The sequence below is a fragment of the Rhodopila sp. genome (assembly GCF_035548095.1).
GTDB lineage: Bacteria > Pseudomonadota > Alphaproteobacteria > Acetobacterales > Acetobacteraceae > Rhodopila.
In genome coordinates this window covers 1-115,003 of the sequence record NZ_DASZUV010000032.1, presented here as the reverse complement: position 1 = coordinate 115,003, position 115,003 = coordinate 1, and the positions used below count along the sequence as shown (strand labels likewise).

The following is a 115,003-nucleotide window of genomic DNA, read 5'->3' as shown; positions in this document are numbered from 1 at the left end:
TATCGCCCGACGCCGAGGTCGATTCCAAGCCGGAGCTGGAGATCTTCGCCGATGACGTGAAGTGCAGCCACGGTGCCACGGTCGGGGAGCTGGACGCCGAGCAGCTGTTCTACCTGCGCAGCCGCGGCGTGGCGGAGGCCGATGCCCGCGCCATCCTGGTCCGTGCCTTCCTGTCGGAAGCGCTGGATGCCATCACGAACGAAACCATCCGTGACCGGCTGGAGACCGTGGTGGACGACTGGTGGCGGAGGCACCCCGCAACATGACCGCTCACACGATGACCAAGCCCATGCCGACCAAGCCCATGCTGTTCGACGTCAAGCGCATCCGCCAGGACTTCCCGATCCTGTCGCAGACGGTCCGCGGCAAGCCGCTGGTGTTCCTGGACAGCGCCGCATCCGCCCAGAAGCCGCGCGCGGTGATCGAGGCCATGGCGCACGCGATGGAGACGCAATACGCCAACGTCCATCGCGGCCTGCACTGGATGAGCGAGCGGACCACCGAGGCGTATGAATCCTGCCGCGATGCCGTCGCCGCGCTGATGAACGCGCGCGACCGGTCCGAGGTGGTGTTCACCAACAGCATCACCGGCTCCATCAACCTGCTGGCCCACAGCTTCGGCCGCGGCATCATGAGGCCGGGCCAGGCTGTGCTGATCTCGGGCATGGAGCATCATTCCAACATCGTGCCCTGGCAGCTCGCCCGCGACAGCCATGGGATCGAGCTGCGCGTGGCGCCGATCACCGATGCCGGCGAGCTGGACATGGCGGCGTTCGAGGATCTGCTGCGGGACGGCAAGGTCGCCCTGGTGGCGATCACCCACATGTCGAACGTGCTGGGCACGGTCACGCCGGCGGAACGGATCGTCCAGGTCGCGCATGCGCATGGCGCCAAGGTGATGTTCGACGGCGCCCAGGCGATCGTGCATCGCAAGGTGGACGTGCAGGCGCTGGACTGCGACTTCTACTGCTGGACCGGCCACAAGCTGTACGGCCCGACCGGTATCGGCGTGCTGTGGGGGCGCAAGGAGCTGCTGGAACAGATGCCTCCCTTCATGGGTGGCGGCGACATGATTTCATCCGTGACCTATGAGAAGTCCACCTGGGCCCAGGTGCCGCACAAGTTCGAGGCCGGCACGCCGGCCATCCTGGAAGGCATCGGCCTGAAGGCGGCCATCGATTACGTGCAGGCGATCGGCTATGACGCCATGGCGGCGCATGAAGCGGCACTGACCGAGCACGCGCTGGCGCGGCTGGCGTCGATCCAGGGTGTCACCGTGATCGGGCATGCGCAGGACCGCGGCGGTGTCGTCTCCTTCACTGTCGATGGCGCGCATGCGCATGATGTGGCGACCCTGCTGGACCGCCAGGGCATCGCCGTCCGCGCCGGCCATCACTGCGCGGAACCGCTGATGCACCGGCTGGGGCTGGACAGCACGGCCAGGGCGAGCTTCGGCGTCTATACGACGCATGAGGAAGTCGATGCGCTGGCGGCGGGACTGGAACGGGTACGGACTTTCTTCCAATGAACCAGGCTGACGATTTCGCTGACCTGTATCAGCAGGTGATCCTGGACCACGGACGCCACCCGCGTCATGGCAAGCGGCTGGAACACTTCAATGCCACCGCCAAGGGCGACAACCCGATGTGCGGCGACCGGGTGCAGGTCTGGATCAGCCTGAACGGCGACACCATCGACGATGTGGGATTCGAGGCTCGGGGCTGCGCGATCAGCGTTGCTTCCGCCGATCTGATGGCGGCGTCGGTGAAGGGCCGCGGGCGGGCGGACACGAAGGCGCTGTTCGAGGCATTCCGAGAAATGGTGAAGACCGGAACCTGCCCGCACTGCGGCGCGGACCTCGCGCAGCCGCTACAGGACCTGGCACCGCTATCGGGCGTTCACGAATATCCATCCCGTGTGAAATGCGCCACCTTGCCGTGGCACGCACTGATCGCCGCCCTGGACGGGGCCAAGGAGGCAAGCAGTGAATGACACCACACCACCGACCGTCTGGACTCCCGATGGCGAGAAGCCGGCCTCGGCCGAACCCGCGCGCCCGACCGAGGAGGCGCTGATCGAAGCGATCGCCACGGTGTTCGATCCGGAAATCCCGGTGAATATCTATGAACTCGGCCTGATCTACGCGATCGAGATCAACGAGGGCGGCGCCGTGAAGGTGGAAATGACCTTGACCGCCCCAGCCTGCCCCAGCGCGCAGGAACTCCCCGAGCAGGTGGAGCAGGCGGTGCTGGGCGTGCCCGGCGTCACCTCCTGCACGGTCGAGACCGTCTGGGATCCGCCCTGGGACCCGTCCCGCATGTCCGAGGAAGCTCGGCTGCAGTTGAACATGTTCTGATCGATACCGACATAGGGTTGACCATGAGCACGACGACCACCGCGCCCCGCAAGATCCGTGAGTTGCCGCCGTTGATGACGCTGACAGACGCGGCCGCCGACCGCCTGCGCTCGCTCTACGGCAAGGGCGAGCAAGGCAAGCTGCTGCGCATCGGCGTGAAGACCAAGGGCTGCTCCGGCCTGTCCTATGACATGAGCTGGACGGACGCGCCCGAACCGTCCGATGAGGTGGTGAAGGACAAGGGCCTGACCGTCCTGGTGGACCGCAAGGCATCACTGTTCCTGATCGGCACGGTGATGGACTACGAGGTGAAGAACCTGACCTCGGGCTTCACCTTCACCAACCCCAACGAAAAAGGCCGCTGCGGCTGCGGGGAAAGTTTTCACGTCTGAGAACCTGTCCCTGCGTGGATGCCGTCCGCCCCCTTGCCGAGATTGTCGACCACGCCCATCGCGATCACCAGGTTGCGCGCCGGATCGACCGCATAGCTGACGAATGCGAGGTTGGAGCCGGTCGCCCATTTGGTCTGCGGCGGCTTGTCATTCCGGCACCATTCCGAGGCCGGCTGCGGGCCGTTCCCGGCTGCGCGGTCAGAACGGGCGGACGATCTCTACGCCGCGCCAGCTGAATCCGGGCTGCATGTCCTCGGACAGCAGAAGGCGGCTTCCCGACTGCGCGGCGGCGGCCAGCATGATGGAATCCCACAGCGACAGCTGGTGACGTGTCGCGATATCCATCGCCTCGAACAGCAAGGGTGCCGTCGTCTCCACCACCAGGGCGGCGTCATGCCATGCCAGCACGGCTTTGCGCGCCTCGGCCGCCGGCCAGCGTGCCTTGCGGGTCAGCACCGTGAACAGCTCCGCCAGCGCCTGGGCCGGAATGACGAGGTCTGCCTCCGCATACGCGTCCAGCGCGGTCCGAGCGCGGGCGGCACGCTCCGGGCCGTTCATGCCTTCGGCGTAGACCAGGATGTTCGTGTCGAGCGCGACGCGCACGGCGTCACCGGTCGTACAGGTCGTCCCGCGTCCAGGGTCCGATATCCGTGGCGGGCACCTGCGAACGCAGCCGCCGCATCAGCGCCGCGCGTGCCTTGGCGCGGCCGGCGATCGCTTCGTCGGCGGGCACGATCCGCGCCACCGGCTTGCCATGCACGGTGACGACGAAGGACGCTCCTTCCCGCACGTCGCGCAGGAGATGGGAGAAACTGCGATTGGCCTCAGCGGCGGTGACGGACTGGTCCATGGTGTGCGATCGGGGAACGATGAGTAGTGATATGCACTACTTATCCGCATGTCTGCCGAAATTCAAGAGTTTCGGGACATGCGCAGCTTGCCATATCGGTGTCATGGGGTCGTCCCTGGACTCTTAGGCGACGTCAGGGGCTTGCGCCCGCCAAGTACCACGAGCCCGGCGGCCAGCACGTCCAACACCGCGGCGGATAGCAGCGGGAGGCCATAACCGCCCGAGGCATCATGCAGCAAGCCATAGAAGCCAGGTCCCATCGCTGCGACCAACTGAATCCCGGTGGACGCGACGCCGTAGACAGCACCGAACGAGGCGGCGCCAAACTCACGGCGCACAATAATTGGCGAGAGTATGGTTACGTTGCCGACGGTCAGCCCGTAGGCCATGCTGGCCCCGACCAGCACTGCAGGGACCGGAAACAGCGCTAGCGCGCCCAGTGCCGCGGCGGCCAGCAACAGTACCGCCGCGGTGGCATTGCGGGCATTGATCCGATCAGCAAAGCGGGCGAGCCCCAGGCGGCCGACAAGCGCGGCAGCTGCGGTGGTGGAGACGACGGCGGCCGCACCCGGCGCGCTAAGGGAGGAAGTGATGAGCGCGACCTGTTGCGTTAGGAAGCCGATTTGCACCATCATGCCAATGCCAAAGCTTGCCACGACGCTGCCCAGTGCGGCGGTGCGCAGGGCCTTGAGCCGCTTCCAGCAGTGATGCGTCCCGGCCGCGCTGGCTGTGGCGTGCGAGGGCGCCCCGTCAGGCAGCAGGCCCATATCCTGCGGACGCCGCCGTAGGACGAACCAGGCAAGCGGCAACAAGGCCACAACCGTTAAGACGCTGGCCGCCATCGTTGTTGCCAGAAAGCTAATCCGCGCAATGCCGAGAACCAGGACCGGCGGCCCGATCATGCCGCCGATGCTTGCCCCGAGTGAGGCGATCGAAACAGCGCGACCGTAGTGTCTGTCAAACCAGGGCGCGAGCGTGGCGGTGATTGCGGTCATGGACAAGCAGGACCAACCGACGCCCATGACGACAAACGCCGTGTAGACCTGCCATGGCTGGCTCGCCTGCCCAATCCCGGCCACACCGGCAGCGAGGGCAAGTGCACCCAACCCTACCACTGGCCTGGGCCCGAAGCGGCTAACCCCTACGCCCACCGAAGTAAGCAGGAGCGCACTGACCACATAGAACACCGTGATCCCGCCAGAAACCAAGCCGACGGACCAGCCCATGACAGCGGTGACCGTGTGTAGATAGACGCCCGCGCCATAAAGGCCGAACCCATTGGCGACGGTGCCCGACACCAGGCAAGCGGCCACGATCCACCAGCCGTAAAAGAGGCAGGGGCGCATCGCTCTGTCCGCCACAGTGCCGGCCACCCTTGCGCGACTGAAGGACATGGTCACCCTCAAAAAGAATATGGTGACCATGCTACCGCGAGGTTGCGCAGGGATGTTACGGTCCCGACCAAAGCCTCAGCCTGGCGGGCTGGATTAGGATGGCGGCGCAATGTCACACACAAAAGGGCCGATCCGTCACGGTCAGCACAGCCACCTTCGCTGAAACCGCGATTCTTGTTGGCGACCCGGCGCGCGCCAATATGCTTGCCGCCTGATGGATGGGCGGGCGCTGACCACGACCGAATTGGCCAGGGCGGCCTCGGTCGCGCCGCAAACGGCAAGCGGACATCTCGCCCGCCTTACAGCTACCGGACTGCTCATGGTCGAGAGACAGGGACGGCACCGCTACCACCGTCTGACCTCGCCTGAGGTGGCGCGAATGCTGGAGGGAATCATGGCGATGGCCGAAGCGGGCGCGGCGGCACCGGGCGCGTGTTCTGCCGTCCCTGTCTGGACTGGAGCGAGCGCCGCCCACACGTGGCCGGGGCGGTTGGGGCGGCGCTGTGACTGCTGCTTCACCCTGGGCTGGGTGCAGCGGATGAAGGACACTCTTCGTTCAACGGCTGAAAATCAGGCATGTGGTGGTGCCATGCGCCAAGAGGCGACCTTGCGCGTCTGTGACCCGCCCCTCAGACGTACCGATGCGCCGCCCGCAATTCAGGACGGTACCCTCTGCTCGCACCAAGCCGGTTTCGACCATGATCGGTCGCACAAAAGAGATTTTGAATTCCAGAGTCGTGGAACCGAACCCTTTCTCCAAGGTGGATCGGATCGCCAACCCCATGCAGGTGTCCAATAGCGCGGTCGCAAAGGCACCATGCACGGTGCCTTCCGGGTTCAGGTGTTCGCCGGTTGGATGCGCAACGACAACGATATGCCCGTTGTCCGCCTCCACGATATCGTAGCCCAAGGTTCGAGCCATTGTGTTGAGCGGAAGCGAGCCATCGACAAAACCGCAGACAAGCTCGAAGCCGCTGAGTCTTGCTCGATCCGCAGCATTCACTACGCCGTACTGCTTTACACCCGGAGTTGCGTTCATGACGCCTCCCTGCCGTGCCGCCGGCAAATAAGAAGTTGCAACGAATGCGTGTCGTCCGGCTGTTCAGGAGTCCTGCGGCGGACCTCCCTGTCGGGCGCGGCGGCACTTTAGCCCCGTTGGCGCACGCGATGTTACGGCGCCGGCCGTAGCATCTCTTGCCGGTGATGCGCTCACCGCACGCCGCGATGGGTTGGAAAAGGAATCCTGCGCCATCATCCAAAAGGTCACTTTCGACCAACCAGCGACGGTTAGATGTTCTTTTCCATGAACAAGCTGATAGGTGACGGCTGATAGGGGGAGAATGGTTCGCGATCCGTGAATCCCGCCCTTCGATAAAGGGATCGGGCTTCCGTGTTTCTGACACCCACTTCGAGCAAAATTACATCGGCACCAAGCCGCTGCGCTTTGGCTTCGACAGCTCGCATCAAGGCCATCCCCACACCTTGCCCGCGCGCTTCCACGTCGACGATCATGCGCTTCAGCTCGACTTCGCCTGCTCCGCGTTCGAAGACAGCGCAAAGTCCGACCGCCTTGCCAACGATACGTGCCACCAGGAGGTGGGTATCTGGCTTTGCCAGGCTTTCCGGAGTGATCGGACGCCGATATTCGCCCGGATAAAGCCGGGGTGCCACCAGGTCTGACTGGCGGAGAAGAGTCGCAACCTCATCTTGCAGCGGGCTTTCCGCTCTGACGTCCACGGCTTCAGTCATTACCATACCGTAGCAGAAGGCCGACGATAGTGAACGGCTTGGCGCGCAGAACATCCGCTTCCCGTCAAACGCGGACGGTATGGATATCAGGCCTTCTCGAACACCGGCAGCGTCAGATCCCCCGTCACCGCCTCGAAACCCAGCTTCACCGGCAGGCCGACGCGCAGGGCGTCTTCGGACAGGCCGCGCGCCTGGGCGTTCATCCGCACACCTTCCGGCAGGTCGACGGTCAGCAGGATATAGGGCAGGTCACCCTTCCAGCCCGGATGGAAGGCGTAATGCGTGATCGTCCAGCTATGCACGGTACCCGTGCCGGCCGCGTCGATCCAGTCGGTGTTCATCGACCAGCAGGCATCGCACATCGGCCGCGGATAATGCCGCACCTTGCCGCAATCGGCGCAGCGCTGCAGCCGCAGCCGGCCTTCCTTCAGCCCGTCCCAATAGGGTTGCGTATCCGGCGTCGGCGCCGGCACCAGCTTGTCGTAATCCATCTCAGCCCCGCCGCATGATGGCGACCGAACCGTCGCCCATGTCGCCATAGCCGGTCACCAGCCCGATCTCGGCACCGGACACCTGTGCCTCGGCCTCGCCGCGCAACTGCCGGGTCAGTTCCACGATGTGATTCATGCCGGCCATGTGCGCCTGCGACAGCAGCCCGCCATGCGTGTTCACCGGCAGCCGCCCGTTCAGGCCCAGCGCCCCGTTCTCGACGAACGCGCCGCCCTCGCCCTTCTTGCAGAAGCCCAGGTCCTCCAGCTGGCACATCACGATATAGGTGAAGCAGTCGTACACCTCGGCCACATCGATCTCGTCATGCGTCACGCCCGCCATGGCGAAGGCTTTCGGGGCCGCCTTGGCCAGGCCCAGCGTGGTCAGGTCCGGGCGCTGGGTGATGGCGGATGGCGAATCCGGGTGTCCCTCGGCCACGCCCATCACCATCACCGGCGGCTTGCGCAGGTCCCGCGCGCGATCCGGGGCGCTGATCACCACGGCGGCGCCGCCGTCGCTTTCCAGCGAACAATCCAGCAGGCGCAGCGGATCCGAGATCATGCGCGAATTCTGGTGATCCTCGATGGTGATCGGCCGCTGCATCGTCGCGTTCGATTGCAGCATCGCGTGCTGCCGCGTGGTCACCGCGATCTCGGCCAGCTGGCGGGAGGTGGTGCCATAGAGTTCCATGTGCCGCCGTGCCATCGGGGCATAGAGCTGGGCGGGGGCGATGGCGCCCGACGGCATCTCGAACTCGCCGATCAGCTTGAACTGCGGCATCTGCTGCACCCGCGCGCCGATGCGCCCGCCCGAATAGCCGGTGCGGCCGAGCGAGAGGAGGACATGGTTGCAGATTCCAGCATCGATGACGGCGAGCGCGCATTGGATGGAGGCCACGGCCGAAGCCCCGCCCATCGGCGTGGTGGCGGAAAAGCGCAGGTCCTTGATGCCGAAATTGGTGATGAAGTCCTCGGCCACCGCGCCATGGCCGTAGGGGATCAGCCCGTCGATGTCCGACGGCTTCAACCCGGCGTCGCGGACCGCGTTCAATGACGCTTCAAGCTGGAAGGACAGCGCGGTGCGATCGGTTCCGCGCAGATATTTGGTTTCCCCGACACCGGTGACGGCGCCGGCTTCGCGCAGCGACATGGGATGCCTCCCGTTTCCTGGACACCCGCAGGTTCCGCCACCGCCGCCGCTCCGTCAATCGCACGTCCCCAAAGGCGCATCCAGGGGTGCACGTCCAGGGGCATGGAGCCGGCCGGCGCCATCCAGCGCCGGACACGACCGCCGTAACAGGCGAATCGCCCAATAATGCGGCACTCGTGCCATTTCCCGTCGAAGACGCAAGAAATCCGGCCAGGGAATCGCGAAACTGCCTTTTTGCGTGGCAGGGTTGAGAGACTGGCGGGGCTGCTCATGCTGCACTGCGATAAAATGGGAAAGCCGCCGGCATCGCGACCGGCACGGCAAATTTCCACCACCGTGCCAAGGATCAAGGGCCGCGATGCAGACCCAGGATGAAGGACCCGTGTTCAGCCACCAGCAGATCCTGCGGGTGTTGAGCGGCATCCTGCTGTGCATCTTCCTCGCGGCGATCGACCAGACGGTGGTGATCCCCGCGGTGCCGGCCATCGCCGCCGATCTGAACGGGTTCAGCCATCTCGCCTGGATCGTGTCGGCCTATCTGCTGACCTCCACGGCGGCGACACCGATCTACGGGAAGCTGTCCGACACCTATGGACGGCGCAAGCTGCTGCTGGTGGCGCTGGCGATTTTTGGCGCCACCTCCGCGCTGTGCGCCATGGCCGCCAGCCTCGGGCAGCTCGTCATGGCCCGCGCGCTGCAGGGCATCGGCGGGGCGGGGCTGATGGCAATGGCACAGGCGGCGATCGCCGACGTGGTCAGCCCGCGGGAGCGTGGACGCTATCAGGGCTATATGGCCTCGACCTGGGGCCTGGCATCGGTGGCGGGGCCGGTGATCGGCGGCTGGGTGACGGAAACCCTGTCCTGGCGCTGGATCTTCTGGATCAACCTGCCGATCGCGTTGGTGGCGATGGTGCTCTGCGACCGGGCGCTGCGGCTGCTGCAGCCGCGCGTCGGCAAGGTGCGGATCGACTGGGCGGGCGCGCTGCTGCTGATGGCGGCGATCAGTTCCCTGCTGCTGGTCCTGAGCTGGGGCGGGGTGGAGATGCCGTGGACATCGCCGCCGATCCTGGGCCTCACCGCCGCGGCCGGCGTGTTGCTGGCGCTGCTGACGATGCAGGAGAGACGGTTTGACGATCCGCTGCTGCCGCCGCGCCTGTTCGCCAACGCGGTGTTCGTGCGCGGGGTCGCGATCGCGTTCTGCGGCGCGCTGGCGCTGTTCGGCGGCAGTTTCCTGCTGCCGCTGTATTTCCAGTTGGTGAAGGGAGCCGACGCGGCGATCTCGGGCGCCCTGCTGGCTCCCTTCCTCGGTGCGAACTGCATCGGCGCCATCATCGCCGGACGGCTCGCTCGGCGGCACGGCAAGATGAAGGCGATCATGCTGGCCGGGCTCGCCGGATGCCTGCTGGGCTTCGCGCTGCTGAGCCTGGTGACCGCCGGGACAGCTCGTTTCGTTCTCGTGATCTATCAGACCGTCCTGGGCATGTCGCTGGGACTGGTGATGCCCAGCAGCCTGGTGACGGTGCAGAACGCGGCCGAGCGGCGGGATATCGGCGCGGCGACGGGCTGCCTGCTGTTCCTGCGCTCGATGGGTGGCGCATTCGGCAGCACGATGGTCGGCGCGCTGCTGGCCAGCGGTTTTGCCTCCCACCTGGTGGCGCTGGGGATCACGGCGCATATCGATCTGGGCGAGGTGCGGCAGCATGGCGGCGCGCTGGCGGACATTCCCGCCGCCATGATCCCGCAAGTGCATATCGCGCTGGCGAATGCCTTCCACCTGGCGTTCCTGGCCTGCGCGGTGGTGATGGCGGTGGCATTGGTGATTGCGGTGGGGATGCGGGATTTGCCGCTACGGACAGCATCGGCGCATGAGCCGTCGGCGGAGCCGGCCCCGCTGGCGCATTGAAGCGCGGGCCGGCGGCGGATCGTCCGCTTTGATATGATACCATCTGGCGGCGACGCCGGCCCTGCTGATAGCCGCGCCGCGCGTCTTGCCACGGCACCCGATCGTTCCGGTACCGCCGCCATGGCCCCCGCCATGATTCGATCGCGGAAACCGCTTCGCACAGTCCGCGGGTCTTCAGCTTCCTTCGTGCGGCATTGCAACTTTGCCGCCGGGCGCCGCGGGCCAGTGGTCGAACGGCAGGCGGGCGGCGCTTCCCTCTTCGCGCATCTGCAACTCATTCTCATCGTTACGCTTTGGTCTTGACGTGCCCGCCCGGGCGGCCACATTGCGCGGCATGCGCAATTTCTCAGACCTGACGGAACGCGAAATACTCGCACTCGCGATCGCCAACGAGGAAGAGGATGGCCGCATCTACCTGGACATCGCCGAGGGCCTGCGAGACGAGTACCCAGCCAGCGCCAGGCTGTTTTCGGAAATGGCCACGGCGGAATCGGACCATCGCCACCGCCTGCTGGAGATTTACCGCGCCAAGTTCGGCGAGCACATCCCGCTGATCCGCCGCCAGGACGTGCGCGGCTTCATCCATCACAAGCCGGTCTGGCAGATGGCGCCGCTGAACCTGGACGCCGTGCGCGACCTTGCCGAAAGCATGGAGGCGGAAACCCAGAGCTTCTATCGCAAGGCCGCCGCACGCAGCCAGGACGTGACGATCCGCACCTTGCTGGGCGATCTGGCGGATGCCGAGGCCGAGCACGAACAGAAGGCGGATCAGTTACGCGCGGAGAATCTTCCCGACAATATCCGGCGGCGGGAGGACCAGCATGCCCGCCAGGCCTTCGTGCTGCGCTTCATCCAGCCGGGGCTGGCCGGGCTGATGGACGGATCGGTGTCCACCCTGGCGCCGGTCTTCGCCGCCGCGTTCGCCACCGGCAATACGTGGGAGGCATTCGTGGTCGGGCTGGCCGCGTCGGTGGGCGCCGGCATCTCCATGGGCTTCGCCGAGGCGCTGTCGGACAATGGCAGCCTGACCGGCCGCGGCGCGCCGCTCATCCGCGGCGGCATCTGCGGCCTGATGACGACGGCCGGCGGCATCGGCCACACGCTGCCGTTCCTGATCCCGTATTTCTGGACCGCGCTGACGGTCGCGATCGCCGTCGTGGTGGTGGAACTGGCGGTGATTTCCTGGGTGCGCTGGCGCTACATGGACACGCCGCCGCTGATCGCCACGCTGCAGGTGGCGTTCGGCGGCGCGCTGGTGTTCGGCGTGGGGATTCTGATCGGCAGCAGTTGACGCGGGGCACCCCGGGCACCCCCTCCGTGGGGCATCCCACCGCGCGCATCCCCTGGTGCATCCCCTGGGGGCAATCCCCTTGGGGCGGTCCCCTGGGGCAAGTCCCCTGGGGACATCCTCCCGGGCCACCCCACGGTCATCCCGGCACCGTCCCGGACGGGAATGGCCGTGCCTTCGGAACGAGGGCCCTACTTCGCGCGCCGCACCGCGGCGGCCAGTTCCCGGACCTGCGCCAGCACCGTCTCCACCGCGCCCGGCTTCGCCTTGCCATGCGCATCCAGATGCGACGCCAGCGTGTCGATCAGCGCCGAGGCGACGACCGCCGCATCGGCGATGCGGGCCGCGGTGCCGGCCTGTTCCGGCGTGCGCACCCCGAACCCGACCGCGATCGGCAGGTTCGATACCTTGCGGATGCGGGGGATCGCCTGCTGCAGCTGCTCCATCGACGCGGTGCGGGTGCCGGTGATGCCGGTGATGCTGACATAGTAGATGAAGCCGGAACTGCCGTTCAGCACATGCGGCAGCCGGTCGTCGTCGGTGGTGGGTGCCACCAGCCGGATGAAATCCAGTCCGTTGGCGTTGCTGAACGGCAGCAGCAGGTCGGACTCCTCGGTCGGCAGGTCGACGATGATCAGCCCATCGACGCCCGACGCCGCCGCGTCGGCACAGAATTTTTCCGGCCCGTAGGACAGGATCGGGTTCAGGTAGCCCATCAGCACGATCGGGGTGGTGCCGTCCTGCTGGCGGAACGCGCGCACCATGGCCAGCACGTGCCGCACCTTCACGCCGGCCGCCAGGCCGCGTTTGCCGGCGGCCTGGACGGTCGGACCGTCGGCCATCGGGTCGGTGAAGGGCATGCCGATCTCGATCAGGTCGGCCCCCGCCTCCGGCATCCCGCGCAGCAGCGCCATCGAGGTCGCCTGATCCGGGTCCCACGCCTCGACGAACGAGATCAGCGCGCCGCGCCCTTCCTGTTTCAGCGCGGCGAATTTGGCGGCGATCCGGCTCACAGCTGCACACCCAGATGCCGGGCGACGGCAAAGATGTCCTTGTCGCCCCGGCCACAGAGATTCATCACGATGATCTGGTCCTTGCCCATCGTGGGGGCCAGCTTCGTCACATGCGCCAGCGCGTGCGCCGGCTCCAGCGCAGGGATGATCCCCTCGGTCCTGGTGCAGAGCTGGAAGGCGGCCAGCGCCTCCTTGTCGGTGGCGGAGACGTATTCCACGCGGCCGATATCGTGCAGCCAGGCATGTTCCGGCCCGATGCCGGGATAGTCAAGGCCGGCGCTGATGCTGTGCGCCTCGATGATCTGGCCGTCATCGTCCTGCAGCAGGTAGGTGCGGTTGCCGTGCAGCACGCCGGGACGGCCGCCGGTCAGGGAGGCCGCATGCTCCCCGGTCTCGATCCCGTGGCCGCCGGCCTCGACGCCGATCAGGCGGACGGCGGCGTCGTCCAGGAACGGATGGAACAGGCCCATGGCATTGGAGCCGCCGCCGATGCAGGCCACCGCCGCGTCCGGCAGCCGGCCCTCGGCGTCCATGATCTGCTGCCTTGCCTCCTCGCCGATCACCGACTGAAAGTCGCGCACCATGGCCGGATACGGGTGCGGGCCGGCGACGGTGCCGATCAGATAGTAGGTGTCCTGGACGTTGGCGACCCAGTCGCGCATCGCCTCGTTCATCGCGTCCTTCAGCGTGCCGGCGCCCGAGGTGACCGGCTTCACCTCGGCGCCCAGCAGCTTCATGCGGAACACGTTCGGCGCCTGCCGTTCCACATCCGTCGCACCCATGTAGACGGTGCAGGGCAGGCCGAACAGCGCACACATGGTGGCGGTGGCGACGCCGTGCTGACCGGCGCCCGTCTCGGCGATGATGCGGGTCTTGCCCATGCGGCGGGCCAGCAGGATCTGGCCCATGCAGTTGTTCGCCTTGTGGCTGCCGGTGTGGTTCAGCTCATCGCGCTTGAAGTAGATTTTCGCGCCGCCCAGGTGCCGGGTGAGACGTTCGGCGAACCATAGCGGGCTGGGACGACCGACATAATGCGTCAGGTGATGCCGCAGATCCGCCTGGAATGCGTGGTCGGCCTTGGCCTCGTTATAGGCGCGCTCGACTTCCAGGATGAGCGGCATGAGGGTTTCCGCGACGAAGCGGCCGCCGTATTCGCCGAAGCGGCCACGGTCGGTTGGACCGGTGCGCAGGCTGTTGATGCCGGAAACACTGCTCAAAAAACGGACCCTCCTTGCAGGCTGGGCTTCTAGGCGGTGTACGGCGCGACCGCAACCATCGCATGGCGCGGAAATGGAGGATTCTCGGTCGGACGGGAGGTCAGCACAGGATTACTCAGCACAGGATTACAAGGCCACGGGAGACGCCTGGTCCGCTGCCGCGATGATCTGATCGTGGATCATCGCCAAAAAGCGTCTACCGAAGCTGTCCAGGGTCCATTCCTGCTCGAACACCTTCCGGGCTGCATCCCCCATTCGTGGGAGATCATCTCGGCGTTCATGGGCGGCCAAAAGCTGCGTCGCCAGAGATGCAGCGTTGCCGGATTCAAAGACGAAGCAAGACTTGCTGTCGAACATAGCACAACTGCCGACATTCTCATTCAAGATAATGGGCTTCGCCAGCATCGCGGCTTCCATTACGATCAGCGAGAACGACTCGTCCCGCGACGCGCAGACTAGCACGTCGGCCGATGCGATGAGGTGAAGCTGCTTCTGATGATCGAGCAGCCCGAGATATTCCACCTCCGGCAGACCGGCCATACGTGCCTGAATAACGGCCCAGTATTCCTGATATTCCAGATGATCCTCCCATAGCTTCCCTGTCAAAACGAACCGGCATTGCGCGCGGATCTGCTGGGGCAGCAAAGCAATGGCGCCAACCAGAATGTCTTGACCTTTGCGTGGCTCGATTGTGCCGGACAGTACAAAGGTCAGTCGCTTTGGACCAACGCTCGGGTCGCCCGACACAGGCTGATCAGGAATCCCATTGTGTATCACCTCCACATCGATACCGTCCGGGACAAACTGCCGCGCGTAGTTGCTAACGCACAGCAGATGGACCCGATCCCATCGCATGTTCTGCACGGCACCGATCTTATCCGCCAGAGACTGCGCCTCATGCACCCACCAGATCGTTCGCAGGATGTTGATCGCCGACAATTGCCGGACCGTCTCGGCCAAGGCTATCGTGTTGACGATCGCGAGATCGAAGTTGCCTGCAAAACGTTCGAATAGGAAGTGGTTCGACGCGATCGATTCGTCTATGATGACCACCATGCCAGCATGCTCCAGTTCCTCGCGGAGCGGACCATCCTGTCGTGAGACAACCACCGGAAAGCCGCCAGCCTGCTGTAGGGTCAATGCGCCGTAGAACAGCATGCGCGGTGCACCGGTCAGCGACAGTTCGTGGGAGACGAACAGCACGTCCGGCCCCGAGACCGGTTGCTGCGGGACAACATGTTCCGCATGGATCCTGTAGTTGAATCGGAAGTCCTGATACAGAACACGCTTCATGGTATTCGTGAAATACGGGTCGCGGGAAACATACGCGCCCCATCGGCGCAGAACGTGGATGTCCGCCTTGTATTTGTGCCGCTTGCTCCCCCAGGAGTGATTGCCGACGTGACGCAGCACGGCGTGGGGCGTATAGACGCAGCGATAGCCGGCTTCCATCAACCGGAAGCTCAGGTCCATGTCCGAATGGCCGTCCGGTGTGTTCACCGCATCGAAACCACCGACCTTCCAGAATAGATCCGCGCGGAAAGCACAGCAGGCCCCTGATAACAGAGACACATTCCGCACATATCGGTGCATGCTCAGAAACGCATCTACTTGGTTACGTGGCGCGTTGTTGTACGCCGTTCCGCACAGGCCAGGCGTGCCGACGATCATGCCGGCATATTGGATGGTATCGTCTTCATGCAGCAGCTTGGGTGACACGCCGCCAACACCGGGCACCCAGAGATATTCGATCAGACACTCTATCCAGTCCTTCTGCAGCGGGAACACATCGTCATTGTAGAACACGACGATGTCACCGGTGGCGCTCTTGGCGCCCTCGTTGCATTTGTCCGAAAAATTATATTCTTTGTCGTATTGTACGAAGCGTAGCTGGCCCCAGCCAGTGAACTTATCAGCGAGGCGATACATCAGTGGGCCGTTGCAGACGACCACAACTTCATAATTTGGATAATCCGTGCCTTCACGGATCGACTGCAGTGCCTTGTTGAGAAGCGGGAAGGAATCGGATGGAATGATGATCGAAACCCTGGTCGTCTCGGCCGGTATCGCGATATGCACGTAATTCGTGTGTGGCAGGGGAATCGCCTGTCCGGGAATGTTCCGGCGCTCCAATGCGTCGTTCAACGCGGCGATATTGGACCCGCGTGCATAGTCCTTGTCACCGCTGGCCGCGGATCCGGGAATCGAGCGCCAGAAATACAGGATGCGTTCGACATGCACGATGCGGTCCGTCGCCTCGCTAACCCGCAGCGCCAGATCATAATCTTGTGAGAAATCATATTCGCTACGAAAGCCACCAAGTTCGTCAATCAGCGACTTGCGATAGGCGGTCAGATGCCCGGTCATCATCATATTGAACATGAGTTCTGGCGACCAGTCCGGCTTCAGGACAAAATCGTACAGCTTCCGCGCCGGCGTAGCGTCGATCTTGCATTCATCGCTATATAGAAAATCGACATCCGGCCGCCGGTTGATTTCCTCCACCATGCGGAATAGCGCATCCGGCGTCAGCTCATCATCGTGATCGACCAGGACCACATAGTCACCCCGAGCCATGCGCAGCGCGGCATTGGAGGCCGCCGAGATGCCCCCGTTCGCTTCCATCGCATGCACCTTGATGCGCGGGTCGGCAGCCGCCATCTCCCGCAGCAGGGCGCGCTGCTCATCCGTCGGGGAACAATCATCGACCACGCAAAGTTCCCAATGGCTGTAATACTGTTCCTGTATCGACTCGACCGCCCTTCGCAACCATTGAAGTGGCGTTCTATAGACGGGCATGATCACGGACATCAAAGGTTGTTGTGAGAACGTTCCTATCATCCGCGTTGCTTCGTCCGGCGCCAGCTCCGCCTGCTGCTCCGCAAATATCCTCCGCGCCTCCTCCTCCATCTGCTCGCTCGTCCAATGCCCCGCGCCACCACCCGGAATTTCGCCGACCTGCGGCGTGACGATGTCAAGTTCACACTCCAGCGCCCGCAGCCGCAGCCGCAACTCGGAGGGGCCGCCGTGGAGCAGCGCGCGCACGCCTCCGCGCACCGCCTTGGGCAGGCCGCCAGGACGTCCGGCCAGCACCGAGGCCAGCCGCGCGGTCCGCCGGACGCGCCGGAGTTGCTGGCCGGTCCAACGGACCGGGGCCGTTACGCGCCAGCTGGTCGATTGCCGCATCTGCTCGACCATGGCGCGGCTTGCCGCCGCCTCCTGCTCCAGGCCTTCAACCCGGGCCGCTTGCCGCGTCTCTGCGTCCGCCAGCCGGGCGACTCTTGCATTGGCCCCTTCCAGCTCCGCCAGCAGGCTTCGGGAGAATGCCTGCGCAATCCGCAACTGCCCGGTCTTCGCGTCCACCGCGTTTCGGAGTTCATCGCCGGCGAGTCGCAGGGCGTAAACCTGCGCGGCAGTGCGAGCGCACTGGGCAGCCAGCTCGCTCTCGTGGCGCGCCTGTTGTGCCTTCGCGTCCTCCGACACCGCCCTGGCCGCGGCCTCGGCGTCCCGCAGCGCCTGGCGCAGCGAAAGCAGCTCGTCCTCGGGCAGCGGCGGCAACACCGACCAGGGATTGCCGCCTTGGTCGGAAAACGTGATCGCGGATCCGTCCGCGGCCATGCGGGAATAGACGATCGCGTCCTCACCAACGACGACACGCGGGCCAAGCATGTTTTCCGCAGCAGGTTTCTTGCGGATGAAACAAAGAGAGTTCAGGAACTCGACCGAATGAATTCCGGACAGCAGCGCATCGCCCAATACGATCCCGTATCGCGATTCGAAGGATCGGAGGATGTCGGCGCGCGCGTAGGGGACGCCCCAATGTTCGTGGTTCACCACGTCCGCCAGCCGCTTGAGGAATGCCATGGACGACCAGGGATCGAACAGGCCGCCGTCGAACGCGTCCCAGTAGGAACAGTGGAGATCCTCCACGACGAACAACCCGCCATCAGCGAGTTTCGGGAAATAGCGGGCGAACGACCGGATGATATCGCCGGAGCGATGCGATCCGTCATCGATGATCAGGTCGAAAGCCGGACTCAGCGCCTCGATCCGCGCCTGGGTCGCATCGGTATTGGCGTCGCCCACCACCACATGGATTCGCGGATCGTCATAGTGCAAGGCATTGCAGGCGGGATTGATGTCGCAGCCGACGATCACCGTTGCGGACCGGAAATAGGCACCCCAGATCGCCAGGGAGCCGCCGTTCTGGATGCCGATTTCCAGCAGTCGGATCGGGCTGGCGGCGTAGCGGCCAAACGTCGCATCGTAGGTGGACACGTACAGGGACCACTTGTCCGACACCTTTCCATGGTGCTGGGCGTACAACGCGGCAAGAGTTGGTCCGATGTGCTGATCAGTCATGATATTCGCCGGTCGGGCGCTCTTTGTTTCGGGTCATCTGCTTATGGCGACGGGCGGCAGGCAGCCGCCATTGGTCCTCGGATTTTAGGGTTCCGCTCACCAATCGTCGAACAGCGCGACCTTGATAGGTACCTGACGATCCCAGCCATAGCGTCCGCGCGTGCGGCGGGGGCGACATCGGCTCGAAGCTCGTCAATATTGCGGAGGATGTCGGAGGGTGTCGAATGCCATCGCAATGGATCGGCCTGCCATCCATTGCGGCCGGATTCGATCACCCGGCGATAGGCATGGACCGAAGAGGCGACCGTCAGCGCACCGACGATGGCGGTTGCAAACCATTTTAGTTCCAAGCCACTGAAATAACTCAGATGTGTATGGTCATCGCGGCGCCATCCCTCCTCATCCTTCAGTTCCCACAGGCGGTCCAACAGGATCTGTTGTTCTCGGCTCAGGAAATTGGGCACGATGCATATCAGTTTATTCGACCAGGATGCGGCTTGTTTCGCCACGAACGTACTGGTGCTAGTGTACGGATGGAAATACGCTGCCGGAAGGCTACCGCGCAGCATCATCTCCAGTCGTTCACCGAAGGAGACGCCTTGCTTGGGCATCTCCAAACCTTCCGGACGCACCGTCGCTATATATACGACTGTGTTAAGCTCCGACCCATGCGGGCCTCGTCCTGCGCCGGGACAATGGGCCAGTTCCGACTCAATCCGTTGTGCTCGAAATTGGATCAACATCAAATCGGATATTTGGACAGCGCCTGGCCGCCAACAGTTGCATGCGCTTCCACCCCGCGATCCCACAGGCTTTCGACCAGCAGTCCCATGGCGCATCCGGCATCGAACACGCGGGCCGGCGCAAAGGACCGCACGATCGCGTCCGCGACGGCCCCAAAGAAGCCCAGCCAATGATCGTTTCGGGTATAAGGGACAGGGCCGCAATGTGATTGGTAGTATTCGGGTCCGTAATTTGAGGCACTTTCCAACACACGACCGTCAACGGTATCGTCCATCGGGTTCTCTTATCCGTTGACTCCCGACCCTGGCAAGCCGCGAAATGGCCGTTTTCCGGCCATCCGATCCCATGCTCACGCGGTCGTCAACGCCGGGCCCGGGATATCACGGGCCGCACGCCGGCGCCGACGCGATCACAGAAAACCATGTAGAAACCATCGCATATCCCCGGTTTCCCCGGCATTTCCATTGCCTTTCCGGAATAGCCAGAAACGGCGGCCGCTTTCGTCTTCTACCCGATAGTAGTCCCGCACGGCGTGCCGTTCTCCCTCCCGCTTCCACCATTCACCGGCGATCCGTTCCGGCCCATCCGCCCGCCGGACGTGGTGCCGGACCCGCCGCCAGGTGAACATCACCGGCGGGGAATCCGGCAACGCCGCCAGTGTTTCCACCGCCTGCGGCGGGTCCAGCAGGCGCACCGGCCGCGGCAGATCGGCCGGCCAGGCCGGCGCCGCCCGCCTGCCTGTCCGCGCCTGCTTTTTGGCAGCCAGCCCATGGGGGACCAACCCTTGGGACAAGGGGTGCGCCTTGCGCACCGACCGTTCCGGCACGTCGCTTTCCACCAACTCGATCCGGTAGACCCGGTCGCTGCCGACCCGGTTTGCCAGGCGGTCCACCAGCGTGCCGAGCCCCAGGGGGTCCAGCGACGCGGGGTCCAGCGCCAGGGGACCGGGTGCCAAGGGACCGGGTGCCAAGGGACCGGGTGCCAAGGGACCAGGTGCCAAGGGACCAGGTGCCAGGGAACCAGGTGCCAGGGAACCAGGTGCCAGAGGGCCGGGTGACACCTTCGCCTTGTCGTCTCCCGGCACGGCACAAAGCTGGGTCGGGCCGACCCGGTTGGCCCTGACCACCAACAGGCGCATCGCCTCCACGCCCAGGCCGGGATCGACCTGGCCCAACCGCTCCGCCAGCATCCGCCCCAAATGTCGTGGATCGCGGTTAGGCAGCGCCATGCCGATGCGCACCGCCTGCACCGATCCGTCCACTCGCTCGAACAGCAGGTCCAATGCGCGGGCGCCACGGCCGGCTCTCTCCAGCGCCGTGGATACCATCCCGGCCAGGCGGACGATCACGGTGGCGAAGGCCTCGGCCGTCAGCAGCGGCTCGACAAAGGTCAGACGCGCCTGGATGGCGGTTTCCGGCGCCAATGGCTGGATCGGCTCGAACACCCGGCCGGCCAGCTGGTCCAGCCGGGTGGCCAGGATCGTGCCGAACCGGCGGACCAGGGGCGCCCTGGGCGCGGCGGCCAGCGGGGCGGTACGGTCGAACCCCAGCAGGCGCAGGCCCTCGATGATGTCGGCGGGCAGGCGCAGCGCCGCCACCGGCAGGTCGGGCGGGGAGGCACCGGGCGGCAGGATGTGCACCGGAGCGGCCGCGAAGCGGGCCATCGCATGGGCCAGCGCGGGCGTATCGGCCACCGCCGCCCGCGCGTGCAGCCCCCAGCCCGACAGGCGGCGCACCAGGTCGTTCAGCAAGGCGGTCTCGGTGCCCCACAGATGCGCGCAGCCGGTGATATCGATCCACAGCCCAACCCCATCCCGATCCGGGGCCACCAGCGGTGCGTAGCGCAGGCACCACAGCGCCAGCCGCCGCATCGCCGCCGCGTCGCCCTGGGGATCGGCCTCATGGACGGATAACCAGCCGCCGCCCAAGGCCTGGGCCTGCGCCAGCGGCATGCCCGGATACAGCCCCTGTGCCGATGCCGCCGCATCCACCGCCGCCAGCACCCGGCGGCGGTCTTCGCGCGTGGCGGTGACGATCGCGGCGGCGGCTCCGCCAGGCAATCCTCTAGGCGGAACGCCGCTCCGGCGCCTGATCCGATCGGTCGGCAGCGTCGGCAGCCAGACCGAGACGACCCGTCTCATCACACGCCTCCACGATCCACGATGCTGGCTCCCCGCCGCGGCAGCGCATCAGGTCCAGCCGCCAGCGTGCCGGGCCCAGGCCCGGCGTCTCGGGGGCATGCGGCAGCACGGGCGGAGAGGGCAGGGCGGCGATACGCCAGCGTGTCACTGCCGCCGAGGGCAGCGCCAGCGCCGGGTCGTCGAAACCGCGGCTGCGGCGGATCAACAAAGTCAGGATGCCGCTGCGTTCCGCCGCCAGATGCAGCCGGCGGGAGGCAGCCAGGGCCATCCGGCCATCCAGCTCCCCCACCACCGCGGCCAGGGCGGGCTGGCTCAACCCTTCCTCCATCACCGCCAGCACGTGCCTTCCGGCTTCGACGAACAGAATACGCTCTGGTTGCAGACCGGCACAGGCCAGGCCGGGAGCGAACAGGTCCGGCTGCTGCAGCACCCACAGCACCGGCCCCTCCATCCGCGCGAGGATGCCGGCGGTGAACAGCGTGGCGGCGGCGGCATGCTCCGTGTCGGCGCCGGCCGACGCGGCCTCATGCAAAGCCCCCAGCGCCAGCCCGCCACCCGGCAGTGCCTGGTCGACCGGCGCCAGACCGAACGGCAGCACGGCGCTACCGTCCGGCCGGGCAGAGCTTCGCCCGATCCGAGCGACCCGTTCCCGCAGATCGCGCAAGGTCCCGCCCATCCCGGGCAGCGTTTGGGGCAAGCCAGGAGACCGCGGCGGCGGGTCGGGAATGCCGGTGGGTGGAATGGAAGGGAACATACAATGAACATAAAAGCGGTCCCACCGAAGAGTCGAGTCGGGAATCATGCAAGGCCAAGGCCCTTGATGCGCACCCCCGATTCACGCTTTCCGACCCTCGGCCTCAGTGATCGCGCTGCCGATCCATCTGGGCGCCCCTGCTGCTGACCGGGCATGCACCGCTGGCGCCGAACCTGTTAGGTTAGCGTCGTCAGATAAGATATTGTACAAACCATGAATCAGGGCTAGAATTCCCCTCAGAGGGACCGACCAGCCAAGGGGACCGACCTTATGCTGCTAGAAAACGCCGCAGAAGCGCTTGCAGAGAAGCGTCACCAGGCTAAAGGCGCAGAACCTGAAACCTCTTGGGGGGTGGGGAACCAACGGATCGTCCAAGGGGATTGCCTTGCGGTCCTGAGCGGGCTGCCCAGCAGCAGCGTGGATGTTGTGATCACGTCGCCACCCTACAACATAGGCGTGGCCTACAAGACCTATCAGGACCGCAAGCCGCGTCATGCCTACCTGGAGTGGATCCAAGAGATTGGCAAGCAACTTCACCGGGTTATGCGCGACGGAGCTTCGTTCTTCCTGAATGTCGGCAGCACGAACTCAGACCCCTGGCTCCCACAGGATGTGTCGGGGAAGCTACGCGACATATTCCACCTTCAGAACCATATCGTCTGGGTGAAGTCGATTAGCATAGGCGACAATACGGTCGGGCATTTTAAGCCGATATCCAGCCAGAGATACCTGAACCACAACCATGAGGCGATATTCCATTACACCAAATCAGGCGCCGTGCCTGTAGACCGTGCGGCTGTCGGCGTTCCGTTCAAGGACAAGTCCAACATTGCGCGCTGGGGCCATAAAGCCGACCGACGCTGTGCCGGCAACGTGTGGTTCCTTCCATATGAGACGGTAAAGTCGCGCGCTCAGAAATTCGGCCATCCGGCGGGGTTCCCCGTGAGTCTGCCAGAGCGGTGCATCCGATTACACGGGCAGCCTGGCGCCTTTGTGCTGGATCCATTTTTGGGCGCAGGGACTACGCTCGTTGCGGCTCAACGCCTGGGCTGCAAGGGCCTGGGGATCGAGATCGACGCCCACTATGCCCTGACATCAGTCGGTCGGCTCCGGCGTGAACTGGGCGATGAGTAAAGAACCGCCGGCAGTTGTCCGCTCCACCTTATCGTTGGATGAGGGTGCGCGAGCCTTGTGAATATCGTCCCAAGATGTCCTGGAGTTATTGGCGCGCCGAGGGATGTGCCGAGGGATGCGCCAAGGGATGCGCCAGGAAGAAGCGCATCATCGCCGCCGTGGCGTCCGGACCCTGAGGATCGGTGAAGCTGCCATCGGCGCTGCCGCCCGACCAGGCATGCCCGCCGCCATGGATCACCCATTGCTCCACTTTCACCATGCCATCGGCGTCCCGATACCGGGTACGGCGCCAGGCATGGCCATCGGGCACCATACCCTGGGTGGACTCGGCACGCAGATGCTGGCCGCTGATGGCCTGCGCCACCACGGAGTCGCCATTGCGCGGGTTCACCGTCCCGTCCCGGTCGCCGTGGAAGACGATCGTGGGAGGCAACCCCGACCCGGCGCGGCGGATCACCCCGTCGCTGCCAGTCTTCATCGCCACGAAGGCCGAGGACGCGTCATGCGCCGCGCCGCAGGGCAGGCCGGAATGCACGCCCACCGCGGCAAACAGGTCCGGATAGGTTTCGCCCAGCACCGCTGCCGCGGCGCCGCCGGCCGACAAGCCGGCAACATAGACGCGCCGCTTGTCCACGGCATACTCCCGCATCACCTGATGCACGATGCCGGTGATCACCGACGGCTCGCCGCTACCGCGCTGCTGGTCGCCCTCCCGGAACCAGTTCCAGCATTTGTGCAGGTTGGCGGTCTTCACCTGCCGCGGCCAGGCCACCAGGCAGGTTTCCGCCTCGGCCGCCTGGTTCATCCGCGTGCCGACGGCAAAATCGTCCGGCGACTGGGTACAGCCGTGCAGCATGACGATCAGCGGCACCGGCTGGCCGCGATAACCCGAGGGTATATACAGTTTGTAGGGCCGAGCGCCGGCGGGACCGGTGAAGATGTGCTCCTCGATCCGGCCACCCCGCGGTCCGCGCATAACCGGTTTCGCGACAGGCACCGGCTTCACCAGCGGGCGCGATGGCGTCGGCAGGGCTTCGCTCAAATCGGGAAGGGGCGGCGCCAGGCCGCCCAGCACACGCTGCACGGCCGAGGCCACATCCGATAACGCATTGGAAAAAGGCAGTTTCATCGAACTCATTCTTTTCAAGGCAGATCACTTGCCGGCCCTGGATAGTTGGCCGGGCCACGCTTACATGATCATGCTGCACTGCAACATCAAGCAGCGCCGCCCTGGCCCGCCGCGCACCGCGCTGTGAAGCATTTCAGCGTGACGCATCGTGGCCCGGGATAGCGTCCGGTCGGACCGCCTGGTCCGCGCACCTGGAACCGTGCCGCGAAGGAGAGTCCGATGAGCACAGCCGCCCTGCTTCTGTCATGCGTATCCGTGGGCGCCGGATTGCGCCTGTTTCAGCTTTGGACGGTGCTCACCGGTTTCCTGCGCCAGCATGCGCCGCGCCGCCGCCGCTCGGTGGGCACCGCCGACCCGATGATTGCCTCCCGCGAACGCTCGGCCCGAACGGGTTGGGGGAGGACATTGATATCGCGCACCCCGCGCACGGAGCGGCCGCTGCGGACCGCCTTGGCGGTCCATGCCCGGATGGTGTCTCGACTTCATCCCTGCCGCGCGCGGCACGATCGCCTGCCGCGGGCGGCATGAACCGGCACGGGCACCGGTTTGACCGGCGCTGCCCGGCAAGCCCGAAGGGTTGAACGGGTTCAGCCGATACAAGCATCCCGTGCATCGCCGGGGGCGCGATGCACGCATTCCCGCCGCCAGGCGGCGCGACCCGCGCGCGTCCGGCCTTGGCGGCATCAATCGAAGCCCAGAAACCCCTCGGCCGTGCTGATCGGCGGCGCGGCGCGCAGCGCGGCCAGGTCGGGTTCGGGACGGGATGTGCGCGCATCGCCGGCCAGCAGCGCTTCCAGCGCCGCGGCGACCCGCAGCACCAGCGCGTCTCCGCCGCGCGGACCGACGATCTGCAGGCCGAACGGCATCCCGTTGCCGTCCAGCCCGACGGGCAGCGACACCGCCGGATGGCCGACGATGGTGACCGCGTAGGCCATGGCCAGCCAGTGGAAATAGGTCCGGGTCCGCTGGCCGTCGATCTCCGCCGGGTACAGCTCGCGCCAGGACCGGGGGCTGACCGTGATCGCCGGCGTCAGGATCACGTCGTACTGGGTGAAGAACGACTGCCAGCGGTGATAGATCGCGGTCTGCGCGGTCAGGGCGTTCGCCACATCCTCCATCGTGTAGCGCAGCGCCTCCTCCACATTGGCTCTGACATTCGGCCCGACCTTCTCCGGCGTCTGGCGCACCTTGTCGCCATGCGCGGACAGGAAGGTCAGGGCGCGCAGCACCTCGAACACCTCATTGCTGCCGGAACAGTCCGGCGCGGCATCCCGGGCAGTGGCGAAGACGTGGCGGAACAGGCCGGTCTTCTCCGCGAAGGCCTGGCGCACCAGCCGTTCCGTGGGCGCGAAGCCGAAATCCGGCGACAGCGCCACGCGCAGGCGCGACAGGTCGAGCGGCGGCAGGGGGTAATAATGGTCCGGCGACCGCACGGTCTGGCCATAGACGGTCGTCGCCAGCGGATCGGCGCCATCGTCGCTGGCCATCGCGCTCAGGAACAGCGCGGTATCGGTGGCGGTCCGAGCCATCGGACCCAGCACCGGCAGGACGCTCCAGCCATGCAGGCGGCGCTCCGCCGTTACCAGGCCAGGGGTCGGCCGGTAACCGACGATGCCGCAGAAGGCCGCCGGATTGCGCAATGACCCGCCGGTGTCGGACCCGGAGCACAGCGGGGCCATGCCGGTGGCCAGTGCCACCGCCGATCCGCCGGATGAACCGGCGCAGGATTTCGACGGATCGAACGGGTTGCCGGTGGCGCCGTACACGGCGTTTCGCGTATTGGCGCCGGCGCCGAATTCCGGCGTGTTGGTCTTGCCGATGACGATGCCGCCGGCACGCCTGATGGCGGCGACCATCCGGCAATCCTCGGCCGGGACATTGTCGGCAAAGAGCGGGCTGCCGAAGGTGGTGCGCAGTCCCCCGGTCGGCTCCAGGTCCTTGATGCCGACCGGCAGCCCGTGCAGCGCCGGCAGATCCCCGCCACGCATGGTCCGCTCGTCCGCCGCCTTCGCGGCCGCGCGCGCCCGATCGAAGTCACGCGCCACTATGGCGTTGACGGCCGGATCCACCGCCTCGATCCGGGCGATGCAACTGTCCAGCAATTCCAGCGCCGACATGGTCTTCGCGCCGATCCGGCGGCGCGCCTCGATGGCGGTCAGGTCACAGGGTTCGGTCATCGTCCGTTTCCCGTCTGTCGTCGAACCGGGTCAGTAGCCCAGGGCCAGGCCGTCCTTGCGCGGCTCCGACCCCGCCGTCAGCACGCCGCGGTCGTGGTCGATCCAGATCGCCTGCCCGCCGCCATGCGGCCGCTCCACCGGCTCCGGCTGATGGCCCAGGGCCCGCAGCCTTTCCACCACCTCGAACGGGATGCCGCGTTCCACCTGCACCTTGCCCTTCAGCGGAAACAGCCGCGGCTGATCGATCGCCTGCTGGATATCCAGCCCGTATTCCAGGAAATTGGTCAGGAACCAGGACTGCCCCATCGGCTGGTAATGGCCGCCCATCACCCCGAACGGCATCACCGCGCGGCCGTCCTTCATCACCATGCCCGGGATGATCGTGTGCATCGGCCGCTTGCCGCCGGCGATGCAGTTCGGATGCCCGCGTTCCAGCCGGAAGCCGAAGCCGCGATTGTGCAGCATGACGCCGGAGCGGTGGGCGAGGATGCCGCTGCCGAACCCCTCGAACAGCGAGTTGATGAAGCTGCACGCGTTGCCGTCCTTGTCGACGACGCACAGATAGACCGTGTCCTTGTGCGGCGGCAGGATCGATTCGCCCGCCGCCGGCAGCTCTGCCATCGCCCGGCCGTCATCGATCAGCGCCCGCTGGGCGGACAGGTACGCCTCGCTCAGCAGCGTCTTCACCGGCACATCGGCCGCGCCCGGATCGGCCAGGAACGCATCCCGGTCGCGATAGGCCAGCCGAGCGGCTTCGATATGGCGGTGCGCGCGGATCGCGCCGGCGGGACCGTCGGGGGCAGAGGGCAGACCGCCCAGCATGCCCAGCATCATCAGCACAAGCAGGCCCTGGCCGTTCGGCGGGCACTGGTAGACGTCGTAGCCCTTCCAGTTCAGCGTGATGGGCTCGACGAATTCGGCATTGCGCAGGCCGCGCGCGAAGTCCTCCTCGGTGTGCAGGCCGCCGCGTTCGCGCAATGTGGCGATCATGTCGGCGGCGATCGGACCCTCGTAGAACGCCTTGGCGCCATGCCTGGCGATGGCCCGCAACGTCTCGGCCAGCGCCGGCTGCACGAACACATCGCCTTCCCTTGGCGCCTCGCCGCCCGGCAGGAACGGATCGGAGCCGCCCTTGCGCAGCTTGTCGACCAGCCGCGACCAGTCCCAGGCGACCTTGGAATGTACCGGCCAGCCCTCGGCGGCGTAACGGATCGCCGGTTGCAACAACTCGTCCAGACCCTTGGTGCCATGCGCGGCCAGCAGCGCCTCCCACGCGCTGACGGCGCCAGGCACCGTCACCGCGTGCGCCGAGGTGTTCTCCAGCTCCCGAATCTGGCGGCTTTCGAACCAGTCGATCGACGCCGCCGCCGGTGCCCGGCCCGACCCGTTCAGCGCGATCACCTTGCCGGTGCCCGCCGGGGCATAAAGGCAGAAGCAGTCGCCGCCGATGCCGGTCGATTGCGGCTCGATCACGCATTGCACGGCGACCGCCGCCACCGCGGCGTCCAGCGCGTTGCCGCCGGCCCGCAGCACGTCCAGCGCCGCCAGGGTGGCGGCCGGCATCGACGTTGCCGCCATGCCGTGCGTGGCATAAACGGGGCTGCGGCCGGGGAAGTGGAAATCGCGCACGGCGGACCTCGGGCTTGATGGGATCGCTACACTATCCGCCGGACCGGCAGGAGGAAACCCGATGATCACCTATGCCGACTTCGAAGCCGTGGACATCCGTGTCGGCACCGTCGTCGACGCCCAGCCTTTCCCCGAGGCACGGAAGCCGTCGATCAAGCTGGTCATCGATTTCGGGGAGGAGATCGGGTTGAGGAAGTCCAGCGCCCAGATCACCACGCATTACAGCCCGGACCGGCTGATCGGCCGGCAGGTCTGCGCGGTGGTGAACTTCCCGCCCCGCCAGATCGGCCCGTTCATCAGCGAGGTGCTGACCCTGGGCATGCCGGATGCGGACGGGGCGGTGGTGCTGGTCAAGCCGGACCTGGTGGTGCCGAACGGCGGAAAGCTGTTTTAGAACGCGATCGCCCGATGCCGGCGGTCGGAGGCGTGAATCGCGCCCCTGAATCAAAGAATTGATAGAGCATGACAGGATCAACCTGACCCTGTCACGCTTCGGTACGCCGCGCCGGCTTCAGCCGCCCGCCCCCAAATGCGTCCGGAAGAACGGCACGGCCTTCGCCATTGCCTGCGCGACCGGCTCCGGCTTGTCGTACAGGTCGTAGTGTGACCAGTCGGGCAGGACCAGCAGCTCCTTTTGCCGGGACCGTGCGCGGCCATAGATCTCCATGCCGTCCCGATAGGCGCCGAACGCACCCACCTTCTCACCGACCACCACCAGCAACGGGCGATCGAGCAGCACTTCCGCGAAGGCGAAGGCATCCCAGGCCAGTGCCGCCGCGGCATGCGAGTACAGCATGCTCGTTGCCCCGCCGGCCGCCTCTCCACGCGGCGTCCGATAATATTCCGTGGCCTCGTAGATATCGCGTTCCGTCTGGCCGCGCTTGCGGGCTTCCTCGGGGGACGGCGGCAGCAGGTTATCCACCCGCGGCGCCCCGCCCCGCATTTCCGCCGTGCGTTGTTGCGCCATCGCGTCCAGCGCGCCGAGCGGATCGTAGCCGCTGAACCCTTCACGCATCAGGCGGCCGAAATTTACGCCGGTGATGCTGGTCACCGCCTTGATGCGGCGATCGGTCTTGGTCGCGCAGATCGCGTAGGCACCGCCGCCGCAGATCCCGATGACGCCGATCCGGTCCGCATCCACGTAGGGCAGCGTGACCAGATGATCGATCACATGGCTGATATCGGCGACGCGCTGCGCCGGGTTCTCGACCAGGCGGGGCTGGCCGCCACTCGCGCCCTGGAAGGAGGCGTCGAAGGCGACGACCACGAAACCCGCCTTCGCCAGCCCTTCTCCGTAGACGGCGCCGGAGGTCTGGTCCTTGCAACTTCCGATCGGGTGGACACTGACGATCGCGGGGTATGGCCGGCCCGCGTCGAAGCCCGGCGGGAAGCGGATATCCGCCGCGATCGGCCAGGCCATGTCCGGATTCCGGATGCTGATCGTCTGCATGGTGTCGTTACCTCCGTCTGGACGCGCTCGGCATGCGCCGCGCGCAGGAAATGCCGGAGACCGGCGAGTCAGGGCCGTTTCAGTTTCGCAGCTCCATTTCGGTTTCAAGCCATTTCGGTTTCAAAGAGTGCGCTTGAAGAACGCGGTCAGGACCGAAACCGCTTCATGCACCCGCGGCCGGCCGTCGTAGAGGTCCATGTGGTTGGCCCTGCACGGTCTCCGCCGGCGCGTGGCCGGCGGAGACGCAGGATGCGGACCGGTGTGGCGCGGGGTCGCGCTACGCCAACGTCCATTGCACCAGGGTGAACGGCGGCTTGGCGTCGTCATGCGGTTCGAACACCGCCTCCACCGCCGCGCCGATCGGCACCGCCTGCTTCGGGTCGCCCAGCAGGTTCCCCACCATGCGGACATTGCCGTATTCCGGCAGTTCCACCAGCACGATGATGTAGGGGCCGTGACCGTTCAACGCCGGGTGCACCGGATGGTGCGGCCGTTCATAGCTGTAGATGCGGCCCCTGCCCTTGATCTCCTGCCAGGACAGGTCGAAGGAATGGCAGCGGTGGCAGATCCATTCCGGCCCCCACTGCCACGATCCGCACCCGTTGCACTTCTGGATGCGCAGCTTGCCCTCGCGCGTGCCCTCCCAATAGGGCTCCGCCAGGCCGTCGGGACCGGTGCCGGGAACCGGCAGGCCCGCGGGAAGATAGGTACCGCTCATAGCGTGGCCTCCGAACCGAGGATGAGGGAACTGACCGGCGTGACCATCGGCCCGCCGATGACGATCGCCGCGTCGTTCTGCTTGACCTGGTTGATCGCGGTGCCGCGGATCTGGCGCACCGCCTCGATCACCAGCTCCAGCCCGTGCATGTAGCACTCGGCCAGGTTCCCGCCCGAGGTGTTCAGCGGCATCCTGCCGCCCTCCACGATCAGGTTCTCCTTCACCAGGAACTCATTGGCTTCCTCGGCCTTCACCAGCCCGTGCTCCACCAGGCTCATGAGCACGCCGCCGGTGAAATTCTCATAGCACTGCACGATGCCCATATCCCGCGGCCCCATCTTGGCCATCGCGTACATGCGCGGCGCGATCTGGCTGAAATGGGAGCTGGGGTAGTTCGGCATGTTGTGCACCGGCGCCGCGCTGCGATGGTCGCAGCCCTGGCCGCAGGCCATGATGTAAGCCGGCTTGTTCTTCATCTGCCTCGCACGCTCCGCCGACACCACGATCACCGCCGCGGCGCCGTCGTTTTCCTGGCAGCAGTCGTACAGGTGGAAGAACGGCTCGATGATCCAGCGCGAATCGTCGTATCTCTGCTCATCCAGCGGGCGGCCGCGCATCACCGCGTTGGGGTTCTTCTGCGCGTGGTGATAGCAGGCCAGGGAGATGCCGCGCAGCGCCTCCTGCCGGATGCCGTGATCGTGCATGAAGCGCGTCACCTTCATGGCGAAGCGCTGCGCCGGGGACATCATGCCATAGGGGAACAGGAACGAATCATCGCCCGCCGCGATCGGCGCGCCGGCGGAGCGGCCGTAGCGCTGGTACTGGCCCTGCGCCAGGGAGCGGAAGGCCACCACGCAATCCGCCATGCCGGTGGCCACCGCCGCCGCCGCATTGCCGACCGCGCCGCAGACGCCGCCGCCGCCGCCGCCCCAGAACATGTTGGAGAAGCGGAACTCCTTCACGCCCAGCGCCGCCGCCAGCCGCCCGGCCTCGGACCGGTCATTGCCGTAGGAGGCAAAGCCATCGACGTCATGCGGGCTGATCCCGGCATCCTCGCAGGCTTTCACCACTGCCTGCAGGGCCAGCTTGAACTCGCTGTCGGGGGACTGGCTGTGCTTGTAGTACGTCGTCTCGCCGATGCCGGCGATCGCCGTTTTGCCGCGCAAGGTTCGTTCTGCCATCTTGGACCCTTTCTACCCGCCGGTAGTTTGCCTGCAGTCGCGGGTATTGGCCAGCGCCGTCATCCCCCCGCCCGTCATCCCCCCGTCTGTCATCCCCCCGCCTGTCATCCCCCAACCGCCTGTTTTCCAGAGGGTCTTGGCCAGCGGCAGCGCACGGCATCCGGCGTCGCGTCCGCACCGCACCCCCCATCGCCCCCCAATTCGCACCCCTGTTACATTCCGGGCGGCATCCCGGCCGGCACGCCGGGCACGGCGTCCCGCTCATGCGTTCGCGGATGCCCGTCTTGCCACGGGGCGCCGCCGCCCCTTATCGATGACGCTAATCCACGATCGACGCTGTACATGTCGCCCTTGCCGAACATCCAGGCCGAGGCTGTGACATCCCACCGGCCGCAGGCCCGCTGGGACGCGGACCATCCTGCCCGCTCCGAAGCGCTCGGACCGCCGCCGCCGGTCCCGCCCTGGAGCCCGTTCCGCCACGCCGTCTTCACCGTGCTGTGGACGGCGATGGTGGCGTCCAGCATGGGCACCTGGATGCAGAACGCCGCGTCCGGCTGGCTGATGACAGAGCTCAGCCACGATCCGCTGATGATCGCGATGATCCAGGCGGCCATGGCCCTGCCGGTCTTCCTGTTCGGCTTTCCCGCCGGCGCCCTGGCCGATATCGTCGACCGGCGGCGGCTTCTGCTGGTCGCCCAGCTTCTCACCACGCCGGTCATCCTGGGCTTCGCCATGCTGGTCTCCTCCGGCAGGGCGACACCGGCGACGTTGCTGGCCCTTACCTTCGTGACCGGGACCTCGGTGGCCTTGATCCTGCCGACCTGGCAGGCCGTGCTGCCGCAACTGGTCGGCGACGGTGAGCTGGCGTCGGCGGTCGCGCTGAACAGTTTCGGCGTCAGCCTCAGCCGGGTCATCGGGCCGGCGGTGATCGGCGTCGTGATCGCCACGTTCGGCATGGCCGCGCCGTTCTGGATGAATGCCGTCAGCAACGTGCTGATGATGATGGCGGTGCTGCTGTGGCGCGTCGAACGGACCGGCACCTCCGCGCTGCCGGCCGAACATATCGGACGCGCGATGATCGCCGGCCTGCGGCATGCCCGCTATAATCAGGGGTTGCGCGCGGCGCTGATCCGCGGCTTCGGGTTCTTCCCGTTCGCCGCCGCCTATTGGGCCTTGCTGCCGGCGCTGTCGCGCACGCAGATCGGCGGCGGGTTCCAGGGCTATGGCATTCTGCTGGCGGCGATCGGCGGCGGCGCGGTGGCCGGAACGTTCCTGCTGCCCTGGCTGCGCACGCGCCTCGGCGCCGACCGGCTGGTGCTGGCCGGCACCGTCGGGACGGCGGCCGCAATGGCTCTGTACGCCGTCGCGCACGACGTCCCGACGGCGCTGGCCGCCAGCCTGCTGGCCGGGCTGTGCTGGATCGTGGTGCTGGCGACCACCAACGTGGCCGCGCAGGCCGCGGTGCCCGGATGGGTGCGCGGCCGCAGCCTGGGCGTCTTCGCCAAGGTGATGTTCGGCAGCCTGACCATCGGCAGCGTCGCCTGGGGCCAGGTCGCCTCATGGATCGGCTCGCCCGAGACCCTGCTTGCGGCGGCGGCGGGCCTGCTGCTGGCGATCCCGCTGCTGTCGCGCAGCAAGCTGCGGATCGCCGAAGGAATGGATTTCACGCCGTCCATGCACTGGCCCGCGCCGGTTCTGGCCGCCGATGTGCGGCAGGACAGCGGGCCGGTGCAGGTGATGATCGAATACCGCATCCGGCCCGGTGACCGCGAGGCATTCCTGGACACGCTGCGGAAGATCAGCGCGGAGCTGTTGCGCAACGATGTCTACCACTGGGAAGTCTACGAGGACGCAACCGATTCCGGCGTGTTCATCGAGACATACCACACCAGCTCCTGGCTGGACTATCTTCGCCAGCGGGAGCGGAAGACGCTGCTGGAGCTGCAACTGCGCGCGAAGGCGATGCGGTTTCAGATCCAGGGCAAGCCGATGGTGCGGCACCTGGTCCGGGTCAGCAAGGACGGGCATTGAAGCATGACAGGGTCAACCTGATGCTGTCAGGCTTCATCACCTCTTTGCTTCAAGAGGCGCGATTCACGCCCGCCAACCGCCGAAGCGCAGGGCTGCGTCGCCGGTGATTGCCCGCTTCCCCGACCGGATCTGGCTGATCCGATCGGGGGAAACGCCGATCTGGCGGGCGAAGCCGCTCGGGCTGCGCCGGCGACAACGCAAGGAAGGAACACCCGATGACCGCCAAAATCGTCACCTGCCTCTGGTTCGACCACGGCGAGGCCCGCAAGGCCGCGGAATTCTACGCCGCCACCTTCCCCGACAGCCATGTCGGACATGTGCTGTCATCGCCGTCCGACTACCCCGGGGGCACCCAGGGCAGCGAGCTCACCGTCGAATTCACCCTGCTCGGCCGGGCCTTCATCGGCTTGAACGCCGGCCCCGGACGCAAGCCGAACGAGGCTGTCAGCTTCCAGGTCATGACCGACGACCAGGCGGAGACCGACCGCTACTGGGACGCGATCGTGGGGAATGGCGGCACGGAGAGCGAATGCAGCTGGTGCAAGGACCGCTGGGGCTTTTCCTGGCAGATCGTGCCACGCGCCCTGTGGGCCGGGATGAAGGACCCCGACCCGGCCGCCGCCAAACGGGTCATGCAGGCGATGATGACCATGCGCCGGATCGATATCGCCAGGATCGAGGCGGCAAGGGCCGGCCGAGCCGCGGATTGATGCCACGGATTGATGCCACGCGGCCTTGACGCGGAGCGTTCCGCCGCTCCTTGCCGCCGTAGCGGGCGGGCCCGCCGCGGGGGCGCCACGCCACGGGGCCCGCGATGAGGCAGCCGTCGTGCCGGACGGCAGGAATCGAGACGGTCAGCGCGGGAAACGGCCCCAATGCGCAGATTCTCACCGCCGGTCACCCGCGCGACGCCGCGACGCGGGCCTCCGGCCTGGAGCTTGGCCGCCTCGTTCACATCGGCCGGCGAGCCGGCGCGTCCTGTCCCTGCATCCCCAGCCGCTTCGAGGCGATTGCCGCGCCCTCGCTCATTGCCTTCAGCTTGGCCCACACCACGTCCTCGGCGACGCGGCCGCGGCCGGCCGAGGTGTCGAAGCCGCAATCGGTCCCGGCCTGCACGCGCGACGGGTCGCCAACCACGTGCGCGACCCGCTCGATCCGGTCGGCCACCACCTCGGGATGCTCGATGAAATTGGTCAGCGGATCGACCACGCCGGCGATGACGACCTGGCCGTCATCCAGCGGCAGGTTCGACAGGCAGCGATATTCATGCGCGTGGCGCGGATTGGCGAAGGGCAGCACCCAGCCGCCGACCTTGGCGCGGGCGATCGGCGGCAGCACGTCCTGAAGATCGACGTCGCAATCATGCGGGCCTTCATAGTTGCCCCAGCAGGCGTGCAGCCGCACCCGCTCGCGCGGCACGTTCACCAGCGCGGCGTTGATCGTATCGATCACCTTCTCGCAGAAGTCCACGAACGCGCCCAGCGGCTTGTCCTGAAAGGCGCAGTGCCGCTCCATCGCCAGGTCGGGCGCGTCGATCTGCAGCAGGAAGCCGGCCTTGTGGATCGCCTCGTATTCCACGCGCATGGCGGCGCCGAGCGCGGCCAGGTAGGCATCTTCGGTGTCGTAATGCTCGTTGCGCATGGCGGTGGCGATGATGCCGGGCGAGGGCGCGGTCATGAACGCCTCGGCGAAGCCTTTTCCGCCCACGTCCCGCAATGCGGCATGGAACTCATCGCATTCCGCCTGCACCAGCGCCGGATCCAGATAGGCCACGTCCGCGTTTGCCGCCGGGAGGGTGCCGCGGTTGCTGACCACCTTCCTGGAACCCTCATGGTCCGCCTGCCAGGCCATGTAGCCGGGATATTTCACCGTGTCGGCCATCGGCCGGCGGGTCCAGGCGCCGCCGAAGCCGGTCATGCGGCGGCGCACGTACAGGAAGAACGCCTCGCGCTGCTGCTCCCCATTGTTGCCGATATCGATGCCGGATTCGAGCTGGCACCGGATGACGTGGCGGGTCGCCGCCTTGCCCAGCGCGTCCAGCCGCGCCTCATCGATCGTTTCCCCCGCCGCGCGCCGCGCGTACAGCTCCGTCAGCTCGGCAGAGCGCGGCAGGCTGCCGGTATGCGTGGTCAGGATGCGGTCGCGGCTGGTGAACATCAGACGATCCCCTCCAGGAATGGCGTGTAGCCGAACAGGCCGACGGCCCCGCCCGTGTGCAGGAAGACGACGCGCTCCCCCGCCTTGATCTCGCCCTTGCGGATCAGGTCGATCATGCCCGCCATCGCCTTGCCCGAGTAGACCGGGTCCAGGAGGATTCCCTCCTCCCGCGCGAGCAGCGTCACCGCCTCGCCCATCCCGGGGGTGGGAATGCCGTAGCCCTCTCCCACATAGTCGCAGTTGGCCACCACCGCGTCGCGCCGGATGCCGGTCTTGATGCCGACATAATCGGCGGTCGCCTGGGCCAGGCGATGCACGTTCGCCTCCTGCTTGTCGCGGGGCAGACGCACGCCGATGCCCAGCACCGGGATATCGGCATGGGTGCCTTCCAGCCCGACGAGCAGCCCGGCATGGGTGCCGGCGCTGCCGGTCGCGGTCACCAGCCGGTCGATCGCCAGCCCCTGCTCATCGGCCTGCTGCACCAGTTCCTGCGCGCAGGACACATAGCCCAGCGCGCCGACCCGGTTCGATCCGCCGCCCGGGATCACGTACGCCTTTTCCCCGGCCTTGCGCAGTTCCTCACCCTTCCTCTCGGCCTCGGCGTTCATGTCCAGGCCGCCGGGCCGGTATTCGATATGACAGCCGAACAGCTTGTCCAGCAGCACGTTGCCGCTGCCCAGGTAGTCGCGGTCATTGGTGTCGATCCGGTGTTCCAGCAGCGCCGTGCACGCCAGGCCGAACTTGCGGGCGACGGCGGCGGTCTGGCGGACGTGGTTGGACTGGACGGCGCCCTGGGTCACGACATGCGTGGCGCCCTGGGCCAGAGCCTCGCCGATCAGCCATTCCAGCTTGCGGACCTTGTTGCCGCCGGTCGCCACCACGGTGCAATCGTCCCGCTTGATCCAGATTTCCGGCCCGCCCAGCGCCCTGGTCAGGTTGTCCAGCCGCTCCAACGGGGTCGGCGCGGGGAACAGGTGCACGCGGGGAAAGCGAGCGAGGTGCATGGACGGCCTCCTGATGGATCGCGGCGGCACTATCCGGCATTCCCGCTTCGTCGTCACCAGTCGCGCCATCACCCGCGGGGCGGCCGTTGAGGGACGGCCTCCCAAGGGACGGCCCTCAAGGGACCGCCGGCGCATCCGCCTGTAACGCCCGCGGCTTATGGGAGTCACTTCCCCGGCCGTTGCACAATTCCCGGCCACGCCCAGTTTCAGCGGGCGATCCCCGAACAGGAGATACCGACATGCAGGTGATCAGGCGACGCGGCTGGGAGATCCCGGAACACCGGGTCACGCCGGAGCCTATCGTCCTCAATCGCCGCGCATGGCTGGCCGCGGCCGGCGCCCTGGCCATCCTGCCCGCCATCGCGCGAGCCGATCAGCCGGCCGCCGCCGCGGCGGGTTCGGCGCCGGTGAACCCGGCCTTCAGCAACGCGGGCCGCGCCGTCACCGACGCCAAATACGCCACCACGTACAACAACTACTATGAGTTCGGCACCGACAAGTCGATCTGGCGGGAGGCGCAGGCCCTGCCGCAGCGGCCCTGGACCATCCGGATCGACGGCATGGTCGGCAAGCCGCGTACCATCGGCATCGACGACCTGCTGGCGCAGATTCCCCAGGAGGAGCGGATCTACCGCCACCGCTGCGTGGAGGCCTGGGCCATGACCGTGCCCTGGACCGGGTTCCCGCTGTCGAAGCTGGTGAAGCTGGCCGATCCGCTGGCCTCGGCCAGATACGTCGTGTTCGAGACCGCGCAGGACAAGTCGATGCCCGGCCTGAGCGATTTCTACCCGTGGCCGTATACCGAGGGGGTGACGATCGACGAAGCGGCGAATGAGCTGGCCTTCATCTCCACCGGGCTGTACGGCAAGCCGCTGCCGCCGCAGAATGGCGGCCCGATCCGCCTGACCCTGCCATGGAAATACGGGTTCAAGTCAGCGAAATCGATCGTCAGGATCAGCTTCACCGACAAGCGCCCCGCCACGTTCTGGGAGGCGCTGCAGGCGTCGGAATACGGCTTCTGGGCGAATGTGAACCCGGCGGTGCCGCATCCGCGATGGAGCCAGGCGACCGAACGCCTGCTAGGCACGAATGAAAGGATTCCGACACAACTTTTTAATGGCTATGCGGACCAAGTTGCCGCTTTATATGCCGGCCTGAAAAATGAGAAGTTGTTCATGTGATCGTCCAACGCGCCTTCGCCATAGCCGCAGCCGTGTTCTTCGTAGCCGCCGTCGCCGCCGCGACATTCGGCTCCGGCATGGCGTCGCTTGGCGAAGCGCTGTATCTGCTGGCCCCGGGCGCCTTGGACCGGCTGCCGAGCTGGACCACCCATGCGATCGGCCCCTGGGCCTGGACCGCCCTGTTCCAGCCGCTGCTGGTCCGCCCGGCCTGGCTGGTGCCGGCGGCCGGCGGAATCGTCTGCACCGGCCTGTCGCTGTCCTTCTCGAACCGCAAATCCACCCACCGGTCCCACCGCCGCAGCTGACGCGGCGCCCGCGGACTTTCACCCGGTCACATTGGCGGCTACGCTTTCCCGGCTGGAGCGCGATCGCCTGAAGCCGGCGGTGAGAGGGCCTGATCGCGCCCTTGAATCAAAGAGTTGATCAGGCATGATGGGGGTCAACCTGACGCTATCGCGCTTCAGAAAAGCAGGGGAAAGAACGTCATGTCCGAGACAGTGCCCGTCATTGCCCAGAAAGGCTCCTACAAGGTCGAGGTGGAGGCCGGGAAGGCCTATTGGTGGTGCGCCTGCGGCAAGAGCGGGAAGCAACCGTTCTGCGACGGCTCCCACAAGGGCTCCGGCTTCACGCCCCTGAAATTTGAGGCCGCCGAGTCCGGCGTGGTGTCCTTCTGCGGCTGCAAGCACACCGGGAACGCGCCCCGTTGCGACGGGACCCACAAATTCCTGCCGTAACCCCGCCGCTCGGTTCCTGCCACACCGGCAAGACGGACGGACGAGCCGGTCCGCCTTCCACCGGCGGGGGAACCGATGACCGGAGCGGAGCTGACCGGGACGATCCTGGCTCACAAGGCCGCCAACCTGTCCGGCCTGCGCGCCGCCGAGGAGCGGATGCTGCGGGAAGTGCCGATGCGCGGGACGCCGGCCGGATCAGACGCCCTTCTTCTTGGCCCGCTCCATCGCCTCGGCGATCATCGAGCGCGCCTCGGCGGCGTCGCCCCAGCCCAGGACCTTGACCCACTTGCCGGGTTCCAGGTCCTTGTAGTGCTCGAAGAAATGCTGGATCTGCTCCAGCGTGATCTTCGGCATGTCGGTGTAGTTCTTCACATGGACATAGCGCTGGGTCAGCTTCGGTGACGGCACGCCGATGATCTTCTCATCCACGCCGTTCTCATCCTGCATCTTCAGGACACCCACCGGCCGGACGTTGATCACCGCGCCGGGAACGATCGGCCGCGTGTTCGCCACCAGCACGTCGATCGGGTCGCCATCATCGGACAGCGTGTGCGGCACGAAGCCGTAATTGCCCGGATAGCGCATCGGCGTGTACAGGAACCGGTCGACGACCAGCGTCCCCGCCTCCTTGTCCATCTCGTACTTGATCGGCTCGCCACCGATGGCGACCTCGATGATGACGTTGACGTCCTCCGGCGGGTTCTTGCCGATGGCGATGGCGTCGATGCGCATGAAACGATTCTTTCCTTACGAGATCCGCTCGATATCCGCCCCGCAGGCGGCAAGCTTCTGTTCCACGGCCTCATAGCCGCGATCCAGGTGATAGACACGGTTCACCACCGTTTCCCCCCGCGCCGCCAACCCGGCCAGGATCAGCGACAGCGACGCGCGCAGATCGGTCGCCATCACCGGCGCCCCCTGCAGACAGGGCACGCCGCGCACGATCGCCGAGGCACCGTGCACATTGATCCGCGCGCCCATCCGGTTCAGCTCCGGAACGTGCATGAAACGGTTTTCGAAGATCGTCTCGGTGACCATGGAGGCGCCCTCGGCCACCGACATGAGCGCCATGAACTGCGCCTGCATATCGGTCGGGAAGCCGGGATAGGGCTCCGTCATCACGTCGGCGCCGTGCAGCCCGTTCAGCCGCGTCACCATCAGGCCGCCATCCTCCTGGGCGATCTCCACCCCGGCCTCGCGCAGAATGCGCACCGTGGCGCCCAGATGCTCCAAACGGGCATTGCGGAGGAAGACGGACCCGCCGGAGATGGCGGCGGCGCAGGCATAGCTGCCGGTCTCGATCCGGTCGGGGATGATGTCGTGCTCCGCGGCGTGCAGCTGATCGACGCCCTGGATCACCAGCTTGTCGGTGCCGATCCCGTCGATCCGCGCGCCCATCGCCACCAGGCAGCTAGCCAAGTCGCCGATCTCGGGCTCCCGCGCCGCGTTGGCCAGCACGGTCTCCCCCTCGGCCAGCGCCGCGGCCATCAGCAGGTTTTCCGTGGCACCGACCGACACGAAGGGGAACACGATCCTGGCCCCGTGCAGCCTGCCGTCCACCTTGCCGTCGACATACCCGCCGTCGAGGTCGAAGCGGGCACCCATCTGCTCCAGCCCCTTCAGGTGCAGGTCCACCGGGCGCGTGCCGATCGAGCAGCCGCCGGGCAGCGACACCCGCGCTTCTCCCGCACGGGCCAGCAGCGGGCCCAGCACCAGGATCGAGGCGCGCATCTTGCGGACGATGTCGTACGGGGCCTCGGTATTGGCGATGCCGCCGCCGATCGACAGCATCCGGCCATCCTCGGTCAGCGGTTCGACGGCGAGGCCATGCTGTTCCAGCAGCAGGGTCATCGTGGCGATATCGGCCAGGCGTGGCACGTTCGACAGGATCAGCCGGTCATCGGTCAGCATCCCCGCCGCCATCAGCGGCAGCGCGGCATTCTTCGCGCCGCCCACCTTGATCTCCCCCGACAGCGGCCGGCCGCCGCGAATCCTGATGCGATCCATCCTGGTCCTACATCTTTACATGCGAGGCAGAGAGGTGCCGCGCTGGCCCATGTATTTGCCGGCCTTGTCCGCATAGCTGGTCTCGCACGCCTCATTCCCCTGCAGGAACAGAAACTGGCAGATGCCCTCGTGCGCGTAGATCCGGGCCGGCAGCGGCGTCGTGTTGCTGATCTCGATCGTCACCTGGCCTTCCCACTCCGGCTCCAGCGGGGTGACGTTCACGATGATGCCGCAGCGCGCATAGGTGGACTTGCCCAGGCAGATCACCAGGACATCGCGCGGAATGCGGAAATACTCCACCGTATGGCCCAGCGCGAAGCTGTTCGGCGGGATGATGCAGATATCGGTCTTGCGGTCGACGAAGCTGGACGGCGCGAACGCCTTCGGGTCGATCACCGCGGAGTCGATATTGGTGAAGATCTTGAACTCATCGGCGATACGCGCGTCATAGCCGTAGCTGGACAGGCCGTAGCTGACCACGCCCGCTCGTTTCTGCGCCTCCACGAACGGCTCGATCATCCCGTGCTCCCGCGCCATCCGGCGTATCCAGCGATCGGACAGAACGGGCATCGGTTCGGCAGCCTCCGGAGCGGTTGATGGGCGCGCGACCGCCGTCGTCATGAAGCCGGACGGTTCGATCGCCCGCGGCCATGGCGGACGGATGCGACTCGGGCTGCACCCGTCAAGGGTCTTAGCCGTCCCGATGCTGCACCGCAAAGGATTAAGCATCGCCCGGCGGGGCGCCGCCGGGCGCCGAGGCGGCAAAATGACGCGATTCCAACGATCCTCGGGCCGATCGGCCCGTCATGCGGTTTCCAGCGTTGCACCGGTGCGACAGATATGGACCGCCCCCGCGGGCAGCAGCCGCGCCAGGTCCAGCACGTGGCGGTGGTGGGTCAGCAGGATCACCTGAACCCGCCGGCTGACATGCAGCAGGGTCCGCAGCGCCGCCACCGCCCGATCGTCGTCGAAGGTCTGCAGGATGTCGTCGCCGATGAAGGGCAGAGGCGGCGCGGTTTCCACATGCTTTTCGATCGCCGCCAGCCGCAGCGCCAGATAGAGCTGGTCGCGCGTCCCCTCCGACAGATCGTCCACCGCCTGCTGCCGGTCCGGCAGCTCGGCCCGCTGCACGAGGGTCAGCCGCGCATTGCCGGCATCGTCGGGTTCGGTCAGCACCCGTTCATAGGCGCCGCCGGTCAGGTCGGCGAACAGGGCGGTGATCCGCTGCAGCATGCGCGGCTCGTCCGCCTGCTCCACGGCGGCCAGCGCCCTGTCCAGGATGCCGGCGGCCAGGTGATGCAGCAGCGCGTCCTCCAGCACCCGGCCCATGGTGGCCACGGCCGCCTGCTGGTCGGCGGCGGCATCGACGGCCTCGGTCTCGTCCTGCGCGGCCTGCATCTGCTGGGTCAGCTCGGCGACCACGCCGGCCGCCCGCTGCGCCGCGTCCTGCGCCGCCTGGCGCGTTTCCTCGGCCTCCCGCAGCAGGCGCGGCGCTTCGTCGGCGGGGACCGCCATCACTTCGGCACGCAGCATGTCCGCCGGCAGCGAGTCCCCGTCATCGGCCAGCCGGTCGCGTGCCTGGGCCAGCGCCGCGGCTTGCCGCGCGCGTTCGGCGGCCAGGGCCAGGCGCTGGTCGGCGGCCTCGGGGGTCGCGGCGCCGATCGAGGCCAGGATGGCCTGCAGCTCGTCCTGCATCGCCGCCTGGCGGGCCGTCTCCACCGCGGCCTTGTCCTCGGCATGGCGCGCCTGCTCCGCCAGCAGCGCGCGCTGGTCGGCGGCCTGCCGCGCGGCCTGCAGGCGGCGGCCGAGCTGGGAGACCAGGGCGAATGGATCGGCCCGGTCGAGGTCGGGCGCAACCCGTGCCGCCAGGGCCGCCGCGTCGTCGCCGAAGCGGGCGATGTCCTGCCGCATGCCGCCGACCCGCTCCGCCAGCTCGGTGTGCTGGCGCAGGGCCGCCGCCAGCTCGTCCAGGCTGGCCAGGACATCCTCGGTGACGACCGGATCCTCGTCGGGGGGACGGCCCAGCTCGCGCAGCGCCGCCGCCCAGTCCTGCTGCCAGGCGGCCATCCCGGCCTGCGCCCGACCCAGCTCCGACTGCGCTTGCTTCAGCGCGGTTTCAGCCGTGCTCAGCGCGCCGGCCAGCGTCGCCTGGGCCTGCGCGTCCTTGCGGGCGGCGGCCAGCCGGGTATCGGCCTGGACCAGCAGGGCCGCCAGGTCCGTATCGGGTCCGGCCCCCAGCCATGCCGCCAGCCGCTTCGCCCAGCCGTCATGCCGCCTCGCCAGCTCCGCCCGCTGCGCCTCGGCCACGGCCAGCGCCGCGAGCTGCGCGATCGCCTTGTCGCGGGCGGCCAGAAACCCCAGCACCTCGTTCAACGACGGCGCCTCGCCCAGGGACATCCCGCCCAGGGACATCCCGCCGAGGGACGCCCCACTGAGGGACGCCCCACCCAGGGAACGGCAGATATCGGTCCACGCCGCGATGGCCTCGGCCTGGGCGGCCATCGCCTCGCGCAGCATTGCGTCCGCCGCCGCCTGTCTGGTCCCGGCAACGGCCAGGGCGGACTCGGCGGCATCGATCCGGGCCGCGGTCTCGGCATCGCGCATGCGTTGATCGGCGATGTGATCGGCGTTGCCGACCGCCCGCTGGTACACCAGCGGCAGGGACTGGCCGCCGGTATAGGTCTGTTCCTCGGCCGCGTCGGGCGGGCTGGTGGAGAACGCCTTCCGAAAGACCAGGTCCCAGCCCTGGTCGCGGTGGCGCCGCGCGGCCTCCAGCGCCGCCGCGTCGGGCACCGCCCCGCCGGCCGACAGCCGTTCCAGCGCGGTTCGCGCCGCATCGCGATCGGTCCGGGCGGTCCCGGCTTCCTCCCGCCGCCGCTGTGCCAGGGCCGCGGCGGCCTTCAAAGCCTCGGCGTGCCGGTGGTAGGTGTCGGCCGCCAGCACCGGCAGGGCAGCCAGATCGGTGGCCGAACCCGACCAGCCGGGCACATGCGCCAGCGCCGTCTCCAGTTCGGCCGCGGCTTGCCGGTGGCGCTGTCCCAGTTCCGCCTGCTGGCGCATTGGATCGCCGTCGGCGCGGATCTCCCGCACCATCGCTTCCAGCGCCGAGACATCGGCCGGAGCCTGCAACCGCTCCGCCGCCTGGCGGTATTCGGCCAGGGCCGCGGTCTGCCGGGAGACGGCGGCGGTGGCCGCCTCCATCGCCTGCCGCCGCGCCTCGCGGTCCTTGATCAGCCGCCGGACCCGGTTCGCCACGGCGCGCGGCGGCACCACCTCGCCGGCGCGCTCCGGCGGCAGCTTGGACCCGAGGTCCCGCAACCGCTCCGCCATCGCTGTGCGCCGTGAATCCGCCTCACCGGCCACCTGCGGCAGGTCCGCCCGCGCCTTGCGGGCGGCGCCGGCCATCTCGGTCAGGGCGTCGATCGCCTCCGCCTCGGCCAGCGGCGCCTCCTCCACCGTCACCGCGTCGCGCTGGGCGGCGAGCTGCGCCGCCTGCTCCCGTTCCCGTACCAGGCGTTGCGTGATGATGACGAGCTGCTCCCGCGCCTTCGCCAGCCGCGGCTGCAGCGCCGCGTCCAGGACCGGCGCATGCGGATGCGCGTCCAACCACGACGCGGCCGCGTCCAGCGCCGCCAGGATCGGCCGCACCCGGCGGATGCGTTCCAGCCGCGCGATCCCGGCCGAGGCGTCCTGGACGATCGCGTTCTGCGCCGCCTGGGCCCGCCGCGCTTCCGCCAACGCCGTCTGCATCTTCTTCCATCTGTCGGGGCGCAGCAGCGCCGCTTCCTTCCGCTTGCGCGCCTCCACGAAACGGTCCAGCGCCGTATAGAAGGGCCGGTTCGCCGCGCGCCGGGCCGGGGCGAGCGCGTCGCGCGCCTCCTCCAGCCGGCGCCGCAGGGCACGCAGGTCGCGCGCGCCACCGGCCCCGGATACCAGGGCGGCGCCGAAATCGCCGTGCGAGTCCAGCAGGTCTTCCCGTCCGGCGCGCAGCCGGTCGGTATCCAGCGCGAACAGCCGGTCCAGCGCCTTGCGGTCCACCGCGCCCAGCCAGCGCGCGACGGCCGTGGGGTCCAGTGCCGCCCCGTCGGCGTCGATCAGCGTGTTGCCCTGGCCCTTGCGGCGGCCGAAGCAGAAGGGCTGGCCGGCCTCATCCACTGCGTCCGCCAGGATGCGCATGCCGGGGTAGCCATAGCGGAAGCCCATCGGGCTTTGCCCGCCGATGCCGAACAGCAGGTCGGCGAACGCCGCGCGCAGCACCGACTTGCCGCCGCCATTCGGTGCCATCAGCAGGTTCAGCGTGCCCGGTTCGGCGGAGAAGGTGATCCGTTCCGACCGGAAGTTCCCGTAGTTGGTCAGGGTGAGCGCGGTCAGCCGCATCGCCCATCCGATCGCGGCGAAGGGAATGGAACCGGTGCCGGGTGCCGCGCGCCGGCGGGTGACCGACCGCGCCCCGCCACGACGGGCATGGGCCTGCCATCCCTGGCTGTGTCGAAGCCGCGCTGTTCCGGACGGAGTCCTCGGTTGGCAAGCCGTGAACGGCAGGTCCGCAGCCGCCCCCGCAGCCGCCCCCGCAGCCGCCAAGACAGAGGAGGGGGCCGGGGCTGGTCCCGCACGTCCCGCCCCGACACTAGCCGTCCCCCAGATGCGCCAGCAGCAGCGCCTTGGCCTTCGCCAGCAGCGGCGGCGGCAGGGTTCGGGTGCGGTCCAGCGCCAGCAGGTTCTCCGCCCCCTCCAGCGTCTTCAGCTCGTCGCGCAGGCCGGGCAGTCGGTCCAGCATGGCCTGGCAATAGGCTGCCGCGCCCTCCTCCAGATCGGCGGCACCGACCTGGCCGATCGCCGATAGCAGCGGCCCCGCCGCCGCGTCGTCCCGGCCGGGCGGCGAGACCTCGACGGACAGGCTTTCGATCCACACCCGGTCGAGGCCGGCGATCTCACCGCGCAGCCTTTCCCTCAGATCCGCCGGTGCGCGGCCGAGCGCCGCGGCGGCATCGGAGGTGCCGGTCAGGCGGATGCGGGCGGCGAGCAGGCGGTCCTCCGCCTCGGCCGCCGCCGCCGCCAGGCTGGCCCGCGCCAGGGCCAGGGCGGCATCGGCGTCCGCTGCGCCGGAGACATCCACCGCCAGCGACGCCCAGCGCACCGTGTCGAAGGCGACGAAGGCCGGCGGCGAAACGGTCCGGTCGTCGGCGACCGAAACGACATAGGCGCCGCGCGGCCCGGTCTCCCGCACGCTGCGGCCTTGCAGGTTGCCGGGATAGATGATCCAGGGATTCACCGACAGTTCCGCGCGCGTATGGACATGGCCGAGCGCCCAGTAGTGGTAGCCATGGGCGCGCAGGTCGGCCAACGCGCAGGGGGCGTAGTTCTCATGCCCCTGCCGGCCATCGACGTTGGTGTGCAGCACGCCGATATTGAACAGCCCCGGCTCTGGCGTCGGATAGTTGCGGCGCAGGTCGTCGCGCACCGCGGCATTGGCAAAACCCTGGCCGTGGATGGCGACGCCCAGGCGGTCCAACCGGAGCGTCTGCGGCCTGCGGTGGTCCAGTTTCACCGCCGGCTCCGGCAGGCGCAGATCGCGGGAGAGGACGCTTTGCGCATCGTGGTTGCCGCTGATGGCGATGAACGGGATGCCAGCCTCCGACAGCCGCGCGACCTGGCGGATCAGGAACTGGCCGGTGCGCCAGTCCGGCCATTCCCCGTCATACAGGTCCCCGGCGGCGATGACGAAGTCGACCCGCTGATCCAGCGCGTAATCGACCAGCGCCTGGAAGGCGTCGCGCGTCGCCGCGCGAATCCGGTCGGCGGGCGCGTCGGGATCGGCTTCCAGCCCGCGCAGGGGGGAATCGATATGCAGGTCCGCACAATGGATGAACCGGAAGGAGGCCATGGCGGCATTATAGCCGAGTCGCCGCCGGCCGGCCTCCATCGGCTTTGGCGATCAACTCTGGCGATCAACTCTGGCGACCGGCTTTGGCGATCGCTCCGTCGACGATCGCCAAAGCCGATGGAGGTCCGCCGTCAATGCGCGGTCAGCAGCTCGCCGCGCCGTTCCGGGCTGAAGCGGATGATGATGACGATCGCCACCGCGATCACGCCGGCGACGACGGCCAGCGCAAAGGCGTAGTCGCCATCATGGCTCGCGGCGAGCCTGGCCTGGAACGGCCCGTTGTATGAGGCGAGGAAGTTGCCCGCCTGATAGACGAAGGCGGGGATGGTGGCGCGGGCCGCGCCGGGTGAAAGCTCGTTCAAATGGGCCGGGATGATGCCCCAGGCGCCCTGCACGGCGATCTGCATGACGAAGGCGCCGACGCCCAGCATGATCGGCGTGGTGGAATAGGCCCAGAGCGGCAGCGCGGGCAGGGCGATCAGCGCGGCGATGGTGATGCCGTTGATCCGGCCGATCCGTTCCGACACCGCGCCAAAACCCAGGCCGCCGATGATCGCGCCGATATTGGCGACGATCGCCAGCAGGCTGACGGTATGCGGATCGAAGTCATGCTGCCGCTCCAGGAAGGTCGGATACAGGTCCTGCGTGCCGTGACTGAACAGATTGAAGCACATCATCAGCACGACCATGTAGATCGCCAGGCCCTTGTTCTCGGCCAGCGTGACCCAGAGATTCGGCTTGTCCAGGTCGCGCGCGGCCTCGAAGGCCGGGGATTCCGGTACCGCGGCCCGGATGAACAGCACCATGAAGGCCGGCAGGACGCTCAGCAGGAACATCGCCCGCCAGCCGATGACGATGCCGCCGATCGTCTGGCCGTACAGCAGGCCGTAGGCGATGGCGGCCAGCAGAAAGCCGCTGGGATAGCCGCATTGCAGGATGCCGGAGACCACGCCGCGCGACCGCGGCGGGATGGATTCCATGGCGAGGGAGCTGCCGAGCCCCCATTCGCCGCCCATGGCGATGCCGAACAGGGCGCGCAGGACCAGGAACACCGTCAGGTTGGGGGAGAAGGCCGCCAGCGTGCCGAGGATGGAGTAGCACAGGATATCGAGCATCAGCGCCGGCCGGCGGCCCCAGATGTCGCCGATGCGGCCGAAGATGAATGCCCCGACAAAGCGCATGGCAAGTGTCAGGAACAATGCATAGGCAACGTCCGGCACGCCGACGCCGAATTCCTTCGCGATGTCCTTCAGGACGAAGGTCAGTATGAAGAAATCGAAGGCGTCGAGCATCCAGCCGAGGAAAGCCGCGATCACGGTCCTCTTTTGTGCGCCCGTCAGCCCCATCGGTCCGCTCCGTCTCAGCGGAACCCGCCGGCGGCGGGCCCTGCCCGGACCCTAACCCTGGGGTCCGCCGCGCACCAGTCCGTCATGACAGGGTGTTCGCGGGGATGGCATGGGAAAAACGCGCCGTTACGGGGGCTTTCACCACGTGTCCCAAGCCGGCTCGGCCGGCCGCTCGCGCACACGTGACACGCGGGGCCAACACCGCGCCGGTGGCACGGTCGCCGGCTCCGCGCGTCGTGTCGCCGTTTCCCGGCCGGACCAGGGCGGGCGGGGCGCCCGCTCGAAAAACTGTCATCAAGTCCCGCTAGGGTGCCGCGGCCCGCGACCAGCCCGAAGGCCACCCCTGCCATGACGATCCATGATGCCGACTCCAGCCTCGACCTCAGCCGCCGCAAGCTGCTCGCCGCCGCCGGCATCGGTGGCGGCCTCATCATGGCCGCGTCGCCAGCCGCCGCCGGACAGGTCGAGGTCGTGCCTGACACATCGGGCAAATCCGCCGCGGCCGACTCGAGCCGGCCTGGATCGGATCCGGTCGCGACACCGCCCGTGGCCGGCCTGCACCTGCAGTTCGGCGCCGACGCATCCTCCATGATGGTGGTCTCCTGGCACACGCTGCAACCCGTCCACCAGCCACGGGTCCTGCTCGGCCACCTGGACGGCAGGCTCGAGCAGGTCGTCACCGCCGAGACCGTCAACTACACGGACGGCAAGTCGAACCAGACGGTTCACGCCCATCACGCGAAGCTCGGCCAGCTCCGGCCGGACACCGCCTATCTGTACGCGGCGCTGCACCACGGCGCCGACCCGCAATTCGGTACGTTCCGCACCGGCCCGCGCGGACGGGCCCGCCTCACCTTCACCAGCTTCGGCGACCAGGGCACGCCGACCGCGGGCAAGCGGTTCGCGCCGCCCCCCGGCGTGACCCTGGCGCGCGAGGTGTTCGTGAATGACAATCTCGGCTCCCCGGCGGCTGGCGACACCACCCTGGGGGTCGAGCGGCTGCGGCCCCTGTTCCACCTGTTCAACGGCGACCTGTGTTACGCCAACCTGGCCGAGGACCGGGTGCGCACCTGGTGGGACTTCTGGACCAACAACAGCCGCAGTGCCCGCAACCGGCCATGGATGCCGTCACCCGGCAATCATGAGAATGAGCTGGGCAACGGCCCGATCGGCTATCGCGCCTACCAGACCTATTTCTCCCTGCCGCCGGCATCCGGCCAGACCGAGCTGACGCGTGGGCTGTGGTACGCGTTCACCGTGGGTTCGATGCGGGTGATCAGCATCGCCAACGACGATGTCACCTACCAGGACGGCGGCGATTCCTACGTCCGCGGCTATTCGCAAGGCGCGCAGAAGGCCTGGCTGGAGAAGGCGCTAGCGGCCGCGCGCAACGACCACGACATCGATTGGATCGTCGTCTGCATGCACCAGGTCGCGATCTCCACCGCCGACAAGTTCAATGGCGCCGATCTCGGCATCCGGCAGGAATGGGTGCCGCTGTTCGACAAGTACAACGTCGACCTCGTGGTGTGCGGTCATGAGCACCACTATGAGCGATCGCACCCGATCCGCGGCGCCGCACCGAACGCCACCCTGACGCCGGTCCCGGCCGCCACGGAAACCGGGGTGATCGACACGACCAAGGGCACGGTGCACATGGTGATCGGCGGCGGCGGAACGTCGCTGCCGTCCAACCAGTTGTTCTTCGATCCGCCCGCCTGCCGGGTGATCACCGCGGTGGGGGAGCGCGATCCGAAGACCGGGAAGCGCCCGCCCGTCTATGTGCATGAGGACGCGCCGTGGTCCGCGGTGCGGAACGCCGCGCATTCCTACGGCTTCGCGGCGTTCGAGCTGGACCCCGGCGCGCGTCGCGGCGACGTCACGACGATCAAGGTGACATATTACGACGTCGTCGGCGCGGACGGGCAGCTGGCACCGTTCGAGAGCTTCACGCTGCGCCGGCCGCGGCGGGACTGATGCGCGATTCACGCCCTCTCACCGCCGGCTTCAGGCGATCGCGCCCTGAGCCATGGCGGATGCGGCCGGGACACCGATCCTATCGCAACGCCGGCAGCACCTCGGTCTCCAGCAGCCGCCGGGAGGTGGCGGCGTCCGTTTCGGACACGCCGCGCAGGGCGCCGGTGATCGCCACCCGGTCCAGGCCCAGGGCGGCCAGCCCTTTCAACCGGCTGATGCACTGCTCCGGCGTGCCCGTCACCGCGAACCGGTCGATGAAATCCGGCGTCAGCACCGCCGCCTGGGCCGAATCCCCGCGCGTGTGCGCCTTCATATCGTACGCATGCCGCAGGTCGTGCAGCACCGCCCGGTCGGTTTCGCTGACCGGGCCGCTGGCCTTGCCGTGCATGACCGAGAAGCGGGCGAAGGTCGTCAGCCCGCCCTTCACCAGGGACCGGGCGACCTCGATATCCGGATTGCAGCCGACATTCAGATAGGCGCCGAAACGCATGCCGTCCGGGTCCAGGCCGGCCTTGCGGCGCGCCTCCCTGGCGGTCTCGATCCCCCAGGCGATCCGCTCCTCATCCGCGCCCAGCGCGAACATCACCCGGTCGGCGTGGCGCGCGGCGATGGCGATGACGGTGGGTCCGCTGGCGGCCGCCTCGACCTCCACCTTGCGGCCGGCACCGATCCAGTCGATGCGGCTGGCCGGCGGTGCGTCGGCAAGTTCCAGCCCGGCCAGCGGCGGCGCGACCCCAGGCGGGATGTCGATCTCCTCGAACGGCACCGCCTCGCCGCGCAGATAGGCCTGCAATTGCCGCAGGTAGCGCGCGAACACCGCCGGCTTCGCGGGCGCCCGCCCCAGATGGGCCAGCGCGGAATCGCCGCGGCCGATGCCCAGCACCGCCCGCCCGCCGGACACGCGGTCGACACTGGCGATGGCGCAGGCGGTGGCGGCGGCATGGCGGGTGACGCAGTTGGTGACGCCGGTGCCCAGGCCCAGCACCGAGGTCGTGGTCGCGGCCATGGCCAGCGCGACATAGGGATCGCCGGACAGGTTCTGCGAATCCACCACCAGGAACCCGTCCCAACCGGCTTCCTCGATCCGCGCGGCGGTCCGAGCGCTACCGCGCGGCGAGGCCACGCCCGTGATCCAGAATTTCATCGATCCGACTCCATGGAGATTTTCCGCCATCCCCGCCTTCTGATACGAGGCACCTGACACGGGGTATCTGATACGGGGTATCCCGACACTGACCCGTCCTGTCTGATTCGTCACGGCCGGCGAGGGGAGCCGTGCCTTCCGGTGGCGCCCTTTCAGAACTCGGGGGAAACGATCATGCAGGCGCTCATGGCTGAAGCGACACAAGGCTGGAGCCTGGCCCGGGCGCCCCGCCTGGACGGGAAGATCGCCGTCGTCACCGGCCCCACCAGCGGCATCGGCTACTGGACGGCGCTGGGCCTTGCCCGGCTTGGCGCCGACACGGTCCTGGCCGGGCGCGATGAGGCGCGTTGCGCCCAGGCCATGGCGCGCATCCGCCAGGCCGTTCCGGACGCGACGCTGCGCGTGCTGCGCCTGGACCTGGCCAGCCTGGATTCGGTCGCCGCCTTCGCCCAGGCCGCGGTCCAGGCCGGGCAGGGGCGGATCGACATCCTGGTGAACAACGCCGGCATCATGGGGCTGCCGAAGCGGCAGGTGACCACGGACGGGTTCGAGCGGCAGATGGGCGTCAACTATCTCGGCGCTTTCGCGCTGACGGCGCGGCTGAAGGACGCGGTATGCGCCGCGCCGGGCGGCGGCCGGGTGGTGAATGTCGCCTCGGTCGCGCATCGGCGGGTGACGCTGGACCTGGACGATTTCCAGGCGGAACGGACCTATCAGCCGCGCGTCGTCTATGGCCGCACCAAGCTGGCGATGCTGATGTTCTCGCTGGAGCTGCACCGGCGGTCGGTCGCCGGCGGGTGGGGGCTGCGGAGCATCGCCGCCCATCCCGGCTGGGCCCGGACCGAGATCGTGCGCAACGGCATGGGCCGCGGGGTGAAGGGACGGCTGGCCGATTTCATCTTCAACCGCGTCGCGCAGCCGGGGCGGGAGGGCGCGTTGCCGTCGCTGTTTGCCGCCACGGCACCGGAGGCGGTCGGCGGCGGGTATTACGGGCCGAGCGGATGGAATGAGACACGGGGCGCACCGGGCCCCTCGCGGATTTATCCGCAGGCGCGGGATGCGGCGGTGGCGAAGGCGCTGTGGACGCTGTCGAAACGGCTGACCGGCGTATCGTTCGGAGCCTGAGGCCGCTGGTCGCCTCACGGCCATTGCCCTGTCCGCTCTGTCCGTTTCGCTATGTCCGTTTGGGCCGGTGCAGGAACGTCATCGACGCATAGGCGCCGACCCAGGAGCCGATCGCGGCGAACACGACATAGATCCAGTTGCTGGTGAAATTGATCACCGCGAAGGCCGACAGCAGATACCAGATGCTGCTCCAGGTCGCCGCCGGCACACGCCGCTTTGCCGCGACGGCGGAGGTGAACATCACATACACCGCATCCGTCCCCGCCGTGGCCAGCACCACCAGCGCCGCCGTCAGCGGATCGATCGGCGGCAGGCTCATAGTGCCGCCCGGATCATTTCGAACGCATGCCGCACCGCCTCGGCACGGATGGCGGCGCGGTCGCCGGGAAGAATCCGCCGCTCCGTCACCGTCGGCGCGCCCCGCCGCGCGAGGCCGAAACAGACGAGGCCGACGGGCTTCGCGGCGGTGCCGCCGTCCGGTCCGGCCACGCCGGTCACCGATACGGCGATCCCGGCACGCGAACGGTTCAGGGCGCCATCCGCCATGGCCCGCGCGACCTCCTCGCTGACCGCGCCGTGCTGCTCGATCAGGGGCATCGGCACCCCGATCATTTCGTTCTTGGCTTCGTTGGAGTAGGTGACGAAACCCCGGTCCAGCACGTCCGAGGATCGGGCGATCGCGGTCAGCGCCCCGGCGATCAGCCCGCCCGTGCAGCTTTCCGCCGTCGCCAGCATCACGCCCCTGGCGCGGCACGCGGCCAGCAGGGATTCGGCTTCGGCCAGGGTGGATGCGGGCAGCATGGTCAGGCTCCATGGGCAACAGGGAAGGCGGGAAGCCTGACCCGGCGGCCGCGTTCTGTCCATCACGCCGGGCTCTCCGACAAGGCCATTTCCCCAGGCGCCGCCGACCTGGGGACGGCCCTTGCCGCGAAGGTCCCCACCCGGGACCGTTTCGCTCGCCACCGCCCGGCCGACGCTCATGCCGCGGTGGCGTCCTCATTGCGGCTGCGGAAATAGCCGCGCAGGCGGTCGCGCAGCGCCGGCTTGCGGTCGGTCAGCTGCCAAAGCCCCTGCCAGTCCCGCTTGATGTCGCGCGCCGGATCGAAATCGTTGCGCCACAGGATCTCCTCCCGCCGGACATAGCCGCGGTCGCGCTTCGGGCCGTGGAAATGGTGCAGCAGCAACCCCTCGACGCAGCCGATATTGCGCAGGATGTGGCGGTCCGCCCGCTCCTGCCACGCCGCGCACCAGGTGGTGTAGGTCGGGCAGCGGCGGGTAAGGTCGCGGCTGAGGCAGCTTTCCACCTGGCCGAGAAAGGCGCAGGCCATGTAGCGGTCGGCGGAGCCGACAACGGCGAAGTCGATCAGGCCGCCCAGATGGTCCCAGGCGTCGCGGCGGCAGGCCCAGGCATAGCCTGGATGCCAGCGGCCATAGGCGTCCGGCCGCACGTCGCGGTCCTGGCCGGTCCCCGCCTGCCGCAGATACTGCGCGACGAAGCCGTCGAAGCCGCTCAGCGGCTCATGCCGGGGGCCCAGATCCAAGGCGTGGGAGAACATCTGCACCACGCTGTAATGCTGCAATTGCTGGATCGTTTCGGCGACGATATCGGGGCGCGCGAAGGTGACGTCGGCGTCGATCCAGGCGACGTATCGCCAATCCGCCGGCAGGCGGGCGACACCGAGGTTGATCAGGTTCTCCTTGTGCCACAGCTCATGCGCGGTGCGCAGGCGGATATGGCGGGGATTGCCGTCCTCGGTCACCTCGAACGGCCGGTCGCCGTACGCCGCCTCCACCGTATACAGCTCGGCGCCGGCATCGGTGATGTGTCTGGCGAAGTCGCGATACAGGCTGTAGCGGGACCGGTAGCGTACCGGGTTGACGATGGGGGCGATGACATACAACGGCGCGTCAATGGGCTTGATGGCTGACATGCTGGGAGATTCCGAAAGGGAGCGCGTGACATAACCGGCGATAAGGACAGGCGGCCGGCGGGATGTTCTTTGAATGTTCTCCTATTACCCCGAGCGCCATGGGCGGCGCAACAGGAAAATTTCCTGCATCGAGAGAAAGATCAGGGCGCCAACGCGGCCCCGGCCGGCCGCCTCGGGTCCATCGCACCCGACAGACGCGTGCCGGCAGCGCCAGGCTCCGCGGCGAAATCGATGCCGGCGGGCTTTCCCGCTGCCCGGGCGAACCCGGTGGCGATCAGGGCCGCGGCGCCCCAGGGCGCCTGTTCCTCGATCCGGTAGCCCTGGGCCGCCAGCAGCGCGCGCGTGTCGGGCGACAGGCCGCGGCGCTCGACGAACAGGATGTCGGGCAGGCCCTGCATGTGGATGCGCGGCGCGTCCACCGCTTCCTGAGGCGCCATGCCGTGGTCGATCATGTTCAGGATCACCTGGGCAACGACGGTGATGATGCGCGACCCGCCCGGCGAGCCCAGCACCATCCGCAGCCGCCCGTCCTTCAGGACGATGGTCGGCGTCATCGACGACAGCGGGCGCTTGCCGGGGGCGATCGCATTCGCCTCGCCCTGCACAAGGCCGAACAGGTTCGGCGTGCCGGGCTTGACGGTAAAATCGTCCATCTCATCGTTCAGCAGAAAACCGGTATCGCCGGCGATCACCCCGGCGCCGAAGCCGCCATTGATCGTGAAGGTCACCGCGACCGCGTTGCGGTCCTTGTCCACCACGGAGAAATGCGTCGTCTCCGGCTTCTCCGCCGCCGTCGCCAGCGCGGCGGAGGGCGTCGCCCGGTCCGTGATCCGCGCCCGGAGGGAAGCGGCATGCTCCCTGGACAGCAGGCGGTCGAGCGGATTGTGCACAAACGCCGGATCGCCCAGGAACCGGTTGCGGTCGAAAAAGGCCAGTCGCATCGCCTCGGCCATCACGTGCACCGAACCGGCGCTGGCGAAGCCCATGCCGTGCAGGTCGTAGCCTTCCAGAATGGCCAGGATCTCGCACAAGGTGGTGCCGCCCGAGGAGGGCGGCGGCGCCGACAGGATCGTATAGCCGCGATACGCGCAGGAGAGCGGCGCGGAGTCGGTGACGCGGTAGGCGGCGAAGTCGGCCGCCGTAATGATGCCGCCGCCGGCCCTGGCGGCGGCCTCCACCGCCCGGGGAATGGCTCCGGCGTAGAAGGCATCGGGTCCTCGATCGGCGATAGCCTCCAGCGTGGCAGCCAGCAGAGGCTGCCGCAGCGTCTCGCCCGCGGTGTAGGGAGTGCCGTCGGGATGGAGAAACTGGCGGGCGGCGTTCGCGTCCTGGCGCAGCAGCCGTGCGCCCCGCGCCAGGACAGCGGCATCCGCCCTGGTCAGCACGAACCCGTCACGCGCCAGGCGGATCGCCGGCGCCATCACGGTCATCCGCGGCAAGGTGCCGTAACGCCGCAGCACCGTGTCGAGTCCCAGCACCGTGCCGGGCACCGCCACGGCTTTCCAACCGGTCAGGCTGGCGCCCCGGACCGGGTTGCCGCCGACGTCCAGGTACATGTCGCGCGTCGCCGCCGCCGGAGCGGTTTCCCGAAAATTCAGGAAAACGGCTCTGCCATCGGCCATCCGAGCGGTGAGGAAGCCGCCGCCGCCGATATTGCCGCAGCACGGGTTGGTGACCGCCTCGGCATAGCCTATCGCCACGGCAGCATCGATGGCGTTGCCGCCGCGGCGAAGGATCTCGACACCGGCCGCCGCCGCCAGCTGCTGCGCGGCGACGACCATGCCGCTCTCCGATTCCACCGCCGGGGGAGACGCGGCGAGGGCAGGATCGGCGACGACGGCCAGGAGGAGGGCAGCCACGGCACTCCGCCACCGGCCTCCGCCGACCATCACGGCCAACCCCCGCCACGGCGAGGGCATACTGGCCGGCGCCCGCGGGCACGACGGAAGGCAGGACCGAGCGCTGGTGGCGTTGGCGCTCGGCATCGGCCTCACCTCCGGGGTTACAGCACGGCCTGGATCGACTCTCCGACGATCTGCACGATGCGGTCCAGCGTCGCGGCCGGTGTCGACAGCGGCGGCGCCAGGCACAGCACATCGCCGCTGGCGGGCGGCCCGTCCGCCGCCGCTCGGACACGCAGGATCAGCCCGCGCTCCGCCGCCTGTGCCACCACCTTGGCGCCGAGACCCTTCGCCGGCTTCTTGCTGCCCTTGTCCTCGACCAGCTCCAGCGCGGCCAGCATGCCGATGCCGCGCACTTCACCCACGCAGGACAGGCTCGCCAGCGTCTCCAACCCGGCGCGGAAGCGGTCACCCTCGACCCGGGCGCGCTCCACCAGGCCTTCCTTGTCCATGATGTCGATATTCGCCAGGCCGACCGCGCAGCAGACCGGATGGCCGGAATAGGTTGCCGCGTGCATGAACTTCTCATCCGCCGGGGCCGATTGGATCACGTCGTGCAGCTTCCTGGAGATGACCACGCCGCCCAGCGGCAAGTAGCCCGAGGTGACACCCTTGGCGAAGCTGAACAGGTCGGGCTCGACGCCCCAATGGCCCATGCCGAACCACTGGCCGGTGCGGCCGAAGCCGGTAATGACCTCGTCGGCGATCAGCAGTACGTCGTGGCGGTCGCAGATCTGGCGCAGGCGGGGGAAATAGGTGGCTGGGGGCACGATCACGCCGCCCGATCCCATCACCGGTTCGGCGATGATGGCGGCGATGGTGTCCGGCCCCTCGGCCTGGATCAACGCCTCCACCGCATCGGCCGCGCCGATGCCGGCATCGCCGTTGCCCGGCCAGCGGTACGGATAGGGCGGCGCCACCTGCTTGAACTCGGGGATCATCGGGCCGAACATCTTGTGGTAGTTCGGCAGGCTGGTGGCGCTCATCGCCCCCATGGTGACCCCGTGATAGCCGTAGCGGCGGGAGATGATCTTCACTTTCCCCGGCTTGCCCAGGCGCTTCCAGTGATAGCGGGCGAACTTGAACGCGCTCTCGTTCGATTCGGCGCCGCTGGTGGTGAAATAGACCGCCGCGCTGTTGGAATAGGCCAGGCCGACGATCCGTTCCGCCAGCCGCACCGCCGGCTCGTTGGTGTAGCCGGCATAGGCGGAGGCGTAGTCCAGCGTCTCCATCTGCTTCGCCGCCGCGGCCGCCAGCTCCTTGCGGCCATGGCCGATATTCACGTTCCACAGCGCCGACAGCCCATCGATGAAGTCCTTGCCGTCGGCGGTGCGCAACATCGCACCCTTGGCCGAGACGAAAATTTTTGGCGCGGCGTGGTCCTGCGGATGATGCAGCGGGTGGATCATGAACCGGTGGTCGGTCGACACCAGCGCATCGCCGGTCAGCGAAAGATCGTTCATCGCTCGCACCTCTTTTCTATGACGGCGGCAGGCTAGAGCATGCAGCGGTGCGATAGAAGCGCCGGCATGCACAATGGCATGCACAATGGCCCTGGCGGGTGAGGGGCGAAGGCACGCGGCCGCTGCGGAAATTTTTCTTGAACCGGGACCGGATGCGACTTATGGTTGCATAGAACATTAAGAGAACAACGGTCATCCCGCCATGTCATCACTGTCGCATCTGCCCACCATCGTCGTCGATATCACCATCGCCTTCCTGCTGCCGCTGATCCTGCCCGCCGCCGGCGGAGACAGGGTGGCGGCGGAGGCCGGAGTGCGCGCCCTGCTGGCGGGGTACCAGCCCGCCGACGTGCATGAGTTGAACCTGGCCGCGCAGGTGGTGGGCCATTATCTGAAAAGCCTGGGCCTGCTGGGCGAGTCCGCCGCACAGATGGCATCGCCGCGCCAGGCGGAAACGGCGATTCGCCTGGCATGCAGCACCGCCAAGATCGCGGAGAAGGCGGAAACCATGCTGGAACGCCGGCAGGCGCTGCGGCGTGCCGAGCAGCGCGCCGACGGGTCGGCCACGGGGCCGGCGGAAACGGTGGCGGGCATGTCGGCCTCGCAGGAAGCCGCCGCGGACGGGATGGTGTTGCCGAAGGCCGAGCGGCTCGGCCCGGCGGCTGCCGGCCCTTCGATGCCGGCCACTGGCGAGGTCGCCGGAGCAACCGAGACCGAGACGGAAGCAGCCACCGCGGCACCAGACGCCGCCGCGACGGCACCGGGCGACGGGCCGGCCGCGGAAGCGGACCCGGTGGCCGAGGCGGAGGCGAAATTCCGGTCCGCCACCCGTCTGCTGCATTTGATGAAGGCGCACCACAAGGGCGCCCCGCCGCCGCACAGCCAGGCCGCGCAGCAGATCAAGGCGCAGGAGCGGGTGGTGAACATGGCACGCCTGAGCCTGGAACAGGCCCGTCGCGGCCAGGCGGCGGCGGAAACGGCGATGATGGGCGCGGGATAGGGATAACACCGCCGCTTCCCCGGAGATCGGCATGAGGTCGCGCAAGGTCAGCCGCGTGGCATGACCGACGCGCCCCCGTTTCCGCCGCCCCGAAGCTGTGCCACGCTGTCCGGAACCTCATAGGGAGAGAAACGGATGCAGATCGGCGTGGTCGGCCTCGGCCGGATGGGCGCGAATATTTCCCGCCGCCTGATGCGGGCGGGCCATGCCACCGTGGTGTGGGACGCCAATGCCGATACGGTCCGGGCGCTGGGCCATGACGGCGCCACCACCGCGTCCGACCTGACCGATCTGGTCGCGAAACTGTCCGGTTCACCGCGCGCCGTCTGGGTCATGCTGCCGCACGGCAAGATCACCGAGGATACCATCGCCGCCCTGGCCGGTCTGCTGGCCCCTGGCGACATCATCATCGATGGTGGCAATACCTACTACAAGGATGATGTCCGCCGCGGAAAGACGCTGGCTGAAAAGGGGCTGCGCTATCTCGATGTCGGCACCTCGGGCGGTGTCTGGGGGTTGCAGCGCGGCTATTGCCTGATGATCGGCGGCGATGCCGATGCCGTGCGTCACCTGGACCCGATCTTCGCCGCGCTGGCCCCCGGCATCGGCACGATCGAGCGCACGCCGCATCGGGAGGGCCGCGATCCGCGGGCGGAACAAGGCTATATCCATGCCGGCCCGGTGGGCGCCGGCCATTTCGTCAAGATGATCCACAATGGCATCGAATACGGCATGATGCAGGCGATGGCCGAAGGGTTCGACATCCTGCGCAACCGGGCATCCGCGAAACTGCCGGAGGCGGAACGGTTTGACATGAACCTGGGTGACATCGCCGAAGTCTGGCGCCGCGGTTCCGTGGTCACCTCCTGGCTGCTGGACCTGACGGCGCAGGCCATGGCCAAGGATGAGCACCTGGAATCCTTTTCCGGCACCGTCGAGGATTCCGGCGAGGGCCGCTGGACGGTGGAAGCGGCGATCGAGGAAGCCGTGCCGGCCGATGTCCTGGCCGCGTCGCTGTTCGTCCGCTTCCGCTCCCGCCAGGACCATACCTTTGCCGAAAAGGTGCTGTCGGCGATGCGCTTCGGCTTCGGCGGCCATGTCGAACCGCCGAAGACCTGATCGCTCATGAGCGGCGGCATTCCGATACGCGGCGACATTCCGATACCCGGTCGTGGCGAAGCGGGCTCGTCCGGCGGAGAGTCCGGTACCGCCCGCCCGCATTGCACGATCCTGGTCATGGGCGTGTCCGGCAGCGGCAAGACGACCATCGCGGCCGCGCTGGCCCAACATCTGGGCTGGCCATTTCTGGAAGGCGACGATTTCCACCCGCCGGCCAACGTGGCGAAGATGCGCGCCGGAACGCCGCTGACGGATGAGGACCGGTGGCCCTGGCTGCAGGCCATCGCCGACCGGCTGGATACGCTGAAGGACCAGGGACAATCCGCGGTCGTCGCCTGCTCCGCATTGAAACGGGCCTACCGGTCGGTGCTGCTGGACGGCCGTGCGGACAGCATCCTGGTCTTTCCACGCGGATCCCAGCCGCTCATCGCCGATCGCATGCGCACCCGGCATGGCCATTTCATGCCCGCCGCGCTGCTGGACAGCCAGTTCGCCACGCTGGAGGAACCGGGGCCGGACGAACACCCGCTCGTCATCGATATCGACGGGTCACGAGACGAGGTCATTGCCAGGGCCCTGGACGGCGTGCGCCGGCGGCTTGGCCCATCATTGTCTTGACGGAACCATCCTCATCGCAGGGCGATCATCATCAACGCGAAGGAAACGCAACATGCCCCAGGTCTTCGCCTCCTACCCCAGTCTGCGCGACAAGGTCGTGCTGGTGACCGGCGGTGCCAGCGGCATCGGCGCCGAGGAAGTGACGCAGTTCGCGCGTCAAGGCGCCAGGGTCGCGTTCCTGGATATCGCCACCGAAGCCGCCGGCGCGCTGATCGGCAACCTGCACGAGATGGGGCTGCCGCCACCGCTGTTCCTGCCCTGCGACCTGCGCGATGTCACCGCCTTGCGCGCCGCGATCGAGGAGATCGGTCGCCGCCTGGGCGCCATCACCGTGCTGGTGAACAATGCCGCCAACGACCAGCGCCACGACTGGGAAGACGTCACCGTCGAGTACTGGGATGAGCGGATGGCGACCAACCTGCGCCACCAGTTCTTCGCCATCCAGGCCGTGGCGCCAATGATGAAGGCGGCCGGCGGCGGTTCCATCATCAATTTCGGCTCGATCTCCTGGCACGCCAGCGCCGGCGGCATGCCCGCCTACACCACCGCCAAGGCCGGCGTGGAGGGATTGACCAAGGGCATGGCCCGCGACCTCGGGCCGTTCAACATCCGGGTCAACTGCGTCATCCCCGGCTGGGTGATGACGCAGCGGCAGATCGATCTGTGGCTGACGCCGGAGGCCGAGGAGAACCTGCTGCGCATGCAGTGCCTGAAGACCAAGCTGGTGGCGGCCGATCTTGCGCGGATGGTGCTGTGGCTGGCGGCCGATGACAGCCGGATGTGCACCAGCCAGCTCTGGGTGGTGGACGCCGGACGGATGTAGGCGTCGCCCGACCGGGTTGGGAATGCCGGATGGGTTGGGAATGCCGGACGGGTTGGGAATGATGGGGATAACCTGGGTTATGCGGCCAAAAGGCCCTGGATGCCCACCTGTCTCGGGACGACATTCGTATGTGGGACCTGTCATCAACAGGGACATCCCGACCGCCGACTCGCCGGGAAATCCGGCCGGTTCAGGGTTATCCACAGGATATCGCGGTCTCCTACAACGGCCCCATCCCATCCGCGCTGCGCGCGCGTTTTCGGAATCATTCATTGATCGACAAATTCCAGCCGCGACCTCCGTGACGACCACAGGCTCAGGCTTCGGACAGACAACCGATTGCATCCCGAGGCAGCCGCGATTAGGGTCCGGCTCCGACGCGGGTGTAGCTCAATGGTAGAGTCCCAGCCTTCCAAGCTGGCTGTGCGGGTTCGATTCCCGTCACCCGCTCCATCCCCGCATCCCATTTGACACCCGCCCCTAAATCCACGCATCCTCGGATAACCGAGGGGTGTCCCGCCAGAGGGGCTGAGATATCGACAGAACCGGAGCAACCGGTGGTGCGATGACCCTTGAACCTGAACCGGGTCATGCCGGCGGAGGGACGGGATTGTCTCCTGCAGGGACTGTTTCCGCCGTCAGCCGACCCGCCACTGACGATGAAGGAGAGGTCCATGACGGTCCAGTCCAAGTCCGCCGCCCGTCCGAGTTCGGTGACCACCGGACCGATCGCCGGTTCCCGGAAAATCTATACGAGTCCGGAAGGCCGGCCGGATATCCTGGTGCCGTTCCGGGAGATCGCGCTGGACCCGTCGGCGAAGGAGGAACCCTATCGCGCCTATGACTGCTCCGGCGTCTACACCGATCCGTCGGTGACCATCGACCTGGAGGCCGGCCTGCCGCCGGTGCGCCGGGAGTGGCTGGCGCGGCGCGGCTTGGACCGGGTGACGGCGCGCGCGGTGAAGCCCGAGGACAACGGCAACATCGCCGTCGACAAGCTGGTGCCGGCCTGCCCGGCGGAGCATGTCGTCTATGGCGGCAAGCCGGGGCAGCTGGTCACCCAGTATGAATTCGCCAAGGCCGGGATCATCACCGAGGAGATGATCTACGTCGCCCATCGCGAGAACATGGGCCGGCAGACGATGATCGACGGTGCCGAGGTGCGGGTCGCCGATGGTGAAAGCTTCGGTGCCGAAATCCCGCCCTTCATCACCCCCGAATTCGTCCGGTCCGAAATCGCTCGGGGCCGCGCGATCATTCCGGCCAATATCAATCATCCGGAGCTGGAGCCGGTCATCATCGGCCGCAACTTCCTGGTGAAGATCAACGCCAATATCGGTAATTCGGCGGTGACGTCGGGCGCGGCCGAGGAGGTGGAGAAGCTGGTCTGGGCCATCCGCTGGGGCTCCGACACCGTCATGGACCTGTCCACCGGCCGCAACATCCATAACATCCGTGGCTGGATTCTGCGAAACGCCCCGGTTCCGATCGGCACCGTGCCGATCTACCAGGCGCTGGAGAAAGTGGACGGCGACCCCACCAAGCTGGATTGGGAAGTGTTCAAGGACACGCTGATCGAGCAGGCGGAGCAGGGCGTCGACTACTTCACGATTCATGCCGGCGTGCGGCTGAAATACGTGCCGCTGACGGCGCGGCGCGTCACTGGCATCGTCTCCCGCGGCGGTTCCATCATGGCGAAATGGTGCCTGTCGAAGCACAAGGAATCGTTCCTGTATGAGCGCTTCGATGAGATCTGCGACATCATGCGCAAATATGACGTGTCGTTCAGCCTCGGCGACGGCCTGCGCCCCGGATCGAATGCCGACGCCAACGACGCCGCCCAGTTCGGTGAGCTGGAGACGCTGGGCGAGCTGACCAAGGTCGCCTGGGACAAGGGCTGCCAGGTGATGATCGAGGGCCCCGGCCATGTGCCGATGCACAAGATCAAGATCAACATGGACAAGCAGCTTCGCGAATGCGGTGAGGCGCCGTTCTACACGCTGGGCCCGCTGACGACCGATATCGCGCCCGGCTACGACCACATCACCAGCGCCATCGGTGCGGCGATGATCGGCTGGTTCGGCACCGCCATGCTGTGCTACGTCACGCCGAAGGAGCATCTGGGTCTGCCCAACCGCGACGACGTGAAGACCGGCGTCATCACCTATCGCATCGCCGCCCATGCCGCGGACCTTGCCAAGGGTCACCCGGCCGCCAAGCTGCGCGACGACGCGGTGTCCCGCGCCCGCTTCGAGTTCCGGTGGGAGGATCAGTTCAACCTGTCCCTCGACCCCGACACCGCCAGGCAGTTCCACGACGAGACCCTGCCGAAGGAGGCGCACAAGGTCGCGCATTTCTGTTCCATGTGCGGTCCGAAATTCTGTTCTATGCAGATCACCCAGGATCTGCGCCAGGAAGCCGAACGGATGGCCGGGATGGAACAGAAGAGCGCGGAATTCGCCAAGAGCGGGCAGGAGATCTACTTGCCGCAGCAGGCCGCGGAGTAGTCGCGCATGTGCCCCCGCATGCGCTGATGAGCGACCCGCGGCGCGCGCTGGAGGCGATAGGCCAACTGCCCGATGTCGAGATCGACATCGGTTCCGCGGCGTTACAACTTGCCCGCGTCGACGCGCCCGACGCGGACTGGCTGGCCGCCGAACGGCACCTGTCGGATCTGGCGAGGGATGCGGTCGACTTGGCCAGAGCCTTCGCCGGCGCTGATGTTCATGAACGGGCGGCGGCGCTGGCTGGCCTGCTGGTCGATAGCTATGGCTATCGTGGTGACACCGACACCTATGACGACCTGGCCAACGCCAACCTGATCCGGGTGATCGAACGGCGGCGCGGCCTGCCGGTCGCCCTGGGCGTGCTGTGGCTGCATACGACGCGCTGTGCTGGCTGGCGGTGCCATGGGGTCGATTTCCCGGCACATTTCCTGATCGCGCTGCAGGAGACCGGGCAGCAGGCCGTGCTGGACGTGTTCGGCGGCGGACAGGTTCTGGGCTCGAAGGAGCTGCGGGCGCTGCTGCGTCGGGTGGAGGGGCCGGATGCCGTCTTGCGGCCCGGCCTGCTGGTGCCGATGAACACCCGTCGCGTCCTGCTGCGGCTGCAGAACAATATCATGACCCGGCGCCTGCAGGCCGGTGATATCGAGGGCGGGCTGGGCTGCACCGAGGATATGCTGCTGATTGCCCCCGACCAGGCGGAGCTGTGGCGTCAGGCTGGTCTGCTGAACCAGAAGCTGCACAGGGTGGCCGCCGCCGCCGGCAGCTATCGCCGGTTCCTGGAACTGGTGCCAAAAGGGGCCACTGCCGATGCCGTGCGGGCCCAGCTGGATATCTTGAAGACGATGCTGAATTGAGGTCAGGCTTCGTCGCCTGGCCGTTCGTCACCTGTCCGTTCGTCGTCTGTCCGTTCGTCGTCTGGCCGGCGGCGAGTGGCCAGCAGAGCCGTCACCCGCAGCGCGGATGCCAACGGCCGGTCCGGCGTTCTGTCGGCATCGACGGATGCGACGAGCATGGACAGTGTCTGTCCCCGGGCCTGGGCGAGATCCGTCAGTGCGGCCCAGAATTCCGGTTCCAGTGCGATGCTGGTCCGGTGGCCGGCCAGGGTGACGCTGCGCTTGGTCAGCATGGGTCTGCGGTCACCTGGTCTCGATCAGTGCCTTATCCAGCTCCGGATTGGCAGCCGGCGTCCGTGTCGCGCGCGTTTCGACACGATATCAGGATCGCAAGAGCGCGATTCATGTCTTCTCACCGCCGGCTTCAGGCGATCGCGCTCCAGCCTATGGGTGCCCGTCAGGCGGCGTCAACCATTGCGACAGCCTGGCGCCGTGAAACCCTCGCGGTCATTGCTGAGGTGGTGTCCACCGAGGCGGTGGTCGAAGCGGAACATCAGGACCGTCCCGCCTCCGATGCGAAAGCAGAGCGGCCCATGGCCGGCTTCCTGCAGCGTCTCGATGATCAACAGCGCGGGACCGATCGGGCCGCGCCACGTGTCTCGTCCGACGGGCAGGCTGGGGCTGCGGCTCATGCACTCATTTTCCCGTTCGGCGCCGGATCATCGCCAGCGAACCGTTGATCGCGGCCGGATCGGCGTGCCACGCTCCGCGGTGATGGCCGGCAATAATCCGGCACAGGGAGGAAACGTTCGTGACAATCACCAAAAAACGCCGGCCCAGGCGGGATTGGACCCGGCTGTCTGCCGTCGTCGGAGCTGCCATCCTGCTTATTGCAGCCGTCTCGACCGGGGCGCTGGCCGACGAAGCCCCGAGACGCGGCGGTATCCTGCGCATCACCCATCGGGACAGCCCGGCCTCCATGTCGATCCATGAGGAAGGCACGATCTCGGTCAACTTGCCGATGATGGGCGTGTTCAACAACCTGGTGATCTTCGATCAGCATCAGCGCCAGAACAGCCTGGACGACGTCGTGCCTGAACTCGCAACGAAATGGGCCTGGAGCGAAGATGGGAAGACGCTGACCTTCACGGTGCGCCACGGTGTCACCTGGCACGATGGCAAGCCGTTCACCGCGGCGGACGTGAAATGCACCATGGACCTGCTGCAGGGGAAGGCGAAGGAGAACCTGAAGCTCAATTTTCGAAAGGGCTGGTACGCCAATATCCAGGATGTCCGGGTCGAGGGGGACGATCTGGTCGTCTTCCGGCTGAAGGAGCCGCAGCCGGCGTTGCTGGCACTGCTCGCGTCCGGCTTCACGCCGATCTATCCGTGCCACGTCTCCCCACGCGACATGCGGCTGGCGCCGATCGGCACCGGTCCGTTCAAGTTCGTCGAATATAAGGCGAACCAGGGCATCAAGCTGACCCGGAACCCCACCTATTGGAAGCCCGGCCTGCCGTATCTGGACGGCATCGAATACACGATCATCACCAGCCGTTCGACCGCGATCCTGGGCTTCACCTCCGGCAAGTTCGACATGATCTTCCCCTATGAACTGACGGTGCCACTGGTCGGCGATGTGCAACGGCAGATGCCGGACGCGGTCTGCGACATCTCACCCATGAACGTGGCGGCGAACCTGCTGATGAACCCGGTGCCGCCGTTTGACGATATCGAGGTGCGGCGGGCCGTCGGCATGGCGATCGACCGCAAGGCGTTCGTCGATGTGCTGACCCAGGGCAAGGGTGACGTTGGCACCGCCATGCAGCCATTGCCGGAAGGCCGGTGGGGCATGCCGGCCGCGATGCAGGCGACGCTGGTCGGCTACGGCGGCGATCTGGCCGATCGCCGCGCCAAGGTTCGGTCGGTGATGGAGGCGCATGGCTATGGCCCGGACAAGCGGCTGAAGGTGAAGATGGCATCGCGCAACCTGCCCACCTATCGCGACGCGGCGGTGCTGCTGATCGATCAGCTGAAGGAAATCTATATCGACGCGGAGCTGGAGATCGTGGAAACCGCGCTTTGGGTACCGAAGCTGGTCCGCCGCGACTATCAGCTGGCGCTCAGTCAGGTCGGCAACGGCGTCGACGATCCCGATCAGAACTATTTCGAGAACTATGCCTGCGGGTCGCGCACCTATATGGACTACTGCAACAAGGAGGTGGACGCCCTGATCGCGCAACAATCGCGGGAGCGGGACCAGGAGAAGCGCAAGCTGATCGCGTGGGAGATCGATCGCCGGCTCACCAATGATGCGGTGCGGCCGATGCTGTATTATCTGCGCGGCGGCACCTGCATGCGGCCCGAGGTAAAAAACATGACGATCATGGTCAACAGCATCTTCAACGGCTGGCGGATGGAGGATGTCTGGCTGGCGCGGTAGTCCGGCCCAGCCGTCGGGCCGGACTGCGCGGCCTTGGTGTCAGGCCATGCTTTTCGATGCCATTTCGAATGTATTCCGCGATAGCGCCGGCTGTGCCAGGATGCGTTGGAGTTCGCCGCGCATCAGGGCCTGCCGAGCGGCGTCGAAGCGCCGCCATTGCCCCAGCGGCGCAATCATGCGGGCGGCGATTTGCGGGTTGGCGGGGTCCAGCTCGATGATGGTGTCCGCGTATAGGCGATAGCCAGCGCCGCTCGGATCATGGAATCGCACCTGGTTGCCAGCGAAGGCACCCACCAGGGCGCGCACCCGGTTCGGATTGCGCAGGTCGAAATCCGGATGCGCCAGAAGGGCCTGTACCTCGTTGATCGTTCCGGGCAGCGGCGACAGGGCCTGAATCGAAAACCACTTGTCCAGCGCCAGCGGGTCGTCGTGCCAGGCACGATAGAACGCTGCCAGCGCGGCGGAACGTTCCGGCGTATCCGTGGCCGCCAGCACCGCGAGTGCCGCCAGCACATCGGTCATGCTCTGTCCGGCATCGAACTGTGCCTTGGCCAGCCGGACCGCGGCGGCGTCGCCGGTGGCCACCAGGTAGGCCAGGCAGGCGTTGCGCAGCGATCGGCGGCCGATGGCGGCGCCATCATTCTCATACGGCCCATGATCGGTCAGCGAGTCATAGACCGCGCGCAACCGCTCCGACAGCGCCTTGCCGATCGCGGTTCGTGTCAGATCGCGGGCGGTATGGATCGAGTCGGCGTCAACAACCGTCATCATGTCGGCCAGGGTGGTTTCGGCCGGCAGTACCAGCGCCTCGGCGGCGAAGGCCGGTTCCTGTTCCAATGCGGCGCCGGCGGCGTCGACCAGGCCGGGATCGATCGTCGGCGTGTCGCCCTGCTGCAGCGCCGCCACCATGTCGAGCAATGCCATGGCCGCGTATTGCTGGCCGGAATCCCAGCGCACGAACGGATCGGTGTCATGCGCCGCCAGGAAGCGCAGCCGCTCCCGCGACACACCCGACAGCTTCACGGGAGCCGAGAAGCCGCGCAGCAGGGACGGCACGGGCGGGCTGGCGACATCGACGAACTCGAACCGGTTCTCGGCCTCGGTGGCCAGCAGCACGCGGGTGCCGGCGACCGCCGCGGCTTCCCCTTCCAACCGGGTCTCCAGCGCCTGCCCGTTGCCGTCCAGAAGCCCCATCGCGACCGGGATGACCAGCGGCTGCTTGACCGGCTGACCGGGGGTGGGCCGCGTGGCCTGGCGGATGGTCAGGGAGAAGCGTTTTGATGCCGGATCGTACTGATCCTCGACGGAGACCTCGGGCGTGCCGGCCTGGTGGTACCAGCGCTTGAAGCGCTGCAGGTCGACGCCGGAGGCGTCCTGCATCGCCTGCACGAAGTCATCGATGGTCACGGCCGCGTTGTCGTGGCGGGCGAAATACAAGTCCATGCCTGCCCTGAAGGCACGCCGGCCGATGATGGTGGCCATCATGCGGATGACCTCGGCGCCCTTGTTGTAGACCGTTGCCGTATAAAAATTATCGATCGCCAGATAGCTGTCCGGCTGCACCGGATGTGCCAGCGGCCCCGCGTCCTCTCGGAACTGGGCTGCGCGCAACCCGCGCACATCATGGATGCGCTTCACGGCGCGGCTGCCTTGATCCGCCGAGAATTCCTGGTCGCGGTAGACGGTCAGGCCTTCCTTCAGCGACAACTGGAACCAGTCGCGGCAGGTGACGCGGTTGCCGGTCCAGTTATGGAAATACTCATGCGCGATGACGGACTCGATGCCCTGATAGTCTGTATCGGTCGCGGTTTCGGGCCGGGCGAGCACATACTTGGTATTGAAGACGTTCAGGCCCTTGTTTTCCATGGCGCCCATGTTGAAGTCGGAGACGGCGGCGATGTTGAACACGTCAAGATCGTATTCCAGGCCGAACACCTCCTCGTCCCAGGTCATGGCGGTCTTCAGCGACTTCATCGCGTGACCGCACCGGTCCTCATCGCCGCGACGGACATGGATGCCCAGCGCGACCCGACGGCCGGAGCGCGTGGTGAAGCTGTCCTGTACCGAAACAAGATCGCCGGCGACCAGCGCGAACAAGTAGCAGGGTTTGGGATGCGGATCGGTCCAGGTTACCGTGTGCCGGCCGTCCTCCATCTCCTCCACCGCTCCCGGATTGCCGTTCGACAGCATCACCGGGCAGTCGGCTTTTGAGGCGATGATCGTGGTCGTGTAGCGCGACATCACGTCCGGCCGATCGGGGAAGTAGGTGATGCGGCGAAATCCCTGGGCCTCACACTGGGTGAAATAGCTGCCGCCGGAGGTGTACAGGCCGCTCAGCTCCGTATTCGCGGCCGGTGCGATGGTTGTGACGATGGTCAGGACGCAACGCTCCGGCATCACCGGGATCACCAACCCGTCCGGCACCATGTCATGCGCGACCGGGGCGCCGTCCAGGGTGATGTCCAGGAGCGTCAGCGCCTCCCCATCCAGGTGCAGCGGCGTATCCGCCGGCACGTTCGCGCCGCGCCGTACCGACAACCGGGAGACGACGCGCGTCGCCTGCGGGTCCAGTTCGAAGCTCAGGTCCACCGTGTCGATCAGGTAGGGCGGCGGCGTGTAATCGGCCAGCCGGACTTCCTTCGGGGCGGCTTCGGTCTGGATCGCGTCGGCGGGCATGGTGTCTCCAGTCTTCTCTCAGCCGAAGATATTGTGTTTCAGGCCACGATTGAAATGCCGGCCGTGGCGCGGGCCGGCTATCGCCGGCCGGGCAGCATCAAAAGTCCGCCCGCGGCCAGTGCGCAGACGGCGCCGATCAGATAGCTTTCATGATAGGCGCCCAAAGCGGCGACCGAGGCACCGAACAATGGCGGCACCGCCATGCCGCCGAAGAACATGATGGCGGTGCCCAGCCCGGTGGCTTCGGTCCGGCGCGAGCCGCCGAGCTCGGCATATTCGGCGTAGGCGACGCCGGTGTAACCGCCCGAGGTGCAGCCAGCCAGGATCGCATTGAGGAAGATGCCCCAGCTCGGCCAGCCAGGACTATATAGCGCGGTCAGCCCGGCGGCGGCGGCCATGCCCAGGCCCAGCACGCCCAATGTCTGGGCCGGACTCAGGAACCGGTCGGCGATCCAACCCCAGACCGGGCGGCTGGCCGATCCGGCGATCTGGTAGGCGGCCAACATCTGTCCGGCGCGCACGAGGTCCAGGCCGACGATGCGGGTCAGCTGCTCCGTCATGAACGCGACCAGGCACAGCGCCAGGCCGGAATAGATGAAGGCGGCGATCGACAGCCGGCGGAAGCGCAGGTCCCGCAGCAGGGCGAAGGGTTGCAGCAGCGTGCGGCCGAGGACCCTGCGCTGCGGTTCCCGGTCATGGTCCCAGCGGCGGCGCGGGAGCTCCATCAGACCGATCAGCAACAGCAGCGGCACAAGTTCCAGCAGGATGGCGCCGCGCCAGCCGATCAGCAGGGCCAGCGGCGGCAGGATCAGCGCCGCCAGCACGCCACCCAACGGCACGCCGACCTGGCGGACGGACATGACGAGGTTGAACACCGGCCGCGGGGTCTGCGGCACCAGCAGATGGGTGCTGGCCGGGGCGGCGGCGCCGTAGCCCAGGCCCAGCACGACGGCCGCCAGGCCCATGCCCGCCGCGCTGCGGCCGAAGCCGATCAGTGCCACCATGCCCGCGGCCGCCAGCAGCACCACCTGGGTCGCCCGCACGCCGCCATAGCGCCGCACCAAGCCCGGCGAGACCAACGCCGACAGAATGCCGGTGCCGTAGGCCAGCGCCACGAAACCGCCAACCAGCGTCGCCTGCGCGTGCAGGTCACGTGCCACTTCGGGGGCCAGGGTCGGCAGCGAATACAGCGACATGGTTGCCAGGGTCTGCACCGCCAGGGTCGCCAGCAACGGCCAGATCGGCATGGAGCGGAGCAGCGCGGCCGTGGATGGCACCGCCCCCGCGCCAGGTCCCGATGCCCGTGGCGCGGATGGGGTGATCTTGGGTTTCCCGGTAGACATCGGGCCGGTATGGCACCCAAAGCCATGCGCGTCGATGTGGGGACGCGCGTCGGGATGGCGCCGGCACACCGGATGCGCCAGGCTATGCGAATGAGCCAGGATCTGCTGCCCGAACTGCCGGAAAGCACCGCCAGCGGACGCATCGCCGCAATCTATCAGGAGGTGCGGGTGTTCTCCGGCGTGCCGTACGTTTCGTCCATGCAACGCTATCTGGCCACCTTGCCGGGGGTGCTGGAATGGGCGTGGGACGCTATGCGACCGGCACTCGTCTCGGGGGTCGTGCAACAGACCGCATGGCGTCTGGCGCGGTCGGCGCGGCTGGAGTCTCCCCCGCCGGCCGACACGGTGGTGTCAGGGCTATCCGCCGGGGATGTCGCCGCCATCCGCACCATCGCCGCGAATTTCGTCCGTGTCTCGCCGGTGAACCTGATGACCGGCGCGTGCCTGCGCCTGCTGCTGACCGGAACGAAGCCCGCCGGTGGTGGCTTTGTCGGCGGGTGGACTCCGCCGCCGATGCTCCCTCCGATGCCGGGTAACGTCGACCCGGCCGCGCTGCCGGCAGCGGAACGCGCCGTGCTGATGCGGTTCGCGACTGAGATGAACGGGGCCGCGTTCGTTCCGGCGTTGTATCGCCAGCTGGCGCATTGGCCGGCCGTGCTGGCCTGGCTGGCGGATGCGCTGGAGCCGTTGCTGCATGCCGAACCCACTGTCGCCGCCGGTGCCCGGCTTCGCGCCGAGGCGCGGGACGCCGCGGCCGGTATCGTTGCGCGGCTACCGGGACTGCCGGGGACCGATCCACCGGATTCGGCAATGACGGCGCGGGCCCTGGGCGCGATCGATCGCTATGCGCATACGAGTCCGGAGATGACGCTGTTCGGTCAGTTCATTCTGGATGCATTACCGGAGGGGTGACCGCCGGATCTTGTTGACCTTACACCCGCCGCAACCATGTCCGCGTGCGGCGGAGCGCCTCCGCCGACGCGGCATCCAGCCGCCATGGCACCTCTTCCACCGCTGGCACGGCCTGACGTCGCGCGCAGCCCGGGCACCGTACGATGCGCCCGGCTCTGGCCAAGCCGGCGGGAATGGCCGAGCCGCACCAGCCACACAGACCCGAAGCAGGGGCGCCGGCCACCGATCCGCGGATTGCCTCGGCCAGCAGCACCCCGCGCGTCATGGCCAGAGGCAGGTATTTCACCAGCACAACCCCTGATAGGTGATGCCGGGTACCGCCGCGGCATCGGCCATCCCGGCCAGGTCGATCACCACATGCCCGTTCAGGCCCGCCAGCAATGCCGCGCGGTCCTCGGCCGCGACATGCCCCAGCACCACGATGCGTGCCCCCGACAGCGCGGCCTGCGGGCTGACCACCATCAGCCGTTCCAGATGCGGAATCTCCCGGTCGATATAGGCGCGGTTGGCGCCCATCAGCCGCGCGACCTGGACGAAACGGTCGTAGATGCGCAGGTCGAAGCCCTTGCCCAGCAGTTTCTCCGCCAGCAGCACGAAGGGCGACTCCCGCAGATCGTCCGTTCCCGGCTTGAATGACAGTCCGAACAGCGCCACCGGCTGGCGCCCGTGTTCGGATATCGAATCGAAGGTGCGGTCGATGATCGCCTGGTTCGACGGCAGCAACTGCTTCAATAGCGGTGCCGACATGCCCCGCTGGTCGGCCAATGCCAGGAAGCTGCGCACGTCCTTGGGCAGGCAGGAGCCGCCAAAGGCAAAGCCCGGTCGCAGATAGGCGGGCGAGATGTTCAGCACCCGATCCTCACACAGCAGGCGGAACGCCTCGCGCGCGTCCACGCCGTAGGCGGACAGGATGGACCCGGCTTCGTTGGCGAACGCCAGCTTCACCGCGTGGAACACGTTGGAGATGTGCTTCACGCTCTCCGCCACGCGATAGGGCGCGACATGCACGGCCGCCGGCAGTGGCGCATAGACCTCTCGCAGCACGGCGGCGTCATCGCCGGGCGGGGCACCGATCAGGGTAAAGGGCGGGTTGCGGAAGTCGCGGACCGAGGATCCTTCGCGCAGGAATTCGGGATTGGCATAATAGAAGAGTCCTTCGCCGAGCCGCCGCTCACTGGCGCGTTCCAGCAGCGGGATCACCCGATCCTCGGCGGTGCCGGGCGGCACGGTGGAGCGCATGACCACCGTGTGCGGCCCCGGCTTGGCCCGCAGTGCAGCGCCGATCGACTGGATCACACCATCCACCGCGCCCAGGGCGACGCTGCCGTCCGAGGCGCTGGGCGTGCCGACCGAGATGAAGGACACGTCGGTCCCAGCCACCGCCGCGGCCACGTCGTCGGTCGCGGTCAGCCGGCCCTGCTTCACCGCGGCGGCGATCAGGCCGTCGATCTCCTCCTCCACGATGGGGGAGCGGCCGCCGGCCAGCATGGCGATCTTCTCGACGGAGACATCGACGCCGATGATCTCATGGCCCAGCTCCGCCAGGCAGCCGCAGGAGACGACGCCGACATAACCGATACCGAAGACGGAAATGCGCATGCAGAGATAAACCGACCGGATTGAAAAGCCGGGCCTGCTTACACGGAAATCCCGTGGAAGCGAACCGGAATCGGCAGAAGGCCGGCGGCGCGCGGGGGTCTTGCTATGGGCGGTGCTATGGCCGGTTGGCCTTCAGGAAGGTGCGGATGTGCCGCACCGCCAGCGGCACCAGGTCCGGCGGGTCCTTCCACGGATACAGGCTGACCTGCGCGTTCGGCGCCAGCCGCGCGGACTCCATGGCGACCGCGTAGGGGTGGGCGGGCACATCGTCGGGCAGGATCAGCACGGGCGTCCGGCAGCCGCGCACCACGTCGCGGGAGACTGAAATGACGAAGTCCGGATTGGCGCGATACATCCGGGTCAGGAAGGACTCCACCTGTTCCATCGTCACGTCCGACCGCCGTGCGCATAGCGGCGGGCCCCAGCCAGTCATGTTGTTGTTGTAGAACAGGTCGGGATTGTCAGGCCGAGCACCGCTGGGTTGCGCCAGTACCGCGGCAATGACGCGCTCCGGCGCGCGGCGCAGCAGGTTCCAGATGAACGGGCCGCCGATGCAGAACCCCATCACCAAGAAGCGTTGAATCCCGAGGTGATCCATCAGGCCCAGCTGGTCGTCGGCATAGGAATCCCATGGCCGGTCCACCTCCACCGGACCCTCCGACAGGCCACCGTTGGCGTTGCGCAGATCGGCGGCGATGCAACGGTACTCGCCGCCGAACGCTTCGAACGGATTGAACGGGGCGCTGCCGGTCATGAAGGACAGGGTCGCATTCAGCCCGCCGCCGGGCAGGATCAGCAAGGGAGTACCGGACCCGACCTCCTGGTAGTGGATGCGGACCGGTCCGTTTTCATACCATGGCATCGTTGTTCCTCCCGCCGCTGCCTGGATAGGCTCGTTCTATCGTGCGGCCCGACACTGCGGCGCCACCGCCTGGATGTCCATGCTCAGCCCGCCGCGCCCGCGGTGACGGCAAGACGAGAAGGGGATGCGAACCATGCCTGACTGGTCGACCAGGATACCTCGGATGGTTCGGCAGACCCGCCGGTCGCGGTTGTCCCGATGGGCGGCCTGTGGACTGGTCGCGGCTCTTGGCCTGTTTCCCGCTGCCGCGGCGCCGCCGCCGGATGCCGATCCGGCCCTGCACACCTGGTTCGAGCGGCAGCACAGCCTGCGCGGCACCCTGTGCTGCTCTGTCGCCGACGGGCACATTCTGGCCGACGACCAGTGGCGGGCCAACGGAGCGTATTACGAAGTCTACATCCAGGGTGAATGGCACCGCATCCTGCCATCACAATTGCGAGACCCGAATGGCGGTCCGAACCCGACCGGCCGGGCCATCGTCTGGTATACGGTCCAGGATCACGTGGTGATCTACTGTTTCGCCCCTGGCCTCGAGCTGTAGTCGACGCCGGCTTGCCTACCCTTGCGGTCAAGGAGCAAGCGGGTGCAATAGTCCGCAATGCGAGTCGGGACCCTGACATGGCGCGCCTTCCCCTGATCCACCGCAAGGAGCAGCTTGCGCCGCAGCACCAGCCCATCGCGGATGCCATCATCGGCAGCCGCGGCTCGCTGGAGGGACCATTTTCGGTCTTCCTGCATTGCCCTGAGCTGGCCGGGCGACTGGCGCATCTGGGCAGCTATATCCGTTTCGAGGGCACGTTGGATTTCCGGGTCCGCACCCTCGCCGCGCTGGTGGTCGCCCGGGAATTCGATGCCCAGTACGTCTGGGGCGCACAGACCGGAGTCGCCCGCCAGCGGGGTATCACCGACAGTACCGTCGCCGCGATCAAGGCCGGTACGGATGACGGCATCCCGCCCGAAGACCTGGCGATTGTCGCGTTCACCCGGACCCTGCTGCGCCGCCATCGCGTCGCCGATGCCGATGCAGCCGTCCTGCGTGACCGGTTCGGCGATGACGGCTTCATTCAACTGACCGGCGCCATCGGCTACTACAGCCTGCTGGCGATGACGGTGAACGCCGCGGAGCTGGAATCCGGCCTGAACGCGGACGTGCTTTGAAGAACGCAAGGCCTGCTCTGTGACATTTCCGACCAGTCTTTCTCGCCGCCTGCTCTGTGGCGGCGCCTTCCTCCTGCTGGCGGAGGTGGCCGCCTGTGCCCCGCCGAAGCCGCCGGCCCTGCAGCCGGGGACCGTCATCAGCGCCGCTCCCTTCCCTGGCGGCCCGTCCAACGCGACGGCACAGCGGATCGTCTATGCCTCGACCGCGCCCGATGGCAGCCAGATCGAGGTCTCGGCTCTGGTGGTCGTGCCCAAGACGCCGCGCGCGCCGTCGGGCGGCCGTCCGGTCGTGGCCTGGCTGCATCCGACCACCGGCATCGCCACTGCCTGTGCACCGAGCCAGGGTCCCAGCCCGTTCGGCCAGATCCAGGGTCTGGGGCTGTTCCTGTCGCGCGGCTACATCATCGTCGCCACGGATTATCCTGGCCTGGGCACGCCCGGCACGCACCCGTACCTGGTCGGCGTCAGCGAGGCGCGGGCGGCGGTGGACTCGGTCAGGGCGCTGCAGCATTTGCCGGATCTGCAAGCGAGCAATCGGTTCGCCGTGTGGGGCCATTCCCAGGGCGGCCACGCCGCGCTGTTCGTGCCTGACGTGACGGCGAAATACGCGCCGGACCTGCACCTGGTCGGGGTTGCCGCGGCCGCCCCGGTGACGGATGTGGCGGCCCTGCTCCAGCAGCCGGGCGAAGACCCGCTCTGGGGCGGGTTGCTGTCCTATACCGTTGCCTCCTGGTCGCAGGTCTACAAGTTGAATCCGGCCGACATCCTCCCGGCCGATGGGCAGCCGGCGGTGGACCGGGCGGCGCAGGAGTGCCTGGAGACAAAGGACCAGATGGACCAGTTGCTGTCCGACGCCGCCCCGCTGAACAACCAGCCGGTGACACCCGGTGATGCCTGGCGTGCCCGGATGGCCGAGAACAGCCCGCAGCCATGGGCCAGCGGCATTCCCGCGTTCATCGCCCAAGGCGCCAGGGACGCGGTGGTGGACCCGGTCCTGACTGCATCCTTCGCCCAGCGCCTGTGCACAGCGGGCATCCCGGTCCGCTATGTCTCGCTGTCGCGCGGCGACCACTATACGGCAGGGGTACGGAGTGCCGGTGCCGCGGCAGCGTGGATTTCCGACCGGTTCGCCGACCGTTCCCCGAAGGACGATTGCGGCCGCGCTCCGTTGCGCTAACCGCCGGCCCGCCGCTGGCACCGCCGTGCTATAGGGGGTAGCGCCGACAGGCGCGTCCATGCAGGCTGGAACGGGAGGCTGCGGATGACCGAAAAGCCGAATTTCGTCCTGGTGCCCGATGATGCGCCGCCGCCTGTCGTTGCCGAATCGTCTCAAACAACCCCGACCCGGTCCGGCGGCCTGCTGGCGCGGCTGCGGGGTCTGGCGAGCAACGCAGTCGCGGTGGCGGCGTCCGGCGGAGCGGCGCTGGCCGCGGCGCTGGGCCACGCGGAGCCGCCGATGCTGGCTGCTCCGCCGCGCCGCCCGCGGCTGGTCCTCGCGGTCGATGCCACGGCGTCGCGGGAGCCGGCATGGAACGCCGCGCGGCGGGTGACGGACGCGCTGGTAGAGACGATGCCGGGCGGGTTGGATGTGGCCCTTGCGGTACACGGCGGCTCCCGCGTGCATACTTTCACCGAATTCACCGATGACGCCAACACGCTACGCGACCGGGCCGCGTCGGTGGAGTGCGTCGCTGGCGCGACCCGGCTGCTGCCGATCCTGGCGACAGCGATCAAGCATCCAGGCATCCGCGTCGTGGTCTATATTGGCGATGTGTTCGAGGAGGATCTGGCCGCCGGCCGCGCGCTGGCGGACGCGATAGCTGTGCGGCGGACGCGTCTGATCGTCCTGCACGATACGGCCGATCCCGCCGCTCGGCGCGATACCGAAACATTCTATGACTTGGCAAAGCGGACTGGCGGTTGTGTGGTGCCGTTCGATGCTCATGCACCGGACCGGCTGCGCGACCTGCTGTCTGCGGTCGCGGTCTACGCTGTGGGCGGTGAGGCCCTGCTTCGGCAGGCGCGCGGCAATACGCCAGGAGCGGTCGCGCTGCTGGCGCATCTGAGCAAGGATCGCGGATAGCCGGCGGCGGGATCAGGCTGCCAGCCGGTCCATAGCCGCGCCCCTTGAACCCTTGTCCCGCTGGGCCCTGTCCTATCGGTTCTCGCCCCATGGGTCTCACCCTGTGGTTCTCGCCCTGTGGCCGCGCGGAAGACTCTGTCCTAGACTCGCCAGCCTTCAGAGGCACAACAAGGATTCGTCGCACATGACCGAACCCGCTGGCGGCAACCCCACTGGGCCGCTCACAGGCTTTCGCATTCTCGATCTGACTACGGTATTGTTCGGTCCGTACGGCACTCAGACCCTCGGTGATTGGGGCGCCGAGATCATCAAGATCGAGAGCCTCACCGGCGATACCTGGCGCACCTCGGGCCAGTTCCGCAACCGCGGCATGAGTGGCCAGTTCATGGCAGTGAACCGCAACAAGCGGAGCATCGCGATCGACCTGAAGCAGGCAGCCGGGAAAGAGATTCTGCGGCGACTGATCACCACCGCCGATGCGCTGGTCAGTAATATCCGCCCGGCGGGCCTCGCTCGCCTGGGCTTTAGTTATGAGGCCTGTCAGGACCTGAACCCGAAGCTGATTTATGCCGTCGCCACCGGCTTCGGTCAGGACGGGCCGTGGCGTGCTCGACCGGCTTTCGATGAGATCATTCAGGCGGCGTCCGGCTTTGCCTCCGCCATGGGCACCGATGAGGAGCCGGCCTTCGTCCCCAGCCTGATCGGTGACAAGCTGTGCGGCATGGCGCTGACTTCGGCCGTCACCGCGGCCCTGCTGCATCGCGAGCGTACCGGCCAGGGCCAGATGGTGGAAGTGCCGATGCTGGAAACGCTGGCCGCGTTCAACAGCATCGAGATGTTCGGTGGCCTTGCCTTTGTCCCGTCGATTGGGCCGTCCGGCTACAAACGCATGAAGGCGCGCAAGCCGGTGCGCACGAAGGACGGTTGGCTCACCATGCTGCCCTATTCGGGGGAGAATTGGTGCGCCTTCTTCGAAGCGGTCGGCCGGCCGGAATGCATCGAGGAATTTCAGGTCCGCGACCCCGTTGCCCGAGCGCAGAATATCGATCGTATCTACGATCGTATGCGAGAAATAGCGCCCTCCCGTACCACCGCCGAGTGGGAAGAATTGCTGCTGAAGATCGACGTCCCACACACTGCCTTCGCCAAGCTCAGCGAGATCACCGAGCAGCCGCACCTGAAAGCAGTTGGCCTGTTCCAGGAGTTCGATCATCCGACCGAAGGCAGGATCCGCCAGGCTCGTCCCCCGGCCCGGTTTTCCGCCAGTCCAGCCAGCATCCGCCGGATGCCGCCGAAACTGGGCGAGCACACGCGGGAGATTCTGCGGGAAGTGGGCTACTCCGCAGGAGAAATCGACCGCCTGGAATCCGGCAAGGCAATCCGCGGCGCGGCATAGGGTGTGGGGTCGAATGACCGGCCCCGGGGCTGTTTCCCCCGGTTATCGGTGAGTTGCTGGCGGCTGAAGCATGACAGGGGTCAACCTGACCCTGTCATGCCGACCCTTTGATTGGACGATACAGTGTATCCTCCGATCGCTGGTTCAGGTCGGACCCGAGTTTCCGGTGGCGGCGAGACCGGCATCTGGCGACACCAGATCGGGCCTGGCAGCCGTCTCGGCAACCAATCGGGGCAGGTACAGCACGACCGTCGTGCCGAGGCCGGGCGTGCTGCTCAGGCGGACATGGCCACCGGACTGCTTGACGAATCCCAATACCATGCTCAAGCCCAGCCCGCTGCCGTGGCCGATCGCCCGGGTCGTGAAGAACGGCTCAAACACCCGGGCCTGCGTCTCTGGCTCGATCCCGTGACCGGTGTCGGTTATGCGGATGGTAACGAATTCACCTGGCGTGGCATCCGGCCAGCCCGCGACGTCGGTCGCATCCAGCATGGCATTGCAGGTTTCCAGCGTCAGCAGGCCGCCTTTGGGCATCGCGTCCCGTGCATTGGCGACAACGTTTACGATGGCGCTGGTCAGTTGGTGGCGATCCACCAGAGTGGGCCAGACGGCACCCGTCGGAAGCTCGCGCACTGTAATCGTTTCGCCTACCAGAGTACGCAGGGTCGGCATCAGTTCCCGCACCAGCCGGTCCACCCGCGTGCATGACGGCCGCAAGGCCTGGCGTCGCGCGAAGGCCAGCAGCCGGGTGGTCAGGTTGGCGCCGCGTTCCACCGCCGCGATTGCCTGGCCCACCAGAGCGTCGGCGTTGCTGTCGGCCGGCAGGTCCAGCCGCAGCAGGTCCAGCGCGCCCATGATCACCGCCAGCAGATTATTGAATTCATGGGCGATACCGCCGGTCAGTTGGCCGACTGCCTCCATCTTTTGAGCCTGCTGCAACTGCCTGGCGGTGGCGCGCAGTTCGGTCACGTCCAGGCCGATGACGACGACACCCTCAACGGCGCCGTCCGCGTTGCGCAACGGCGCCGCGGACACCATCAACTCGATCTCGCTGCCATCCTTGCGTTGCTGCCGCATGTCCTTGTTGGTTACGGTCTTGCCGCGCAGGACAAGGTGCAGGGCCTGGGCCAGGTCGTCGCGGTCCGCTGTCGAGAGCAGCGGCCGACGTCCCATGACCTCGGCGGCCGAGAAACCCGTGATCCGCTCCGCCGCCGGGTTCCAGCCGGTGACGCAGCCATCCGGACCCATCGTCATGACGGGCACCGGGGCACATTCCAGCACGGCGGCGACCAGGTCGTTAGCCCTGGCCAGCTCCCGCGCTCGGGCTTCCGCCCGCTCCTCCAGGTTCACATTCACCTGCTGCAGAGCCTGGGCCGCGCGTTGCAGTTCCGTGATGTCCACTCCGACGGTCAGCACACCGTCGATAGTGCCTTCGGGGCCGCGCAAGGCGACCCGGCGGACGCTATAGTCGCGCATGCGGTTCTGCGCGTCGGGGAATTGCTGCGACAGGCTGACGACATCCTGGCCGGTGCGCAGCACGGACTCATCGGCCTTAAGAATATCCTCGGTCATGGTGCTCGGGGTGAAGACATCTTCGGCGCGGCGGCCGATCAGCCGCGCGGCCGACATGGAGCCTATGACTCGTTCGACCTCGCGGTTGACCCAGCGGTAGCGGCGATCCCGGTCCTTCAAGACGATCATGACCGGCACGACATCCACGATCTGCTGCAGGCGCCGCCGTGCCTCATCGGCTTCCGCACGCAAACGATAAATTTCCGAAACATCGGCACCGATCGTGATGATCTGCGTGACAGCACCGCTGTCGTCCAGCATCGGCGCCTTGATGACCATCATCTGGGTGGGCACACCGTTCCTGATCCAGTGCTCTGTGAATCTGATGGTGCGGCAGGTGGTCAGCACGGCCCGATCCTGCTCCGCGGTCCGATCCTTGGCGAAGGGGGGCACCGCCAGGTCATGGACGGTTTTCTCCAGTATGTCATTCACCTCCAGACCCAGCGACTGACCGAACATGCGGTTGGCCCAGCGATAGCGGCCGTCGCGGTCCTTCACGTGAATGCTCAGCGGAACGTGCCGCAGGATCTCCTCGATCAGGCGGTTGGCTTTGTCTGCCTCGACCTCCGCGCGTTCCAGGGTGGTGACGTCGGTGCCGACGGTGAGACTTGCCCCGATGCTGCCAGCGCTGCTGTGGATCGGCACCTTCAGGACAAGCACGTCGCGTTCCGGTTGGCCGCGTATGGGGTGCAGCCGCGCTTCCCAGGAGGCGCGCATTTCGACCGCGAAGGTGACGATATGGGTCACCTGTCCGTCACGCAGGATCGGGGTCTTGAAGACCGAGGCATTTTGCGGTTGTCCGCCGAAGCGATCAGGCACGGTCTGCTGAACGGGACCCACCGGCAACCCGGTTCGCAGAACCTGCTGATCGTCATCCATCACCTGCCGCACCAGGATCGGGTGCAGGTCCAGCTCAGCGATCGTCCGCCCTAGCAGGTCGGCAGCCGAGAATGGGACGGTTCGCAGATGAGTGTCATTCATCCAGACAAACCGCAGCGACGCATCCTTGACCTGCACGCTGGCGGGAATGACGGATAGCACGGCTTTCAGCAGAGTGTGTTCTTGGTCCGCCAGAGCTGCGGCGTGGCGCGCAGACTTCCAGCTGCCCTGGATCGCCAGCAAACCGATGGTGCAAAAGGTCTGGATTCCGGCGGCCATGATCAACCCGCCGCGCCCGATCAGGCTCTGCAGGGTCCGGGCAGGTGGGCCATCGGGTCCCTCGATGAAGAAAAGCCAGCCGATCCCGATCCAGATCAGAGCCGTGCTGCAGATCAGGCCGGCGGTGACCGGGCCAAGCATTGGCTGGGCTATCCGTCGGTCCGCTGGCTGTTTGGGCATCGCGGTCTAACGTTCCGGTATCGCGGTCGGTCGCCGCATGGACATGGTCCCCCGAGCCAGGCGATCCTGTCGCGGTGGCTGATAGCAGGCAGCCCGGGCCGGAGATCGCCAGAATTCCGCACCTGAACGCCGCGATTATTCGGACGGCGTGGCGCGCCGCAGCATCCGACGTTGCGGCAGACGGCGTTCCGGCGCCTCAACGATTCATAGAGCGGAAATAGCGATCTGCCAAAACAATTCCTCTGAGTGGCACAGGACGCTGGACCCGCGAAGGTGGTCAGTGCTGACCCGTTTCGAAAGCGTAGAATTCGCTCATGAACGGTGCGGCGACGTCGGCGTTCAGCTTGCAGTCCAAGAGCACCGGCCCGGATGGCGCCTGCAGCAGCGGCGCGGCCGCTTGCAGATCGTCCAGCGTGCGGATCGTCCGCGACTCGAATCCGAAGGCGGCGGCGACGGGGGCGAAATCGACGTCAGGGAACACCGATTTTTGCTCCGGCAGGTTACGCATGCGCAGGAAATGCAGTTCCGCGCCATAGGCGCAGTCATTCATCACGAGGATGATCAGCGGGATGTCCTCCCGCACCACCGTTTCGAGCTCGCCCAGCGTCATCAGGAAGCCGCCATCGCCGATGACCAGGATCGTCGGGATGTCGGGGCGCCCGGTGGCGACGCCCAGCGCGGTGCCGAAGCCCAGGCCGATGGAGGCGAATTCGCTGGTCATCTTGAAATGACCCGGGCCGGGAACCGATAGATAGGGCAGCACGCCAAGGAAATTCCCAGCATCATACACGATGTTCTTCTGTTCGGGTAGCAGCGCGTTCAGCGCTGATCCCAGACTGCGCATATCCACCGTGCGCGGAGTATTCGCCGGTTGGAAGTCCTTGCCGATGTCATAGGCGGCCAGCATCTGCCGGATCTGTTCCGATCGGAACGGTTTCTCGGCGTTGGAGCCGGTCGGTAGCGCAGCCAGGATGCCTTCGGCGGCGAGCTTCGCATCCCCGACAACGGCGATATCCGCACCGGTATAGCGGCCGATATTCGCCCGACTAGAATCCACTTGGATCAGTGGTACCGGCGGCAGCGACTGACCGAAGCTCATGGTCAGGAAATTCAGACCGGCGCCGAAGACCACGGCGCAATCCGCCTGATCGACCATGCGACGTGCCATGGAATGGGAGAAGGAGCCGAGGATGCCGAGGTTGTAGGGGTTACCGCGGAACATGTCCTTGCCCTTGGCGGTGGTGATCAGCAGCGCGCCGGTGCGCTCCGCCAAGGCCTCGATCGCCTGCTTCGCGCCGGACAGGAAGGCGCCGCGGCCGGCGACGATGATCGGCTTGTTCGCCTTGCGCAGCACCTCGGCGGCCGCGGCGATGGCCTGCGGCCGTGGCACTACCGGTTTGCGTGCGGCGGCTACGATCTGTGGCGGTGTCCGTGGTTCCTCGATCGGCTGGTGCTGCACGTTGGTCGGCAGCAGCAGCGCAGAGGCGGTGCCGGTTTCGGCATGGACAATGGCGTCGGCCAGGGCGGACCGGCTGGCTTCGCCCGACGTGGCGACGAAGGTTCGCAGCCCGGCGGATTGCAGCACGCCAACCGCATTGAAGCCTTTGTAGTCCGGCCCCATCGCGTTCACGGCGCCCGTCGGCTGCGCTTGCTCGCCATAGATGATCAGCAGCTTCGACCCCATTCGGCTTGCCGCCACCGCCGCATGCAGCCCATTCGCCGTGGCTGGGCCGCGTCCGATGATCGCCACACCCAGGCGGCCGGTGGCGAAGGCATAGCCTTCGGCCATCGCTATGGCATTGTTCTCGTGCCGAGCACCGTGGAAGGTGATGCCCAGCCCGTCCAGCGCGGTGCAGAAGACGGCGGTGTCGTCGCTCATGAGCCCGAACACGGTGTCGATGCCTAGCGCCTTCAGGTCGCGGGCGATGGCTTCGTGCGCCTGGATCGTGCCGGCGATGTTGTCCATGGTGGCTCCTCCGGGATCTTTTTCACGGAGGAGGGTTACACCGGATCGTGTCGGAGGGAAGGCCACGGCGGATCGACAGCGTCCGGAGCCCGCCGCATCATGGGTTCCTGACCACGTCCATCAGCAACAAGAAGGCCGGCCCCATGACATTTTCCGCCACTTTATCCCCGGGCCAACGCCTGCGTGACCTGCTGGCTGAACCCGGCATCCTGATCTGCCCTGGTATCTATGACGGTTTCAGTGCCCGCCTGGTGGAATCGATGGGGTTCAAGACTGCCGCGATCTCCGGCGCGGGCCTGAGTGAAGCCAATCTGGGTTGGGCCGATGTCGGCATCATGGGCTATGAGGAAAATCTGCGCGCCTCGTCGGCCCTGGCTGCGTGCACGTCGATCCCGCTCAGCGCCGATGGAGACACGGGCTACGGCAACGCGATGAATGTGTATTTCACGGTGCAGGGATTCGAACGTGCGGGCATCGCCTGCCTGATGATCGAGGACCAGGTCTGGCCGAAACGCTGCGGGCACATGGAAGGCAAGCAGGTCATTTCGGCCGAGGAAGGGGTGGAGAAGATCCAGGCCGCTGTCGAGGCGCGGCGCGATCCTGGGTTCGTGATCAAGGCCCGCACCGACGCGACCGCAGTCCATGGTGTGGGCGAGGCGATCCGCCGCCTGAACCTGTACGCCGAGGCCGGCGCCGACCTGCTGTTCACCGATGCGCTGCTGTCGGCGGAGGACATCGCTGCCGTCGCGCGTAACGTGTCCAAGCCGCTTTCCGTGAACATGGGTTTCGGTATTCGCCAGCGCCCGACCACCCCGCTGCTCTCCGCTCGGCAATTGGAGGACATGGGGGTCAAGGCGGTATCCTATCCGCGCATGCTGACCTCCGCGGCGATCCAGGGGATGAAGAACGCACTGGGTGTGCTGACGCAGTCGATCGACGAAAACCGTGTGATTGACCGCCCGGACCTGCTAGTCCCGTTCGATGAGTTGAACACGCTGATGGGCCTACCGCGGATCAAGGAGTTGGAACGGAAATTCGTCCGCACGAGGCCAGGCGGCGCGCGATGACGCGGGACAGTTTCGGCGCACGTCGATTGCTGACCGTCGGTGAGGCAACTCGTGCCTATTACAGCCTGCCGGCATTGGCGGGGCGGCTGGGTGTGGCCTTGGACCGACTGCCCTTCTCTCTGCGTGTGTTGCTGGAGAACCTGCTGCGCCATGAGGACGACCGGTCGGTGACGGCGGCAGACGTGGAAGCCCTGGCGCGCTGGCCGGACCCGGCAGCACTGGATCGGGAGGTCGCCTTCCACCCGACCCGGGTGCTGATGCCGGATTCCAGCGGCATTCCGCTGCTGATCGACCTGGCGGCGATGCGCGACGCGGTGGCGGCGCAAGGGCTCGATCCGCGCCGGGTCAACCCGTGCATTCCCACCGATCTGGTAATCGACCATTCCGTGCGTGCCGATGTCACCGGATCGGCCGACGCGATCGTCCAGAACATGAAGCTGGAGATGCGGCGCAACCGCGAACGCTACGCGATGGTGCGGTGGGCGATGGGTCAGTTCGATAATCTGCGCGTCATCCCGCCGGGCAATGGCATCTTGCACCAGTTGAACCTGGAATGCCTGGCCAGCGTCGTCGCCACACGCGATAGCGTCGCCTTTCCGGACTCGTTGGTCGGCATGGACAGCCACACGCCGATGATCAACGGGTTGGGCGTGTTCGGCTGGGGCGTTGGTGGGATCGAGGCGGCGACGGCGATGTTGGGCCAGCCGGTCAGCTTACTGGTGCCGCGCGTCGTCGGCTGCCGCCTGATCGGTGCGCGGCGGCCAGGCGTCGTCTGTACCGACATTGTGCTGAGCCTGACGCAGGTCCTGCGCCGTTATGGGGTGCTGGCGGCGATCGTCGAGTTCTGCGGCCCTGGGCTGGATTCGCTGTCACTGCCGGACCGGGCGACTATCGCCAACATGGCGGCCGAATACGGCGCTACGATGGGGTTCTTCCCGTGGGATGCCGAAACGATCCGTTACCTGGCGCGGTCCGGCCGGCCGGCCGAGCAGGTGGCGTTGGCGGAAGCCTATGCCAAGACGAACTTGTTGTGGCGCAGCGCCGATCCATCCTTTCCCGAGATGCTGGACTTCGATTTGGGTTCGGTCGAGCCGTCGCTCGCCGGACCGACGCGGCCGGAAAGCCGCGTGGCGCTGTCCGGTGTCGCCGCGAATTTCCGTGCCGCCTACGGGTTGGAGAGCGCACTGGCGCCGGACGTAACGGAAACCGAACGGCAATTGCAGCACGGCGACATCGCCATAGCCGCCATTTCCTCCTGCACCAATACCAGCAATCCGTTCCAGATCATCGCCGCCGGGCTACTGGCGCGCAACGCTGCCATGCGAGGCCTGCGCGCCAAGCCCTGGGTGAAGACGTCTTTCTCCCCCGGATCCCGCGTCGTGACGGCGATGCTGGAGCGGGCCGGATTGCGGGAGGTGCTGGACTCGGTGGGCTTCCACGTCGTTGGTTATGGCTGCATGACCTGCGGCGGTGGCGCCGGTCCGCTGCCCGATGCGATCACGCAGCAAATCGCCGCGGAGGCGTTGATCGCGGTCGGCGTCATCTCCACCAACCGGAATTTCGAGGGACGGTTGCATCCTTCGGTGCGCGGCGCCTATCTGGCTTCGCCGCCGCTGGTGGTAGCGTATGCGCTGGCCGGGTCGGTGCTGCACGATATGGCCGATGGCGTGCTGGGCGTCGACGCCGCGAGCGTGCCGGTTCGGCTGCGCGACCTGTGGCCGCCCGATGAGGAAGTGAATGCTGTCATGGCCCGGGCCCTGACGCCCGACCTGTTCCGGTCCGTCTACGGGGACCTGGCGGATGGCGGACCGGAGTGGGTAGCGCTGCCTGCGGCCGACTCGCCGGTCTTCCCCTGGGATCCGGTCAGCCTTTACCTGAAGCGTCCACCCTTCCTGGATCCCGCCGAGACGCCGCCCGCCGCGACCGGCGACATCCGGGGCGCTCGCGCGCTGCTGGTGCTGGGTGACGACGTCACCACCGACCACATCTCTCCCGGCGGGGCGATTCCGGCGGACGCGCCGGCGGGCGAATATCTGATCGGCCACGGCGTGCCGCCGGCGGAGTTCGGTTCGTATGTCACGCGGCGGGCCAATCACGAGGTGATGGTGCGCGGCACGTTCGCCAATATCCGGCTGCGCAACAAGCTGGTACCGGGCACGGAAGGTGGATTCACCCGCCACATGCCGGAGGGAGTGGTGATGACGGTACATGACGCGTCGACGCGCTATCTGGCGGATGGCGTGCCGCTGGTCGTCGTCGCCGGCCGCAACTACGGCTGCGGCTCCTCTCGCGACTGGGCGGCCAAGGGCACGCGGCTGCTGGGCATTCAGGCGGTGGTGGCGGAAAGTTTTGAACGCATCCATCGCAGCAACCTGATCGGCATGGGCGTGCTGCCATTGCAATTGCCGGACGGGTGCACGGCGGACGAGCTGGAGCTAGATGGCAGCGAAACCTTTGATGTCCTGGGCCTGGATGCCGGGATCGGGCCTGGGACCAAGGCCATGCTGCGCGTCCACCGCGCCAATGGCGAGATGACCGACATTGCGATGATCTGCCGCGTCGATACCAGCGTGGAGGCAGACTGGCTGCGCCATGGGGGCATCCTGCCCAACGCGCTGCACGGCCTGCTGGGCGCAACCGTGACCGGAGAAACCGGATGAACAACGCCCTGACCCGCCGGAAGGCACTGATTGCCGGCACTGCCGCTGTATCTCTTGCCGACGCGGTGTCCGTGCGGGCTGAGACGAACGCACTGCGCGTGTCATATGGCTATAGCACCGGATATCTGCCGCTGATGATCATGCGCGACCAGAAGCTGATCGAGAAGCACGCGGCCAAGATCGGGCTGGGCAGCATCGATGTCACTTGGCAGGTGCTGGACGGCGGTAACAATATCAATGACGCGATGCTGGCTGGTGCATTGGATATCTCTGGCATTGGGGTACCTGGTTATCTGGTCTTGCGCGATCGCACCTTGGGCCGCAAGCAGGAAATGGTGGGTATCAGTGCCCTGACCTCGGGCGCGCTCTGGCTCAATACGATTGAGCCGCGGATCAGGACGCTGGTGGATTACACGCCGAAGGACCGCATCGCGATGCCGGGCATCAAGACGTCCTTCGCTGCCGTGGTGCTGCAGATGGCGGTCGCGAAACAGTTCGGCATCGAGAATTACGCCAGGCTGGATCCCAACACGGTCGGTATGCCGCATCCGGAAGCCTATGCCGCGATGATGTCAGGCAAGACCGAGATTACCTCTCACCTGGCGTCGGCGCCGTTCAGCTACCTGGAGCTGAAGGATCCGAAGGTGCACCGCGTGTTCACCACGCGCGATGTGATCGGACCAATGAGCATCCTGATGACCATGACGCAGCGCAGCTTCGCCGAAGCCAATCCCGGGCTGGTACGGGCTTTCTTGGCGGCGCAGGAGGAGGCGAGCGCTTTCATTACGCAAGACCATGAAGGCGCTGCCGCGGTCTATACGCGTGTCAGCCAGACCAAGACCGCACACGATCAAGTTATCCAGGTATTGGACGACGCTGAGAATGAATATAGCGTCGTGCCGGCCGGCAGCTTGAACTATGCGCAGTTCCTGGCGGCAATCGGTTCACTGAAGCAGAAACCTGCAGCGTGGACTGAACTGTTCCTGCCAATGCTGAAAGATCGGAACGGGAGTTAACGCGGGCACCCCCATCATCGCGTGGGGCTGTCTCCGTGACTATCGGTTGCAACCGATGATCTCCTCATGATTCCAGTTTGTCGGCGTGGATCGTCACCTGCGCCTACAAAGTCGCTTGCGTCAGGCCAGCGCAATCAAGCGCGGTCCTGGTATCCCAGTTGTGGCCGCTGCGGCCGGGCTGCGGCGCGTCGATCCGACCGACGCCGTAGCCCCCATGCCGAATGGCTTGGCCATTCTGGTGCGACCGGTGCATCCAGAAGATCTGATTTGTCCTACTTGGGTGCGCGACGGTTTCCTGCCTCGCAATCCTGCCGGTTGACAGTATCCCGGGAGGAGCCTGCACTGCGTTTCGAAAATCCAAACGAAGGGAAACAATCCATGACCGCACCCGTTGACGTCCTGATCATCGGCACTGGCGCATCCGGGGCGGCGGTGGCCTGGAGTTTGGCGGAGACAAAAATGCGGATTGTCTGCATGGAGCAGGGTGACTGGATGAATCCATCCGAATACCCGTCCGCCGGCCGCGACTGGGAAGCTCGGCAGCTCTCCGATATGCATCACAACCCGAACCGTCGCTGTCGAGAGACGGATTATCCGATCAATGGCACCGAATCAGACATTCAGGTCGCCAACTTTAATGGTGTTGGTGGCAGCACGGTATTGTATGCTGGCCATTTCCCCCGCTTCCACCCATCGGATTTCCGCGTGAAGACGCTGGACGGCGTCGCCGATGATTGGCCGATCGACTATCAGGCGTTGGAGCCATATTACGAGGAAAACGACCGCATGATGGGTGTGTCCGGTTTGGCTGGCGATCCTGCCTACCCGCCAAAGAAGGCGGTGATGCCGCCACTGCCGCTGGGCCGCTCCGGCTCTGCCTTGGGGCGCGGGCTGAACAAGCTCGGCTGGCATTGGTGGCCGTCGGACAGCGCTATCGCCTCGATCGACTATGAGGGAAGGGCAAAATGCATCAATTTAGCACACTGCACGTCGGGCTGTGCGCAGGGGGCGAAGGCAAGCACCGACATCACCTATTTACCCGCCGCTATGCGCGCTGGCGTGGAAGTATGGCCGCGCTGCCGGGTGCGCGAGATTACGGTGAACGAGCGCGGCATGGCGTCCGGCGTGATCTATTACGACGGGAAAGGAGAAGAGAAATTCCAGCCGGCCGAGGTCGTGGTGGTCGCCTGCAACGGAGTCGGCACGCCAAGGCTGCTGCTGAACTCGGTGTCGGGGAAATTCCCCAGCGGCATTGCCAATTCCAGCGGGCTGGTCGGTAAGAACCTGATGTTTCACCCGTACGCCCGCATCTGGGGTTATTTCGACGAAGAGATGGACGGCAACAAGGGTCCCGGCAACTGCATCTGGAGCCATCAGTTCTATGAGACCGATCTGTCGCGTGGCTTTGTCCGCGGCTATATCTTCGAATTTTCCCGAAGTCAGAACCAGGTAATGGCGGCCATACAAGGCGCGGCGAACAATAAACTACCCTGGGGTGCTGGTCACCATGATGCCTATCGACGGCTGTTTCGGCATCGCTGCGGCATGGTCGGTATTTGTGAAGACCTGCCGGAGGAGCATAACCAAGTTACGCTGGATCCGGTGCTGAAGGACAGTCACGGCATTCCGGCGCCAAAGATCACCTATCGCCTGAGCGAAAACAGCAAGAAGATGCTAGCCCATGCCGTTGGCCGCGCCACCGACATCCTAAAGGCTGCGGGTGCGTATGATGTCGGATTCGAATCGCCGATTGCCGAGGGTGGCTGGCATCTCATGGGCACCGCTCGGATGGGGTCGGATCCGGAACGGTCAGTTGTGAATGAATGGGGCCGTAGCCATGATGTAAAGAACCTATTCGTCGTCGATGGCAGCATCTTTGTTACCTCGGCCGGGGTGAACCCGACCCGCACCATTGGCGCCCTGGCGCTGTATGTCGCTGACAATATGAAGCAGCGCCTCGCCACGCTGTTCGACTGACGCGATCGCCGAGACTGAAAGTCAGAGGGCTTAAATCGCGCCTTGGAAGCAAAAAGGAATTCGACCAATACTATGACAGGACCTCTCGCCGGCATCCGCGTGCTGGATCTAACCACGGTGCAGATGGGCCCGTGGTGTACTCGGATCATGTCTGATTACGGCGCCGACGTGATCAAGGTGGAAGCGCCGAACGGTGATTCCTCCCGTTTCGTCGGTGTGCCAAAGAGCTATGGCATGAGCGGCACGTTTCAGCACAACGCGAAAGGTAAGCGCAGCATCTGCGTTGACCTGAAGCAGCCCGAGGCGCGGGACGCGATTCTGCGCCTGGCGGCAAAAGTCGATGCCTTCGCTTCTAACATCCGACAGGCAGCGCTGAAGCGACTCGGGCTGGACTATGAGTCCGTGCGCACTGTGAGTCCCAAAATCGTCTATCTCTCGATGGTCGGCTACGGCAGCGCCGGCCGCTATGCCGGGCGCCCAGCCTATGATGACCTGATCCAGGCAGCCTCGGCGATCCCGATGTTGCTGCAACAGTCCACGGGCCAGCCGCGCTTCATTCCCATGGCGGCGATCGACCGCATCGTTGGCGGGGCGGCGGCGAACGCGCTGCTGGCCGGGTTGTTGGCGAAGGAACGGACCGGCATCGGTCAAATGATTGAGGTGCCGATGTTCGAGACGATGGTCCAATTTGTCCTGTCGGAGCACATGCAGGGCCAGACCTTCGACCCGCCCACCAGTCCCGCCGGCTATAAGCGCACGCTTTCGCCCGCGCGCCGGCCCTACGCGACTAAGGACGGGTTCCTTGCTGTGCTACCCTATAATGATGGGCAATGGCGACGCTTCTTCGACGCAATCGGCAAGGGCCACCTGCTAGACGAAGATCCGCGCTTCGCCACCATCACCTCACGTACCGCAAATATCGACGCGCTATACGAAATGATCGGTGAGGAGCTGAAGCATCGCGCGACGGAGGAGTGGTTGGCCCTGCTGCAGGAGAACGACATTCCCTGCATGCGACCCCATACGCTGGAATCGTTGATGGAGGATCCGCATTTGGCCGATGCCGGCTTCTTTTTTTGGGAGGAACATCCGACCGAGGGCCGTGTACGCGTGATGCGGGAACCGAGCACCTGGTCCGAGACGAAACCGCCGCTCGGTGGACGCTTTGCCCCGCGCCTGGGCCAGCACACACGGGAGGTCCTGGAGGAATCCGGCTTGGACGAGGTGGCGGTCGAGGATCTGATCGCGCGGAAGGTGGCCATCCCCGGCGGTTGATCCAGATCAACGACAGCGCCGGGCGCCGGTCCGAACTTTTATCACGACGTGCCCGTTATGGGCGGCCCGCGGAAAAGGGGGAACGTCCCGGGGGATCGTCATGGACATGGCGCAGGGCGCGGCCACCGTCGAGCGGCTGTGCGAAAAGATCCAGGAAGTCCGTTCTCGCGAGGCGACGACCACCTTCTGCCGCTTGATCACCGAGGAAAGTCGGCCGCAGCAGTCGATGATCCGGGAAGCGATTGCAGTCACCGTGCCGTTTGTGCGGGTGCTGAATGGCGAGTTGCGGGGCGTGAACCACGATCACACCATCCTGGGTTGCCGCGGCGCCATCGCCATCATGGGCAAGTTGGGTGGCACGCGCGGTATCCTGCCCAGGATCCAGGCGATGTGATACGTACCGCAAGGGCTGAACGTGTGGGAACTGGTGGTCTGTGAGTTCCCCGGCCACTATGCGAGCGATGGCGAACAGTGCAATCGTAAGTTTCCCGGGCCGGATGAGCATGTGGACCGTTTCGACGGCCCGTCCTGGAACCCGCCGAAAATCTATTTTGAGGACCACTCGCCGATCACCGGCGGGTCGGTTGATGACCGGCTGGCCCGAATGAACTGGGCGATCGCCGAGGGCCAAAAAGCCGAGGCCTACGGCCTGCTCCTTGGACTTGCCCAGGACGAAGCTGCTCGGTCGCGCCTGAAGGGTGCCATCCTGTTCGGCGGCATCATCGATCTGCAGGACACGATCATCAACAGCGGTGGTTACCGGAATATTGGACATAAGGCGCTACGCGCCCGTGCGCTCGTCGAAATCGTCGACTACCTAAGCTGGGACAACGCACATGACCTGTTCCACACGGTGGTGCCCGACATGGGCTGCTGACCCCGGCTGTACGGGCTGTGGACTGAGATCAGCACCATCTGCCGTAGGGAGCTGCCGGACCAGGCTACGATCCCGAAACGATCAGGCCATCCGCTGGCCGATCGGGATCTGGACGTGCTGACTGAGGCGCTACTGTGGGCGGTCCGTTCGAGATCAACGCGGTGGTCATGGGTTTCTTCAAGCGCAGCGCCGGGTTGCTGGATGTCGGTGATGGCGTCGTCGCCTGTTTCCAGCGCTATCTGATCGACGTGCTGGAACATCCCAGCGCCTTCCCGCACCCGACGCATGCGCTGGACTATTTGAACGTCGTGCAGTCCTGGATCCGGAACTTCGATAACACGCAGCAAGTGAAGGCGGTGTTCATGGGCGCGCTTCATGAACGATCCGATCCGATCCGCTCCAACGCCATTTACCCATTCGACCCCTCCTTCGCCCTGGAATCGCGGCACGCCCACCACGCCTGGACCGATGGGTTCGCGGTGGACCGGCTGCTGCCGGTGATCCAGCGGCACGTGCTGGCGCAGGACGCGCCGCGCGCCGGCGCCTTGGTCGATTCCTATCTGGGTCGGACAGATGAACGCCGCGCGCTGATGGACACGATCACCTACACGGCGTGCCACTGGCAGAACGATCCGCACGTTATGCGCAATGGCGCGTCCTCGCTGGAAGAGTTTCATTACAACCAGATGCCGCGCCGCGACGACATCATCCGGGGCTACGCTAAACACCAGGCGTGCTACATAAAGCGTGCCCCGACGCATGACTGTTACCATGTTTTCGCCAATCACTTTCATCCGACCGAGGCGTGAGGGATGGAGCAGGACCCGGAAGATCTTTGGCGCGTCCGTAACGCCGCCGCGGTGACGGTGGGCTTGGCCGGGGATCAAATGTGCCGAGCGGTACGGGCGGCGAGCGTCGATGTGCTGGTTGGGTTACTGTCGACGTTTTCTCCCCGACGAGGCGCCGGACCGGATTGGGTGCGCGGGTTCGATCCATTGATAGAACGGCTCTGGTGCTGGCGCGATGATGCCACGATGGCGGCACTCGCCGAGGCATTCAAAGCGCGCGGTCCCGCCTGGGCCAGTATTGCCAACGCGTTGTCCGCCGATAACGGGAAGCGACGGCGCACCGCGGCGCGACAGCCCGCCTGGGCTCACTGGCCGGCCTTCGCAGTGGCGTGACGGCGCGGCCGAGGGCGCCGCGCGTGCCGAGTTGCACGCGGGGGCGCGACGTGAAACCATTTCCCTCACGCGCCGGCCGGCTGATCGGCCGCGCGCCGTCAACGGGAATATCGGAAGGGAGAACGCCAAGTGGACGTCGGTATGATGATGGTCTTCGCCAGCTATGGCTGGGAGGATTGCTCCGACCAGCGTGTGTGGGACGAGGAGATTCGGCTGGCTCGCTTGGCTGCCGATCTCGGCTTCGATTGCCTTTGGTCCGCGGAGCACCACTTCAACGACTATTCCTTCGTGCCGGACAACCTCCAGCTCATGACCTACCTCTCGGCATTGTGCCCCGACATCGACGTTGGCACGGCGGCGGTGATCCTGCCCTGGCATGATCCGCTGCGCGTCGCGGAGCAGGTGATCGTGCTGGACAATCTATCGAAGGGACGGCTGCGTTTTGGCATGGGACGCGGCTTGGCGCAGCGTGAATTTCACGCCTTCCGCCTCAGCATGGATGAGTCGCGCGGCCGCTTCGACGAAGCCGCGCAGATGATCATCGACGCGCTGAAGACGGGCTTCATCGAGGGGGATGGTCCGTTCTACAAGCAGCCTCGCACTGAGCTTCGCCCGCGACCCGGGCATTCGTTCGACGGTCGCATCTATGCCGTCGCCTCCAGCGAGGATTCGGTCCGGTCCGCCGCCAGGCTAGGGGCCCACATGGTCATGTTCGCGGACCGGCCGTGGGAGATGCGGCTGCCGGCGATTGAGCACGGCCGCACGCTGCACCGCGAATTCCATGGAACCAAACCGCCGCACCTGATGCTAACCGAGTTCTGTATCTGCGGCACCGACCTAGCGAAGACCGAGGAGGAAGCCCGCCAATACCAGGGGAAATTCGTCGAAAGCAATTTTTACCACTATGAGTTTCTGGGCGAACACTTCAAGACGGTGAAGGGCTACGACGCCTATCAACAGAAGGCCGAAATCGCTCGACAGGCTGGTCTGGAAGGCGCGGTCAATGGGTTCATGCAGGCCGCGAGCTGGGGCACGCCGGATAAGATTCTGCGCGGGTTGGAAGCCCGCCGGGCGCTGTTGGGTCATTATGAACTGAACGTGGCGTTCCGTTTCGGTGGCACACCGTTCGAGGTGTCGGAGCGCGGCCTACGCTTGTTCGCGAAGGAGGTGCTGCCGGTGGTGAAATCCTGGCACCCGGTCGCGGCGAAGGCCGCCGCCGAGTAAGAGTAAGCGGCGGGAGGACGATCGCGGTGAGACCGAACGCCGAGTAGGGCCTAATCGGTAAGGTCGCGATCATCACCGGCGGCGGCGCCAAGGATGACGGCACCGGCAATGGTAGGCGGCGGCTATCCTGCTGGATCTGGCGGAGCGCACCGTAGCGATGATCACTGCCGAGGGCGGCAGCGCTGCGGCCACCGCTTATAATGTGACGGATTCGTGGCATTGCGCTGCAATGATGGACGACGCCCTTGGGTGACCGATCAGGCGCGCGAGGCGCGCCGCGATGCCTTTGTGCTGGAACGGGAGGGCGCCGGCTGAGACATTGGCGACGCAGTGCGCTTGCTGTCGTCCGACCAGGCATGCTTCATCACCGGACAGACCCTGGTTGTGGATGGCGGGGCCACGTTGGTCGGGCCATCCCGAGCCTTATAATAGGGCTGGACCGGTTCGGACAGCAGCGGCATCCTAGCGGCTCCACGCCGGAAGTATTCCAGCAAGAGGATCTGCCGTGCCGGACCCTGTCTCCCTTGCCGTCGCCGCTTTGTCCGCCGAACGGCACACCCGGTTGCGTCAGGAACAGAAAGCGGAATGGCATATGGACGCAAGCACAACGGGGAACCGGTCACCTTCCGTAAAAGCTTGGAAGATTTTGAACCTACACCCGAGGTGGCCGAGCAGACCATGCGGAAGATCGAGCGTGCTTTCGACGCCGGAGAAAATGAGGTGATGATCGCCTCCTTTCCCAGCAGCTTCTGCCGCGACACGGGCCGGGCGATTTCCAACGCCGGGGAGCCGCCGATCGTGGAACCCGATCCTACGTGCCGAACCGAATGTGCCGCTCTGGATCAGGACGCTGCCGAAAGGCGTGCGACGTATTTTCGATTTCTAGAAGAAGAACATGGAACCGGGTGGTTTTCAGTTTAGCAGCCTGTCGGATTGGCATCTTTGGCGAGCGGATTGATGCGTGGGGTGGGGGTCAAGCGGGCTGCAGGCGGTGAAGCCGCCTGCAGTTGTAGGCGAGGGTAATCAAGGTCCATTCGCTTGTGATGTTGGCAAGGCCGCGCAGATGGAAGCGGATGAAGCCGATGGCGGTTTTGATGATCCCGAACACCGGTTCGACGCTGTGTTTTCGTTTTCCGTAACGCTTGCGTCCATCTTCTGTCTCCAGCTTGGCCATCATCTCGATCCGCCAGGGTTCGGTGATCGCACGCGGCGGCTTGTCAGAGGAGTGCTGATGGGCGCATTCAAGAAGCAGAGGAAGGCGGAAAAAGAGGCCAGAAAAGCTGCCGGACAGGCGGTATCCGACTCCGAAGGCGGCCGGCTGTCCCGCAAGACTTACGAACGCGAGCTGGCCAGGCTCCATGTGGAGCTGGTGAAGCTGCAGCAATGGGTCGTCCACACAAAGCAGAAAATCTGCGTCGTTTTTGAGGGCCGTGACGGCGCCGGCAAGGGCGGCACCATCAAGGCTATCACCGAACGCGTCAGTCCGCGTATCTTCCGGGTTGTGGCGCTGCCGGCGCCGACAGAACGTGAGCGGTCGCAGATGTACGTGCAGCGCTACATTCCGCACCTGCCGGCAGCCGGGAAATCGTCATTTTCGACCACAGTCGGTACAACCGCGCGGGCGTGGAACGCGTGGTGGGCTTCTGCACTGAGGACCAGGCGGATCATTTCCTGGCGCAGACACCGGCGACGGAACGGACGATTATCGAGTCCGGCATCCTGCTGATACTGGCTCGAGGTGACAGAGGAAGAACAGGCCCGCCGCCTGCGCGCGCGCATCACCGACGGGCGCAAAACCTGGAAGCTGTCGCCAATGGATTTGCGATCCTACAGTCGCTGGTACGATTATTCACGAGCGCGCGATGCTATGTTCAAGGCCACTGATACGCCATGGGCGCCATGGTTCGTGGTTCGGTCCGACGACAAGCGTTGCGCCCGATTGAACACGATTACACATCTATTTGAGCAGATCCCGTACGAGGATGTGCCGCGCGCCAAGATCGAGTTGCCGAAGCGACAGAAGCCGCATGACTATGAAGAGCCCAATTATTCGTTCAAATTCGTTCCTGAACTAGTTTGGCACGGAGGACCCGGTAATACGCATGGCTGATCGGAGTTCCCTGCATAACGCTGGCTCGGCGTCGAAACGTTAAGGCTTCATTGCATCGCGGGTGCCGTTTCGCCCGGCACCGTTCCTGAACTAGATGGAGAGAACGCACGTCATGACAATCTCCAGACGCGCCGTCGTTCTAGGCGCCACGGCCCTCGCCGGCTCCGCCGCGTCGACCCAAGTGACCGCCGCTCAGGCCGCTTCGGCGGGCGAGATCAGCAGTGCCGCGCATCGGGCGCTCGAGCTTCTATATCGGGAACAACCGCGCACTAGAGAGATCGGGAAGCGTGCAGTGGCGGTCCTTGTGTTCCCGAAAATCTACAAGGGCGGCGTAATCATCGGCGGCCAGACTGGTGACGGCGCGCTGCTGGTCCGTGGCGCGACGGAAGCTTTCTACAACATCTCTGCCGCCTCCTTCGGTCTGCAGCTTGGTGGCCAGACCTTCTCCTACGTCCTGTTTTTCATGAATGAGAGGGCGCTGGACTATCTCCGCAAGAGCGATGGCTGGGCGCTGGGCAGCGGCCCCACCGTGGTAGTTATGGACCAGGGCAGGGCGGCCAGTCTGACCACTACGACGCTGACGCAGGACGTTTACGCCTTCCCCTTTGGAGAGAAGGGGCTGATGGCAGGGTTGAACGTCGAGGGGTCGAAGATCACTCGGATCCAGCCCGGTAGGTAGCCGGCACCGGACGCCGGCAGTCACATGGCCGCTTGGTGCTATTCCGTGATCACCTTGCGCGGCTGAGGCCATCTCCTTCCGATCCGGGGGCGACCGACGAAGCTTCGGGATCCCATCCGCGGCCGTTCCAGACTGTCATCATCGGCGAAAGCTGACTACCCGCGGCGCTATCACAGGAAGACCGCGGCCGGTTTCCAATCGCGGTCATAACGGAAAGAAAGAAAGCTAGGCCGCCGCGCGACCACAGATGTCAACCAGCCGCGTGCGGCCTGAAGACGGGATCCAGCCTCGGGTCCCATAGGCGCACGCCACCAGTAATTCCCGCCTCGTTGCTCACCAACTTGACGTTCGGTGGTAGGTCCAATGTCAGATGCTTGGCGTTGCCGCCGCCGATATACAGCATGTCGTATCCCACTAACATGGTGATCGCCGAGAGTGCTCGCTTTACCCGCTTGTTCCAGCGCTTCCGCCCGACATCGCGCAGCGCGGCGACGCCGATGAATGCGTCATAAGTCATGCCCTTGTGTATCGGGTGCTGGCTCAGCTCCAGGTGCGGGGCCGGGCGGCCATCATCGAACACCGCGAAACCCATGCCGGTGCCTAGGGTGATCACGCATTCGATCGCCTGCCCATCGATCACGCCCAATCCCTGCACCTCAGCGTCGTTCAGCATGCGGGCTGGCTTGCCCAGGCGGTCGGACAGCGTGCGAGCCAGCGGAAACTGCCGCCACAGCTTGGTCCCTAGATTCGGTGCTGTCAGCACATGGCCGTACCGGACCACGCCGGGGAACCCGATAGAGATCCGATCGAACGCGCCCAGCGGAGTGGCGATGTCCAGCAGCGCCTCCACGACGGCCTCTGGCGAGGCGGCCCGCGGCGTGTCCACCCGATTCGGCCCGACCACCATGTCTCCGCCGGGATCAAGTAGCCCAGCCTTGAGGCGGGTCCCGCCAATATCGATTGCCAGGGTCCTGAGGCCGGTAACCGAGGTGGTGGGCGAGCCGCTGTCCATGATCGTGCTCCTGTCAGGGGCGCGGCCGCAGCACGCGCCAGGTACCTTCAACTGTCCCGACACTGAGTGCGCCAGACCGATCCCCAACGCCAACGGTGCCGCGCATGAATACAAGACTTCGCGTCTGGCGCACCACCTCTTCGCGCAGTTCCAGGAAGGCGCCAGGTTTCACAGTGTCAATGAAATGCGGTTGAGTTGGATTTTGTTGGGCACCTGAGCCGCAGCTTCCAAGCGAATATGTTCGGGCCATGGTCGGCGAAGGTCATCAGCACGCTGCCATGCAGAATGTCATTGATATTGGTGTGTCGCTGGCCGTCTATCGCCCGTTTAAGTGAAGCGCTGTTGACCTTGCGGGCCCCGGGTTCGGGCGGACTGGCGCGTGGTATTGAGCGCTAGCCTTCGGCGGGATCATAACTCAAAATGACGCCAGCCGGTCGCGTAGATCCAGCAAATTGTCCGGCCGCAGGTCTGCTTGCGCGATCCCGGGCTTTTCGGCATGCATCAACCCCACGGGCTGCGGCGTAAGAAACCGGCCGCAGCCCGGCCGCCTTAGCGGGCTGGATATCATTGTCTAGCCGGTCGCATAGGCGATGGCGAACGGGTCCTCGCCTGCCGCCTCGATCACCTTGTCGAAGAGGCGCGGGTCCGATTTAGCGACCCCCCAGCCGGCGGAACTGGCGATGACGTCGGCGGGCAGCTTCAGCCGCCGAAAGGCAGCCTCAGACTCCATCGGCTGATTGCCAGCGACCGGAGCCTTGTAGCCGTCGCCTTCAGCGGTCAGGCAGGGCAGCACGTTCGGAAACAGGTCTCTGGCAATACAGGCGGCCAGTTTGCCCTCGCCAGCGAGCATGGCAAAGGGGCGCGAAGAGATGGCAATGGCAGGGGCGTCGCTGCACCTTGCATCCTGGCGAGCTTGGGCGCTACTCCCCCGCCGTTCAAAGGAGGTTCGACGCGCCATGGCTGCGAAGAATGTGAAGAAGGTCGTCCTTGCATACTCGGGGGGGCTGGATACTAGCGTGATTCTGAAATGGCTGCAGACAACCTATGGCTGCGAGGTCGTCACCTTTACCGCCGATCTCGGCCAGGGCGAGGAGTTGGAACCTGCCCGGAAAAAGGCCGAGATGTTCGGCGTGAAGGAAATCTTCATGGACGATCTGCGGGAGGATTTCGTCCGCGACTATGTCTTCCCGATGTTCCGCGCCAACACGCTATACGAGGGGCAGTACCTGCTGGGCACGTCGATCGCGCGACCGCTGATCGCCAAGCGACAGATCGAGATCGCGGAGCAGATCGGCGCCGACGCGGTGGCGCACGGCGCGACCGGCAAGGGCAACGACCAAGTGCGGTTCGAACTATCCTATTACGCGCTGAAACCGGACATCAAGATCATCGCTCCGTGGCGGGAATGGGAGCTGACCAGTCGGACGAGGCTCATCGAGTTCGCAGAGCGGCACCAGATCCCGATCGCCAAGGACAAGCGCGGCGAGGCGCCATTCAGCGTGGACGCGAACATGTTGCATTCCTCGTCGGAAGGGAAAATCCTGGAAGACCCAGCGGTGGAAGCGGATTCCATCGTCTACCAGCGCACCATCAGCCCCGAGGAGGCGCCAGACAAGGCGACGATAATCGCGATCGATTTCGAGGGCGGTGACCCGGTGGCGATCGATAGTGCGCGCATGTCGCCCGCGACGCTGCTGACTAGGCTGAACGAACTGGGCAAGGCAAATGGCATCGGTCGGCTGGACTTGGTGGAGAATCGCTTTGTCGGGATGAAATCGCGGGGCGTATATGAGACACCGGGCGGCACAATCTTGTTGGCGGCGCATCGCGGGATCGAAAGCATCACGCTGGATCGCGAGGCGGCGCATCTGAAGGACAGCCTGATGCCGCGGTATGCAGAGCTGATCTATAACGGCTTCTGGTTCAGCCCGGAGCGGCGGATGCTGCAGGCGCTGATCGACACCAGCCAGCACAGCGTGACCGGCCGGGTGCGAATGAAGCTGTACAAAGGCAACGCCACTTGCATTGGGCGGGAGAGTCCGAACAGCCTGTACTCGATGAAGCACGTGACATTCGAGGATGATCAGGGCGCGTATGACCAGGTTGACGCCCAGGGTTTCATCAAGCTGAACGCGCTGCGGCTGCGGCTCGGCGCTATGGCCGGGCGACGCGGCGGGGTGTTGTAGGCTTCGAATAACCGCCGGCGCGGGGTGGCGGGACGTCCGTCCAGTGACCCGTGCGCCGAGGGTCTCAGACTACGAGGGTCTCAGACTAATTGTGTAAGCGGCGCTGTGGGTCCCAACCTGTAGTAGGAGGGATTCGCAGATGACGACGATCAAGTCGGAGATTTTGGACGACCTGCTGGCCTGGGTGTCGAGCCCCGATGAGCTGATCGAAGACGCCGGGGTCTTCAAGGCGCTGAAGAAGGCGATGATGGAGCGGGTGCTCGGCGCGGAGCTGACGCACCAGCTGGGGTACGAGAAGGGCGACGTCGCTGGCCGCGGCAGCGCCAACAGCCGCAACGGCCATTCGGCGAAGACGGTGCTGACCGAGGAGGGCCAGATCGACCTGGCCGTGCCGCGCGACCGGGCTGGGACCTTCGAGCCCCAGCTCGTGCCCAAGGGCGCGACGCGGCTGGACGGCTTCGACGGCGAGATCATCAGCCTCTACGCTCGCGGGCTGACCGTGCGGGAGATCCAGGGCCACCTGCAGGAGCTCTACGGAACCAAGGTCTCGCCCGACCTGATCAGCCGGGTGACCCACGCCGTGCTCGAGGAGGTCAAGGAGTAGCAGAGCCGCCCGCTGGACGCCGACGGCCACAAGCACGTGCTGGGCCTGTGGATCGAGCAGACCGAGGGGGCCAAGTTCTGGCTGAAGGTGATGAACGACCTGAAGACCTGCGGCGTCGCCGACATCCTGATCGCCGTGGTCGACGGGCGGAAGGGCTTCCCCGAGGCGATCGGGACGACCTTCCCGGAGACTATCGTTCAGACCTGCATCGTGCACCTGATCAGAAACTCGCTGGCCTTCGTCTCCTGGAAGGACCGCAAGCAGATCATGCCCGACCTGAAGGCGATCTACCGGGCCGAGAACGCCGAGGCCGCGCTGGATCAGCTCGCCGCCTTCGGGGCCCGGTGGGGCGCCAGTACCCGGCCATCGGGCAGAGCTGGCGGCTGGCCTGGGAGCACGTGGCCTGGGAGCACGTGATCCCACTGTTCACCTTCCCGCCGGACGTGCGCAAGATGATCTACACTGCCAACGCGGTGGAGAGCCTCAACCGCTCGCTGCGCAAGATCATCAAGACCAGGGGCAGTTTCCCCAACGACGAGGCGGCGATGAAGCTCTTGTACCTCGCCATCCAGAACGCCGGCGTGCCTTGGCGAAGGCCGATTGAATGGGTCGCCGCCATGGGACAGCTTGCCGTCCTGTTCGGCGACCGTTTCGCGCTCTCAGCTCGCCGAGAGCGCGATCAATGATCCCAGCGCCGCTTACACAGAAGATCGGACACTCCCCGTGCGCCTGTAATTCCCTGGCCCTGCCTGCGACTGGTACGCTGCTTCCTGTCAAAGCGGTCCTGTTCAGCCGACCGATCCCGCCTTATTCCTTCCGCTAGGAGGCTCGAGCCATGTATATCCCCTCCCCTTTTAAGGAAGACCGGATCGACGTCCTGCACGCCGCCATGCGCGAAGCCGGCGCGGCGACGCTGGTCTCTATGACCCCGGACGGCCTGTTTGCCAGCCATGCTCCCCTGCTGCTGGACTCCCGAATCGGCCCGTTCGGCACGCTGACCGGCCACCTAGCGAAGGCCAACCCGCACACTCGCGCCGCCGATCCGGCGGTTGAGACACTAGTGATCTTCTACGGGCCGAGCGGCTACATCACTCCATCTTACTACGCGGCCAAGCGCGAGCACGGAAAAGTCGTGCCGACCTGGAACTACATCGCCATCCACGCCCATGGTATGCTGGAAATGTTCGACGATGCCGACCGACTGCTGGACGTCGTCACCCGCCTGACCGACACACATGAGGCATTGCGTGCCGAACCCTGGGCCGTGTCCGACGCTCCGCCCGATTTCGCACGGGCAATGCTGCGTAGCATCGTTGGCATCTCGCTGCGAATCACTCGGCTGGAGGGCAAGGTGAAAATGAGCCAGAACCGGCCCGCCGTGGATATCGACGGCGTGATCGACGGGCTTACCCGGGACAACCGGGCCGACCTCGCCGCCGCGGTCTTCCGGGTCCGACCGCCGACCTGACGGCCGGGATGCAGGCTGTCGCAGCGCCGCGCGCTCCGCTATCAAAAGTTAGAAACCCGTCACACGGAGGATCATCGCCCGATGGCCAAGCCCGCCCACACGTCCCAAGCCACAACCGAATGGGACCGCGACGCGGCGTTGACTACAGCCCGCATCCTGCTGGAGATCAAGGCCGTCAATTTCCGGCCGGAAGAGCCGTACACCTTCACTTCGGGCTGGAAGTCCCCCGTCTATATCGACTGCCGCCGCATCATCTATTATCCCCGCGCGCGCACCCGAATCAGCGACCTGGCGGTAGAGAAGATCAACCGCCATGTCGGATTCGAGACGATCGAGACGGTGGCCGGCGGCGAGACGGCCGGCATCCCTTTCGCCGCCTTCATCGCCGACAGGATGAACGCGCCAATGTCTTATGTGCGCAAGAAGCCGAAAGGGTTCGGCGCTAACGCTCTGATCGAGGGCGATGTACCTGTGGGTAAGCGCACCTTGCTGGTGGAGGATCTGACTACCGACGGTCAATCGAAGATTCGCTTCGCCAACGCGCTGCGCGATGCGGGCGCAATCGTAAACCATGCCTTCGTCGTATTTTTCTACGGCGTCTTCCCTGGCGCATTCGAAACGCTGGCAAAGATGGACATCGCGCTGCACCATCTCTGCACATGGTGGGACGTGCTGGAGGCCTGCAAGGACCGGCCGTATTTCACTGAACAATCGCTATCCGCCGTCCGCCGCTTCCTCGAGGACCCGGTAGCTTGGTCCGCTGCCTACGGCGGCGTCGCTTCGGCCGAGGAAGCCTTGGCCCGGAAAGCTGCGACCGACGCCTGACCGAAAGCGATCCACTGTCCGACCGGTCCGATACGCGTGGCCTGCCCGGCGGGCGTAGCCGGACCGCTCGGGGTCGTCGACCCTGGGCGATCAGGCTTCAACCCTATTGCCCTAACATCCGTAGCCAGCTCAGCCCCATCGCCAAGATGGCCGAGGCAGCGGCGACGCCGATCGCGATGTGCGTCGCCCAGACAATCGAGTCTGCACCGCCGTGGGTCAGGCCCAGCACCATGGCGACGATGGCGCTGCCGGTGGTCTGCCCCACCAGACGTGATGTGGACAGCATCCCGCTACCTGCTCCCGCTCGGTCCACCGGGACGCTGCCCAGTAGCAGTCGGTTGTTGGGTGACTGGAACAGCCCGAATCCGACCCCGCACAGGATTAGGCGCCAGGCGATGTCCGGCCAAGCCGCCGTCGCCGCCGGCACCAGAGCCACCGTGACCAGCCCCGCCGCCATCAGTAGCAGTCCAAATCCGCCCAGCAGGCCGGCCGAGTAGCGGTCGGCCAGCCGTCCCGCGATCGGCGCCATCACGATCACCGCCGCCGGCCATGGTGTCAGCACCAATCCCACCTGGATCGCCGTCAGGCCGCCCGCGTACTGGAAATAGAACGGTAGGATCACCAAGGCGATGATCGCCGCCGCGTAGGCGCAGATCGATGTCGCCGAGGATAGGGCGAAGATCGGCCGGGCGATCAGCAGGTCGATCGGTAGCATCGGCGGCCGCAGCCGCAACTGCCTACAGACGAACACCACGCCGGCTAGGACGGCGCCCGCCAGCTCCGCCACCACCAGCTGACGCCCCTCGCCATGCCCCAACCCGTCCAGGCCAGTGATGAACAGCCCCAACGTCACCGCGTTCAACGCCGCGCTGGGCAGGTCGAACGCGTGCCGGGACCGCGGTGTGCGTGGCAGGAATACAACCGAGAGCCCCAGCGCGATCAGGCCGAACGGCACCTGCGCGGCGAACAACCACGGCCAGGACGATACCGCCAGGATCGCCGCCGCTGCCGACGGTCCGGCCGCCGAGGACGTGCCGACCACCAGCACATTATAGCCGACGCCGCGGCCAAGCTGGGACCGCGGGAAGATGAAGCGGATCAGCGCGCCGTTGACGCTCATGATCCCGGCACCGCCGAATCCTTGCATCACCCGGCCCAGCACCAATTGTGGCAAGGTCGTGGAGACTGCGCAACCCATCGAGGCTATAGTGTAGAGCGCGACACCCCAGCAATAGACCCGCCGGTGTCCGTAAATGTCGCCCAATGATGCCATCGGTAGCAGGCTGACCGTCACCGCTAGCTGATAGGAGTTGATAACCCAGATCGCCTCGGCCGGGGTCGCGTGCATCTGCCGTGCAATGGTCGGTAGCGCCACATTGGCGATGGAGCCATCCAGCACCGCCATGAAGACGGCGATCCCTACCGCGAGCATGGCGAGCGTACGCAGGCTGGGCGGCAGCCCGTCGGCTGCTTCGGAAATCGTCGCGCTCATGTCGGGAAAGAATCCTGATCGTAATCAAAGCTGGGAGGATGGACCTGTGGGCTGTTCTGGGCAACACGACCCGCGTTCGGGCCGCCAGCGGCGGACGACCTCGGTCATGAACCGACCGTGAGCCAGACAAGCCGCGCTAGCCACAGCAGCGCCGCGGCAAGGGCGCCAGCGACGACATCGTCCATCATAATGCCGAATACGCCATGCTGGCGGTCGGCCCAGCCCACTGGTCCCGGCTTGGTGATGTCCAGCACCCGGAACAGGATGAAGCCCGCCAGCAGGCCAAGCGGCGAGGGGTCGGGCAGGCCAGCCAGCGCCAGCCATTGGCCGGCGAACTCATCGATCACGACCCAGCCGGGATCGCCCTCCACCTGCGCCTGATGTAGGGTCAGGAACCCGCCGACGATAGTCAAGATGGCGGCCATGACCACCACCCAGGGCGACACCCACAGCATCGCCGCGCCCAGCAGCACCGCCGCCAGCGATGCCACCGTACCCGGCGCGGCAGGCGCGAAGCCGATGCCGCCCCCGCCGGCGATTAGGCGGGACAAGCTCAGGAGGTGCCTCCCGGGTGGCCTAGTCGCCATGGGGATCTGGCTTCCCACCAAATAAGGACGGCGGCCCGTTCTGGCACGCTGCCATCCGCCGATCGACAGGTCATCCGACCATTTGATTCCCACCCGCCATGACCGGATCTGACGAGATCGACCAAAGCGACGCACCACCGACCCCCGCCGTGGTGGACCAAGATGGAAGACGGAGCACGGAGAATGGCTGCCAAAGTGGTGGTTGATTTCACCGTGCCCACGGCCTCCGTAGCACCGGTGTGTTGTCCTGCTGGCGGGCACGGTAGATCACAGTGTTCTCCAGCACGCGCTGGACGTAGTTGCGGGTTTCGCCGATCGGAATCAGTTCGATCCAATCCACCATGTCGATCGGACCAACGCGCGGATCGCCGTTGCTCGCCAGCCATTCCGTCACGCGCCTTGGTCCGGCGTTGTAGGCCGCCGCCGCCAGCGGCAGGGAGGCGCCGAAGCGGTCCATCAAGTCGCGCAGGTAGGCCGTGCCTAGTCGCATGTTCGCGGCGGCGTCCAACGTCAAGGCGGGAATGGACGCCGGCATGCCCAGCAGCTTCGCCATCTCGGCTGCGGTCGGTGGCATCAGTTGCATCAGTCCGCGCGCGCCGGAGGGACTGACGGCGGCGATGTCGAAATTGCTTTCCTGCCGCATGATGCCCAGGGAAAACGCCGGATCAGGCGGCGCCGGCGGCGAGAATGGCATCGGCCAGCCCATCTCCGGCAGCATCACGCCGTCCCGGCCGAGGCGCCGCGCGACCCAGACCGCGCCATTCGGCATGCCGATCCGGGTGGCGAAGGCGGCGGTCAGCACCCGTTCCGCCGTCACCGTCGCGATCTCATCCATCCGCAGCAGGAACTGCCGTGCCCGAGACGGGTCGCCCCAAGCCACCAGCCAGGCGGCGGCACGCATGATCTCATGCCCAGCGAAGGCCTGAGCAGTGGCGGGGGTCCAACCGGGATCGCGGACATCCCGCACCCGTGCGGCTAAACCGGTGGGTGAATTATCCAATGCCAGCGCCGCCAATTGGCCATAGAACGTCGTGATCCAGAGCGCCGCCTTGCCGTACTCCGGTTTGGGATCGGCACCCGCTGCCGCCGCGGCGCGGCCCAGCCAATAATGCGCCCGGCCCTGGGTGATAGCGGATCGCGATGCATCGGCCAGCGCCTTGAAATGCGGTACCGCCTGGGCTGGCTGTTTCAGTAGCCGGAGCGCGATGAAGCCGGCCAAGAACGTGCTGTCGACCAATGCTTCCCTGTTCGCGGGCGCATTGATGGCCACTATGGCATAGGCACCGCCTGCATCACCGTCCTGAATCAGTCGGCGCGCGATCAGGTTGCGCTCCGCCCAGAATGCGTCGGCTTGGCTCGGCGCCGCCTGCTGGGCCTGTGCGCCGGCCGACAGCCACAATGCCAGAGCTTGTGCGACATGGTTGGTGCGACGAAGGGACCGGGCGCGGTCTAGCATCAGACCCGGATCATCCCGTAACGCGGACGGTAACGCGGCTACCAGCGCCTCAGCCGCCGGGTCGTCGCGCCGGGCAGCCAGCCGCGCCTCGGCGGCGGCATGATATGGCCAAGTCAGCCGAGCGACCTGTTTGGTGGCGGCCAGGGTGTCGGTCCAGGCGAGACGTTGGAAACGAGCCCATTGGTCTGCGGCGGTGGGGATGCCGGCCCAGCGGTCAAGGAACCGTGCCTCGGCAGCCGGATCGTCAATTGCTTCCGTCCAGGCGATCCGGGCCGTCTGGTTGGCCAGAGTGGTGTGACCGGCGTTCGCCTCGGCCTCGGCGCAGCGCATCAGGGCGCTGCCTTCGGTGATCGGTGGCAGGGGCGCGGCGGCTGCTGGGTCGGGCACGCATTGTGCCAGCACGGTGGCGTCGTCTGGTTCCAGGGCGATCGCTTCCTCCCGCCGCCGCTCCAGAACGCCCTGCGCCGGCCAATCGGGATTGCGGCGCATAAAGTCGGCGATCTCAGTCGCCGTAGCGGCGCCGGGCGCGCGCAGGCGATAATACAGCACGATCTTCTGCGGTACTGGGTCGGCGAGTCGGCTTGCCGCCGCCTGCGCGTCATCCCATCGGTTTGCCCGGATCGCCGCCATGGTCGCCAGGCCGGCATCCTGCGCCCTGACCGGCGCCGCCAGCAGAGGCACGCCGACGACCATCAGGATGGGGACAGCGAAACGCATGGGCGCTTCTATACAAGCCCTCCCCGCCAAGGCAGCTATCGATTCGCCGATCGGGCGGGTTCCTGTCATGCTGAACCGCGTACGGGATCGATCTTGCGGCGCACCGGCGGCGCGCCTAGCTTCCGAAGCTTATCTGGAGGCTTGGTCAGGAGGAAGCACATGTTCAAGGGATCACTCGTCGCACTGATCACGCCCATGCGGGAAGACGGCTCCGTCGACGAGAAGGCCTATGCTGACTTCGTCGATTGGCAGATTAAGGAGGGTACTCATGCCGTAGTCCCGGTGGGCACCACCGGCGAGAGCCCAACCTTATCGCACGATGAACATCGCCGCGTGGTGGAGATTGCCATCGAGGTGGCGAAGAGCCGTGTCCCGGTCATCGCTGGCGCTGGATCCAACAGCACAGAAGAGGCAATCGCGCTAACCCGACACGCCAAAGAGGCGGGGGCGGACGCAGCTCTGATCGTCACGCCGTACTACAACAAACCGACGCAAGAAGGCATGTACCTGCATTTCAAAGCGATTGCCGACGCGGTGGACCTGCCGATTATCATTTACAACATCCCGCCGCGCAGCGTGGTCGACATGAGCGTAGAGACGATGGCGCGGTTGGCAAGGCATCCGAACATCGTCGGCGTGAAGGATGCCACCGCGAACTTGGCTCGCCCGTTGCATACACGCCGCGCCTGCGGGGAAAAATTCTGCCAACTATCCGGTGAGGATCACACAGCGTTGTCGTTCAACGCCGCAGGGGGTGCCGGCTGCATCAGCGTGACAGCGAACGTTGCGCCGCGACTGTGTGGAGAGATGCAGACCGCCTGGATGGAAGGTCGCCACGATGAGGCGATGGCCATCCAGAACCGGCTGGTGCCGCTGCACGACGCGCTGTTCAGCGAAACCAGCCCCGGACCGGTTAAGTTCGCCGCGTCCCTGCTGGGCAAGACATCGGAGCGCTGTCGCCTACCGCTGGCCCCGCTCATGCAGGCGACGCGAGAGCTGGTGAAGGCAGCGATGACCGAGGTTGGTTTGCTTAACTAGGGCGCCATTTGGCTTTGCGTGGGGCTTTTCCGAAACGGGGGCCTTCCTTGTTTTAGGCGCGGATGGCTGCTGCCGACCGGCGGTCCCTGCGAAGGCATAAAGACATGGCGGAACCCAGGAAAAAGGGCCTGATCTCCCGCGGCATCGCGGCCCAGAACCGCAAGGCACGATACGACTACGCGATCGGCGACACGATGGAGGCTGGTATCGTACTGAAGGGACCCGAGGTGAAGTCCTTGCGCCTGGGCCGTGTCACGCTGGGCGAGGCTTGGGCGGGCGAGCGCGACGGCGAGATCTGGCTGTTCAATGCGCATATTCCCGAGTACCAGGGCGGCGTGCTGTCGCGGTTCGAGCCCCGCGCGCCGCGGAAATTGCTGCTAAAGAAGAAGCAGATCAATCAATTGCTGGGAGAGGTATCTAAAAAGGGTGCCACTTTGGTGCCGCTGCAGATCCATTTCAACGACCAGGGCCGTGCCAAGGTACTGATCGGCGTCGGCACCGGCAGGCAGAAGCAGGACAAGCGCCACGCGATCGCCGAACGCGATTGGGCTCGTGACAAGGCACGGCTGATGCGGGGATAGGCGACAGTCGTCGCTAAAGCGGCACCGATCTTGGGCGCACCGTGAATTGCGGCTGTCGAATCGGGTGCCGACTGCAACAGCCGCCCAGCCTCTGCTGGGATAGCTGCAGCGGATGACCGCCTATTGGTCGAGGTGGTCATGTTCCGCTATTGCGCCGGGAGCCTCTGGCGTAACTTCCTGGAGAGCGCTCCGGCTTCGGCAGGAACGTGCACCATCGATTCGGCCGATGGGTCTGCCAAGGCGTCTGCAAGCAGGGTTTCAAGCGCCTGGCTGAAAGGGTCGGCATGGGAGTATGGCTATGATCGACAATACCATCGTGCGCGCCTATTAGCAGCAGCGTCGGCGCTCCGAAGCGGTTGCGAAGACCAGACCATTGGCCGCTCCGGTGGCTCGAGCACCGAGATCAGCGGAAGACCGGGCGGTGATCACCGCAAACTATTCTGAAGCGAGCGCCCATAAATCAAAACGAAACTGCCCGATTAGTCGCATCCACACAAGTTTATGGCCCCATCCGCCGCACGCTTACGGTTGCATATCGTCGGAGCATACGACAGAACGGCGGCAAACCACCAAGTGAACTGTCCGCATGAGCGTTTCCTTCGCCGACCCGCTGCTGGCAGACACCACCGCCCTGGCGGTACGCTTGGCGCGCCACATCAAGGGCGAGGTGTTGTTCGACCGCGCCAGTCGCGGCCGTTACGCGACGGATGCCTCGATTTACCAGATCGAGCCAGTCGGCGTGATCGTGCCAGAAACTGTCGATGACGTGCGAGCGGCCCTGGGCATCGCGCGAGAGGAAGGCCTGGCGATCCTGCCGCGCGGCAGTGGTACCAGCCAGTGCGGTCAGACAGTGAATCGAGCGCTGGTGATGGATTGTTCAAAATATCTTCGCCGTATCCTGCACATCGATCCGGATGGCTGCACCGCCCTGGTGGAACCTGGCTTGGTGCTGGCTCATTTGAACGCGGCGCTGCGGAAACACGGGCTGTTTTTCCCGGTTGATCCCTCCACCCATACGCGCTGCACTATCGGCGGCATGGCGGGTAATAATTCCTGCGGATCGAAGTCCATCCGGTACGGGCTGATGGCGGATAACGTGCGGGCGATCGACGCTATCCTAGCGGATGGTTCTCGGCACGTATTCGGCGCAATGTCGGACGACTTCGCTGACGGCACGCCGGCGCGCATCGTCGACCTAGTCCAGCGCCTCCGAACCCTCGGCGCTGCCGAAGCCGATGAGATCGCGGCCCGGTTTCCGAAACAATTGCGCCGCGTCGGCGGGTATAACATCGATATACTGACTCCTGCTGCGCGCGCGGCCGGCCGCGACAACCTGGCAAGATTGTTGGTGGGATCGGAAGGTACGCTGGCCTTTTCCGCCGCGCTGGAACTCACGCTGCACCGGATCAAGCCGCGCAAGGTGCTGGGTATCTGTCAGTTTGCCGATTTCCGCTCCGCGATGGCGGCGGCCCAGCATATCGTGGCATTGGACCCCGAGGCGGTGGAACTGGTCGACCGTACGATGATCGACCTGGGGCGGTCCATCCCGATCTATCGTGCGACGATCGACCAGATGCTGATTGGCGAGCCCGACAGTCTGCTGATCGTGGAATTCCATGGGCATGAGGACACGCCGCTGCTGACGAAGCTGCATGATTTGGAAACGCTTATGGGCGATCTAGGCCATCCGGATATCGTGCGCGCGATCGATCCCGGTTTCCAGGCCGATATCGCGGCGGTACGAGAGGCCGGCCTGAACATCATGATGTCGATGAAGGGCGACGGAAAACCGGTCTCCTTCATCGAAGATTGCGCCGTCGATCTGGCTGACTTGGCCGACTACACCGAACGGTTAAACGGTGTGTTTGAGAGACACGGCACGAAGGGGACCTGGTACGCCCATGCGTCGGTGGGATGCCTGCATGTGCGACCAGTGCTGAACATGAAGGACCCGGCTGGCGTCGCCACGATGCGCGCGGTGGCCGAGGAATGTTTTGCCCTCGTCCGAGAATACAAGGGCTCTCACAGCGGCGAACACGGTGACGGCCTCATACGCAGCGAATTCCATGCCCAGATGTTTGGACCGCGTATCGTGCGAGTGTTTGAGGCGGTAAAGGACGCGTTTGACCCCACCGACCTGCTGAACCCGCACCGGATCGTTCGCCCGCTCCGCATGGATGACCGCACGTTGTTTCGCTATGCCCCCGGCTATGAAGCGGTCCCCAACTTCAGCCCGCACCTTGACTGGTCTGACCATCCTGGCCCGTTGGGCGGCATGCTGGGCGCGGTGGAAATGTGCAACAACAACGGTACTTGCCGCGGCTTCGATGTTGGCGTGATGTGCCCAAGCTACCGGGCGACACGCGATGAGATCCATCTGACGCGTGGCCGAGCGAACACCTTGCGGCTGGCACTCACCGGCCAGCTCGGCGCGGACGCGATGTCTTCCAACGCTTTGCAGGACTCGATGGCGCTATGTGTCTCCTGCAAGGCATGCAGGCGGGAATGTCCGACTGGGATCGATATGGCGAAGATGAAGATCGAGGTCCTGGCCGCGCGAGCCGATCGTTTCGGTGTGAGCTGGAAGGAGACGCTGATCGCTGAGCTGCCACGCATGGCGCCAGTAGTGTCTCGCATGCCCGGGCTCGCTAACCTGCGTAACCGCCTGCCACCGCTGCGCTGGATAGGTGAACGCTGGTTTGGTCTAGCTGCGATTCGCCCCCTGCCGACTTGGCGCCGCGATCGTTTCCGCGACGAGGAGGCTGAGGCAGTTGCCCCGGCTTCGCCACGCGCATCGGTGTATCTGTGGGCAGATACATTCAATAGATATTTCGAACCGGAAAATATCCGAGCGGCGTTGAAGGTACTGGCCGCTGCCGGCTATCGCGCGATCGTTCCCCCGACCAAGGGACGTCCGTTGTGTTGCGGCCGCACTTGGCTGGCCAGTGGGCTGGTCGATCGCGCCCGTGCCGAGGCGTCGCGCACGCTGCGGCGGATGCCGGATGACATCCCTATCGTCGGCCTGGAGCCAGCCTGCGTGATGACGCTGCGCGATGAGTTCCGGTCTCTGCTGCCTGGCGCCGCGACGGATCGTTTCACCAAGCGCGCGATGCTGATCAGCGAACTCCTGGTGTTGGAAAAGCCCGAGCTGCCCCTTCGTCCTCTGTCCGGTTCAGCCAGGGTACATGGGCACTGCCACCAGAAAGCATTCGGTGCTTTTCCCGACGCTTTGGCGATGCTGCGGATGATCCCGGAGATGCGGGTGGAACCCATCGCGTCCTCCTGCTGTGGTATGGCCGGGATGTTCGGCTATCAGGCGGAGACGCAAACCATTTCACGCGATATGGCTGAGGCATCGTTGCTGCCGGCAATCCGAGCCGCCGAGCGGGACGCGGCGATCGTGGCGGACGGCACGTCGTGCCGGCACCAAATCCGCGATCTGGCAGGGCGGGAGGCAATTCATTCGATTCGCCTGCTGGAGCGGGCGCTGACGAGGAACCTGAAACCTATGTGACTCGTCGACGGATGGGAGGCCCCAAGCTGGAGTTTTCCCTTGTCGAATGCTGAATATTGGGTCTTTCCGGGCGCTATCGCTGGATTTCATTTGGCTGTGTGTCCATGTCGGGCTTTCCAAATTGGCGGACGGTGTGATTCGCTTCGGGCATGTTCATCGAGACCGTGCCGAACCGGACCTCGCCGCCCGCAGTGCTGCTGCGGGAGGGCTACCGCGACGAGAACGGCCGGTCGCAAAGCGTCCCTTGGCCAATCTGAGCAAGCTGCGAGGCGATATCGTCGACGGATTGGCCGTCTGAACCGCACCACCGGACCTCGCACGAGCGGTTGGAGAAAACATTGCCGGCCAATGCTCAAGACTTCCGCGAAACCGATCTATTCGATCACGAACGTCAAACAATCCCCAAGGACTGACGCCGGATTGGCGCGATTTTCAGCAGCCTGCTAGAGGGCAGCGGCGAACAGCGAGCTTCAGTACAGCGGTGAGAGGAAGAAGCGTCGTTCGTGGCCGGAGGCTTAGCTTCCCGTGATATCATGCTGATTTTGCCGGAAATCGCTGGCGCGCGGCTTAAAAGAGAAAATAGCAAATGCTGCGGAATTGCATGGCTCATGGCACGAATTCATGCAACGAAGGCTGGGCAAGCGGCGATGCTCTACCTTGTGTGAGATCGGCGTCCTCGACCAGTGCTCTGAGATTCGAACGGTCTCCTGAGGCCAAGCATCGATACCGCATCCGAACACCACATGGTCGGTCGCCTTGACGTGAAGGCATGCTACTTACTGATCGAACTGCTCGCCGCCGGTCCTCGTCGTCTTGGAGGCAGCAACCGGATTTCGATGACGGCGTCCGCCGACTCCACTGCCGAATACCAACTGCCCTGGTGTGTGACTCACGGTGCCATTCCCGCGGTGCTTGATTGGTGATTCACTCTCAGGCGGGGCGCTTCACCCCATTGGGAGGGCAAGCATGGGTCAGATGATCCCGATCACGCGCACGGAGTGTTCGGCGGCCGAGTTGCGGCGGCTTGCGGTGCAGGCGGCGGCCGGTGACCAGGCGCGGCGGCTGCTGGCAGTCGAGCTAATCCTGGATAACCGCTCGCGCACGGAGGCGGCTGAGCAGGGCGGGATGCAGCAGCGCCAGACGCTGCGCGATTGGGTGCATCGCTACAATGAGGCTGGTGTGGATGGATTGAAGTCCCGCATCGCCCCCGGTCCGGCCCGCTGCTGAAGGATAAGGAGATGGCGGAATTCCACGACTGGTTGCTGGCAGGCCCCGATCCGGAGCAGGAACAGGTCGTGCGTTGGCGGTACAAGGATCTGCGCGCGGCGGTTCACCGGCGCTTTGGCGTGAACATGGATGAGCGCACCATCGGCAAGTGGCTGCACCGGCTCGAGATGCGTAGGCTGCAACCGAGGCCGTTCCACCCGAGGAAGGACACCGTGGCAAAGGAGACTTTTAAAAAAACTTCGTCTCCATCGTAAGGAACAGCGTGGTATCGTAAGGAACAGCGTGGTTTCAGGGCGAGGCCCGCGCGGGTCAGCAGGGCACCCACGCCTATGTTTGGGCGCCACGCGGCTCCCGACCGGCCATGGTGCGCGACAACCGCCGGGCCTCTGTCTACATCTTTGAGGCGATCTGCCCGAACCGCAGGGTCGGTGCGGCGGTCATCATGCCGGCCGTCAACAGCGAGGCCATGAACGAGCACCTGAAGAAAATCAGCGCGATGGTGCCGCCCAACCATCACTGCGCCCTGGTCTGTGACGGCGCCGGATGGCACCAGACGGGCCGCCACCTTGAGTTGCCCGACAACATCACGCTCATCAAGCTGCCGCCTTACGCTCGGAATTTAGTACTACAGTTGCGTTTAGGATGGAGTTCTGATTCCGTATCCCGCGTGGCTTCGGGAGTTTCGGGGAATGCTGGTTGCACCATGGTCCGGTTCGCTGTTGCCCTGGGAACAGGAATTCACTGTCTTCAAGTCGCAGATGAGTTCAGCCTTCGGCCGGGGCGAACTATGGCGCTCGGCCAGCGCCTTCATCGACGGCCTGCTGTCAGGCGTGGCCCGCAAAACCGGTTGGCAACTGGCTGAACAAGCCGGGCTGGAAC

100 protein-coding genes, 1 tRNA gene, 5 pseudogenes and 1 riboswitch (1 of these 107 cut by a window edge) are annotated in these 115,003 nt (G+C 66.2%); of the genes and pseudogenes, 57 read left to right on the top strand and 49 right to left on the bottom strand.

Features of this window, described 5'->3' with window-relative positions; translation table 11 throughout:
- The 5 genes in view from sufD to VHC04_RS22955 are tightly spaced (at most 23 nt apart) and all read left to right on the top strand, a layout consistent with a single transcriptional unit that may run on beyond the window.
- Positions 1-266 carry the final stretch of a Fe-S cluster assembly protein SufD gene (gene sufD, locus VHC04_RS22975; protein WP_325685078.1) on the top strand. The gene continues 970 nt to the left of window position 1, outside the view, so 266 of the gene's 1,236 nt are visible here — the last part of the coding sequence; the start codon falls outside the window, past its left edge; it ends in the stop codon at positions 264-266.
- 11 nt (positions 267-277) lie between these two features.
- Positions 278-1,528, top strand: a complete 1,251-nt coding sequence (locus VHC04_RS22970; protein ID WP_408903853.1) for an aminotransferase class V-fold PLP-dependent enzyme — start codon at positions 278-280, stop codon at positions 1,526-1,528.
- Positions 1,525-1,992 (top strand): Fe-S cluster assembly sulfur transfer protein SufU, encoded by a 468-nt coding sequence (gene sufU, locus VHC04_RS22965; RefSeq protein WP_325685076.1) that lies wholly within the window; start codon positions 1,525-1,527, stop codon positions 1,990-1,992. The genes VHC04_RS22970 and sufU overlap by 4 nt, the downstream gene beginning before the upstream one ends.
- Positions 1,985-2,356: an SUF system Fe-S cluster assembly protein gene (locus tag VHC04_RS22960; RefSeq protein WP_325685075.1), complete on the top strand. Its 372-nt coding sequence runs from the start codon at positions 1,985-1,987 to the stop codon at positions 2,354-2,356. The genes sufU and VHC04_RS22960 overlap by 8 nt, the downstream gene beginning before the upstream one ends.
- A gap of 23 nt (positions 2,357-2,379) precedes the next feature.
- On the top strand, positions 2,380-2,748 hold the full coding sequence (locus VHC04_RS22955; protein WP_325685074.1) for a HesB/IscA family protein: 369 nt from the start codon (positions 2,380-2,382) through the stop codon (positions 2,746-2,748).
- 198 nt (positions 2,749-2,946) lie between these two features.
- Here the strand turns inward: VHC04_RS22955 and VHC04_RS22950 are convergent, their stop codons facing one another.
- The 7 genes from VHC04_RS22950 to VHC04_RS22920 all read right to left on the bottom strand — a co-directional run bounded on the left by VHC04_RS22950 (position 2,947) and on the right by VHC04_RS22920 (position 8,379).
- Positions 2,947-3,351, bottom strand: a complete 405-nt coding sequence (locus VHC04_RS22950; protein WP_325685073.1) for a PIN domain-containing protein — start codon at positions 3,349-3,351, stop codon at positions 2,947-2,949.
- Between the two features lie 4 nt (positions 3,352-3,355).
- Positions 3,356-3,598: a type II toxin-antitoxin system Phd/YefM family antitoxin gene (locus VHC04_RS22945; protein ID WP_325685072.1), complete on the bottom strand. Its 243-nt coding sequence runs from the start codon at positions 3,596-3,598 to the stop codon at positions 3,356-3,358.
- 101 nt (positions 3,599-3,699) lie between these two features.
- Positions 3,700-5,022, bottom strand: a complete 1,323-nt coding sequence (locus tag VHC04_RS22940) for an MFS transporter (RefSeq protein ID WP_325685071.1) — start codon at positions 5,020-5,022, stop codon at positions 3,700-3,702.
- Between the two features lie 526 nt (positions 5,023-5,548).
- Complete coding sequence (locus VHC04_RS22935; RefSeq protein ID WP_325685070.1) at positions 5,549-6,031, bottom strand: PaaI family thioesterase; 483 nt, start codon at positions 6,029-6,031, stop codon at positions 5,549-5,551.
- Between the two features lie 248 nt (positions 6,032-6,279).
- Positions 6,280-6,741, bottom strand: a complete 462-nt coding sequence (locus VHC04_RS22930; protein WP_325685069.1) for a GNAT family N-acetyltransferase — start codon at positions 6,739-6,741, stop codon at positions 6,280-6,282.
- An 86-nt stretch (positions 6,742-6,827) separates the two neighbouring features.
- Positions 6,828-7,232, bottom strand: coding sequence for a Zn-ribbon domain-containing OB-fold protein (locus VHC04_RS22925; RefSeq protein WP_325685068.1), 405 nt, complete (start codon positions 7,230-7,232; stop codon positions 6,828-6,830).
- 1 nt (position 7,233) lies between these two features.
- Positions 7,234-8,379: a thiolase C-terminal domain-containing protein gene (locus VHC04_RS22920; RefSeq protein WP_325685067.1), complete on the bottom strand. Its 1,146-nt coding sequence runs from the start codon at positions 8,377-8,379 to the stop codon at positions 7,234-7,236.
- A gap of 358 nt (positions 8,380-8,737) precedes the next feature.
- Between VHC04_RS22920 and VHC04_RS22915 the strand changes: the two genes are divergently transcribed.
- The gene (locus VHC04_RS22915; RefSeq protein ID WP_325685066.1) at positions 8,738-10,282 is read left to right on the top strand and encodes an MDR family MFS transporter; all 1,545 of its coding nucleotides are present in this window, start codon (positions 8,738-8,740) and stop codon (positions 10,280-10,282) included.
- 174 nt (positions 10,283-10,456) lie between these two features.
- Here the strand turns inward: VHC04_RS22915 and VHC04_RS22910 are convergent, their stop codons facing one another.
- Entirely contained in the window at positions 10,457-10,618 is a 162-nt protein-coding gene (locus VHC04_RS22910) for a hypothetical protein (RefSeq protein WP_325685065.1), read from the bottom strand.
- On the opposite strand from VHC04_RS22910, the gene mbfA reads away from it, so the two are divergent.
- Positions 10,617-11,573 (top strand): iron exporter MbfA, encoded by a 957-nt coding sequence (mbfA, locus tag VHC04_RS22905; RefSeq protein WP_325685064.1) that lies wholly within the window; start codon positions 10,617-10,619, stop codon positions 11,571-11,573. The genes VHC04_RS22910 and mbfA overlap by 2 nt on opposite strands.
- 188 nt (positions 11,574-11,761) lie before the next feature.
- Here mbfA and trpA read toward each other — a convergent pair whose 3' ends face one another.
- The 7 genes from trpA to VHC04_RS22870 all read right to left on the bottom strand — a co-directional run bounded on the left by trpA (position 11,762) and on the right by VHC04_RS22870 (position 21,710).
- Positions 11,762-12,583 carry a tryptophan synthase subunit alpha gene (gene trpA, locus VHC04_RS22900; RefSeq protein ID WP_325685063.1) on the bottom strand — a complete coding sequence of 274 codons (822 nt, stop codon included), beginning with the start codon at positions 12,581-12,583 and terminating at the stop codon, positions 11,762-11,764.
- Complete coding sequence (gene trpB / locus VHC04_RS22895; RefSeq protein WP_325685062.1) at positions 12,580-13,800, bottom strand: tryptophan synthase subunit beta; 1,221 nt, start codon at positions 13,798-13,800, stop codon at positions 12,580-12,582. The genes trpA and trpB overlap by 4 nt, the downstream gene beginning before the upstream one ends.
- A gap of 126 nt (positions 13,801-13,926) precedes the next feature.
- The gene (locus tag VHC04_RS22890; RefSeq protein WP_325685061.1) at positions 13,927-18,162 is read right to left on the bottom strand and encodes a glycosyltransferase; all 4,236 of its coding nucleotides are present in this window, start codon (positions 18,160-18,162) and stop codon (positions 13,927-13,929) included.
- Positions 18,163-18,203: 41 nt separating this feature from the next.
- On the bottom strand, positions 18,204-18,773 hold the full coding sequence (locus tag VHC04_RS22885) for a hypothetical protein (protein ID WP_325685060.1): 570 nt from the start codon (positions 18,771-18,773) through the stop codon (positions 18,204-18,206).
- Positions 18,774-18,904: 131 nt separating this feature from the next.
- Positions 18,905-19,180: a hypothetical protein gene (locus VHC04_RS22880; protein WP_325685059.1), complete on the bottom strand. Its 276-nt coding sequence runs from the start codon at positions 19,178-19,180 to the stop codon at positions 18,905-18,907.
- Positions 19,181-19,315: 135 nt separating this feature from the next.
- Entirely contained in the window at positions 19,316-21,046 is a 1,731-nt protein-coding gene (locus VHC04_RS22875; RefSeq protein ID WP_325685058.1) for a Y-family DNA polymerase, read from the bottom strand.
- Positions 20,970-21,710 (bottom strand): ImuA family protein, encoded by a 741-nt coding sequence (locus VHC04_RS22870; protein ID WP_325685057.1) that lies wholly within the window; start codon positions 21,708-21,710, stop codon positions 20,970-20,972. Before VHC04_RS22870 ends, VHC04_RS22875 begins: the two co-directional genes overlap by 77 nt.
- A gap of 360 nt (positions 21,711-22,070) precedes the next feature.
- Between VHC04_RS22870 and VHC04_RS22865 the strand changes: the two genes are divergently transcribed.
- A complete protein-coding gene (locus tag VHC04_RS22865) occupies positions 22,071-22,934 on the top strand; it encodes a DNA-methyltransferase (protein ID WP_325685056.1) in 864 nt (287 codons plus the stop codon).
- An 85-nt stretch (positions 22,935-23,019) separates the two neighbouring features.
- On the opposite strand, the gene VHC04_RS22860 is transcribed toward VHC04_RS22865, so the two are convergent.
- From VHC04_RS22860 to VHC04_RS22850, 3 genes are all read right to left on the bottom strand, one after another.
- The gene (locus VHC04_RS22860; protein ID WP_325685055.1) at positions 23,020-24,063 is read right to left on the bottom strand and encodes a PHB depolymerase family esterase; all 1,044 of its coding nucleotides are present in this window, start codon (positions 24,061-24,063) and stop codon (positions 23,020-23,022) included.
- A 683-nt stretch (positions 24,064-24,746) separates the two neighbouring features.
- Entirely contained in the window at positions 24,747-26,240 is a 1,494-nt protein-coding gene (locus tag VHC04_RS22855; RefSeq protein ID WP_325685054.1) for an amidase, read from the bottom strand.
- 30 nt (positions 26,241-26,270) lie between these two features.
- The gene (locus tag VHC04_RS22850) at positions 26,271-27,869 is read right to left on the bottom strand and encodes a gamma-glutamyltransferase family protein (protein WP_325685053.1); all 1,599 of its coding nucleotides are present in this window, start codon (positions 27,867-27,869) and stop codon (positions 26,271-26,273) included.
- Positions 27,870-27,930: 61 nt separating this feature from the next.
- On the opposite strand from VHC04_RS22850, the gene VHC04_RS22845 reads away from it, so the two are divergent.
- Positions 27,931-28,263 carry a tRNA-binding protein gene (locus VHC04_RS22845; RefSeq protein WP_325685052.1) on the top strand — a complete coding sequence of 111 codons (333 nt, stop codon included), beginning with the start codon at positions 27,931-27,933 and terminating at the stop codon, positions 28,261-28,263.
- 117 nt (positions 28,264-28,380) lie between these two features.
- On the opposite strand, the gene VHC04_RS22840 is transcribed toward VHC04_RS22845, so the two are convergent.
- The 3 genes from VHC04_RS22840 to VHC04_RS22830 form a co-directional block, all read right to left on the bottom strand.
- Complete coding sequence (locus VHC04_RS22840; RefSeq protein ID WP_325685051.1) at positions 28,381-29,319, bottom strand: alpha/beta hydrolase; 939 nt, start codon at positions 29,317-29,319, stop codon at positions 28,381-28,383.
- A gap of 277 nt (positions 29,320-29,596) precedes the next feature.
- Entirely contained in the window at positions 29,597-30,037 is a 441-nt protein-coding gene (locus tag VHC04_RS22835; protein ID WP_325685050.1) for a Zn-ribbon domain-containing OB-fold protein, read from the bottom strand.
- Positions 30,034-31,218 carry a thiolase C-terminal domain-containing protein gene (locus tag VHC04_RS22830; protein ID WP_325685049.1) on the bottom strand — a complete coding sequence of 395 codons (1,185 nt, stop codon included), beginning with the start codon at positions 31,216-31,218 and terminating at the stop codon, positions 30,034-30,036. Before VHC04_RS22830 ends, VHC04_RS22835 begins: the two co-directional genes overlap by 4 nt.
- Positions 31,219-31,560: 342 nt before the next feature.
- On the opposite strand from VHC04_RS22830, the gene VHC04_RS22825 reads away from it, so the two are divergent.
- The gene (locus VHC04_RS22825) at positions 31,561-33,249 is read left to right on the top strand and encodes an MFS transporter (RefSeq protein WP_325685048.1); all 1,689 of its coding nucleotides are present in this window, start codon (positions 31,561-31,563) and stop codon (positions 33,247-33,249) included.
- Positions 33,250-33,464: 215 nt separating this feature from the next.
- Positions 33,465-33,959, top strand: coding sequence for a VOC family protein (locus VHC04_RS22820; protein ID WP_325685047.1), 495 nt, complete (start codon positions 33,465-33,467; stop codon positions 33,957-33,959).
- A 241-nt stretch (positions 33,960-34,200) separates the two neighbouring features.
- On the opposite strand, the gene VHC04_RS22815 is transcribed toward VHC04_RS22820, so the two are convergent.
- Positions 34,201-35,406, bottom strand: coding sequence for a cobalamin-independent methionine synthase II family protein (locus VHC04_RS22815; protein ID WP_325685046.1), 1,206 nt, complete (start codon positions 35,404-35,406; stop codon positions 34,201-34,203).
- The gene (locus tag VHC04_RS22810; RefSeq protein ID WP_325685045.1) at positions 35,406-36,410 is read right to left on the bottom strand and encodes a D-cysteine desulfhydrase; all 1,005 of its coding nucleotides are present in this window, start codon (positions 36,408-36,410) and stop codon (positions 35,406-35,408) included. The genes VHC04_RS22815 and VHC04_RS22810 overlap by 1 nt, the downstream gene beginning before the upstream one ends.
- A 239-nt stretch (positions 36,411-36,649) precedes the next feature.
- On the opposite strand from VHC04_RS22810, the gene msrP reads away from it, so the two are divergent.
- The 3 genes from msrP (at position 36,650) to VHC04_RS22795 (ending at position 38,325) form a co-directional block, all read left to right on the top strand.
- On the top strand, positions 36,650-37,591 hold the full coding sequence (gene msrP / locus VHC04_RS22805) for a protein-methionine-sulfoxide reductase catalytic subunit MsrP (protein ID WP_325685044.1): 942 nt from the start codon (positions 36,650-36,652) through the stop codon (positions 37,589-37,591).
- Entirely contained in the window at positions 37,588-37,896 is a 309-nt protein-coding gene (locus VHC04_RS22800) for a hypothetical protein (RefSeq protein ID WP_325685043.1), read from the top strand. Before msrP ends, VHC04_RS22800 begins: the two co-directional genes overlap by 4 nt.
- Before the next feature lie 180 nt (positions 37,897-38,076).
- Positions 38,077-38,325 (top strand): CDGSH iron-sulfur domain-containing protein, encoded by a 249-nt coding sequence (locus VHC04_RS22795; protein ID WP_325685042.1) that lies wholly within the window; start codon positions 38,077-38,079, stop codon positions 38,323-38,325.
- 195 nt (positions 38,326-38,520) lie between these two features.
- Here the strand turns inward: VHC04_RS22795 and ppa are convergent, their stop codons facing one another.
- The 6 genes from ppa to VHC04_RS22765 all read right to left on the bottom strand — a co-directional run bounded on the left by ppa (position 38,521) and on the right by VHC04_RS22765 (position 47,532).
- Positions 38,521-39,057 carry an inorganic diphosphatase gene (gene ppa / locus VHC04_RS22790; RefSeq protein ID WP_325685041.1) on the bottom strand — a complete coding sequence of 179 codons (537 nt, stop codon included), beginning with the start codon at positions 39,055-39,057 and terminating at the stop codon, positions 38,521-38,523.
- 15 nt (positions 39,058-39,072) lie between these two features.
- Positions 39,073-40,332, bottom strand: coding sequence for a UDP-N-acetylglucosamine 1-carboxyvinyltransferase (murA, locus tag VHC04_RS22785; RefSeq protein ID WP_325685040.1), 1,260 nt, complete (start codon positions 40,330-40,332; stop codon positions 39,073-39,075).
- A gap of 15 nt (positions 40,333-40,347) precedes the next feature.
- Positions 40,348-40,902, bottom strand: a complete 555-nt coding sequence (dcd, locus tag VHC04_RS22780) for a dCTP deaminase (RefSeq protein WP_325685039.1) — start codon at positions 40,900-40,902, stop codon at positions 40,348-40,350.
- Positions 40,903-41,136: 234 nt separating this feature from the next.
- On the bottom strand, positions 41,137-44,709 hold the full coding sequence (locus VHC04_RS22775) for an AAA family ATPase (protein ID WP_325685038.1): 3,573 nt from the start codon (positions 44,707-44,709) through the stop codon (positions 41,137-41,139).
- A 250-nt stretch (positions 44,710-44,959) separates the two neighbouring features.
- Positions 44,960-46,216, bottom strand: coding sequence for a metallophosphoesterase family protein (locus tag VHC04_RS22770; RefSeq protein ID WP_325685037.1), 1,257 nt, complete (start codon positions 46,214-46,216; stop codon positions 44,960-44,962).
- A gap of 131 nt (positions 46,217-46,347) precedes the next feature.
- Positions 46,348-47,532: an MFS transporter gene (locus VHC04_RS22765; protein WP_325685036.1), complete on the bottom strand. Its 1,185-nt coding sequence runs from the start codon at positions 47,530-47,532 to the stop codon at positions 46,348-46,350.
- A 378-nt stretch (positions 47,533-47,910) separates the two neighbouring features.
- Between VHC04_RS22765 and VHC04_RS22760 the strand changes: the two genes are divergently transcribed.
- On the top strand, positions 47,911-49,539 hold the full coding sequence (locus VHC04_RS22760) for a fibronectin type III domain-containing protein (protein ID WP_325685035.1): 1,629 nt from the start codon (positions 47,911-47,913) through the stop codon (positions 49,537-49,539).
- 79 nt (positions 49,540-49,618) lie between these two features.
- Here the strand turns inward: VHC04_RS22760 and VHC04_RS22755 are convergent, their stop codons facing one another.
- Complete coding sequence (locus VHC04_RS22755; protein WP_325685034.1) at positions 49,619-50,683, bottom strand: LLM class flavin-dependent oxidoreductase; 1,065 nt, start codon at positions 50,681-50,683, stop codon at positions 49,619-49,621.
- Between the two features lie 174 nt (positions 50,684-50,857).
- Between VHC04_RS22755 and VHC04_RS22750 the strand changes: the two genes are divergently transcribed.
- Entirely contained in the window at positions 50,858-51,808 is a 951-nt protein-coding gene (locus VHC04_RS22750; protein WP_325685033.1) for an oxidoreductase, read from the top strand.
- Between the two features lie 49 nt (positions 51,809-51,857).
- Here VHC04_RS22750 and VHC04_RS22745 read toward each other — a convergent pair whose 3' ends face one another.
- The 5 genes from VHC04_RS22745 to VHC04_RS22725 all read right to left on the bottom strand — a co-directional run bounded on the left by VHC04_RS22745 (position 51,858) and on the right by VHC04_RS22725 (position 57,103).
- On the bottom strand, positions 51,858-52,127 hold the full coding sequence (locus tag VHC04_RS22745) for a hypothetical protein (RefSeq protein WP_325685032.1): 270 nt from the start codon (positions 52,125-52,127) through the stop codon (positions 51,858-51,860).
- Positions 52,124-52,609 (bottom strand): CinA family protein, encoded by a 486-nt coding sequence (locus tag VHC04_RS22740; RefSeq protein ID WP_325685031.1) that lies wholly within the window; start codon positions 52,607-52,609, stop codon positions 52,124-52,126. The genes VHC04_RS22745 and VHC04_RS22740 overlap by 4 nt, the downstream gene beginning before the upstream one ends.
- A 176-nt stretch (positions 52,610-52,785) precedes the next feature.
- Entirely contained in the window at positions 52,786-53,739 is a 954-nt protein-coding gene (locus tag VHC04_RS22735) for a hypothetical protein (protein WP_325685030.1), read from the bottom strand.
- Positions 53,740-53,879: 140 nt separating this feature from the next.
- On the bottom strand, positions 53,880-55,598 hold the full coding sequence (ggt, locus tag VHC04_RS22730; protein WP_325685029.1) for a gamma-glutamyltransferase: 1,719 nt from the start codon (positions 55,596-55,598) through the stop codon (positions 53,880-53,882).
- A 143-nt stretch (positions 55,599-55,741) separates the two neighbouring features.
- The gene (locus tag VHC04_RS22725) at positions 55,742-57,103 is read right to left on the bottom strand and encodes an aspartate aminotransferase family protein (protein ID WP_325685028.1); all 1,362 of its coding nucleotides are present in this window, start codon (positions 57,101-57,103) and stop codon (positions 55,742-55,744) included.
- A gap of 202 nt (positions 57,104-57,305) precedes the next feature.
- Here VHC04_RS22725 and VHC04_RS22720 point away from each other — a divergent pair, with 202 nt between their 5' ends.
- From VHC04_RS22720 to VHC04_RS22690, 7 genes are all read left to right on the top strand, one after another.
- A complete protein-coding gene (locus tag VHC04_RS22720; RefSeq protein WP_325685027.1) occupies positions 57,306-58,103 on the top strand; it encodes a hypothetical protein in 798 nt (265 codons plus the stop codon).
- A 135-nt stretch (positions 58,104-58,238) separates the two neighbouring features.
- Positions 58,239-59,222, top strand: coding sequence for a phosphogluconate dehydrogenase (NAD(+)-dependent, decarboxylating) (gnd, locus tag VHC04_RS22715; RefSeq protein ID WP_325685026.1), 984 nt, complete (start codon positions 58,239-58,241; stop codon positions 59,220-59,222).
- Positions 59,223-59,228: 6 nt separating this feature from the next.
- On the top strand, positions 59,229-59,840 hold the full coding sequence (locus VHC04_RS22710; RefSeq protein WP_325685025.1) for a gluconokinase: 612 nt from the start codon (positions 59,229-59,231) through the stop codon (positions 59,838-59,840).
- A gap of 52 nt (positions 59,841-59,892) precedes the next feature.
- A complete protein-coding gene (locus VHC04_RS22705) occupies positions 59,893-60,663 on the top strand; it encodes an SDR family NAD(P)-dependent oxidoreductase (protein WP_325685024.1) in 771 nt (256 codons plus the stop codon).
- A gap of 379 nt (positions 60,664-61,042) precedes the next feature.
- Positions 61,043-61,116: transfer RNA gene (locus tag VHC04_RS22700), tRNA-Gly, on the top strand.
- Between the two features lie 44 nt (positions 61,117-61,160).
- Positions 61,161-61,285, top strand: a riboswitch (TPP riboswitch).
- Positions 61,286-61,337: 52 nt separating this feature from the next.
- The gene (thiC, locus tag VHC04_RS22695; RefSeq protein WP_325685023.1) at positions 61,338-63,170 is read left to right on the top strand and encodes a phosphomethylpyrimidine synthase ThiC; all 1,833 of its coding nucleotides are present in this window, start codon (positions 61,338-61,340) and stop codon (positions 63,168-63,170) included.
- A gap of 26 nt (positions 63,171-63,196) precedes the next feature.
- Positions 63,197-64,024 carry a SirB1 family protein gene (locus tag VHC04_RS22690; protein WP_325685022.1) on the top strand — a complete coding sequence of 276 codons (828 nt, stop codon included), beginning with the start codon at positions 63,197-63,199 and terminating at the stop codon, positions 64,022-64,024.
- A 2-nt stretch (positions 64,025-64,026) separates the two neighbouring features.
- On the opposite strand, the gene VHC04_RS22685 is transcribed toward VHC04_RS22690, so the two are convergent.
- Positions 64,027-64,296 carry a ribbon-helix-helix domain-containing protein gene (locus VHC04_RS22685; protein WP_325685021.1) on the bottom strand — a complete coding sequence of 90 codons (270 nt, stop codon included), beginning with the start codon at positions 64,294-64,296 and terminating at the stop codon, positions 64,027-64,029.
- 111 nt (positions 64,297-64,407) lie between these two features.
- Between VHC04_RS22685 and VHC04_RS22680 the strand changes: the two genes are divergently transcribed.
- Together VHC04_RS22680 and VHC04_RS22675 are read left to right on the top strand one after the other, a co-directional pair.
- Complete coding sequence (locus tag VHC04_RS22680) at positions 64,408-64,743, top strand: hypothetical protein (protein WP_325685020.1); 336 nt, start codon at positions 64,408-64,410, stop codon at positions 64,741-64,743.
- 71 nt (positions 64,744-64,814) lie between these two features.
- Positions 64,815-66,446: an ABC transporter substrate-binding protein gene (locus VHC04_RS22675; RefSeq protein WP_325685019.1), complete on the top strand. Its 1,632-nt coding sequence runs from the start codon at positions 64,815-64,817 to the stop codon at positions 66,444-66,446.
- 39 nt (positions 66,447-66,485) lie between these two features.
- Here the strand turns inward: VHC04_RS22675 and pepN are convergent, their stop codons facing one another.
- Together pepN and VHC04_RS22665 are read right to left on the bottom strand one after the other, a co-directional pair.
- Entirely contained in the window at positions 66,486-69,122 is a 2,637-nt protein-coding gene (pepN, locus tag VHC04_RS22670; RefSeq protein WP_325685018.1) for an aminopeptidase N, read from the bottom strand.
- 77 nt (positions 69,123-69,199) lie between these two features.
- A complete protein-coding gene (locus VHC04_RS22665; protein WP_325685017.1) occupies positions 69,200-70,399 on the bottom strand; it encodes an MFS transporter in 1,200 nt (399 codons plus the stop codon).
- A 156-nt stretch (positions 70,400-70,555) separates the two neighbouring features.
- Here VHC04_RS22665 and VHC04_RS22660 point away from each other — a divergent pair, with 156 nt between their 5' ends.
- Complete coding sequence (locus VHC04_RS22660) at positions 70,556-71,377, top strand: hypothetical protein (RefSeq protein ID WP_325685016.1); 822 nt, start codon at positions 70,556-70,558, stop codon at positions 71,375-71,377.
- A gap of 19 nt (positions 71,378-71,396) precedes the next feature.
- On the opposite strand, the gene VHC04_RS22655 is transcribed toward VHC04_RS22660, so the two are convergent.
- From VHC04_RS22655 to VHC04_RS22645, 3 genes are all read right to left on the bottom strand, one after another.
- Positions 71,397-71,663 (bottom strand): hypothetical protein, encoded by a 267-nt coding sequence (locus VHC04_RS22655; RefSeq protein ID WP_325685015.1) that lies wholly within the window; start codon positions 71,661-71,663, stop codon positions 71,397-71,399.
- Complete coding sequence (locus VHC04_RS22650) at positions 71,660-72,976, bottom strand: nucleotide sugar dehydrogenase (protein WP_325685014.1); 1,317 nt, start codon at positions 72,974-72,976, stop codon at positions 71,660-71,662. The genes VHC04_RS22655 and VHC04_RS22650 overlap by 4 nt, the downstream gene beginning before the upstream one ends.
- Before the next feature lie 115 nt (positions 72,977-73,091).
- Positions 73,092-73,838 carry an alpha/beta fold hydrolase gene (locus tag VHC04_RS22645; protein ID WP_325685013.1) on the bottom strand — a complete coding sequence of 249 codons (747 nt, stop codon included), beginning with the start codon at positions 73,836-73,838 and terminating at the stop codon, positions 73,092-73,094.
- Positions 73,839-74,001: 163 nt separating this feature from the next.
- Between VHC04_RS22645 and VHC04_RS22640 the strand changes: the two genes are divergently transcribed.
- The 5 genes from VHC04_RS22640 to VHC04_RS22620 all read left to right on the top strand — a co-directional run bounded on the left by VHC04_RS22640 (position 74,002) and on the right by VHC04_RS22620 (position 78,475).
- On the top strand, positions 74,002-74,379 hold the full coding sequence (locus VHC04_RS22640) for a hypothetical protein (protein WP_325685012.1): 378 nt from the start codon (positions 74,002-74,004) through the stop codon (positions 74,377-74,379).
- A gap of 77 nt (positions 74,380-74,456) precedes the next feature.
- Positions 74,457-74,996, top strand: a complete 540-nt coding sequence (locus VHC04_RS22635; protein ID WP_325685011.1) for a carboxymuconolactone decarboxylase family protein — start codon at positions 74,457-74,459, stop codon at positions 74,994-74,996.
- A 19-nt stretch (positions 74,997-75,015) separates the two neighbouring features.
- Positions 75,016-76,173 (top strand): alpha/beta fold hydrolase, encoded by a 1,158-nt coding sequence (locus VHC04_RS22630; protein ID WP_325685010.1) that lies wholly within the window; start codon positions 75,016-75,018, stop codon positions 76,171-76,173.
- A gap of 84 nt (positions 76,174-76,257) precedes the next feature.
- Positions 76,258-77,079, top strand: a complete 822-nt coding sequence (locus tag VHC04_RS22625) for a hypothetical protein (protein WP_325685009.1) — start codon at positions 76,258-76,260, stop codon at positions 77,077-77,079.
- Between the two features lie 184 nt (positions 77,080-77,263).
- Positions 77,264-78,475, top strand: a complete 1,212-nt coding sequence (locus VHC04_RS22620; RefSeq protein ID WP_325685008.1) for a CaiB/BaiF CoA transferase family protein — start codon at positions 77,264-77,266, stop codon at positions 78,473-78,475.
- Between the two features lie 144 nt (positions 78,476-78,619).
- Here the strand turns inward: VHC04_RS22620 and VHC04_RS22615 are convergent, their stop codons facing one another.
- Both VHC04_RS22615 and VHC04_RS22610 read right to left on the bottom strand, forming a co-directional pair.
- Complete coding sequence (locus VHC04_RS22615) at positions 78,620-81,346, bottom strand: PAS domain-containing protein (RefSeq protein ID WP_325685007.1); 2,727 nt, start codon at positions 81,344-81,346, stop codon at positions 78,620-78,622.
- A 316-nt stretch (positions 81,347-81,662) separates the two neighbouring features.
- Positions 81,663-83,351 carry a thiamine pyrophosphate-binding protein gene (locus VHC04_RS22610; protein WP_325685006.1) on the bottom strand — a complete coding sequence of 563 codons (1,689 nt, stop codon included), beginning with the start codon at positions 83,349-83,351 and terminating at the stop codon, positions 81,663-81,665.
- Positions 83,352-83,494: 143 nt separating this feature from the next.
- Here VHC04_RS22610 and VHC04_RS22605 point away from each other — a divergent pair, with 143 nt between their 5' ends.
- From VHC04_RS22605 to VHC04_RS22550, 12 genes are all read left to right on the top strand, one after another.
- Complete coding sequence (locus VHC04_RS22605) at positions 83,495-84,418, top strand: isocitrate lyase/PEP mutase family protein (RefSeq protein WP_325685005.1); 924 nt, start codon at positions 83,495-83,497, stop codon at positions 84,416-84,418.
- Entirely contained in the window at positions 84,415-87,078 is a 2,664-nt protein-coding gene (acnA, locus tag VHC04_RS22600) for an aconitate hydratase AcnA (protein ID WP_325685004.1), read from the top strand. The genes VHC04_RS22605 and acnA overlap by 4 nt, the downstream gene beginning before the upstream one ends.
- Entirely contained in the window at positions 87,075-88,094 is a 1,020-nt protein-coding gene (locus VHC04_RS22595) for an ABC transporter substrate-binding protein (protein WP_325685003.1), read from the top strand. Before acnA ends, VHC04_RS22595 begins: the two co-directional genes overlap by 4 nt.
- 378 nt (positions 88,095-88,472) lie before the next feature.
- Positions 88,473-90,071, top strand: a complete 1,599-nt coding sequence (locus VHC04_RS22590; RefSeq protein WP_325685002.1) for a GMC family oxidoreductase — start codon at positions 88,473-88,475, stop codon at positions 90,069-90,071.
- Between the two features lie 72 nt (positions 90,072-90,143).
- The gene (locus VHC04_RS22585) at positions 90,144-91,346 is read left to right on the top strand and encodes a CaiB/BaiF CoA transferase family protein (protein WP_325685001.1); all 1,203 of its coding nucleotides are present in this window, start codon (positions 90,144-90,146) and stop codon (positions 91,344-91,346) included.
- Between the two features lie 100 nt (positions 91,347-91,446).
- The gene (locus tag VHC04_RS22580; RefSeq protein WP_325685000.1) at positions 91,447-91,740 is read left to right on the top strand and encodes a hypothetical protein; all 294 of its coding nucleotides are present in this window, start codon (positions 91,447-91,449) and stop codon (positions 91,738-91,740) included.
- Between the two features lie 21 nt (positions 91,741-91,761).
- Positions 91,762-92,223, top strand: coding sequence for a hypothetical protein (locus VHC04_RS22575; RefSeq protein WP_325684999.1), 462 nt, complete (start codon positions 91,762-91,764; stop codon positions 92,221-92,223).
- A 134-nt stretch (positions 92,224-92,357) separates the two neighbouring features.
- Positions 92,358-93,032 carry a hypothetical protein gene (locus VHC04_RS22570; RefSeq protein ID WP_325684998.1) on the top strand — a complete coding sequence of 225 codons (675 nt, stop codon included), beginning with the start codon at positions 92,358-92,360 and terminating at the stop codon, positions 93,030-93,032.
- Between the two features lie 3 nt (positions 93,033-93,035).
- Entirely contained in the window at positions 93,036-93,404 is a 369-nt protein-coding gene (locus tag VHC04_RS22565; protein ID WP_325684997.1) for a hypothetical protein, read from the top strand.
- A gap of 129 nt (positions 93,405-93,533) precedes the next feature.
- Entirely contained in the window at positions 93,534-94,628 is a 1,095-nt protein-coding gene (locus tag VHC04_RS22560; RefSeq protein WP_325684996.1) for an LLM class flavin-dependent oxidoreductase, read from the top strand.
- Between the two features lie 318 nt (positions 94,629-94,946).
- Positions 94,947-95,057: a hypothetical protein gene (locus VHC04_RS22555; RefSeq protein ID WP_325685083.1), complete on the top strand. Its 111-nt coding sequence runs from the start codon at positions 94,947-94,949 to the stop codon at positions 95,055-95,057.
- A 156-nt stretch (positions 95,058-95,213) separates the two neighbouring features.
- Positions 95,214-95,549, top strand: coding sequence for a hypothetical protein (locus VHC04_RS22550; protein ID WP_325684995.1), 336 nt, complete (start codon positions 95,214-95,216; stop codon positions 95,547-95,549).
- 52 nt (positions 95,550-95,601) lie between these two features.
- Here the strand turns inward: VHC04_RS22550 and VHC04_RS22545 are convergent.
- A pseudogene (locus tag VHC04_RS22545) lies at positions 95,602-95,844 on the bottom strand (transposase); the annotation flags it as partial.
- 15 nt (positions 95,845-95,859) lie between these two features.
- Between VHC04_RS22545 and ppk2 the strand changes: the two are divergent.
- Both ppk2 and VHC04_RS22530 read left to right on the top strand, forming a co-directional pair.
- A pseudogene (gene ppk2, locus VHC04_RS23125) lies at positions 95,860-96,738 on the top strand (polyphosphate kinase 2).
- Between the two features lie 112 nt (positions 96,739-96,850).
- Positions 96,851-97,417 carry a lipid-binding SYLF domain-containing protein gene (locus VHC04_RS22530; RefSeq protein WP_325684992.1) on the top strand — a complete coding sequence of 189 codons (567 nt, stop codon included), beginning with the start codon at positions 96,851-96,853 and terminating at the stop codon, positions 97,415-97,417.
- Between the two features lie 250 nt (positions 97,418-97,667).
- Here VHC04_RS22530 and VHC04_RS22525 read toward each other — a convergent pair whose 3' ends face one another.
- Entirely contained in the window at positions 97,668-98,429 is a 762-nt protein-coding gene (locus VHC04_RS22525) for an ROK family protein (RefSeq protein ID WP_325684991.1), read from the bottom strand.
- Here VHC04_RS22525 and VHC04_RS22520 point away from each other — a divergent pair.
- The gene (locus VHC04_RS22520; protein WP_325684990.1) at positions 98,428-98,646 is read left to right on the top strand and encodes a hypothetical protein; all 219 of its coding nucleotides are present in this window, start codon (positions 98,428-98,430) and stop codon (positions 98,644-98,646) included. The two genes, VHC04_RS22525 and VHC04_RS22520, sit on opposite strands and share 2 nt — an antisense overlap.
- 354 nt (positions 98,647-99,000) lie before the next feature.
- Here the strand turns inward: VHC04_RS22520 and VHC04_RS22515 are convergent, their stop codons facing one another.
- A complete protein-coding gene (locus VHC04_RS22515) occupies positions 99,001-99,279 on the bottom strand; it encodes a hypothetical protein (protein ID WP_325684989.1) in 279 nt (92 codons plus the stop codon).
- Positions 99,280-99,385: 106 nt separating this feature from the next.
- Here VHC04_RS22515 and VHC04_RS22510 point away from each other — a divergent pair, with 106 nt between their 5' ends.
- The 4 genes and pseudogenes from VHC04_RS22510 (at position 99,386) to VHC04_RS22495 (ending at position 103,512) form a co-directional block, all read left to right on the top strand.
- Complete coding sequence (locus VHC04_RS22510) at positions 99,386-100,615, top strand: argininosuccinate synthase (RefSeq protein WP_325684988.1); 1,230 nt, start codon at positions 99,386-99,388, stop codon at positions 100,613-100,615.
- A 139-nt stretch (positions 100,616-100,754) separates the two neighbouring features.
- Positions 100,755-101,905 (top strand): annotated as a pseudogene (locus VHC04_RS22505) (IS256 family transposase).
- Between the two features lie 149 nt (positions 101,906-102,054).
- Positions 102,055-102,687 (top strand): FMN-binding negative transcriptional regulator, encoded by a 633-nt coding sequence (locus tag VHC04_RS22500; protein ID WP_325684987.1) that lies wholly within the window; start codon positions 102,055-102,057, stop codon positions 102,685-102,687.
- Between the two features lie 81 nt (positions 102,688-102,768).
- Positions 102,769-103,512 (top strand): orotate phosphoribosyltransferase, encoded by a 744-nt coding sequence (locus VHC04_RS22495; protein WP_325684986.1) that lies wholly within the window; start codon positions 102,769-102,771, stop codon positions 103,510-103,512.
- Between the two features lie 103 nt (positions 103,513-103,615).
- Here the strand turns inward: VHC04_RS22495 and VHC04_RS22490 are convergent, their stop codons facing one another.
- The 3 genes from VHC04_RS22490 to VHC04_RS22480 form a co-directional block, all read right to left on the bottom strand.
- Entirely contained in the window at positions 103,616-105,004 is a 1,389-nt protein-coding gene (locus VHC04_RS22490; protein ID WP_325684985.1) for an MFS transporter, read from the bottom strand.
- A gap of 104 nt (positions 105,005-105,108) precedes the next feature.
- Positions 105,109-105,555, bottom strand: coding sequence for a phosphatidylglycerophosphatase A family protein (locus VHC04_RS22485; RefSeq protein ID WP_325684984.1), 447 nt, complete (start codon positions 105,553-105,555; stop codon positions 105,109-105,111).
- Between the two features lie 244 nt (positions 105,556-105,799).
- Positions 105,800-107,764, bottom strand: coding sequence for a lytic transglycosylase domain-containing protein (locus tag VHC04_RS22480; RefSeq protein WP_325684983.1), 1,965 nt, complete (start codon positions 107,762-107,764; stop codon positions 105,800-105,802).
- 159 nt (positions 107,765-107,923) lie between these two features.
- On the opposite strand from VHC04_RS22480, the gene dapA reads away from it, so the two are divergent.
- From dapA to VHC04_RS22450, 7 genes and pseudogenes are all read left to right on the top strand, one after another.
- The gene (gene dapA / locus VHC04_RS22475) at positions 107,924-108,802 is read left to right on the top strand and encodes a 4-hydroxy-tetrahydrodipicolinate synthase (RefSeq protein WP_325684982.1); all 879 of its coding nucleotides are present in this window, start codon (positions 107,924-107,926) and stop codon (positions 108,800-108,802) included.
- Positions 108,803-108,906: 104 nt separating this feature from the next.
- On the top strand, positions 108,907-109,383 hold the full coding sequence (smpB, locus tag VHC04_RS22470; RefSeq protein WP_325684981.1) for an SsrA-binding protein SmpB: 477 nt from the start codon (positions 108,907-108,909) through the stop codon (positions 109,381-109,383).
- 586 nt (positions 109,384-109,969) lie between these two features.
- Positions 109,970-112,897 (top strand): FAD-binding and (Fe-S)-binding domain-containing protein, encoded by a 2,928-nt coding sequence (locus VHC04_RS22465; RefSeq protein ID WP_325684980.1) that lies wholly within the window; start codon positions 109,970-109,972, stop codon positions 112,895-112,897.
- 966 nt (positions 112,898-113,863) lie between these two features.
- Complete coding sequence (locus VHC04_RS22460) at positions 113,864-114,124, top strand: helix-turn-helix domain-containing protein (RefSeq protein WP_325684979.1); 261 nt, start codon at positions 113,864-113,866, stop codon at positions 114,122-114,124.
- An 11-nt stretch (positions 114,125-114,135) separates the two neighbouring features.
- Positions 114,136-114,378 carry a helix-turn-helix domain-containing protein gene (locus VHC04_RS22455; protein ID WP_325684978.1) on the top strand — a complete coding sequence of 81 codons (243 nt, stop codon included), beginning with the start codon at positions 114,136-114,138 and terminating at the stop codon, positions 114,376-114,378.
- Between the two features lie 41 nt (positions 114,379-114,419).
- Positions 114,420-114,734 (top strand): annotated as a pseudogene (locus VHC04_RS23120) (transposase); the annotation flags it as partial.
- Between the two features lie 79 nt (positions 114,735-114,813).
- A pseudogene (locus tag VHC04_RS22450) lies at positions 114,814-115,003 on the top strand (hypothetical protein); the annotation flags it as partial.

Bases quoted from the DNA above. Each gene is read 5' to 3' on its own strand.
- VHC04_RS22970 (WP_408903853.1), top strand. From the start codon at position 278: ATGACCAAGCCCATGCCGACCAAGCCCATGCTGTTCGACGTCAAGCGC.
- sufU (WP_325685076.1), top strand. From the start codon at position 1,525: ATGAACCAGGCTGACGATTTCGCTGACCTGTATCAGCAGGTGATCCTG.
- VHC04_RS22955 (WP_325685074.1), top strand. From the start codon at position 2,380: ATGAGCACGACGACCACCGCGCCCCGCAAGATCCGTGAGTTGCCGCCG.
- VHC04_RS22945 (WP_325685072.1), bottom strand. From the start codon at position 3,598: ATGGACCAGTCCGTCACCGCCGCTGAGGCCAATCGCAGTTTCTCCCAT.
- VHC04_RS22940 (WP_325685071.1), bottom strand. From the start codon at position 5,022: ATGGTCACCATATTCTTTTTGAGGGTGACCATGTCCTTCAGTCGCGCA.
- VHC04_RS22935 (WP_325685070.1), bottom strand. From the start codon at position 6,031: ATGAACGCAACTCCGGGTGTAAAGCAGTACGGCGTAGTGAATGCTGCG.
- VHC04_RS22930 (WP_325685069.1), bottom strand. From the start codon at position 6,741: ATGACTGAAGCCGTGGACGTCAGAGCGGAAAGCCCGCTGCAAGATGAG.
- VHC04_RS22925 (WP_325685068.1), bottom strand. From the start codon at position 7,232: ATGGATTACGACAAGCTGGTGCCGGCGCCGACGCCGGATACGCAACCC.
- VHC04_RS22920 (WP_325685067.1), bottom strand. From the start codon at position 8,379: ATGTCGCTGCGCGAAGCCGGCGCCGTCACCGGTGTCGGGGAAACCAAA.
- VHC04_RS22915 (WP_325685066.1), top strand. From the start codon at position 8,738: ATGCAGACCCAGGATGAAGGACCCGTGTTCAGCCACCAGCAGATCCTG.
- mbfA (WP_325685064.1), top strand. From the start codon at position 10,617: ATGCGCAATTTCTCAGACCTGACGGAACGCGAAATACTCGCACTCGCG.
- VHC04_RS22910 (WP_325685065.1), bottom strand. From the start codon at position 10,618: ATGCCGCGCAATGTGGCCGCCCGGGCGGGCACGTCAAGACCAAAGCGT.
- VHC04_RS22890 (WP_325685061.1), bottom strand. From the start codon at position 18,162: ATGACTGATCAGCACATCGGACCAACTCTTGCCGCGTTGTACGCCCAG.
- VHC04_RS22885 (WP_325685060.1), bottom strand. From the start codon at position 18,773: ATGCCCAAGCAAGGCGTCTCCTTCGGTGAACGACTGGAGATGATGCTG.
- VHC04_RS22880 (WP_325685059.1), bottom strand. From the start codon at position 19,180: ATGGACGATACCGTTGACGGTCGTGTGTTGGAAAGTGCCTCAAATTAC.
- VHC04_RS22875 (WP_325685058.1), bottom strand. From the start codon at position 21,046: ATGAGACGGGTCGTCTCGGTCTGGCTGCCGACGCTGCCGACCGATCGG.
- VHC04_RS22865 (WP_325685056.1), top strand. From the start codon at position 22,071: ATGCTGCTAGAAAACGCCGCAGAAGCGCTTGCAGAGAAGCGTCACCAG.
- VHC04_RS22860 (WP_325685055.1), bottom strand. From the start codon at position 24,063: ATGAAACTGCCTTTTTCCAATGCGTTATCGGATGTGGCCTCGGCCGTG.
- VHC04_RS22855 (WP_325685054.1), bottom strand. From the start codon at position 26,240: ATGACCGAACCCTGTGACCTGACCGCCATCGAGGCGCGCCGCCGGATC.
- VHC04_RS22845 (WP_325685052.1), top strand. From the start codon at position 27,931: ATGATCACCTATGCCGACTTCGAAGCCGTGGACATCCGTGTCGGCACC.
- VHC04_RS22840 (WP_325685051.1), bottom strand. From the start codon at position 29,319: ATGCAGACGATCAGCATCCGGAATCCGGACATGGCCTGGCCGATCGCG.
- VHC04_RS22835 (WP_325685050.1), bottom strand. From the start codon at position 30,037: ATGAGCGGTACCTATCTTCCCGCGGGCCTGCCGGTTCCCGGCACCGGT.
- VHC04_RS22830 (WP_325685049.1), bottom strand. From the start codon at position 31,218: ATGGCAGAACGAACCTTGCGCGGCAAAACGGCGATCGCCGGCATCGGC.
- VHC04_RS22825 (WP_325685048.1), top strand. From the start codon at position 31,561: ATGTCGCCCTTGCCGAACATCCAGGCCGAGGCTGTGACATCCCACCGG.
- VHC04_RS22820 (WP_325685047.1), top strand. From the start codon at position 33,465: ATGACCGCCAAAATCGTCACCTGCCTCTGGTTCGACCACGGCGAGGCC.
- VHC04_RS22815 (WP_325685046.1), bottom strand. From the start codon at position 35,406: ATGTTCACCAGCCGCGACCGCATCCTGACCACGCATACCGGCAGCCTG.
- VHC04_RS22810 (WP_325685045.1), bottom strand. From the start codon at position 36,410: ATGCACCTCGCTCGCTTTCCCCGCGTGCACCTGTTCCCCGCGCCGACC.
- msrP (WP_325685044.1), top strand. From the start codon at position 36,650: ATGCAGGTGATCAGGCGACGCGGCTGGGAGATCCCGGAACACCGGGTC.
- VHC04_RS22795 (WP_325685042.1), top strand. From the start codon at position 38,077: ATGTCCGAGACAGTGCCCGTCATTGCCCAGAAAGGCTCCTACAAGGTC.
- ppa (WP_325685041.1), bottom strand. From the start codon at position 39,057: ATGCGCATCGACGCCATCGCCATCGGCAAGAACCCGCCGGAGGACGTC.
- murA (WP_325685040.1), bottom strand. From the start codon at position 40,332: ATGGATCGCATCAGGATTCGCGGCGGCCGGCCGCTGTCGGGGGAGATC.
- dcd (WP_325685039.1), bottom strand. From the start codon at position 40,902: ATGCCCGTTCTGTCCGATCGCTGGATACGCCGGATGGCGCGGGAGCAC.
- VHC04_RS22775 (WP_325685038.1), bottom strand. From the start codon at position 44,709: ATGCGGCTGACCGCGCTCACCCTGACCAACTACGGGAACTTCCGGTCG.
- VHC04_RS22770 (WP_325685037.1), bottom strand. From the start codon at position 46,216: ATGGCCTCCTTCCGGTTCATCCATTGTGCGGACCTGCATATCGATTCC.
- VHC04_RS22760 (WP_325685035.1), top strand. From the start codon at position 47,911: ATGACGATCCATGATGCCGACTCCAGCCTCGACCTCAGCCGCCGCAAG.
- VHC04_RS22755 (WP_325685034.1), bottom strand. From the start codon at position 50,683: ATGAAATTCTGGATCACGGGCGTGGCCTCGCCGCGCGGTAGCGCTCGG.
- VHC04_RS22750 (WP_325685033.1), top strand. From the start codon at position 50,858: ATGCAGGCGCTCATGGCTGAAGCGACACAAGGCTGGAGCCTGGCCCGG.
- VHC04_RS22745 (WP_325685032.1), bottom strand. From the start codon at position 52,127: ATGAGCCTGCCGCCGATCGATCCGCTGACGGCGGCGCTGGTGGTGCTG.
- VHC04_RS22740 (WP_325685031.1), bottom strand. From the start codon at position 52,609: ATGCTGCCCGCATCCACCCTGGCCGAAGCCGAATCCCTGCTGGCCGCG.
- VHC04_RS22735 (WP_325685030.1), bottom strand. From the start codon at position 53,739: ATGTCAGCCATCAAGCCCATTGACGCGCCGTTGTATGTCATCGCCCCC.
- VHC04_RS22725 (WP_325685028.1), bottom strand. From the start codon at position 57,103: ATGAACGATCTTTCGCTGACCGGCGATGCGCTGGTGTCGACCGACCAC.
- VHC04_RS22720 (WP_325685027.1), top strand. From the start codon at position 57,306: ATGTCATCACTGTCGCATCTGCCCACCATCGTCGTCGATATCACCATC.
- gnd (WP_325685026.1), top strand. From the start codon at position 58,239: ATGCAGATCGGCGTGGTCGGCCTCGGCCGGATGGGCGCGAATATTTCC.
- VHC04_RS22710 (WP_325685025.1), top strand. From the start codon at position 59,229: ATGAGCGGCGGCATTCCGATACGCGGCGACATTCCGATACCCGGTCGT.
- VHC04_RS22705 (WP_325685024.1), top strand. From the start codon at position 59,893: ATGCCCCAGGTCTTCGCCTCCTACCCCAGTCTGCGCGACAAGGTCGTG.
- thiC (WP_325685023.1), top strand. From the start codon at position 61,338: ATGACGGTCCAGTCCAAGTCCGCCGCCCGTCCGAGTTCGGTGACCACC.
- VHC04_RS22690 (WP_325685022.1), top strand. From the start codon at position 63,197: ATGAGCGACCCGCGGCGCGCGCTGGAGGCGATAGGCCAACTGCCCGAT.
- VHC04_RS22685 (WP_325685021.1), bottom strand. From the start codon at position 64,296: ATGCTGACCAAGCGCAGCGTCACCCTGGCCGGCCACCGGACCAGCATC.
- VHC04_RS22680 (WP_325685020.1), top strand. From the start codon at position 64,408: ATGTCTTCTCACCGCCGGCTTCAGGCGATCGCGCTCCAGCCTATGGGT.
- pepN (WP_325685018.1), bottom strand. From the start codon at position 69,122: ATGCCCGCCGACGCGATCCAGACCGAAGCCGCCCCGAAGGAAGTCCGG.
- VHC04_RS22660 (WP_325685016.1), top strand. From the start codon at position 70,556: ATGAGCCAGGATCTGCTGCCCGAACTGCCGGAAAGCACCGCCAGCGGA.
- VHC04_RS22650 (WP_325685014.1), bottom strand. From the start codon at position 72,976: ATGCGCATTTCCGTCTTCGGTATCGGTTATGTCGGCGTCGTCTCCTGC.
- VHC04_RS22645 (WP_325685013.1), bottom strand. From the start codon at position 73,838: ATGCCATGGTATGAAAACGGACCGGTCCGCATCCACTACCAGGAGGTC.
- VHC04_RS22640 (WP_325685012.1), top strand. From the start codon at position 74,002: ATGGTTCGGCAGACCCGCCGGTCGCGGTTGTCCCGATGGGCGGCCTGT.
- VHC04_RS22635 (WP_325685011.1), top strand. From the start codon at position 74,457: ATGGCGCGCCTTCCCCTGATCCACCGCAAGGAGCAGCTTGCGCCGCAG.
- VHC04_RS22625 (WP_325685009.1), top strand. From the start codon at position 76,258: ATGACCGAAAAGCCGAATTTCGTCCTGGTGCCCGATGATGCGCCGCCG.
- VHC04_RS22620 (WP_325685008.1), top strand. From the start codon at position 77,264: ATGACCGAACCCGCTGGCGGCAACCCCACTGGGCCGCTCACAGGCTTT.
- VHC04_RS22615 (WP_325685007.1), bottom strand. From the start codon at position 81,346: ATGCTTGGCCCGGTCACCGCCGGCCTGATCTGCAGCACGGCTCTGATC.
- VHC04_RS22610 (WP_325685006.1), bottom strand. From the start codon at position 83,351: ATGGACAACATCGCCGGCACGATCCAGGCGCACGAAGCCATCGCCCGC.
- VHC04_RS22605 (WP_325685005.1), top strand. From the start codon at position 83,495: ATGACATTTTCCGCCACTTTATCCCCGGGCCAACGCCTGCGTGACCTG.
- acnA (WP_325685004.1), top strand. From the start codon at position 84,415: ATGACGCGGGACAGTTTCGGCGCACGTCGATTGCTGACCGTCGGTGAG.
- VHC04_RS22595 (WP_325685003.1), top strand. From the start codon at position 87,075: ATGAACAACGCCCTGACCCGCCGGAAGGCACTGATTGCCGGCACTGCC.
- VHC04_RS22590 (WP_325685002.1), top strand. From the start codon at position 88,473: ATGACCGCACCCGTTGACGTCCTGATCATCGGCACTGGCGCATCCGGG.
- VHC04_RS22585 (WP_325685001.1), top strand. From the start codon at position 90,144: ATGACAGGACCTCTCGCCGGCATCCGCGTGCTGGATCTAACCACGGTG.
- VHC04_RS22580 (WP_325685000.1), top strand. From the start codon at position 91,447: ATGGACATGGCGCAGGGCGCGGCCACCGTCGAGCGGCTGTGCGAAAAG.
- VHC04_RS22565 (WP_325684997.1), top strand. From the start codon at position 93,036: ATGGAGCAGGACCCGGAAGATCTTTGGCGCGTCCGTAACGCCGCCGCG.
- VHC04_RS22550 (WP_325684995.1), top strand. From the start codon at position 95,214: ATGGCATATGGACGCAAGCACAACGGGGAACCGGTCACCTTCCGTAAA.
- VHC04_RS22530 (WP_325684992.1), top strand. From the start codon at position 96,851: ATGACAATCTCCAGACGCGCCGTCGTTCTAGGCGCCACGGCCCTCGCC.
- VHC04_RS22520 (WP_325684990.1), top strand. From the start codon at position 98,428: ATGATCGTGCTCCTGTCAGGGGCGCGGCCGCAGCACGCGCCAGGTACC.
- VHC04_RS22525 (WP_325684991.1), bottom strand. From the start codon at position 98,429: ATGGACAGCGGCTCGCCCACCACCTCGGTTACCGGCCTCAGGACCCTG.
- VHC04_RS22515 (WP_325684989.1), bottom strand. From the start codon at position 99,279: ATGCTCGCTGGCGAGGGCAAACTGGCCGCCTGTATTGCCAGAGACCTG.
- VHC04_RS22510 (WP_325684988.1), top strand. From the start codon at position 99,386: ATGGCTGCGAAGAATGTGAAGAAGGTCGTCCTTGCATACTCGGGGGGG.
- VHC04_RS22500 (WP_325684987.1), top strand. From the start codon at position 102,055: ATGTATATCCCCTCCCCTTTTAAGGAAGACCGGATCGACGTCCTGCAC.
- VHC04_RS22495 (WP_325684986.1), top strand. From the start codon at position 102,769: ATGGCCAAGCCCGCCCACACGTCCCAAGCCACAACCGAATGGGACCGC.
- VHC04_RS22490 (WP_325684985.1), bottom strand. From the start codon at position 105,004: ATGAGCGCGACGATTTCCGAAGCAGCCGACGGGCTGCCGCCCAGCCTG.
- VHC04_RS22480 (WP_325684983.1), bottom strand. From the start codon at position 107,764: ATGCGTTTCGCTGTCCCCATCCTGATGGTCGTCGGCGTGCCTCTGCTG.
- dapA (WP_325684982.1), top strand. From the start codon at position 107,924: ATGTTCAAGGGATCACTCGTCGCACTGATCACGCCCATGCGGGAAGAC.
- smpB (WP_325684981.1), top strand. From the start codon at position 108,907: ATGGCGGAACCCAGGAAAAAGGGCCTGATCTCCCGCGGCATCGCGGCC.
- VHC04_RS22465 (WP_325684980.1), top strand. From the start codon at position 109,970: ATGAGCGTTTCCTTCGCCGACCCGCTGCTGGCAGACACCACCGCCCTG.
- VHC04_RS22460 (WP_325684979.1), top strand. From the start codon at position 113,864: ATGGGTCAGATGATCCCGATCACGCGCACGGAGTGTTCGGCGGCCGAG.
- VHC04_RS22455 (WP_325684978.1), top strand. From the start codon at position 114,136: ATGGCGGAATTCCACGACTGGTTGCTGGCAGGCCCCGATCCGGAGCAG.